This window comes from Frondihabitans sp. PhB188 (genome assembly GCF_003752365.1).
Lineage (GTDB): Bacteria > Actinomycetota > Actinomycetes > Actinomycetales > Microbacteriaceae > Frondihabitans.
In genome coordinates this window covers 1-100347 of record NZ_RJUO01000004.1, presented here as the reverse complement: position 1 = coordinate 100347, position 100347 = coordinate 1, and the positions used below count along the sequence as shown (strand labels likewise).

90 protein-coding genes and 1 pseudogene are annotated in these 100347 nt (G+C 66.7%); 39 read left to right on the top strand and 52 right to left on the bottom strand.

Annotation, left to right across the window (positions count from 1 at the left end):
- Positions 1-372: 372 nt before the first annotated feature.
- The 6 genes from EDF46_RS12475 to EDF46_RS12450 all read right to left on the bottom strand — a co-directional run bounded on the left by EDF46_RS12475 (position 373) and on the right by EDF46_RS12450 (position 8224).
- Entirely contained in the window at positions 373-1347 is a 975-nt protein-coding gene (locus EDF46_RS12475; protein ID WP_123506645.1) for a D-alanine--D-alanine ligase, read from the bottom strand.
- 66 nt (positions 1348-1413) lie between these two features.
- Entirely contained in the window at positions 1414-2718 is a 1305-nt protein-coding gene (locus EDF46_RS12470) for a PLP-dependent aminotransferase family protein (RefSeq protein WP_123506644.1), read from the bottom strand.
- Between the two features lie 135 nt (positions 2719-2853).
- Positions 2854-3180 (bottom strand): thioredoxin, encoded by a 327-nt coding sequence (gene trxA / locus EDF46_RS12465; RefSeq protein WP_123506643.1) that lies wholly within the window; start codon positions 3178-3180, stop codon positions 2854-2856.
- 45 nt (positions 3181-3225) lie between these two features.
- Positions 3226-4209: a thioredoxin-disulfide reductase gene (gene trxB / locus EDF46_RS12460; protein WP_123506642.1), complete on the bottom strand. Its 984-nt coding sequence runs from the start codon at positions 4207-4209 to the stop codon at positions 3226-3228.
- 134 nt (positions 4210-4343) lie between these two features.
- Positions 4344-6062, bottom strand: coding sequence for a murein biosynthesis integral membrane protein MurJ (gene murJ / locus EDF46_RS12455; RefSeq protein ID WP_233580023.1), 1719 nt, complete (start codon positions 6060-6062; stop codon positions 4344-4346).
- A complete protein-coding gene (locus EDF46_RS12450; protein WP_123506641.1) occupies positions 6059-8224 on the bottom strand; it encodes a DUF6049 family protein in 2166 nt (721 codons plus the stop codon). The genes murJ and EDF46_RS12450 overlap by 4 nt, the downstream gene beginning before the upstream one ends.
- 103 nt (positions 8225-8327) lie before the next feature.
- On the opposite strand from EDF46_RS12450, the gene EDF46_RS12445 reads away from it, so the two are divergent.
- The 6 genes from EDF46_RS12445 to dnaB all read left to right on the top strand — a co-directional run bounded on the left by EDF46_RS12445 (position 8328) and on the right by dnaB (position 13649).
- The gene (locus tag EDF46_RS12445; protein ID WP_123506640.1) at positions 8328-9752 is read left to right on the top strand and encodes a CCA tRNA nucleotidyltransferase; all 1425 of its coding nucleotides are present in this window, start codon (positions 8328-8330) and stop codon (positions 9750-9752) included.
- 126 nt (positions 9753-9878) lie between these two features.
- Complete coding sequence (gene rpsF, locus EDF46_RS12440; RefSeq protein WP_123506639.1) at positions 9879-10280, top strand: 30S ribosomal protein S6; 402 nt, start codon at positions 9879-9881, stop codon at positions 10278-10280.
- A 3-nt stretch (positions 10281-10283) separates the two neighbouring features.
- Positions 10284-10862 (top strand): single-stranded DNA-binding protein, encoded by a 579-nt coding sequence (locus tag EDF46_RS12435; RefSeq protein ID WP_123506638.1) that lies wholly within the window; start codon positions 10284-10286, stop codon positions 10860-10862.
- 64 nt (positions 10863-10926) lie between these two features.
- Positions 10927-11187 (top strand): 30S ribosomal protein S18, encoded by a 261-nt coding sequence (gene rpsR / locus EDF46_RS12430; protein ID WP_055964231.1) that lies wholly within the window; start codon positions 10927-10929, stop codon positions 11185-11187.
- Positions 11188-11205: 18 nt separating this feature from the next.
- Positions 11206-11658 carry a 50S ribosomal protein L9 gene (gene rplI, locus EDF46_RS12425; protein ID WP_123506637.1) on the top strand — a complete coding sequence of 151 codons (453 nt, stop codon included), beginning with the start codon at positions 11206-11208 and terminating at the stop codon, positions 11656-11658.
- A 548-nt stretch (positions 11659-12206) separates the two neighbouring features.
- Entirely contained in the window at positions 12207-13649 is a 1443-nt protein-coding gene (gene dnaB, locus EDF46_RS12420) for a replicative DNA helicase (protein WP_255410963.1), read from the top strand.
- Positions 13650-14845: 1196 nt separating this feature from the next.
- Here the strand turns inward: dnaB and EDF46_RS12415 are convergent.
- From EDF46_RS12415 to EDF46_RS12405, 3 genes are read right to left on the bottom strand one after another with little or no spacing between them, the layout of a single operon-like run.
- Positions 14846-16879, bottom strand: a complete 2034-nt coding sequence (locus EDF46_RS12415) for an AAA family ATPase (protein ID WP_123506636.1) — start codon at positions 16877-16879, stop codon at positions 14846-14848.
- Positions 16876-17361, bottom strand: coding sequence for a hypothetical protein (locus tag EDF46_RS12410; RefSeq protein WP_148061210.1), 486 nt, complete (start codon positions 17359-17361; stop codon positions 16876-16878). Before EDF46_RS12410 ends, EDF46_RS12415 begins: the two co-directional genes overlap by 4 nt.
- On the bottom strand, positions 17358-18224 hold the full coding sequence (locus EDF46_RS12405) for a hypothetical protein (RefSeq protein WP_148061209.1): 867 nt from the start codon (positions 18222-18224) through the stop codon (positions 17358-17360). The genes EDF46_RS12410 and EDF46_RS12405 overlap by 4 nt, the downstream gene beginning before the upstream one ends.
- Before the next feature lie 315 nt (positions 18225-18539).
- Between EDF46_RS12405 and EDF46_RS12400 the strand changes: the two genes are divergently transcribed.
- Positions 18540-20234 (top strand): P-loop NTPase fold protein, encoded by a 1695-nt coding sequence (locus tag EDF46_RS12400; RefSeq protein ID WP_123506633.1) that lies wholly within the window; start codon positions 18540-18542, stop codon positions 20232-20234.
- A gap of 221 nt (positions 20235-20455) precedes the next feature.
- Here the strand turns inward: EDF46_RS12400 and EDF46_RS12390 are convergent, their stop codons facing one another.
- The 5 genes from EDF46_RS12390 to EDF46_RS18025 all read right to left on the bottom strand — a co-directional run bounded on the left by EDF46_RS12390 (position 20456) and on the right by EDF46_RS18025 (position 27805).
- Positions 20456-21292 (bottom strand): metallophosphoesterase, encoded by an 837-nt coding sequence (locus tag EDF46_RS12390; RefSeq protein ID WP_158614240.1) that lies wholly within the window; start codon positions 21290-21292, stop codon positions 20456-20458.
- On the bottom strand, positions 21289-22056 hold the full coding sequence (locus EDF46_RS18365) for a hypothetical protein (protein WP_158614239.1): 768 nt from the start codon (positions 22054-22056) through the stop codon (positions 21289-21291). Before EDF46_RS18365 ends, EDF46_RS12390 begins: the two co-directional genes overlap by 4 nt.
- A 598-nt stretch (positions 22057-22654) precedes the next feature.
- Complete coding sequence (locus EDF46_RS12385; protein WP_123506631.1) at positions 22655-24571, bottom strand: UvrD-helicase domain-containing protein; 1917 nt, start codon at positions 24569-24571, stop codon at positions 22655-22657.
- Positions 24568-26526 (bottom strand): ATP-dependent endonuclease, encoded by a 1959-nt coding sequence (locus EDF46_RS12380; RefSeq protein WP_158614238.1) that lies wholly within the window; start codon positions 26524-26526, stop codon positions 24568-24570. The genes EDF46_RS12385 and EDF46_RS12380 overlap by 4 nt, the downstream gene beginning before the upstream one ends.
- Positions 26527-27586: 1060 nt before the next feature.
- Positions 27587-27805 (bottom strand): hypothetical protein, encoded by a 219-nt coding sequence (locus tag EDF46_RS18025; RefSeq protein WP_148061208.1) that lies wholly within the window; start codon positions 27803-27805, stop codon positions 27587-27589.
- Positions 27806-28439: 634 nt separating this feature from the next.
- On the opposite strand from EDF46_RS18025, the gene EDF46_RS12375 reads away from it, so the two are divergent.
- From EDF46_RS12375 to EDF46_RS18020, 8 genes are all read left to right on the top strand, one after another.
- Positions 28440-29453 (top strand): hypothetical protein, encoded by a 1014-nt coding sequence (locus EDF46_RS12375; protein ID WP_148061207.1) that lies wholly within the window; start codon positions 28440-28442, stop codon positions 29451-29453.
- A complete protein-coding gene (locus tag EDF46_RS12370) occupies positions 29450-31621 on the top strand; it encodes a Mu transposase C-terminal domain-containing protein (protein ID WP_123506628.1) in 2172 nt (723 codons plus the stop codon). The genes EDF46_RS12375 and EDF46_RS12370 overlap by 4 nt, the downstream gene beginning before the upstream one ends.
- A complete protein-coding gene (locus EDF46_RS12365) occupies positions 31618-32727 on the top strand; it encodes an ATP-binding protein (RefSeq protein ID WP_123506627.1) in 1110 nt (369 codons plus the stop codon). Before EDF46_RS12370 ends, EDF46_RS12365 begins: the two co-directional genes overlap by 4 nt.
- A gap of 1 nt (position 32728) precedes the next feature.
- Positions 32729-34765, top strand: coding sequence for a TniQ family protein (locus EDF46_RS12360; protein ID WP_123506626.1), 2037 nt, complete (start codon positions 32729-32731; stop codon positions 34763-34765).
- A gap of 102 nt (positions 34766-34867) precedes the next feature.
- A complete protein-coding gene (locus tag EDF46_RS12355) occupies positions 34868-35389 on the top strand; it encodes a DUF5677 domain-containing protein (protein ID WP_148061206.1) in 522 nt (173 codons plus the stop codon).
- 2313 nt (positions 35390-37702) lie between these two features.
- Entirely contained in the window at positions 37703-38902 is a 1200-nt protein-coding gene (locus EDF46_RS12350) for an ImmA/IrrE family metallo-endopeptidase (protein ID WP_123506624.1), read from the top strand.
- Between the two features lie 3 nt (positions 38903-38905).
- Complete coding sequence (locus EDF46_RS12345; protein WP_148061204.1) at positions 38906-39457, top strand: hypothetical protein; 552 nt, start codon at positions 38906-38908, stop codon at positions 39455-39457.
- A gap of 105 nt (positions 39458-39562) precedes the next feature.
- On the top strand, positions 39563-40600 hold the full coding sequence (locus tag EDF46_RS18020; RefSeq protein WP_148061203.1) for an HNH endonuclease: 1038 nt from the start codon (positions 39563-39565) through the stop codon (positions 40598-40600).
- 183 nt (positions 40601-40783) lie between these two features.
- Here EDF46_RS18020 and EDF46_RS18360 read toward each other — a convergent pair whose 3' ends face one another.
- From EDF46_RS18360 to EDF46_RS12325, 5 genes and pseudogenes are all read right to left on the bottom strand, one after another.
- Entirely contained in the window at positions 40784-40939 is a 156-nt protein-coding gene (locus EDF46_RS18360) for a hypothetical protein (protein ID WP_158614237.1), read from the bottom strand.
- Positions 40940-41002: 63 nt separating this feature from the next.
- Positions 41003-41149, bottom strand: coding sequence for an IS3 family transposase (locus tag EDF46_RS18940; protein ID WP_123507093.1), 147 nt, complete (start codon positions 41147-41149; stop codon positions 41003-41005).
- A complete protein-coding gene (locus tag EDF46_RS18555; RefSeq protein WP_199738296.1) occupies positions 41150-41365 on the bottom strand; it encodes a hypothetical protein in 216 nt (71 codons plus the stop codon).
- A complete protein-coding gene (locus EDF46_RS18935; RefSeq protein ID WP_123506621.1) occupies positions 41265-41528 on the bottom strand; it encodes a DDE-type integrase/transposase/recombinase in 264 nt (87 codons plus the stop codon). The genes EDF46_RS18555 and EDF46_RS18935 overlap by 101 nt, the downstream gene beginning before the upstream one ends.
- A gap of 80 nt (positions 41529-41608) precedes the next feature.
- A pseudogene (locus tag EDF46_RS12325) lies at positions 41609-42762 on the bottom strand (IS3 family transposase).
- Between the two features lie 520 nt (positions 42763-43282).
- Here EDF46_RS12325 and EDF46_RS12320 point away from each other — a divergent pair.
- Together EDF46_RS12320 and EDF46_RS12315 are read left to right on the top strand one after the other, a co-directional pair.
- Complete coding sequence (locus EDF46_RS12320) at positions 43283-43849, top strand: T6SS immunity protein Tdi1 domain-containing protein (RefSeq protein WP_123506620.1); 567 nt, start codon at positions 43283-43285, stop codon at positions 43847-43849.
- Positions 43846-44286, top strand: coding sequence for a hypothetical protein (locus tag EDF46_RS12315; RefSeq protein ID WP_123506619.1), 441 nt, complete (start codon positions 43846-43848; stop codon positions 44284-44286). Before EDF46_RS12320 ends, EDF46_RS12315 begins: the two co-directional genes overlap by 4 nt.
- Positions 44287-44400: 114 nt before the next feature.
- Here the strand turns inward: EDF46_RS12315 and EDF46_RS12310 are convergent, their stop codons facing one another.
- The 7 genes from EDF46_RS12310 to EDF46_RS12280 all read right to left on the bottom strand — a co-directional run bounded on the left by EDF46_RS12310 (position 44401) and on the right by EDF46_RS12280 (position 55213).
- Positions 44401-45642: a twin-arginine translocation signal domain-containing protein gene (locus EDF46_RS12310; protein WP_158614236.1), complete on the bottom strand. Its 1242-nt coding sequence runs from the start codon at positions 45640-45642 to the stop codon at positions 44401-44403.
- Positions 45639-46997, bottom strand: a complete 1359-nt coding sequence (locus EDF46_RS12305; protein ID WP_123506617.1) for a hypothetical protein — start codon at positions 46995-46997, stop codon at positions 45639-45641. Before EDF46_RS12305 ends, EDF46_RS12310 begins: the two co-directional genes overlap by 4 nt.
- Before the next feature lie 184 nt (positions 46998-47181).
- Complete coding sequence (locus EDF46_RS12300; protein ID WP_123506616.1) at positions 47182-49011, bottom strand: chaplin family protein; 1830 nt, start codon at positions 49009-49011, stop codon at positions 47182-47184.
- A gap of 132 nt (positions 49012-49143) precedes the next feature.
- Entirely contained in the window at positions 49144-50202 is a 1059-nt protein-coding gene (locus EDF46_RS12295; RefSeq protein ID WP_148061202.1) for a hypothetical protein, read from the bottom strand.
- Between the two features lie 253 nt (positions 50203-50455).
- Positions 50456-51106 (bottom strand): TetR/AcrR family transcriptional regulator, encoded by a 651-nt coding sequence (locus tag EDF46_RS12290; RefSeq protein WP_123506614.1) that lies wholly within the window; start codon positions 51104-51106, stop codon positions 50456-50458.
- A 69-nt stretch (positions 51107-51175) separates the two neighbouring features.
- Positions 51176-53956 (bottom strand): glycoside hydrolase family 3 protein, encoded by a 2781-nt coding sequence (locus EDF46_RS12285; RefSeq protein WP_148061201.1) that lies wholly within the window; start codon positions 53954-53956, stop codon positions 51176-51178.
- A 240-nt stretch (positions 53957-54196) separates the two neighbouring features.
- Positions 54197-55213, bottom strand: coding sequence for an LLM class flavin-dependent oxidoreductase (locus tag EDF46_RS12280; protein ID WP_123506612.1), 1017 nt, complete (start codon positions 55211-55213; stop codon positions 54197-54199).
- 109 nt (positions 55214-55322) lie between these two features.
- Here EDF46_RS12280 and EDF46_RS12275 point away from each other — a divergent pair, with 109 nt between their 5' ends.
- From EDF46_RS12275 to EDF46_RS12255, 5 genes are all read left to right on the top strand, one after another.
- Positions 55323-57224, top strand: coding sequence for an ABC transporter ATP-binding protein (locus EDF46_RS12275; protein WP_123506611.1), 1902 nt, complete (start codon positions 55323-55325; stop codon positions 57222-57224).
- 69 nt (positions 57225-57293) lie between these two features.
- Positions 57294-58508, top strand: a complete 1215-nt coding sequence (locus EDF46_RS12270; protein WP_123506610.1) for an FAD-binding domain-containing protein — start codon at positions 57294-57296, stop codon at positions 58506-58508.
- A 110-nt stretch (positions 58509-58618) separates the two neighbouring features.
- The gene (locus tag EDF46_RS12265; protein ID WP_158614235.1) at positions 58619-59173 is read left to right on the top strand and encodes a PadR family transcriptional regulator; all 555 of its coding nucleotides are present in this window, start codon (positions 58619-58621) and stop codon (positions 59171-59173) included.
- A gap of 3 nt (positions 59174-59176) precedes the next feature.
- Complete coding sequence (locus EDF46_RS12260; RefSeq protein WP_123506608.1) at positions 59177-60892, top strand: AarF/ABC1/UbiB kinase family protein; 1716 nt, start codon at positions 59177-59179, stop codon at positions 60890-60892.
- 84 nt (positions 60893-60976) lie between these two features.
- Positions 60977-62374, top strand: coding sequence for an MFS transporter (locus EDF46_RS12255; protein WP_199738277.1), 1398 nt, complete (start codon positions 60977-60979; stop codon positions 62372-62374).
- Between the two features lie 45 nt (positions 62375-62419).
- On the opposite strand, the gene EDF46_RS12250 is transcribed toward EDF46_RS12255, so the two are convergent.
- The 6 genes from EDF46_RS12250 to EDF46_RS12225 form a co-directional block, all read right to left on the bottom strand.
- On the bottom strand, positions 62420-63439 hold the full coding sequence (locus EDF46_RS12250) for a hypothetical protein (protein ID WP_123506606.1): 1020 nt from the start codon (positions 63437-63439) through the stop codon (positions 62420-62422).
- Positions 63436-64704 (bottom strand): ATP-binding protein, encoded by a 1269-nt coding sequence (locus EDF46_RS12245; protein ID WP_123506605.1) that lies wholly within the window; start codon positions 64702-64704, stop codon positions 63436-63438. The genes EDF46_RS12250 and EDF46_RS12245 overlap by 4 nt, the downstream gene beginning before the upstream one ends.
- Positions 64705-64844: 140 nt before the next feature.
- A complete protein-coding gene (locus tag EDF46_RS12240; protein ID WP_148061200.1) occupies positions 64845-66584 on the bottom strand; it encodes a hypothetical protein in 1740 nt (579 codons plus the stop codon).
- A gap of 172 nt (positions 66585-66756) precedes the next feature.
- A complete protein-coding gene (locus EDF46_RS12235; RefSeq protein ID WP_123507092.1) occupies positions 66757-67173 on the bottom strand; it encodes an arsenate reductase ArsC in 417 nt (138 codons plus the stop codon).
- An 86-nt stretch (positions 67174-67259) separates the two neighbouring features.
- Entirely contained in the window at positions 67260-68348 is a 1089-nt protein-coding gene (locus tag EDF46_RS12230) for an SDR family oxidoreductase (protein WP_123506603.1), read from the bottom strand.
- Between the two features lie 55 nt (positions 68349-68403).
- Positions 68404-69306, bottom strand: coding sequence for an SDR family oxidoreductase (locus EDF46_RS12225; protein WP_123506602.1), 903 nt, complete (start codon positions 69304-69306; stop codon positions 68404-68406).
- Between the two features lie 110 nt (positions 69307-69416).
- Between EDF46_RS12225 and EDF46_RS12220 the strand changes: the two genes are divergently transcribed.
- On the top strand, positions 69417-71960 hold the full coding sequence (locus EDF46_RS12220) for an excinuclease ABC subunit UvrA (RefSeq protein ID WP_158614234.1): 2544 nt from the start codon (positions 69417-69419) through the stop codon (positions 71958-71960).
- A gap of 67 nt (positions 71961-72027) precedes the next feature.
- Positions 72028-72666, top strand: a complete 639-nt coding sequence (locus EDF46_RS12215) for a hypothetical protein (protein ID WP_148061199.1) — start codon at positions 72028-72030, stop codon at positions 72664-72666.
- Positions 72667-72687: 21 nt separating this feature from the next.
- Here the strand turns inward: EDF46_RS12215 and EDF46_RS12210 are convergent, their stop codons facing one another.
- Positions 72688-73044 carry a VOC family protein gene (locus EDF46_RS12210; RefSeq protein WP_123507090.1) on the bottom strand — a complete coding sequence of 119 codons (357 nt, stop codon included), beginning with the start codon at positions 73042-73044 and terminating at the stop codon, positions 72688-72690.
- A 76-nt stretch (positions 73045-73120) separates the two neighbouring features.
- Positions 73121-73327, bottom strand: coding sequence for a CsbD family protein (locus EDF46_RS12205; protein WP_123506600.1), 207 nt, complete (start codon positions 73325-73327; stop codon positions 73121-73123).
- 266 nt (positions 73328-73593) lie between these two features.
- On the opposite strand from EDF46_RS12205, the gene EDF46_RS12200 reads away from it, so the two are divergent.
- Positions 73594-75252: an ATP-dependent DNA helicase RecQ gene (locus tag EDF46_RS12200; RefSeq protein WP_123506599.1), complete on the top strand. Its 1659-nt coding sequence runs from the start codon at positions 73594-73596 to the stop codon at positions 75250-75252.
- Positions 75253-75293: 41 nt separating this feature from the next.
- Here EDF46_RS12200 and EDF46_RS12195 read toward each other — a convergent pair whose 3' ends face one another.
- From EDF46_RS12195 to EDF46_RS12180, 4 genes are read right to left on the bottom strand one after another with little or no spacing between them, the layout of a single operon-like run.
- Positions 75294-75620: a hypothetical protein gene (locus EDF46_RS12195; protein WP_123506598.1), complete on the bottom strand. Its 327-nt coding sequence runs from the start codon at positions 75618-75620 to the stop codon at positions 75294-75296.
- A gap of 57 nt (positions 75621-75677) precedes the next feature.
- Positions 75678-76427, bottom strand: a complete 750-nt coding sequence (locus EDF46_RS12190) for a carboxymuconolactone decarboxylase family protein (protein WP_123506597.1) — start codon at positions 76425-76427, stop codon at positions 75678-75680.
- Positions 76424-76831, bottom strand: coding sequence for a cupin domain-containing protein (locus tag EDF46_RS12185; protein ID WP_123506596.1), 408 nt, complete (start codon positions 76829-76831; stop codon positions 76424-76426). The genes EDF46_RS12190 and EDF46_RS12185 overlap by 4 nt, the downstream gene beginning before the upstream one ends.
- Positions 76831-77748: a helix-turn-helix domain-containing protein gene (locus EDF46_RS12180; RefSeq protein WP_123506595.1), complete on the bottom strand. Its 918-nt coding sequence runs from the start codon at positions 77746-77748 to the stop codon at positions 76831-76833. The genes EDF46_RS12185 and EDF46_RS12180 overlap by 1 nt, the downstream gene beginning before the upstream one ends.
- Positions 77749-77848: 100 nt before the next feature.
- On the opposite strand from EDF46_RS12180, the gene EDF46_RS12175 reads away from it, so the two are divergent.
- Positions 77849-79204: an MFS transporter gene (locus EDF46_RS12175; protein ID WP_123506594.1), complete on the top strand. Its 1356-nt coding sequence runs from the start codon at positions 77849-77851 to the stop codon at positions 79202-79204.
- On the opposite strand, the gene EDF46_RS12170 is transcribed toward EDF46_RS12175, so the two are convergent.
- Complete coding sequence (locus tag EDF46_RS12170) at positions 79167-79988, bottom strand: glycosyltransferase family 2 protein (protein WP_233580022.1); 822 nt, start codon at positions 79986-79988, stop codon at positions 79167-79169. The genes EDF46_RS12175 and EDF46_RS12170 overlap by 38 nt on opposite strands.
- Before the next feature lie 298 nt (positions 79989-80286).
- Between EDF46_RS12170 and EDF46_RS12165 the strand changes: the two genes are divergently transcribed.
- Entirely contained in the window at positions 80287-80562 is a 276-nt protein-coding gene (locus EDF46_RS12165; protein ID WP_123506593.1) for a hypothetical protein, read from the top strand.
- Between the two features lie 6 nt (positions 80563-80568).
- On the opposite strand, the gene EDF46_RS12160 is transcribed toward EDF46_RS12165, so the two are convergent.
- The 3 genes from EDF46_RS12160 to EDF46_RS12150 all read right to left on the bottom strand — a co-directional run bounded on the left by EDF46_RS12160 (position 80569) and on the right by EDF46_RS12150 (position 81797).
- On the bottom strand, positions 80569-80757 hold the full coding sequence (locus EDF46_RS12160; protein WP_123506592.1) for a hypothetical protein: 189 nt from the start codon (positions 80755-80757) through the stop codon (positions 80569-80571).
- A gap of 69 nt (positions 80758-80826) precedes the next feature.
- The gene (locus EDF46_RS12155) at positions 80827-81396 is read right to left on the bottom strand and encodes a GrpB family protein (protein ID WP_123506591.1); all 570 of its coding nucleotides are present in this window, start codon (positions 81394-81396) and stop codon (positions 80827-80829) included.
- A 56-nt stretch (positions 81397-81452) separates the two neighbouring features.
- Positions 81453-81797 carry a YnfA family protein gene (locus EDF46_RS12150; protein WP_123506590.1) on the bottom strand — a complete coding sequence of 115 codons (345 nt, stop codon included), beginning with the start codon at positions 81795-81797 and terminating at the stop codon, positions 81453-81455.
- A gap of 110 nt (positions 81798-81907) precedes the next feature.
- Here EDF46_RS12150 and EDF46_RS18355 point away from each other — a divergent pair, with 110 nt between their 5' ends.
- A complete protein-coding gene (locus EDF46_RS18355; RefSeq protein ID WP_158614233.1) occupies positions 81908-82045 on the top strand; it encodes a hypothetical protein in 138 nt (45 codons plus the stop codon).
- Positions 82046-82073: 28 nt separating this feature from the next.
- Here the strand turns inward: EDF46_RS18355 and EDF46_RS12145 are convergent, their stop codons facing one another.
- The 6 genes from EDF46_RS12145 to EDF46_RS12120 are packed head-to-tail and all read right to left on the bottom strand — an operon-like array spanning position 82074 to position 86621.
- The gene (locus EDF46_RS12145) at positions 82074-82463 is read right to left on the bottom strand and encodes a VOC family protein (RefSeq protein WP_123506589.1); all 390 of its coding nucleotides are present in this window, start codon (positions 82461-82463) and stop codon (positions 82074-82076) included.
- Positions 82464-82493: 30 nt separating this feature from the next.
- Entirely contained in the window at positions 82494-83660 is a 1167-nt protein-coding gene (locus EDF46_RS12140; protein WP_123506588.1) for a N(5)-(carboxyethyl)ornithine synthase, read from the bottom strand.
- Positions 83661-83691: 31 nt separating this feature from the next.
- The gene (locus EDF46_RS12135; RefSeq protein ID WP_123506587.1) at positions 83692-84489 is read right to left on the bottom strand and encodes a hypothetical protein; all 798 of its coding nucleotides are present in this window, start codon (positions 84487-84489) and stop codon (positions 83692-83694) included.
- Positions 84486-85064: an RNA polymerase sigma factor gene (locus EDF46_RS12130; RefSeq protein WP_158614232.1), complete on the bottom strand. Its 579-nt coding sequence runs from the start codon at positions 85062-85064 to the stop codon at positions 84486-84488. Before EDF46_RS12130 ends, EDF46_RS12135 begins: the two co-directional genes overlap by 4 nt.
- Positions 85065-85122: 58 nt before the next feature.
- Complete coding sequence (locus tag EDF46_RS12125; RefSeq protein ID WP_123506585.1) at positions 85123-85980, bottom strand: 3-hydroxyacyl-CoA dehydrogenase; 858 nt, start codon at positions 85978-85980, stop codon at positions 85123-85125.
- A gap of 11 nt (positions 85981-85991) precedes the next feature.
- Positions 85992-86621, bottom strand: a complete 630-nt coding sequence (locus EDF46_RS12120; RefSeq protein ID WP_123506584.1) for a TetR/AcrR family transcriptional regulator — start codon at positions 86619-86621, stop codon at positions 85992-85994.
- A gap of 69 nt (positions 86622-86690) precedes the next feature.
- Here EDF46_RS12120 and EDF46_RS18730 point away from each other — a divergent pair, with 69 nt between their 5' ends.
- Complete coding sequence (locus EDF46_RS18730) at positions 86691-89033, top strand: alpha/beta fold hydrolase (protein ID WP_123506583.1); 2343 nt, start codon at positions 86691-86693, stop codon at positions 89031-89033.
- Here the strand turns inward: EDF46_RS18730 and EDF46_RS12110 are convergent.
- A complete protein-coding gene (locus EDF46_RS12110) occupies positions 89030-89548 on the bottom strand; it encodes a nucleoside deaminase (protein ID WP_233580021.1) in 519 nt (172 codons plus the stop codon). The two genes, EDF46_RS18730 and EDF46_RS12110, sit on opposite strands and share 4 nt — an antisense overlap.
- Positions 89549-89756: 208 nt before the next feature.
- Between EDF46_RS12110 and EDF46_RS12105 the strand changes: the two genes are divergently transcribed.
- Together EDF46_RS12105 and EDF46_RS12100 are read left to right on the top strand one after the other, a co-directional pair.
- On the top strand, positions 89757-90170 hold the full coding sequence (locus EDF46_RS12105) for an ester cyclase (RefSeq protein WP_123506581.1): 414 nt from the start codon (positions 89757-89759) through the stop codon (positions 90168-90170).
- Positions 90170-90403, top strand: coding sequence for a hypothetical protein (locus EDF46_RS12100; RefSeq protein WP_123506580.1), 234 nt, complete (start codon positions 90170-90172; stop codon positions 90401-90403). Before EDF46_RS12105 ends, EDF46_RS12100 begins: the two co-directional genes overlap by 1 nt.
- Before the next feature lie 154 nt (positions 90404-90557).
- Here the strand turns inward: EDF46_RS12100 and EDF46_RS12095 are convergent, their stop codons facing one another.
- Together EDF46_RS12095 and EDF46_RS12090 are read right to left on the bottom strand one after the other, a co-directional pair.
- Positions 90558-91028 carry a DUF805 domain-containing protein gene (locus EDF46_RS12095; protein WP_123506579.1) on the bottom strand — a complete coding sequence of 157 codons (471 nt, stop codon included), beginning with the start codon at positions 91026-91028 and terminating at the stop codon, positions 90558-90560.
- A gap of 114 nt (positions 91029-91142) precedes the next feature.
- Positions 91143-92039, bottom strand: a complete 897-nt coding sequence (locus tag EDF46_RS12090) for an NADP-dependent oxidoreductase (protein ID WP_123506578.1) — start codon at positions 92037-92039, stop codon at positions 91143-91145.
- A 71-nt stretch (positions 92040-92110) separates the two neighbouring features.
- On the opposite strand from EDF46_RS12090, the gene EDF46_RS12085 reads away from it, so the two are divergent.
- Entirely contained in the window at positions 92111-92650 is a 540-nt protein-coding gene (locus tag EDF46_RS12085) for a MarR family winged helix-turn-helix transcriptional regulator (protein ID WP_158614231.1), read from the top strand.
- Between the two features lie 12 nt (positions 92651-92662).
- Here the strand turns inward: EDF46_RS12085 and EDF46_RS12080 are convergent, their stop codons facing one another.
- Complete coding sequence (locus EDF46_RS12080) at positions 92663-93967, bottom strand: ABC transporter substrate-binding protein (protein WP_123506576.1); 1305 nt, start codon at positions 93965-93967, stop codon at positions 92663-92665.
- Between the two features lie 167 nt (positions 93968-94134).
- Between EDF46_RS12080 and EDF46_RS12075 the strand changes: the two genes are divergently transcribed.
- The 7 genes from EDF46_RS12075 (at position 94135) to lepB (ending at position 100029) form a co-directional block, all read left to right on the top strand.
- Positions 94135-95175: a LacI family DNA-binding transcriptional regulator gene (locus EDF46_RS12075; RefSeq protein WP_123506575.1), complete on the top strand. Its 1041-nt coding sequence runs from the start codon at positions 94135-94137 to the stop codon at positions 95173-95175.
- Positions 95176-95267: 92 nt separating this feature from the next.
- On the top strand, positions 95268-95924 hold the full coding sequence (locus tag EDF46_RS12070) for a GntR family transcriptional regulator (protein ID WP_123507088.1): 657 nt from the start codon (positions 95268-95270) through the stop codon (positions 95922-95924).
- Positions 95925-95998: 74 nt separating this feature from the next.
- Entirely contained in the window at positions 95999-96976 is a 978-nt protein-coding gene (locus EDF46_RS12065; RefSeq protein WP_123506574.1) for a heavy metal-binding domain-containing protein, read from the top strand.
- On the top strand, positions 96973-97791 hold the full coding sequence (locus EDF46_RS12060; RefSeq protein WP_123506573.1) for a heavy metal-binding domain-containing protein: 819 nt from the start codon (positions 96973-96975) through the stop codon (positions 97789-97791). The genes EDF46_RS12065 and EDF46_RS12060 overlap by 4 nt, the downstream gene beginning before the upstream one ends.
- The gene (locus tag EDF46_RS12055) at positions 97788-98576 is read left to right on the top strand and encodes a hypothetical protein (protein WP_123506572.1); all 789 of its coding nucleotides are present in this window, start codon (positions 97788-97790) and stop codon (positions 98574-98576) included. The genes EDF46_RS12060 and EDF46_RS12055 overlap by 4 nt, the downstream gene beginning before the upstream one ends.
- A gap of 343 nt (positions 98577-98919) precedes the next feature.
- Positions 98920-99270, top strand: a complete 351-nt coding sequence (locus EDF46_RS12050; RefSeq protein ID WP_123506571.1) for a hypothetical protein — start codon at positions 98920-98922, stop codon at positions 99268-99270.
- A 27-nt stretch (positions 99271-99297) separates the two neighbouring features.
- Positions 99298-100029, top strand: a complete 732-nt coding sequence (gene lepB, locus EDF46_RS12045) for a signal peptidase I (RefSeq protein ID WP_123506570.1) — start codon at positions 99298-99300, stop codon at positions 100027-100029.
- Positions 100030-100347 lie beyond the last annotated feature (318 nt).

Genomic DNA, 100347 nt, shown 5'->3' with positions numbered 1-100347 from the left:
GGAGTGCGCCGCCTACAAGGACGCCGACCTCGCGTGTCCTTGCGAGGCGCCAGTCGCAGCGCGGGCCAGCGCGATCCTTAGGTAAGGACGGAGTGCACGCTCACGAGGAGACGAGGCTCTAGGCGCACGGCCCCCAAGGAAGTGCGGTGGAGAGTGCGCCGCCTACAAGGACGCCGACCTCGCACATCCTTGCGAAGCCCAACGAGTGGCGCCAGCCAACGCGATCCCTCGAAAAGGACGCCGCGCACGCTCACGAGGAAGAGCGCCATCGAGTGCGCGTGCCACAAGGATCGCCGCCGCGAATGGCACACGCCACAAGGACGTCTACCCCGCACATCCTTGCCAATCTCAGAGCAATCGCGCGCCCGCGCCTCACGCCCTGTGGTCAGCGATCGCCTTCTGCGCCAGCTCCGCGTAGACCCAGCCCAGGTCGTACCCGGCGGCCTCGAGCGCCAGCGGCACGAGCGACGTCTCTGTCAGCCCGGGCAGCACGTTGACCTCGAGGAACCACGGGGTTCCGGCCGCGTCGACAATGAGGTCGACGCGTGACAGGTGACGCAGGCCGAGCGCCTCGTGCGCCGCCACAGCAGCGACGGCGGCCGCCGCGGCGACCTCCTCCGAGAGACGTGCGGGCGTAAAGAACCGGGTCTCCCCCGCGTTGTAGCGCGCTTCGAATCCGTACAATCCCGAACGCGGAACGATCTCGACGGCAGGCAGGGCCACTGGGCCGTCGCCGGTGTCCAGAACCCCGACGGCGATCTCGGTTCCGACGATCTTCTGCTCGATGATGACGTCTTCGCAGTAGGTGTAGGCGTCCACCATGGCGCGGGGCAGGCCGGCCACGTCGTCGACAACCGTGACACCCTGCGCGGAACCACCGCGGGCGGGCTTCACGACGACAGGGACGGGGTGCTCCTCGCCGATCGCTTCGAGCACGCTCGCCGCGCCGAGCTCACGGAACGAGTCGTGCGACAGGGTGATGCTCCGTGGCGTTCGGACCCCGGCCCGAGCGACGAGCGCCTTGGCCGTCGGCTTGTCCCATGCGAGTCGCGCGGCTGTCGCGCGTGACCCGACGAAGGGAATGTCGACCGCCTCGAGGAGTCCGCGCAGGGCGCCGTCTTCACCGCTCGCTCCGTGCAGCGCCGGCCACACGACGTCGGGCCGAGTCGTCTGAAGGTGTCCGAGAAGCGACGCGTCGGGGTCGCGCAGCTCGACCTTCACGCCGTGGGCGATGAGGCTGTCGGCGACGCGTCGACCCGATCGGAGCGAGACGTCGCGTTCGTGGCTGATTCCGCCCGCGAGGACGGTCACTGTGCGAATCGAGGCGGGAATGAGGGGCGTGGTCATGTAAAGAGTGCCTTCATTTCGGTTCTGAGCCTTCGTGCGGGGAAGAAGTGCAGATCAGAGGGTGGTTCAGAGAATGTTCGGAGGCGGGTTTCCCACGCCGGATCGAGTCGGGATCGACTGCATCATGCTCGCACCGCCGAAAGTGCGCAGAAGGTCGATCTCGCCGTTGATGACGGTCGCGAGTCGGCTCACTCCGAGCCGGATCGACTCCGGCGTGGGGTAGCAGAACGACAGCCGGATGTTCGACCGACCCTGGCCGTCCGAGAAGAACGCTGTGCCGGGCGTGTACGCGACGAGCTCCTTCACCGCGCGCGGCAGCATCGCTTTCGAGTCCAGCTCGTCGGGCAGCGTGACCCAGACGAAGAAGCCGCCATCGGGTCTCGTCCACGTCAGCGAGGGCAGGTACTCCCCCAGCGCCGACAGCATCGCATCGCGTCGCTCGGAGTAGATTCCGCGGAAGGTATCGATCTGCCCCTTCCAGTCGGTCTGGTCGAGGTACTCGGTGATGACGTACTGGCCGAACGAGTTCGGCGCGAGAGTCGCGCTCTCGTTGGCGAGGATGAGCTTCTCTCGGATGGCGTGGGGTGCCAAAGCCCATCCGACTCGGAAGCCCGGGGCGAGCGTCTTCGAGAACGAGCCCAGGTAGATGACGCCCTCGTCGTCGACCGAGCGCATCGCCTGCGGTGCCGGCTGATCGAAGTAGAGGAGGCCGTACGGGTTGTCCTCGAGCACGAGGATCCCGTGCGATCGGCAGATGTCGAGGATCTCGAGGCGACGCGCCCAGGTCAGCGTGACCCCGGCGGGGTTGTGGAAGTTCGGAATCGTATACAGGAACTTGATCGGGCGACCGGCGGCCTCGAGAGCGACGATGGTCTCTCGCAGCGACTCCGGCACGAGGCCCTCGTCGTCCATCGCGACGTGCACCACGTCGGCCTGATACGCACGGAACACCCCGAGCGCGCCGACGTAGCTGGGCGACTCGGCGAGCACGACGTCGCCGGGGTTGATGAACAGGCGCGTCACGAGGTCGAGCGCCTGCTGCGAGCCGGTCGTCACGACGACGTTGTCGGCGCTCCCCCGGATGCCCTCGAGCGCCATGATCTGCATGATGTGCTCTCGGATCGCCGGTGTGCCCTGCCCCGAGCCGTACTGCAGCGCCATCGGGCCGTTGGCGTGCATGACCTTCTCGATGGACCCGAGCACCATCTCCTTCGGCAGCGCCGACACGTACGGCATCCCGCCGGCCAGAGACACGACCTCGGGGCGCGAGGCGACGGCGAACAGGGCTCGCACCTCGGAGGCGCTGAGGCCTGCCGTGCGGTCTGCGTAGCTGTCGTACCACGGATCGAGGTTGGTGCCCTGGTTGGTCATGGAGTGCCCTGTCTGTGTGGGGGTTTCGGTTAAGAATACGGGTCGGGGTGAGAGCGCCGAGTCGTTCGGAAGTCGCCTGTTAACAGATGAAAGCCCGCCCAGCGTGGTTGCTGGGCGGGCTCTCGTCGCGGTTGGCTACGCGAGGAAGTCCGCCAGGTCGGCCTCGAGGGCCGGCTTGGGCTTGGCGCCGATGATGGTCTTGGCGACCTCACCCGACTTGAAGACCTTCATCGCCGGGATCGACGTGATCTGGTACTTCATGGCCATCTGGGGGTTGTCGTCGACGTTGAGCTTGACGATCTTGATCTTGCCGGCGTGCTCTTCGGCGATCTGGTCGAGGATGGGCGAGACGGCGCGGCACGGGCCACACCACTCGGCCCAGAAGTCGACGAGGATCGTCTCGTCGGAGTTGAGGACGTCCTGCTCGAAGCTGGCGTCGGTCACTGCGGTTGCGTTGCTCATGGGGTTCCCCTTTCGTGGAGAAGTCGAATTCTGGAGGTGCAGGAACTAGGCGGAGGCGGTGACGGGCTCGGCCGGCGCCGCGCCCTGGGCCTGGTCGAGAACGGCCTTGTCGAGGCCGGCGAGGTAGTGCTCGGCGTCGAGGGCTGCGACGGTGCCCGAACCGGCAGCCGTGATGGCCTGACGGTAGGTGATGTCGATGACGTCGCCAGCGGCGAACACGCCCTTGAGGTTGGTCTTCGACGAGCGGCCCTCGACGGCGATGGTGCCGTCGGAGGTCAGGTCGAGCTGGTTGTGGACGAGGTGCACGCGCGGGTCGTTGCCGATCGCGATGAACAGGCCCTCGAGGTCCAGGTGCGACTCGGTGCCGTCGACGGTGTCGGTCAGCGTGACGCCGGCCGCCTTCTCGTCGCCGGTGACGGCGGTGACCTTCTTGTTCCAGAGGAACTCGATCTTCTCGTTGTCGAAAGCGCGGTCCTGCATGATCTTCGACGCGCGGAGGGTGTCGCCGCGGTGGATGACATAGACCTTGGTGGCGAAGCGCGTGAGGAAGGTGGCCTCCTCCATGGCGGAGTCGCCGCCGCCCACGACCGCGATCTCCTTCTGCTTGAAGAAGAAGCCGTCGCACGTGGCGCACCACGAGACACCGCGGCCCGAGAGGCGCTCTTCGCCTTCGACGCCGAGCTTGCGGTAGGCGGAGCCCGTCGCGAAGATCACCGTGAGTGCCTCTTCGACCGCGCCCGAACCGAGCGTGACCTTCTTGATGTCGCCGCTGAGGTCCAGCTCGACGACGTCGTCGAGGAGAACCTCGGCGCCGAACTTCTCGGCCTGCTCCTGCATCTTGAACATGAGCTCGGGGCCCTGAAGACCCTCGGGGAAGCCTGGGAAGTTCTCGATCTCGGTGGTCTTCATGAGCTCGCCGCCGGCTTCGACGGAGCTGGCGACCACGAGGGGCGCCAGACCGGCACGACCGGCGTAGATCGCAGCGGTGTAACCGGCGGGGCCGGAACCGATGATGATGACCTGACGCATTGCGACCTTTCGATTGGGGTGGCGACCGTGTGTCCGGTTGCCTGTGCGGTGAAACACAGCCTAGCTTCCGCGTATTCCGTGTGCCCCGGGGCTCTCAGGTGCCGGTAAGGGACGCAGGAACTCGGGGTACGCGCCTACGAGCGCCGCAGGCGACGGAGCACGGGCTTCGTCATCGCCGAGAGCTCGGGTATCCGTGCCACCGTGAGCAGCCCGAGGTACACCGCCGCCATCACCAGTCCGGCGATGATCACCGTGAGAATGGCCGGAACGCGGCCGGAGAGACCGAAGCCGCCTGGGTGGTAACCCCCCAGTCCCGTCACGACGAGAACGCCCACGACCCCGGCGATCACCGAGAAGACGAGGTACTGGATGTGGCGCCGAGCGACCCAGCGTCCGTCGAGCCCGCCGATTCGACGGTGCACGAGAACGAGAGCGACGACCGCCTGGGCGCTGCCCGCCACGGAGGTCGTGATCGCCACAGCGACGGCGATGTGATCGGCCGGCACGACCGCCGAGCAGAGGAGGGCGCCCGCGACGAAGACACCCGACTGGACCAGCTGCATGAAGAAGACGGTGCGCTGCTCGTGGAAGGCGAAGAACACCCGCTGCAGCACGAACAGCATGCTGAAGAGGATCAGCCCCGGCAGGTAGGCCAGGATCACGTGGGCCATCGCCGCGACGTAGTCGTAGCGCGACTCGTAGAAGCGCGCGAACGGGTAGGCCACGACCGACAGGGCGACTGCGGCGAAGACGATGAACATGCCGATGGTGCGGAGCGACGACGACAGGTTGTTGCGAACAGCGCGGAGGTCGCCGCGATCGGCGTCGGCGGTCATGGAGGTGAAGTAGGCAGTCGCGATCGAGACGGTGATGATTCCGTGCGGGAGCATGAAGATCAGCCACGCGTTCGACAGCACGGCACTCGAGGCGCCCGTGCCGATGGTCGCCACGTTGCTCTGCACGATGCCGGCGAGCTGCGTGACGAGGATCAGCGCGAACATCCAGGCGGCCGCCTTGCCCGTCGCGCCGAGGCCGACGCCTCGCCACGTGAAGTCGGGCTTGAACGTGAGGCCGGCCCGGCGCCAGAACAGCAGGAGGAAGGCGGCCTGGGCCGCCACGCCCAGCGTCGCGGTTCCGGCGAGCACGACGATGCGGCCGGGCGTCCAGTCCGCGACCAGGCTGTTCTCGCCCGCTCCCCCGAACAGCACCATGAAGACGACGAGGCCGAGGATCGAGACGACGTTGTTGAGCACCGGGGCCCAGGTGAACGGCCCGAAGATCTGTCTCGCGTTGAGCACCTCGCTCAGCAGCGAGTAGATCGCGTAGAAGAAGATCTGCGGTAGGCACCAGTAAGCGAAAGCGGTCGCCAGGGCTATGGCCTCGGGCGAGAAACCCGCCTTGCCGGTGTCGGATTGGTGCGCGTAGAGGTTGACGAGGAACGGCGCCGCCAGGGTTCCGATCAGTGTCACCACCAGGAAGACGGTCGTGCCGAGCGTGACGATCTTGTTGATGTACCGCTGACCGCCGTCGGGGCCCTTGGCCGCCTTCACGATCTGCGGCACGAGCACGGCGCTCAGCAGGCCTCCCGCCACCAGGGCGTAGATGTTGTTCGGCAGCTGGTTCGACACCGTGAACGCGTCGGCCGCGCGGCTCCCGGTCTGGCCGATGGCCGCGGCGAGCACAGCCGTCTTGGCGAAGCCGAGCACGCGCGAGACGATCGTGCCGCCCGCGAGCAGCGCGCTGGCGCGTCCGAGGCTGCGAGCCTTCATGACCGGAGCCGACTGCGCCGCAGGAACTCCGGAGACCGCGCCGGGCTCGGGGTTCTCGGCGCCGACCGGGTCGAGCGCGCTCACGTGCCGGCCGCCGGGTCGGGCGTCGTCGCGTCGTCGCCCTCGTCGCCCGACTTGCCTCGGCGACGTCGGCGGATGCTCCGGTAGATGCCGCCGCCGAACAGCAGGACGACGGCAGCGGCGAAGATGGCCGTGATGACGGTCTCCCACCCGGCGCGCACGTTGATGGCGACTTCGGAGGGCGTCGAGACGGTGACGCCGTCTTTCGTGGCGAGCGACAGCGTCAGCATGACCTTGCCGTTCGCGACCGACTGCACCGGCACGGTGACGCGGGTCTGCGAGTCGGGCTGGATGGTCACGGCGATGGCCTTCTGCTGGACGCTGAGGTAGTAGTTCGACGGCTGCACCCGCAGGTAGACGGTCGCCGCCGAGGCGGTGTCGTTGCGGACGAAGATCGGCAGCGAGGAGCGGTCGCCGAGGATGTTCACGTCGCTGCTCTGGACGACGCCGATCTGGCTCCGGATGCGGTCGACCTGGGTGCGGACCTTCGCCACCTCGGAAGCGAGACCGCTCGGGTTGTCGCTCCACGCCGTACCCGAGAGCGCGAGCACCCGCAGGCGCTCCTTGGCGGTCACGGTCGACGGCGTCTTGAGGGCGGTGGAGAACCTCTGCAGGTCGTCCTGGGCCTCCACGAGCGGCTCGAGAGCCGAGACGCGCGATGCGGAGGCCTTCTTGGCGGCGAGGGTGGCGTCGCTCGACGATGCCGAGGCGGCCGCGGAGAAGCGCACCGTCGAGACCCAGTTCATCGTGGCCAGGGCGTCGAGCGTCTCGTCGAGGCGCGACCCCGTGGTCGCCCAGTTGCGTCCGAGCGTGGCGAAAAGCGTGCGGGCGTCGCTCGGGCGCTCGTGGGTGAGAGTGGCCAGCTCGGCCGACAGCTGGGCGACGTCGCTTCGCCACTCCGAGACGCTGCCGGCCGAGACGGCGTCGCGCATCATGGACGAGATCTCGGCGTCGGAGACGACGGTCTTATAGGAGGACACGTCGATGGCGGCGTTCTCGGTCGTGTCGGACGACGTGCTGACGTTGCTGCTCGACAGGACCGTGGTCTTCACGCCCGACGACTTGAAGATCGGAAGGTCGCCCGACGCCACCGTCCCCTCCAGCGGCCAGGCCACATCGCTCTCGGTGTAGGCGAAGGCGAGCAGCGACTCCGTCGTCGGCACGGTCGAGGTCGGGGGCACCGACGTCGGCGTCCCGGTCGGGGCCTCCGTCGCCGGTGCGGTCGCGTCGGCAGGCGGTGTCTGGCCGGCGCCGGTCGTGTCGTCCGTCGCGACGTACGAGTCGGGCTCGGCGGCCTCCTGGGCGGCGATCGCGTCGGTGAAGTCGATCGGCTTCTGGAGCGTCGTGGCACCGGCCTGGCGCATCGCCGAGATGTCGGAGTCGCCGTAGGAGAGGGAGAACGTCTCGTTCGTCGCCGTCTCGAGACGGCGGAGCCAGGTGATCGACGAAGGCGGGGCGACGTTGCCGAGGATCCGGATGGAGGCGAGGATCATCGGGTCGATGCCGATAGCGACGTCGCGGTTGCGGACGGCGTCGAGTTCCTGCGTCAGAACGCCGTTCTCGGACGTGTAGCTCGCCAGGGCCTCGCTCGAGATCAGGCCGCTGGTCGACTCGGGCACGGTGAGAGGCACGGCCACGGCCAGCCGGGTCGCCTGGAAGCTGTCGTTCGGGTACCAGACGACGCTCGAGTGGGCCTCGGTGAGAGCGGCGCCGCCCGAGCTGTAGCGGACGCCGAACGCCTTGGCCCCCCAGTCGTAGCCGTTCAGGGAGAGCGTCTCGGAGGAGAGGTCGATCGTGACCGCCGACGAGGTGGCGCCGGCGTCGATGGAGGGGACCGCGACGCTCGTCATGAACGAGCCGAGGGCGTCGCGCGTGTCGCTTGCCGAGCGGTCGAACCAGGCGTCGATCTGGTCGCGGCTCGAGAAGGTGGCCCGGTCGAGGAAGACCTGGGCGGTGCCGGCGTCGAGATCGGCGTCGGTGCCGTTGTGGACGGTCACCGTCGCCTTCAGACCGTCGCCGTCGCGGATGACCCCGCTCGCCCGAGGCGACACCGACACCGTCACGGTTCCGTCGGCCGCGGCGGCAGTCGCAGGCAGGACCGGCAGGCCGACCCCGAGGGCGGCGACGGCGAGGGCTGCGACAGCGAGCGCGGAAAGGATTCTCATGAGGGCGTTAGCGAGTCTAGGGAAAGAGTCCAGAGAAGACTGGGCGAAGCGCCCGGCCTGTGGACAACTCGGCGGGAGGCCCGCTGTGGCAAGCTTGACCGTCATGGAATCTGTCGCGGGAGCTCTCGAGAGGCTCGACACGCTCGCCTCGACCGGGCCGGTCGACAGGCTGGCGCGAGCCTTCAAGGCCGCCGGCCACGAGCTCGCCCTGGTCGGCGGTCCGGTCCGCGACGCCTTCCTCGGCCGAGCGGTGAACGACTTCGACTTCACGACCTCGGCCCTCCCCGATGAGATCCTCGCCATCGTCGAGCCGATCTCGGACGCCACCTGGGACGTCGGCCGCGCCTTCGGCACGATCGCCGCCCGCATCCAGGGCGAGACCGTCGAGATCACCACCTACCGCAGCGACGTCTACGACGGCGAGACCCGCAAGCCCGAGGTCGAGTTCGGCGACTCGCTCGAGGGCGACCTCGTGCGGCGCGACTTCACCGTGAACGCGATGGCGCTCCGCCTGCCCGAGCGCGTGCTCGTCGATCCGTCGGGGGGCGTGGAGCACCTGCTGGCGAAGTCGCTTGAGACGCCCGGGACGCCGGAGGAAAGCTTCCGCGACGACCCGCTCCGGATGATGCGGGCGGCGCGCTTCACGGCGCAGCTCGGCTTCACCGTTTCGGAGGCCGTGTTCGCCGCCATGGTCGATCGCGCCCGGACGCTCGAGATCGTGTCGGTGGAGCGCGTCAACGACGAGCTCTCGAAGCTGCTGAGGTCGGACGACCCCGTTCCTGGCGTCCGGCTCCTGGTAGACACGGGCATCGCGGCGCTGATCCTGCCGGAGCTGCCGGCCATGATGCTCGAGCGCGACGAGCACCACCACCACAAAGACGTCTTCGAGCACAGCCTCACCGTGCTCGAGCAGGCGATCGGCTATGAGGAGGAGCGCCACCCGGGCACTCCCCCGGACCTGACCCTGCGCATCGCCGCGCTGCTGCACGACATCGGCAAGCCGGCGACGCGCCGGCTCGAGGCCGGCGGAGTGGTCACCTTCCACCACCACGACGTGGTCGGCGCGAAGCTCGCGAAGAAGCGGCTGAAGGCCCTGCGCTTCGACAACGACACGATCGGCGCGGTCTACCGGCTGATCGAGCTGCACCTCCGCTTCTTCGGCTACACCGACGGCGAGTGGACCGACTCGGCCGTGCGCCGCTATGTCCGCGACGCCGGAGACCAGCTGGAGCGCCTGCACATGCTCACGCGCGCCGACGTCACCACGCGCAACCGCCGCAAGGCCGACCGGCTCGGGTTCGCCTACGACGACCTCGAGCAGCGCATCGCCGTCCTGCGCGAGCAGGAGGAGCTCGACTCGATGCGTCCCGACCTCGACGGCGACCAGATCCAGTCGATCCTCGGCATCAAGCCGTCGCGCGAGGTCGGCGAGGCGTACCGGTTCCTGCTCGAGCTGCGGACGGAAGAGGGGCCCCTCGGCGAGGAAGAGGCCACCCGGCGCCTGCTGGGCTGGTGGACGCAGCGCTGACCCGGTAGGCTGTCAAGGTTGCTTGGAGTGGCCGCAGTTCCTGCGCGCTCACTGCACTGCACGATGCCACTACCCTCCTGCCACAGAAATACTGTGGCCGTTAAGTCCGAAGGAGGTGGGTTAGACATGCATCAGTACGAATTGATGGTGATCCTTGACCCCGAGATCGATGAGCGCACTGTCGCTCCGAGCTTGGACAAGTTCCTCAACGTCATCCGCAACGACGGTGGATCGATCGACAACGTCGACATCTGGGGCCGTCGTCGCCTGGCCTACGAGATTGCGAAGAAGAACGAGGGCATCTACGCCGTCGTGAACCTGACCGCGAACCCCGACGCCACCAAGGAGCTCGACCGTCAGCTCGGTCTCTCGGAGGCCGTTCTGCGCACGAAGGTCCTTCGCGCCGAAGAGGGCATCGAGATGGTCGCCAAGGCCAAGAAGCTCGCCGACGAGAAGGCCGCCCGCAAGGCTGCCGCTCCGGCGAAGGCTCCCGCCGCCGCTGCCCCCGCCGCTTCGAGCGCGGAGTAGCCCGTGGCCGGCGAAACCGTCATCACCGTCGTGGGCAACCTGACCTCCGACCCCGAGCTGCGTTATACGCAGAACGGGCTCGCGGTCGCGAACTTCACGATCGCGTCGACCCCCCGCACGTTCGACCGCGCGTCGAACGAGTGGAAGGACGGCGAGGCGCTGTTCCTGCGCGCCAGCGTGTGGCGTGAGTTCGCCGAGCACGTTGCCGCCTCGCTGACGAAGGGCTCCCGCGTCATGGCGCAGGGGCGCCTGAAGCAGCGCTCGTACGAGACCAAAGAGGGCGAGAAGCGCACCTCGATGGAGCTCGAGATCGACGAGATCGGCCCCTCGCTCCGCTACGCCACCGCCCAGGTGACCCGCGCATCGTCGTCTCGCGACGGCGGCGGATCCTTTGGCGGCAACGGCGGCGGCCAGAGCCGTCAGCCTGTCGGCGGCGGCAACGGCGGCGGTCAGGCCGACGAGCCGTGGGGTCAGCCCGCGCAGACCGGTGGGGGCTCAGCGGGTTCGTCCGGCTCCGGCTCCTCCGGCGACGTGTGGAACACCCCCGGCGGCGGCACCTACAACGACGAGACGCCTTTCTGAGTTCGTCGTTCGGGGGCACCCGCTCCTGATCCCTCATTTTCTTCATTACTGAAAGCAGAATCCAATGGCTGGAAAGAGCAGCGGCGACCGCCGCAAGCCCCTCCGCGGAAAGGGCGGCAAGAACGCCGCTCCCGCGAAGGCGATCCGCGTCGGCGTCATCGACTACAAAGACGTCGCGACCCTTCGCAAGTTCATCTCGGAGCGCGGAAAGATCCGTGCTCGCCGCATCACCGGCGTCTCCGTCCAGGAGCAGCGCCTCATCGCCCGTGCCGTGAAGAACGCCCGTGAGATGGCGCTCCTCCCCTACGCCGGCTCCGGCCGCTGATCCGCTAGGGAGTAGCGAATGTCTAAGGTAATCCTCATCCACGAGGTCTCCGGCCTCGGTTCGGCCGGCGACGTCGTCGACGTCAAGAACGGCTACGCACGCAACTACCTGGTTCCCCAGGGATTCGGTGTCGTGTGGACCCGCGGTGGCGAGAAGCAGGTCGAGTCGATCAAGGCCGCCCGCGCTTCGCGTGAGCTCAAGACGATCGAGGAGGCGAAAGACATGAAGGCCCGCCTCGAGGCCGTCAAGATCACGCTTCCCGTCAAGACCGGCACGGGCGGGCGCCTCTTCGGCTCCGTCAAGCCGGCCGATGTCGCCGCTGCCGTCTCGGCTCAGGGCGTCGGCACGATCGACAAGCGCAAGGTCGAGATCCCCAACGCCATCAAGCTGACCGGTGAGCACGAAGCCACCATCCGTCTGCGCGAAGACGTCGTGGCCACGATCGCCCTTCAGGTGGTCGCTGCCAAGTAGCACCCGTTCGATAGCGGCGCATGCATTTGCATGTGCCGCTATCGGCGTTTAAGGGGTACCGCGTGTCCGCAGAAGTGCTGTCTCGTACCGGCTCGGGGGACACCGTGTCAAGCGTTTTGTGCACAGGGGCGTCACGAATCATCAACCTTCAACCCTCGATTCAAGTTACTTTTCACACAGTGGGTGTGGAAACAGAAACACCTGGTCAGAGGGCGTGTGCGGGCCAAAGAAAGTTTGTTCTCCACAGGACTGTCCACAGTTGTCCCCAGGTTGACCCGGCGTTTCTCCCAGATTCTCCACACCGTTATCCACAGGCCTGTTTGGAGCGACGGGGGTCAAGTCCCTAGTGTGTGACAGCGCCCTCAACCAGGCGCGGAATCGTCGGATCACGCACCACCCGAAGGGTGCTCACCGAGATGTTCCCGCGCGCTTTTCTCACCCGGTCTCGGCGTTGCTGCCAGCCCTCCGACGACGGTGTCGGAGGGTGGCGGTAGACCAAGAGCACGCAGCATCCAGAACCGCTCCCCCGAACCCGCCAGGAGGCCCCCGTGTCGATTGCCCATCTCGGACTCGCCCCCAACGACGCATCGGGCGACCGCGGCTCTTCGGCGCAGTACACCTCCAACTCGTCCTCGGGTGCAGGAACGAGCGCACCGGGCTACGGCTCAGCCGGTTACGACCGTCGCACGCCGCCCCACGACCTCCTCGCCGAGCAGAGCACCATCGGCGGCATGCTGCTCTCGAAAGACGCCACGGCCGACGTCATCGAGACCGTCCGCGCCGCCGACTTCTACCTGCCGAAGCACGAGGTCATCTTCAACGCCCTGCTCGGCCTGTACTCGCACGGCGAGCCCACCGACGTCATCGCCGTCACCGACGAGCTGACCAAGGCCGGCGAGCTCAGCCGCGCGGGCGGCGCCGAGTACCTCCACACGCTCACCAGCCTCGTGCCGACCGCCGCCAACGCCGGCTACTACGCGTCGATCGTCGCCGAGAAGGCCGTGCTGCGCCGCCTCGTCGAGGCGGGCACCCGCATCGTGCAGATGGGCTACGCCAGCGAGGGCGAGGTCATCGACCTCGTCAACAACGCGCAGGCGGAGGTCTACAACGTCGCTGGCGGCGTGCAGACCGAAGACTACGTCCCGTTGACCGACGCGGTCACCGCGGCCATCGACGAGATCGAGGCCGCCGCCGGCCGCGACGGCCAGATGACGGGCGTGCCGACCGGCTTCGCCCAGCTCGACGCCCTGACCAACGGCCTCCACCCGGGTCAGCTCATCATCATCGCCGCCCGACCAGCGCTCGGAAAGTCGACGCTCGCTCTCGACCTCTGCCGCGCGGCCTCGATCAAGCACAACGAGCCCAGCGTGTTCTTCTCCCTCGAGATGGGGCGGTCCGAGATCGCCATGCGCCTCATGTCGGCCGAGTCCAGCGTTCCGCTGCAGAACATGCGCAAAGGAACAGTCGATGCCCGCGACTGGACCACCATCGCCCAGACGCGCGGTCGCATCAACGACGCGCCCTTCTACATCGACGACTCCCCCAACATGACCCTCGTCGAGATCCGCGCCAAGTGCCGTCGTCTCAAGCAGCAGGTGGGCCTCAAGCTCGTCGTCATCGACTACCTCCAGCTGATGACCTCCGGCAAGAAGGTCGAGAGCCGCCAGCAGGAGGTCTCGGAGTTCTCGCGTGCCTTGAAGCTCATGGCCAAGGAGCTCCAGGTTCCGGTCATCGCGCTCTCGCAGCTCAACCGTGGTCCCGAGCAGCGCGCCGACAAGAAGCCCGCGATCAGCGACCTCCGCGAGTCGGGCTCGCTCGAGCAGGACGCCGACATGGTCATCCTGCTGCACCGTGAGTCGGCCTACGAGAAAGACAACCCCCGCCAGGGCGAGGCCGACTTCATCGTGGCCAAGCACCGCAACGGCCCCACCGACACGATCACGGTGGCGTTCCACGGGATGTTCTCGCGGTTCGTGGATATGCCTGCGTAGCGTCGCTGTTGACAAGTGGCGCTCTATTTGTCCGATTTTCAAACTAAGTGTCCTGATTGGAAACCGGACAAAATGCGTGATGGAATCTACGACTCTCTCGCTGTTCGAGTCCCCGCTACGACTTCGGGTGGGCCGTGTTAATGTCAGTTGACTCAATTGCCTCCTCGACTCGAGCTGCCTACGAACGTGCGTTGCGAAGCTTTTCCCATTGGCTCGAGGGTGGCGGTTGGGACGGTTCAGCTCCAAAGACGGCGTTGGAACCGACGAGCCCGCGACCTCCTCGAATAGTCCTGGCGTACCTGACGGAAATGTCGAATCAGGTGTTGCAAGACGGCTCATGGAGGTATTCGAGCGGCACCATCCGTCAAGCTCTTGCCGCCATCAACTGGGCGCATACGCGAACCGGGGCACCGTTGCCCGGCGACGATGTCGCTGTTCGTGAAGCAATGCGTCAAATCCAGCTTGAACGCCCAGCCCTGACTCACAGTCGCGCCATTGGCATTGCTGATGTAAGGAAGTTACTCGAAGGCATCCAAAGCGCCCCCGATGCCGCGTCCATTAGGGCGGCGCGAGATCGATGCCTGATCTTGTTCAATTTCGCCGGGGCTTTGTTAGTGCAGGAACTGCTTGCAGTGCAGACGTCAGACGTATCCGTCGATGAGTCGGGAGACTTGATCGTGGAAGTACCGGCGGTTGGAAGGATGTCGAGGCGTGAATCGAGATCGGTGCAGCTCGTGAAGGGCACAAGCCCTGCGACGTGCCCGGCCTGCGCGTTCGCGCAGTGGGCGATGCGTCGGAGGGGGCGATCGTTGACCGCTGACTTTAGTGGCGACGTTCACTTCTGCGAAAAAGGGGTGATGGGGACTTTCCGTTCAGGACTTCTCTTTCCAAGCATTGATCGCAATGGCCAAATTCTGGACCGAAGCCTCGAGCGGCACTTAATAGGTGCCATGCTTCGGCGACGCGCTCTCGAGGCGGGAATGGATCCCCATGCATTGTCACCTACGGCACTGCGATTGGGTTTCATGGCAGAAGCGATCCGAGCGAATATTTCGCTAAGTGATCTGGCCGATCACAGCGGCCAGCGTGACCTAAAAAGTCTTCAGAGTCTCGCGGCACGGATGGACCTGAGAGGACCGCGGCGAACAATTTCCTTAGGCCTTTAGGATCGCCTCGGCCCGTGCATTGACCTCATTTCAAAAGATTTGAGTAGTTTGGAGCAATTTTTCCCCAGGCTCCAAGTTCGCGACTAGATGCTTGTCTGTCTGGAGCATGTCCACGAGACTTGCGGCCGACTCGCTGGTCGCGAAGATAACTTGTGCCCCGGGCGCAAGACGTGTTGACGCGTGCTTCAGCAGGGCCTCGTAGCTTTCGCGTGCTGTCTCTTGCTGCTTAGGTTCGTCAAAAATGAGTAGTCCGATGTGCGATCCGGCTTTTACTCCTACGTCCATTACGCCGAAGAGGTAGGCCCAGATGACGCGGATCATGTCACTTGCAGATATGTCGAAACCGAGGTCAAAGCCTTCATGAACCGGTCGATAGGTCTCCTGGCTGACGTCGACTTCGGACGGCCTTAGCGAGTTGAACTGGTAGTCGGTGAGTTGCGACCTCATAAGATCTTGCAGCTCGGTAATCTTCTGCTCGTCAAGTTCGCTTAATCCGGTCCTTCCTAGACTCTTCAGAAGAAGTTTCTGCTGGGACCAGTCGCTAGCCGTTTCGGCAAGAACCAGACCGATTCGGTCAAGTTCTTCGCGTCCAGTTCGAAGCGAGGCGAGGCGGTCTTCAGTCGTAAGCCGACGCCTGATGGCCGAGACGCTAGGGGAAGAGTTAGCGCTCGTCAGGGTTTCTTTCAACGCTCGAATTTGGCCACGGAAGTCATGCGCTTGCCTTTCGAGGCTTTCAAGTCTTACGAGCATGGCCTGCTGGACTCGCGTGAGGTCTGCTTTTGTGGCGCGAAAGGTTTCGAGTTGGCGATCGATGAAGGTGATGTTCTCTTCTATTGTCATGGCGTGTGTCGTGATGTCGGCACCGTCTTCGATGTCCTGATGACAGGTCGGACACACGTGTTCGGCAAGGAGCGAGGTTGAGACGGCTGATCCGAGATTTGCCAGGGTTCTACTGTCCTTATGTCTTTGCAGGTCATCGGACAGTGCCTCAATTCGTAGGTCGAGTTGGAGGACGCGTCCAGCGACTTCGGACTCCTCTTCGCGGACGGCCGTGGAGATGGAAATGGCCTGCCGCAGGCCGGCTTCCGCGGCACCCAGTTCCCTTGCCCCTTCTTCCGAGGTAGCTTGAGCCGTCGGACTTGTCCCTTTCTCCCATTCAACTAATTGGGCCTCAAGATCGGCGATTGCCTCTGAGATCTCTGTCCAAGCTCCTGACGTGATGGACACGAGAGGACGGGGTAGGCCGTTTGACTCGAATCCTGCAAGACGCGGCAAGACTTGACTGAAAACTGCGCCATATCGAGCTGCCCCGTCGATTAGGTCCTTGCTTGTGCGCTGCCACGCCTTCTCGAGTTCGCTGACGTTGGATGCAACGCGTTGACGCTGCTGGATGCGTGCAAAGACGTCAAGCCCGAGCACGAACTCGGCCGATCGCTTTCCCACATCGCGAATGCCTAGATAGTTGGGTAGGCGCGCCTGAATGCTACTCCACCCGTGTTTTTGCTCGACGTAGGAGTACGGGAAAATAGTCTCCAGGTAGAGGGGTGCTTCGCCCCCGTCGGTACGGGTGACTCGGGGTAAGTCGAGCCCTATGAAGTCCGCAAGGTACTTGTGAAACCCAGAGTCGTTTTGGGCGGCGCCCGCGAGTCGTACGAAGTAGTCTCGCGCTGCGTAATCCCCTGAACTCGTGATAGCCGGCCCAGCTTCGACTGTCACAAGATCTTTCTTGACTCTTGCGTTGACTGCCCAACGCTTAGCGGTGGCCACTTCGCCAGCAGCGTTGCGGAACTGGAGAGCAACGTAAGATTCTGTGACTTTTGCGTCCTGCCCGTCAATCTCAATTCGGTCGGTCATAGCGTGAGCTAGGGGGATTCGCCGGCTAGCGTTCAGCATGCCCTCCAAGCCGAGGGCGTAGACAATCGCTTGGAGGGCGGTCGACTTGCCGGAGGAGTTGTCAGCGCGGATAAGGTTCAAGCCGTCCTGGAAGTAGATGACTCGACCGGCCGCTCCTCGCGTTGTAGTGACGGATAGTTCAAGAGCGTCGAGTCGAAGTGCCGTTGTCATTTCCAAGCCAGGATTCTTTCAAATTGAGTCTTCGTGATTTTGGAGGGGAGTTTCTTGAGGAAGAGCTTCTCCCCTTCGAAGGCTTCGGCCGTGTCCAAGATATTTAGCGCGAGAAGCAAGCCAGCCGGAGTGAGTTTCATCGTTCCGGTCGCGCCCCTTTCTATGAGCCCTGCTCCAAGGGCAAGGTCGAGGCTCACGGCAAGCGAAGGGTCGAATCGCACGAGCAAATCGTCGGGTCGGCTTTGCCCGTCGAAGGCTCGAACGACCTGGATTTGCGACACCGTCGATCGGATTGCCCACCAGAGCACGTGCAAGTGCTCGAGTGCTAAAGAATTGGCGCGACCCTTGGTGAGCAAGAGGCAGACGGCGCTTATCCTCCAGGCCACCCGAAGGTCCCCGGGTATTGATTCGTTTCGGCGGCGGAACTGCGGAGTGCCAGGTACCGAGTCAAAGAAGTCCCGGAGTAGCTCGGAGTCGCTCATGGGGCGCCAAAATCCATCGGACAACGCATGAGCCAGTCGCCAATCGAGGCCCAGGCAAGCCTGTCGGACAGCGTCTTGTTAAAGTTTGGGTTTTCGCGCGAGAAATTGGCGGACAGCTCATCCATGATGGCTGGAAGGGATGTAGGAGACGACAAGCTCGAAGGGGGGTGCTCGATGACGAGCAAGCTCTCCTTATTCGAGCGAGCAGAAAGAACATTCTGATAGTTGTCCGGCGCCACTTCTTTGAGTCGCTGGAGCGCGTTCTCGCCTTCTAGGTACTGCTTCAGCAGGGTCTCCACAATCGCGGTTGCGATCGTTGGTGAGTCCGTGACGGCTGAGATCTTGGACTTAGCCGTGTCGAAAAGGGTCATGTTCCCGCCCGACCACACCTGGGTTTCTTCCGGCCCCAAGGGTTCGACCGAAATCAAGGGAAGGGGCAGCTCGTTGATTTCGCGAGACTCGGTCTGGTAGTTGTCCAGGGTCTCAATGACGATTCGAAACTCTGAGTGAATGAACGGGAGGTTCCAGGACAAAACGTCATTGACCTTGTTGTTGGCATGGAGTACGAGCTTCTTACTATCGAATCGGGGAACAAGAAAGACATACTTCTTTAGCTTGCTCGACCCCAGAAGGTTTGCGACGTCGTCCTTCTTGACGAGTAATTTGTTTAAGTCGGTGCTCATCTTGTCGCGCTGCTTCTCGTACAACTTCGTGACGCTTAGCGGCTCTTCCGCGACGTAGCACTGATAGGCCGCGCCGTCATGAGAAAAAGCCTCCATGCCGAGGTCGCCTTGGTCCTTGTCCGGCACCGTCTGGAAAGCATGGGGATTAGCCCTGGCGTATCGCCGACTGAGTACCGCCATGCAGTATTGCTGGAACTCCGCGCCGCTCCAAGCATGTACTCCCATTTCCCCCCCGATCGGTCAGACAACCCTCATATTGACACGCATTCGGCGCCCTCGACGTTTCTCGGGGGGCTTAGCGAAGGTTTCGGTCCCGTGAGGCGATGGGCGCTGGCCCCACCGGCCTCCATCGTGACTTTCGTCCTTGGGTCGGTGCAGAGGAATGCAAGTAACTTCATGCAGGTGCATCAGGTGTTCTCAACCACGGAAAAGAGGTCTATTCGCTCGCCATGGACGCCCGAAGCGATTCCCCGGGCCGGAGCCAACTAAGTCGACATCAGTTCCCTTGGTCTCGGGTATGACAAATACGTCGACGCCCTCGTACCCGGAGTGACTAACGTACGTCCAGCGAGGTACACGGTTCGCATCTACGGAACTTGGGGGGGTGGTAAATCATCGATCCTACGTGCACTCAAGTCCGCACTGGAAAGCGACGACATGCCAGTTCGCAAGTTCGACGCCTGGCGCTACGCCCAAAACCTAAACGTACTCGTTTCCTTGATCTACGAGATCAATGAGGCATTGCCCAAGCAGGGCAGCCCATTCTGGAAGCCGATTGGCCGGGGGCTCAGAGCTGTTACCGCTGAGATGAGCGTGCCGACGCCGCTCGGCACGTCGTACTCTCAAATCGTGAGCATCATGTTGACGCCAGGCATGTCGCGGGCTGGTCAAATCATCGACCCCTCCTTCAATGACTTGCTACAAGCAGCGAACCTGACCATGGATAAACGCGGACGTGTCGAGGTGGAGATCCCATTCATCGACGGGATCCCGCAGTTTGAGCAGGCCTCTCGCTGGTTCCGGGAGAGGAAGCCGCCCGAGACGCTCGTGTTCGCCGAGCACGCCGGAATGGCGACCATGACCGGCATCCGCTGGGCCCGCCATACCGGATCCTCGTTCGTGACCGGCACCCTGCAACCGGACTGCACCATCTTGGGCCGGCCCCGGAGAGTCAAGACAAGCTACAAACTACGCGAGATGATGACCAACATGGACGGGCTGACGCCTTGGGCGAACTTCCGACCTGTAGAGACGTCGGACGAAGCGGCAGGAACCCTCACTGTCACCGTCGCTGCCCCCTCGCCTCTGTCGTTCCGTGTGGCGGGCTTCACCTACTCGATCGTGGAAAACGCCCCCTGGTCGGCACGATCAGGCAGCCGATTCCACGTCGAATCTGAAGCAGCTATCGTCACGCACGCGCACCGGGGTGCGACCCCGGAGGAACACCTCACCGCCCAGTGGCCGATCCGCGCACTCCTTACCCTCTTGTATGCGGCGCCGATTCGCTGGCGACGTCACCGCATCCGGGATAGCACCTTTCCGACTTGGATGCTCGCTGGTCCTCCCCGTCTGGCCATCTTCACGGACCTTATACACGCGAGGACCGCGGAGGACGCCACGCTGCCGGCCGCAAGGGACGCGTCGTTCGCTGTGGCCGCACTGGACCTTGCCGACCTCGGCACTCGAGGCCTACGTCGTTGGGTATCCCTCTACCAAGACGACGTCTTCCGCCGAGCTATTGAGCCAGCCGTCGAGGTCCTCAACGGAGCATCGAAATTTCTAGAGCCGCAAGTAATGATGCTCGCCATGGCACTGGACGCGCTCGGCTTCTACCGGGATCCCGACCGTAGATCCGGTACGGCCATGTGGGCCCAAATTGACCGCTGCATTACCGCGGCCAATGTGGACGTCTCGCGGATCGGCTCATCTCAGGATGTGGCGCGCCTGATCGCGAACACGAACAACGACCTCAAACACCCGGACCGACTCGAACGGCCCGACCATCTGCGCCTCACCCTCGTGGCTGACCTTGCCACGACGATCTTCCGCTGCCAGCTCTTCGACCTCCTGTCTCAGCCGGAGGAGCGGCTCCGGCGATTCGTGAAATGGGGTGATGCGGATCAGGCGTTGGCCGCCTTCTCGCGGAACCGGGTGAGAGTCGGTGCCGGCGGTCACCTCGTCCCCACCTGACGAAAGAGTCCTCGTTCTCGCCCCAGCTGTACTTCTCAGCGGTATCGAAGAACGTCAAGCCCTGCTCGTGGGCCTTTTGGATCGCTGCGGTTCCACCCTGCTCATCGCCGGCGCCGTAGGGGATCGAAATCCCCATCGAGCCGTAACCGAGGGTGGATGTGGTGAGGCCTTTCTGGCCCAAAGTGCGTTTCTGCATGAGATCTGTTTTCCGTTGCAGGCATTCACGCCCACCTCCATGCCAGTGTCTCCACGTCGAGGATGCCGACATTGCCGGCGGTCCGGTTGTCGGCGAGGGCGATGATGCGGCGCCCGTCGGGGAGGGTTTTCTCGCCTCTGGCGTGCATGTGGCCGTGGAGGAGCAGCCCGGGGCGCACGGCATCGAAGAGTGCGGTCGTGAGCGCTCGTGACCGCTCAGACGCTTCGAGTCGTTCGGGAAACCAGCGTCCATTGGCTTTGCCGTGGATGATGTCCTCGATCCGATCGGGACCACCATTGATGGCTTCGTGGGTGAGCATCACGTCTGCGAAGCCGGCGGCGCCCGCCGCCTCGTACTCGTCGTTGGGAGCGACTTCCGCCGGCCACCAGTTCTTGCCCTCGTCGACGACGCTCTGGACTGAGGCAGCTCCGCCGAATGACATAAAAGTCTTGTCACCGATCGTGAAGCGGTATCCGCGGGGAAGAACCCAGACGTACTCACTCAGTGGGGCGGGCAAACCGAGTCGCCAGGCTCTCTTCTGGGTGATGCGGTCCCAGTTGTCGTGGTTGCCAGGGGTGACGAGAACACGGTCGATGCCGTTGCCACGGCACCGTTCATCGATGAAGTTTAAGACCGCGGCCCTGTGGGTGTCGCCGTGACCCCCGATTTCGATGTCGCCGAGGTGCAGGAGCGTCCGAGAAGCGGGTGACGCCCGGCGGGCTCGGGGGAAGACGTTCATGAGCCACGTGATGTCGTTGTGCCAGTCGCCGGCGATTATCACTTCTTCCTCGTTTTGCATCGCAACTTTCATGGCGTCGATGTCGTGGAGGGTCTGGGACCAGGAGCGGGTGCGGCCGGTCACCAGGTGCCGTTCGGTTCTGTGCTGAGGGGTGTGGTGGAGGTCACTTCGAGGGCATTGTGGATTATCTGAATGAGTATTGAACCACCGGAGGCGCGATGGGAGACGATATCGAGTCGAAGAAGGTTCATGAAGAGGGCCTTGCTGTCGTTCGACTGATGCCCCCATGCTGCCGCCGCAGGTTCGATCAGCTCGAGGAAACGTAGAACTGGAAAGTCGTTCTTCGGGATCACCTCGATGAGAGCGCGGTGGATGCTGTCTTCGTCCTGATTGCAGAGGATCATGTCCGCGATTGCGAACGCCGGCGTCGTGATGGCGACGCCTCGGTACCACTCCCATTCGCCGGCTCGGATCGGGCGTTCAACGAAGGCGTAGTCGGGGTTGCAGTAGAAGGGAAGTTCCTGGCAGGCGAAGACGATCGGGCCGCCACTCGTTGCCTCCTGACGAATGGAAAGCGCTCGCTCGCCTGACAGCACTTCCATTGGGGTGCGCTCTGCGTCGAGGCGCTCTTCCATGAAGGAGCCTGGGTTCACGTAGAACCAAGCAGCCCGATCAAAATCGTCGTATCGCATGGCGTAGGCCGGGTGGCGGAAAACAATCCCGTCATCGAGTTCGAAGAGATCGCCGGCTTGGAGCATCGCCAGTATCCACTCGTCCGTGGCACCAAGACGCACCAGCTGACTTCTCGTCAGGGCACCCTCTTGCTCGGACGCGAGGCTGGAAAGGTCCCGTGACGACGGGAAGGCGTGAGGCGCGAGGTCGTTCACGACGAGCGGGCGATAACTTTGCGCGTGCTTCCGGCAACGAAGTCCGCGCGTATGGGGGGGATGTGAGCCGTGGCGTTTTTACGCAAGGGGACTCCAGAGTGCTTTTCCAACAACCCGCCGCTTGGCGGGAAGACTAGTTGGTCCTCTCAAGCCGAGTCCCTCTCGGCACGGGAAAGCTTACGAAGGTAACCGCCTTTGGTAAAGATGCGGCAAAAATTGAAGCGTGAGTCGGTAGTGACACGACCGCCACTGGCCCATCTCCCGGTCACCCCCCCTGGTCGGTGGGAAGAGCGTCGACGCAATCAATTTGAGCACGGCCGGTCGGGATTAGGAGCGTGACCGAGTTTGGAGCAAGGGTAGGGACTACGAACGCTTGTTGCCGTAAGTCGAAGTTGCACGGGCATCGGCTTTGGCCTGTCGAATCCAGGTAAACAGGGTGCCTTCGGGCTCTCCGAGAACTTCCGACAAGTCAGCCCGGTTCCGGATGCTATAGCGTCGAGCTGGGCTGACAATCGGTGACTTGTGGGCCACGAGGGACTTCGCCGTCGTCCCTACCCATCAGGAGCAGCACGACCTTCAGGACTAGCGCTGATTTCCTTCAAAAACCTCGACTCGCATGATCGTGCTCCACTACTCCCATCTTTTTCAGAAGTGCGAACAGCTCTCGGATCTTCATGACTCGCGCGTCTTTCGTGGTGCAGAAAACCATTCGATGTGCAGCTCGGGAGAGCCCCACGAAGAAGGTCGATATTCCCTCTTCTGGACCGTATTGATAAGACCACCACTGTTCATCGTCGAGGCCGACGGCGATGACGGTGTGGTATTCCAGCCCTTTACTTCGGTGGAATGTCATGAGGGAGACGGCATCGGCAGACTCAAAGGTTCGGACTACGGACTCCCAGTCGTCGCCAGCGTCGATCGCTTCCGTCACCCGGGTAATGAATGCGCGAACGAGTTCCATGAATTGATCACCGGCCTGCTGGCCGCGAACGAACGAAGATAGTTCTCCCTCGGTAGCCACCTGCAGCAACTGATCGACGAGAGTCTCTCCGTCGACCGTTGAGGGCGGGTTTGCATGGAGCCAGGCCCGGAGGTCTTGCGTGACGGAGCGAAGGTGCTCTGACGTCGCGCGTTCGGAGCTGACGTCCAGATCGGAGCCTCGAACCCTGCCGATCAGTTCTGCTATGTCGGTCCAGACGTCGGGCAGGCCGCGGCTGAAGACTGCGAGCTTCAAGACACCGAGGAGGAGCCGTGTCAGATCATGCTTCAGAAGGTCTTGAAGAGTGATCGATTCGTACTTGGCATCGTCGTTTCTCAGATCAACGCCGGCCTCTGAAAAGGCCTGTTCGAATTCTTCGTACCACTTGCCGATGAACTGCCGTGCGATGATCGCGTAGTCCGATGCGGCTCGACCCGACGCGGAGATGTCCTCGGCGATCCACCGGGCCAGATAGTCAGCTTGCGATGTATGGTCGTTGAAATTCCAGAGAGCGACGGCGGTGTGCCCTTCTTCGACGCGGGCCTTGGAGACGGCGATTGCGACATCCGGGTCAAGGACCGATGCGACATGGTGTTGCGCGCTGACGAGGTCGGGCGAAGACCTGAAGTTGCTGATGAGTTCGAACCGCGATGCATCGAACTCTGTCTCGAAGCGTTCCATCGCGGCGTCGAGAGCGCCAGCGAATTTCATGATGCGCTGTTTGCGATCCCCGACAGCGGTCACGTGCGTACTTGAGTCGCCGAAGACTGTTTTGAGAAGAGTCATTTGAGCGTCGGTCGTGTCCTGGAATTCGTCGACGAAGACGAAGGGGTAGGTCACGCGGATAGCTCGACGCACTTGCGGGCTCGATCGGACGATGAGTTCTGCCAGCCGATTGATCATTGTGAAGTCGAGAAGTTGTTGATCCTGACCGCGGTAGTTGGTGCTCCACCAGCTCCAAGCCGCTAGATCGGCATCCTCGACGGGCGCGACGGAGGGATCGATCGGCAAAGGCCACCTACCTAGGACTTCGGGTAGAAAAAAGCCCGGATCCAGGTTCTGCAAGACACTGCTGGACCTAGGAGAGGGTGGCTTGCGACTTATGCCAGCAAGAAGTGCTCGCACCTCCTTCTTTCCGAGCAGAGCCACTTCGTAATCGAGAGTCGAGAGCGCCCACGGTCTCGGAAGGAGTGCGTGGAAGTGGTCAACGATGCCCTTCGCAAAGGCGTCGAAGGTCATCGAGTGGAACCTGCGTACCTGATCAGGGACTCTCCGCGACACGCGCCTTCGCAGATTTGCTGCGGATTCTCTCTTGAAGGAGATGGCGAGGACCTTCTGAGGCGTCGGGCACGTTCCCGTTTGGAGAAGGAAAGCCGCGCGTTGCGCCAGAAACTCGGTCTTCCCGGATCCTGGGCCGGCCGAGATCGACGCGCAACCGACGTGCCGCATCGCCCTCCATGCGGCATCTTCCAGATCGGCTATCTCGACCGGTCGCCAATCCTCCGTGCTTACGGTAGTTGGGATTGGTCGTTTCATGATTCGCGGACGCCTTCCTCCGCTGCCTTGATCAACTTGGCGAGGGGCGCAGGCGGTGACTTGAGGTCGTCGGTGCTTAGTCTGGCGAGGGCTGCCAGGTGCGTGGTGGGCTTGGATCGATTGCTGAAGAGGTAGCGGTACCACTGCATAAGCAGGGCGCGGTGCGCTCGAACGCCTACGTCCATGGCCCCCGTCCAGTACGTCACTCCGCTCTCACTTCCTCCCGTGTGAAGGACCGACCATGCTGCGTCCGAGTCGAGATCGGGGCCTCGTTGAGTACCTTGGATTGTCGTGTACGCGGCCTCGTAGTGTTCGAGCATCATCATGTCCAAGTCGAGGAGCGTCGAGAAGAAAACGTTGTGCATCTCTAGCGCTAGCTTGACTGGAATGAGTTCCTGGAGCGTGCTCTGCGGCGAGATCGATTCGGGAGAGTCGAATGCATCGATGCCTTCAAGGACGTCGTAACCGAGTTCGAGCAGATTCACGCACGCGTCTTTCACTCGGCCGGGACCGCCGCCGGCTCTGCCGAAGTCCAGGTCGAGGAGCGTGGCATGCGGGATCGAGAGGTCATCGAGAAGCCGCCAGAAGTGGTTCGTGTGCCGCCCTCCAAGCGGAACCACGGACACGAACGAGGGGTCGAGATCGATTCCCATGGCGCTGGCTACGGCGGGAATGACCATCTGCTCCGAGTCGCCTTCCCCAAGAATGACGAAGCGAGCGAAGTACAGCTCTGGGTGAGCCTGCACGGCCTGGCGAACGTACTTCTCGACATCTCCGGGTGCCGCCGGGAGTGCGATGCTGCGCACTGATGAGCTGGCCGTTGACGCGTCCAGTCGGAAATGTCGGACAGCGAGAGGATCGATACGAGTCATCGCGCTGGCCGAGTGTGTCGAGAGCAGCACTTGTGCGTGGGGGTAGGAACCCAACTCGAGGAACTGGCCGACGATGCGAGATAGGTAGAAGGGCGCGAGATTGTTCTCGGGTTCCTCGACCGCGACGACGGTCAACGACGGTAACAGGCCGCGGTCCAGGTCGAAGCCCGGAGGAGGTGTATCGCCGAGCAGTGATCGCTCGATGTCGAGACTCGCCGTAGTCAGCGCAAGGTGTAGGAGAGAGCGTTGCCCGTCGCTGAGAAGGCGAGCGGGTCGAGGGCGTTGCCCCGGATCGGGTTCGAAGGCCAGCTCGGCGTCTCGGAGAACCTCGGACGCATCCTGCTCGACGGCTTGAAGACGCGGTTCGCCGTTGACACCTGCACCATGGAGCTTGTGCCAACGCTCCCGGAACGCGTTCTCCACTGCTGCGGTCGGCTCCTCGGAACGAAAAGCGGCGCCGACTTCCGCGGCATTTTTTGCGATCAGTTCTTTCAACTTCTCGGACCATTGGGCTGCCCGCCAGAGCCGACCGCGGAGAAAGTTGGTGACCTGACGCGCTCCATCTCGTGATGCAGGCACGTAGACGAACTGGATCCTGGAACGCTCGGCAGCGGGGACCGGATGGACCTGGTCTGTCGAGTAGTCGTCGTCGAGTGTGGTTACAACTTGCAAGCGCGTCTCGATGTCGCCGTCGATGGTTCCATCGGCGGTCCATACGGATTCGAGGACGACGCGAGTTTTCAGAGTTCCGTCTGGTGACGCGGACATGTGCCGGTAAAAATCGGGAACGGTCGAGACGTCGGCGTCGGCGACGTCTAGTTCGGGGAAAGCCAGGACGATGTCCACCCGCAGGTTACGCGTCGTCACCGTCAGATCGGTGGGGTCCGCGTTGTGGAAGTCGTCTTGACGGATTTGTCGTTCGTCGTTGCTGACGCCGAAGACGCGCTGGATCGATTGGCACATGGCGGTCTTGCCGGAGCCGTTGCTGCCGATGAATGCCGTCAGGTCCTGTCGAAGATCGACGCGAGTTGGCTCGCCCCCGAAGCATCGAAAATTCGTAACCGTCACTGATTCGATGTGCATGATGACATATCCCCCCGGTGGTCCTATGGCCATGTTAGGGGCGACCGCTGAACTTTTCACCATGCGCTATTCGGAATGTCTATCTCGTCGATACTTTTATTCTGCAAACAAGTATCGATTCAATAGTCGGATGATGGCCGTTATGCGCTTGGCGCGTTCGCGTTGTGCGACGGCTCCCAATCCCTGTCTGAGCGGGGGTTTTTAGCTCGGCGGAGGCTTTCAATCTCGTCAACCCACTCCAATCGGGCTTCAGAGTCGACCGCTGCTGGGTCCACGGCCTCGGCGATTCGATTCAGGGCCGCGCCGTGAATGCCGTCGGCGTTCTCAGTCTCAGTTAATGCGTGGGGGTTCGAGGTGGGAACTGTCTTGCTATTCGGTAGAGCGGGCGACACACGAGGGACCCACTTCTGGTCGGACTAGTGGAAAAGGGCGTCCACTGCTCTTTGCACCGAGCCCCTCAGCCGGTATCTGCATGGCCTAGCAGCCGTCCCGAAGCGTGTCCGAGAGCAGACAGATAATGCCGCCGCCCATCAGATAAACCTCCAATTCAGAGTTTCGAGGTTGAGGGCGACGAGGTTGCCAGGCCTGTCGTCTTGCCCGAGTGAGATGCCTTCGCGACCGTCGACGATTCAACCGGTCGCGCTCTTGTACATGTGGCTGTGGACATGCAGGGCCGGACGCAGCGTGACAGACAGTCGCTCCGTCCGATCTCTACTCAGGGCGGACGCCATCAATCGCTCGGTACGGAATCCCTTGGGATTCTCAACCATCTCAACATCCCGAGTGGCCGAGGTCGCGGCTGTCGGAGCCTCGTGCGTGAGGAGAATGTCAATATCGGCCTCGCGATAAGCTGCTTCGATATCGGTGTCAGATGCCGACTCTTCAGGCCACCAATTGAGGCTTTCGTCTAGATGATCTTGAAGCGACGCGGCACCGCCGGTGCAGAGCGCGGCCCGTTCAGCGCAAAGGTGTACCTCCGATCTCGATCGCGGGCTGTCGCACTGGTGAGGACGGAGGTGGCCCAATGTGCTTACGACGGCGCCTCACGCATTTTCCTTCGTCACTGTGAGCGGCGCGCCTCCCGAACCCAGCCTGAAGCGGTCCCGAGCGGAACGTTGAGAAGCTCAGACAGCTGCCTCATCGACAGGCCGCTTTCATTGGCTTCGAGAACGAGTCGGCGTCGTTCCTCGGTCAACTGCGCTCGCATTTCAGTGGCCTCGCTGATGCGTTTAAGAAGATCTGCTTGCAAGGTATTGGGGTTGGGCTGCCGGTAGGGCACGTTGTCTCCTTGGTCAAGATGATCGGAGTCGCGATTGCCGGCAGTTGCAGTGCATGGCAAAATCAGCGACAGGATCTCTCAACCTGGAATGCAACGACGCATTCTCGCGGGCACGAGGTCCCTCGCTGCCTAGGAATCAGCGTGGGGACTTGTGGGTGCGCCACCGGACGGGCATTTGCCCGGGCCGGTATTTTGCGTGCCCTGGATCAGTGATGAGCCTATCCCAGCTTCAACTGGAATTCCAAGCAGCCACCCATCCTCATATCTGAAATGTTACAACTTGCTTACGTTCTACAGTACATGCTTGACCTGCGTTTTGTCTCATTATTCGAGAAATATTTAGTTTCCGAAGTCACGTCGATCTTGGAATTTAAGTTGGTGCAAACACCGGGATCTGCTCTATGGTTTTCCACGTGACGAGTTCGTTGCGCGGCGCGACCCAAAACGAACGTCGACTCACCACACCGCGGGCGGGACACCCCCATGGCCTGCTGATTTGTTGACCGCGGTGTGGCGGGGGCGCTGGGCGAGTCAGTCCGGTGCCCCCGTTCCGCATTTCCGGACGGTTGGAGCTGACATGGCTGTACGACACGACGAGCCTCGACGTGATCTCGGTGGCGCGTTAGTGAGCGCAATGCCTCCAGCGCTCTTCGCCTCGAACGACTCGATGCGCGCAGGGCACAGTCTGAAATCGGTCGACGCTCTTGCCGGGGCTCAGGTCACGCTGGCCCGGGAACAATTGAATGCGTGGTCGTCTCCATTCTGGTCGCCTAGGCTCAGCGAGGACTCTCCGCGCGCCGAGGCCGGGTGGGTCGATTTCTCGACTCCGCCGGCCCTGGCATCATTCGCCGGGATCGGCAGGCGCGCGCGTCTGGCGTGGCCAGTCAACTCTCGACAGGTCAAGAAGCCGAAGTTGCCGGCGCCTCCGCCGCACGGCTGCGTTGTCGTCATCAACACGGGGCTCAGGCGAAGGAATGTCCCGCTGGACAGCCTCACGGAACGCGACCTGATCGACTGCTACCCGGTGCGGAGGTTCCAGCGCAATTACGCACAGGGTCACAAGCCGGGCACCGTGTGGCTGCACACGAACCGAGACCTCGTAGCGTTCGAGTCGCAACTGGAACGCAGCTTCGCCGTACTTGCGGACTTCCATCCCGAGATCGTGCACATCGCCTCCCAGCCCATGACGATGCGATTCAGGTGGCGGGAAGAAGACACCACCCACACTCCCGACTACCTCATCCTGAGCAGCTGCGGGTGTCTGCTGTTTGTAGACGTGAAAACACCCGAAGAGGCGGCGAAACCCGAATGGGTCGACAAGCATGCCGCTGTCGCGCATCAGCTCGCGGGAGCTGGCATGGGGCACCTCGTCTGGACCGGCATGCACCAGCGAATCGTCCAGAATTTGGGGATGATGGCTTCCGCACGCCCGTCGGACGACGACTACAACACCCGGGGCCGCCAGGTGTGGAGCCTCATTAAATCGAATCTCGGCGGGACCCTCGACGACATTGCTGCGACGGCGGCAACCAACGGCGTCGCCGCATCGGAAGCCCGCGTTCTCATTCGGCGGATGATCTGGACGGGGCGAGTCGGGACCGATCTTGGATCTCGGTTCGACGGCCGCTCGCTCTTGAAGGCATCGTGACCAAAGTCGTTGGGCTTGATCAGGGCTGCTTCCTCTGGGGCGAGGACCTCGTTCACACGGGAACGCTTTCCGGCGGATTCGTTGACCTGCTGGATGACCTGGGTCGCCTGGTTGAAACGGTGACGCTCGTGGATGCGCTGTTCGCCGGACAAGCCATCGTGCGGCCGAAAGAGGACCTTGTTGACCTGCACTTCATTCGGGAGAACCTTCTGGAGATTGGCCGCCGGAAGTTCGACGAGGACCTGGATGACGTTCGTTTGGTGTTGACGGGCTACTACTCCGGTGCCGAAGACGAGAGCCGGTGCCCGGGTGGTTTCGACAGGCACGAGAAGCGAAGGTCCCGCCGAATCGAAGCAGTCGCCCGAATCCGCATGGGGCGTCCTGAGCGGTACACGCGGGAAGGGAAAATGCGTAAGGCGCGGACGCTTGAAGGGCAGATCAAGGCCCTCAAGCGACTCCTAAATCGCTACGCCGACGACGGCCCTGTCGGGATCATCGACCGTCGTTACCGGAAGCAACGACGGCACCGACAGGATCCGCGGATCAGCGTCGCGATCGAGGAGCTGGTGCGCACGGCGCGATACGAGTCGACCAAGAACTGGCAGAGCCACATTCGGCAGTTGCGCCGGGAGCTGAAGCAGTTCGAGAAGCCTCCGAAGATGCCGTCCGACAATACGTTGCGCCGCATGTTTAAACTCGCCGAAAACGGCAATCCCCTCACCACTGGCTCCGCTGCATCGCGGCGCTCGATCGCGAACATCCCCGAGGCGTCGTCAGTGCTCCGACAGGCGCTCCGCGTCGGCGAGCTGGTCGTGGCCGATACCTACATTGTCGACCTGCCCGTCGTCGACCCGGTGACCCAGAAGCCCTTCCGGCCCCAGCTGACCCTCCTCTTGGACGTCGGATCGCGCGGCGTCGGCGGTTGGTCCATGACGTACGAGACCGACGCGTTCGGTGTCGGCGTCGCCCTTGCCCGCTGCATGCAACCCCGCCCCATGGAGAGAATCAGCGAGGACTATCCACAACGATCAACTCTTCCGCGGCTGTTCGTTGGCACCCCCGATGTCCTCCTCGTCGACAACGGCAAGCCATTCGTTGCGAACTACACCACGACGGTCGCCGCCCAGAACGGTATTTCCGTTGAGGCGGTTCGCGCTTTCACCCCGACGGACAAAGCGATCATTGAACGGATGTTCTTGACGATCATCGCCCTGTTCTTGCAACAGTTCGCCAACTACCTCGGCGGATCCGTGTGGGCTCGCGGTAAGGACCCGTTCGAGGGCGTGGTCATGACCCTGGACCTCTTCGAGGACCACTTCCAGAGATTCATCGACGAGATCTACCACCACAAGGTCCACGAAGGACTCGTTTACCCGGGAACAGCGATCAAGGGCCTGTCGCCCTACCAAGCGTGGACTCTGCTGGTCGAGGAGTACGGCGCCCCACGAGTGTCTGCCTGGCAGTTCGAGTGGATCCGCATGCTCCCCTTCGAGAAACGAAAGATCCACCGCGCGGGTGTGCAGATGCACTACCTCAAGTACGGCGGTCCCGACCTTGATGAGCTGTGGCACCTGCGCGGCACCGAACCTGACGGGTCGTTCGTCTTTCACTACCACCCTGCCGATCTCCGACAGATCTATACAGTCGACGCCAACGGCATACTCCACACCCTCACCTGGAGGTATGCCCGCAACTACTCACCTTCCTTTGGCCGGCACACTCTCAAGAAGATTCGGGAGATGTGCCCCGCGGCTAAGACGGAGCGTGAGATCGAGCAGGCGCTTGTCGACTTTGTCTTCGACGCCATGATGTCCCAAGAACCAGACCTGGTCATGATCGGCACGAAGGCACGCGAGCAGGTTGACCTGCACTCCGTGAAAATTCTGAAAACCCTCGGTGGAGCAGATGACACTCACACCATCGACCTGGCCGAGCCGTCTGATTCGATCCCTGTGGTTGGCGGCGTCCGGCGAGATAGCTCTCAGGAACTCGTCCTGGCCTCCGCGCCATCGGCCGTAACTCCATCCGTCGAACAGGGGCCCGCGTTGAAGCCGGATGCGATACAAAGCGCGGACTCAAAACCGACTCCGCCCCGCCGGCGGGGCCTATCGACCGTCGACTTCAGAACCTTCCGGTCACGGCCGGAACTGGGCACGAGACAGTCATGACAGGACCAGCTCTCTCGCGGGGCGGCAAGATGCGCAGGGAATGGATGCGCGACGTTGCTCAGATGAATGCGATGGATCCGGGCCACGTGTCCGCGGAAGATCTCGCCGCAATGACGCCCTTGGAGCGGAGGCGGTTTGATAGAGCGCGGCGTCGCTTCCTCAAAGCCGGGCCGCTGATCTTCACCTCGTTGGCCAACGATGTCTTCGAGCAACTCCAGGTGGCGATCAAAGCCGATGAGGCTGGGAGCAGCGAGTCCAACGACATGCTTCTCCTCAGCGGGCCGGCGGGCGTAGGCAAATCAAAGATCGCCAACACTCTTGCGGCCTGGTGGTACTACGAGTGCATCCACTTCGAGGCCGACGACCGAGGCGTCGACCCCCAAAGCCTCATGGAATTCCCCGATTTCGTGCCGGTTGTGCGGATCTCATTGCCGGGAGCCGTTACACCACGCGAACTATTCGAGCTGATTTGCGAGTTCCTCGACGCCCCAATCGGCGTGACGATCACCAACTTGCGACGCGCAGCGGAGCACGCGTTGCGGGAGGCAGGAACCAGACTCCTCGTAATCGACGAGGTCCAAGCCCTCCGCTTCGAAGGCAAATCGAGCCGGGACACGCACAACACGCTTCGTCACTTCGTCAACATGTCCGGACTCACGTTTGTGGCTGTCGGGCACATGATGGTCGAGATCCTCGACAAACCGTTGGACGATGACCAGGCCGACAAGACCAGAGTGATGCTGCTGGAGCGTACGACCTCATTCCAGGTCGGTCCACTCCTCCATGGAACCGAGGAGCGCTGGAACGAGTGGGTAGACGTCCTGGAGATCCTTGAAGAGCGTTTTCGCCTCGTTGCAGCAGAGCCCGGCTGGCTGTCGGACACCCACGCCGCATACGTCTACCAGACCACTCTCGGCTACTTCAAACCCTTGATCTCGCTCCTGAGCCGAGCCAATGCACTTGCAATCGACACCGGGAAAGAAGCCGTCGATCGGGACATCCTGGACCGGTCACCCATTGAACGCGGCAAGGCCGTAGGGAGAACCCGTCGGGTCGAGATGCTGGACCGTGGACTATGGCAGTTCATTGACCCGAGGAACATCTGAGATGGCCGCTGGTCCGACACCGCCGGTTCTGGCCCGACCCTTTCGTCAGCAAGTTCAGCCCGTCGTAGGCGAATCAGTCGAGAGCTTCCTGGTTCGACGTGCTCTACATACGAGCACCGCGTTGTCAGACTTGTACTCCCATTTGGAGATCGGCAAAGTGGCGAATCGCGACATTGACCGGCTGGGCACCGCCCAGCGGCCTGACCTCGGCGCTCTCGTCGCCACGCGACTCGGCATCGCTCCAGACCTCTTTCGCCATATGTCGATGCGGAGGTATGAGGGCCGCGGGATCGCCTTCACGAAGGACGGCAACATCGTCCTGCGGCGTCATTGGGCCTTCGGCACCGGCACACGCTTCTGCGTGGACTGCCTCGAAGAGAGCGGGGGAGCCTTCCAGTTGTCCTGGCGTCTCAGCTGGACGTTTCTATGCCTGCGCCACCGGACCCTCCTGCACGATGCATGCCCGGCATGCGGACAGCGCCTGGTGGTACCACGCGGCAAGGTTCGTCGATCAGTGGACCCGCTCCGCTGTCAGACGCGACTTCCATTCGAGGTCAACCCGACCGGACTTTGCTCGTATCGGCTCCTAGGGTCGTGGCGCGAAGAACCGCTTAGTCCCAGATCTCCGATCATCGCCACACAGTCATTCATCAATGACGTACTGAGCAGTGACGGACAGGTCAGCATCCTCGCTGACCTTCGGGCGATCATGATCGCTGCCTCCCACGCCAATCTCGCCGCGGAAGTTGCTGGCGCGGCGCGCGAAGAACCTGGAACGCTCGTGGGCCTTGGAGAGAGAGCCGTCCATGTCGGGGCTGACGCTCCCGACGATTCCCTGACCATGGGCTCGTTGGCGTCACTCGCAGTTCAAGTGCTTAGTCACCACGACCGGGAAACCGAGGAGCTGATTCGGCACATTTGCTTCAGCTATCGAGACGGCAGTCCGCCCGAGTTCAACTCAAGAAGTCAGGGTAGTGCTCTTGAGATCCTCTCTCGCTTCCCTGGCGCCAGCTTCTCTCTGAGGCGACGCATTCTCCGAAGCGTCGACCGTGACTTGTCGACTCTGCACCGGCTCGTCCACCAGACACCGCTTCGGCCGGGCCGGGAGCTGCACGGCAAACAGATCGCCGCCTATCCTGCTAGCGCGCACCTGCCCGAACAGATCTGGAGCAACTGGACTCAACCACTCGACTACGGCGGCGACTACACGTCGGCGGCTCTTCGGACAGCCCTTATTGCCGGAGTCGCGTTCGTGTCTCGTTACGCTTCCGTCGAGCACGCGCCGACCGCGGCAAAGGGGTGGCTGAGGCGACAACTTCGCAACAACCTTCTCGGCGGCGCAAAGGCGACGACGCATACGCTCAGCCAGATATGCGAACTAGCAAACATGCTTCAACGAACCACGGCCCTGGTGCGTTACGAACTGCGTCCGGGGCTGGACTGGGACAACTTCCTCGATTGGCGTGAGTGGACCGAGATTGCGGAAAGGGCCGGTTTTCACTCAGGCGGCGATACTCGCCACAAGCTCGTGCGCCGCTACATGTACTCTCGCTTGACCGGGGCCGATGACTCCGCAGCTCCCCGCGAATGGTTGAACCTTGGGAAACCCGACCGCACTTCCACGTTCACGACATTCTCGATGACCATCACCAGCGGCGTCCTCGCGATGCTCGACGACTACGCGCAAGCTTTCCTCCTTCTACACGGGCTATCGGAGCCAGTCGTCTGGTCGCCTCCCCGCGACGACCTCGCCCATCTGCCAATCGCAGGTCGAGAACTGGCGGACATCGACCTCCCCGCGCTCCACGAGATCCTCTCGCGCCCCGGGAGAAAGCCATCTCTCGAATACCTCGCCACCCAAGTCCACCGAAGTGCCACTCACGTGCGCCTAGCGATCGACGAATGGCCGCTTCCGGGAGGAGCCACGGAACAGATTGAGTGGTATCCACGACTCTTCCGCGACTTGGAGAGTCGTCGTGAAGAAGAGCGCGTCAAGTTCCTTCGGCAGCACGGGCAACCCCCGGCACCAGAGACCTAGTCGAGACTCAGGGCCCTGGCTGTCGCGAACGGGCAGAGTTCGGTTCAATAGCCATCACGGAGTCTGCGTGACACGAGCGGGATGGCGTTGGACGAGCACATAATGTTCGGCAAACCCAGGGATCATGTCGAGACGACTGAGGTAGCCGAGTTTCTTACCCGCTTCGATGACGCATGGCGGCAAGACGACGAAACTCAAGACGCGCCCTTGGCTGACTTCCGGCGACGGCTTCAAGACACGCACGGTGCGGCTTTCGCGGCGTCGTGGCGCGTTCACGAATCTGCGGTCGAAGCCGTCAGCTGGGCGGCGACCAATTTGGACCTTTTCCTCGACCGGCAGTACGCCGACGAAGAGGCCGCGGACACGAAAGTCCTTGAGGGCTTCCTCCATGTGATTCGCGGGCAGGCGACCCTTGCGCCGCGAACGTTCGCTGAGGTGACGTGGCTTCTGGAAGGAGGATTTCCGGGAGGCGCTATGGCTCGTGTCCGAACTCTTCAGGAGCTAGCTGTCAAGTCCGCCGTATTGGCCAAATACGGCGCCCCGGACTCAGAATTCCCTGAACTCGTCGAACGCTTTGCGCGCCATGGGGAGGCCTTCACCTTGCGCACGGTTCGTCAACTGTAAGCAACGGGCATTCTCGATTCAGGCGTGTTCGACGAGTCCGCAAAAGCAGAGCTTCGGGCAATGCAGTACAAATCGCTAGAACGCTTTGGCTCCGACTTCCGCAAGCCCTACGGGTGGGCGCAGCCTCTTTTTCCAGCAAATGCGAGGGCCAGCTTCACTGCGACTAAAGCCCTTCATCTTGAGCCGAAATTTGCCACTCTCGCAAAAAATCGGAAAGACTTTCGGTAGTTGCATTTTCGAGGGAGGTTTGACCGTCGATGAGCACGAGCCCTGGCGCTTTCAGGCGTAAGACGGACAGACGAAGTACAAAATAGAAGGGCTTGGCATCTGCCAGGACTATCCATGTCTCTCCTCTAAGACTTTCACCCGTTCTTGACTTGTAAGCCTTAAGTTCCCTCTCGCCTGCACTCAGGCCTTCACTTAGCCCAGGGAAACGCCCCTTTCGCCAAGCACCTGGGGAACTATTAGGCCGTTGGCCATTGCGCCATGTGTAAATTGCGAGAACGGGTGCGGGAAGACTTAAGTTCAGCCTTTCCTGCAGGTTCCGTACTTCAGTCCCCGTCATGCCTCGCGCAAGTGTGATGGCAGTCCCGTCGAGGTTCCGTCGATCACGGCGCCTCAGCAATCGTCTTACTGTGCGACGGTGGAGGGAACGCTGTTGAAGGGTGAGAATAAGATCGACCACAAGGGGTGCTAACAGGACCAAGGGCGGCACAGCGAGAAGAATTTGCGAGGCTTCTCCTACGACGCCCCAAAAAAGTATCGACGCGACGGCGGAAAACAAGAAGCCAACTAACGACAGTATTAGTCGAGACCTTCCAGGCGAAGAAAGTCCCAGGAAAGCCGCGACTATGGCTCCCGCTAGCGTGCTCCCCGAGGTCGCTAAAGCAGGAACAGACGACTTGTCGCTTCCGTTAAAGGCAAAAACGGCTGCCGCTAGGAGCCCGAAAGCGCCGATGCCCACGCCTACTTGATGCGCCCAAGCCTCTGCGAATCGCTCATTTACCGGATAGCGCAGCCGCCTCATAACGCAACCTGCGTATTTTGCAAAACACATCCAATATTCATACGGTCTGCCCCCCAATACTTTTCTGGTTACATGACGGGCAATCCTCCCAACCTTGCCCGAGCATAAATAGTAATGGCGTGGGGTTCAGGTTTCGGGCCGCTTGGGACTGCTGTCGGTTTGGATGGCTTCTGCGCTGTGCGGGTTTCGGTACTGACGGAAGGATGGCTCGCGTGCCCAATGCATTCCTATTGAAGTTCCGCCGTGACGTCGTTGCGGTCGCTCGCCGGGGCGAAGCCCCGATCGGCCGGATCGCGAGAGACCTCGGAGGCTTCTCGGCAACCTGATCAGAGCCGAGTTGCGTTCTTCACGCGCTTAGCCTCCGCCAGATTATTCGGCATTCCGGAAACGAGCTTGCGCCCATTCGCTCTAGACATCATGGCGGGACCCACGCTAAATCAGCAGTCCAGATCAATGGCGTGGCTCAGCCATCGAGATTGAGAATTTGCCATTTAGGCCGAGAAGTCACAGGCATGCGCCCCGCGGAAGAGGCGTTCGTCGACGAATCGGCAGTCGATGGATAATCCGCACGCCACGGTGATTCAGATCGACGGGCTGTCGACTGCTGTTGGAGCTTAGATTAGGTTGGCGAATGCAGCTGCGGAACGGGACAAAAAGGCATCAAAATCCGTCCGACAAAAAGCGTGAACACCCCCGGAAAATAAGGGCTGCCTCGGACAATTAGTCTGGCGATTGTCAGCTGTCGTGTGGGCGAGGGGCCTTGTTTTTGCGAACCGCTCTCAGATTTGGTGAGATTTGGGGTTTAGGCCCGATTTTTGGTTTCTGCCCAAATTACGTCGTGAAGAGGCGTGGAGCGAGCAACGAACGCGAGGGAAGGTTTGCCGCCCGTCTTGGAGGCTGATAGAAAGCTGTGACGTATCTCTATGAACGGACGATTCTCACCTAGCTTGGCCAAAACATTGCGGCGATTGAGGTCGATTGACAGTCGCAACGCGCTCTTCATGCAGCCGGGTTGAATGCGCGGGGCGGCCACCGGGTAAATCACCCCGACAGGATCCGTGCATCTCGCGGCGTCACTACGGCTCCAAGGTGACCACTCAACGCGAAGTCGGCGTGTCTCTCGGGAGTTGTGCGCGTCCTTGCCCATTGCCTCGTTCGGATTGAGGCCCTCGGCTGGCAGTTACTGAAATCCATATCTCAGGTCGGATTAGTGCGGCGCCGTGAGGTGGAGGACTGTACACGTCTGGGGGGTTTTTGAAAATCGAAATCACTGTTAAGCTCAGTTTGTGGAGAATGTTGGCGCCCTGATTCGGTCTGCTCGTGAGGCCGCCAGGATGGAATCCCAGGTCTTGGCGTCGACCATCGGCATCTCCCGCAGCGCAATGTCGCAGATCGAGTCGGGTAACAGGGCTGTGAAGGCTCAGGAGATCGTTGCGATAGCCAAAGCCCTTGGCTTGTCACCACTCGCTTTGCTCGAACCGCAATCGTTGGCTGCGGAGGTCTCAGTTGCAGCACGGACGGCGGAGGAGACTCGCGCGCAGACGAGTCCCCTCGTGGCACGGTTGCGCAGCCTGGCTCGACTCGTCACGGCTATTGATGACGCCCCCTCCTTGCAGAGTGTGCCGGACTGGAAGAGCAAGCCGCCGGTCGACTTCCGCAATTACGTTGCGTCGTCTGCGGCCTTGGCGGCCTGGGCGCGGAATCAACTGGGCGTGGACATTGACGGCGCATCCCGATTCAACGTTCTTGCGCGCGCGATTTCCGACAGGCTCGGCATCGATGTCCTCTTGGAACGGTTCGACGACGCAGTCCTAGGGGGTGCGATCACAGACCCCCGCCTGCGACTCATCGCCGTCAATGCCAATCAGATTCGTGCCCGCGCACTCTTCACGTTGGCGCACGAACTAGGACACGTCCTTATTCAGGGCGGAGTCGCCGTGACAAGCGACACCAACTTCCGCGCCTCCAGCGTTGAGGAAAGGTTTGTAAACGCCTTCGCGGCCGCATTCCTTTTACCTCCGGAGAAGGTCGACGAAGCTATCAACGCATCGAGCCGATCACTCATTCATGCAGTCGCTCGCTTGATGCTCGACTGTGACGTGTCGCGCGAAACAGCTACCTTCCGCCTGCACAATCTTGGCCGTACGAACGCGGAAGGCCGTGACTTTGTCCTCTCCGGGAGCGTCAGCGGCTTCGCGAATCGCCTCGGAGACGAGGAACTCCAGAAGCGCTTCTATGCGCGCACGGAGACTCTTGCTGAGCGCAGCGTTCTGCCTGGCCGCCTACTGGGTGCCCTCATCGGTGCATTCCAGAACGGCGCAGTCGGAGCCGCTCCCGTGGCAAGTCTCCTGGGTGTTCCCGAGGAAAGCGTCGAGGACCTCTACGGGGCAACCCTCGAAGTCGATTCGTCGGACATGCCGCCCATCCTGCCGGAACCTGTAACCGTAGATGCGAGAAACGAGACGTACGAGGCGACGCCGGCGTAGATCATGACTGTCCTTCCGTCCGACATGCCGGTCATTTACGACGCGGTCAGCCTCCAGCACGCAGCGGCTTCCGGCCGGCTTCATCTCCTGCCAGATCTCCACGGGCACCGGCCTGCTCCTCGATGGACCGAGCACGTGAGAGGTGAAGTAGAAGACGGCGCAGCGATGCTCAAGTCGCGGGCTTGGTGTCAACCCGTTCTCGATTTCGCTTGGCTTGGAGCTGCGGCACCGGATTACGACCTCGGGCTCACCTTCCGCCTGCAGACGCTGATGAATTCCCTTGACGACGATGACGACAAGAATCTGGGCGAGGCGCAGTGCATGAGCGCTGCCATCCACACAAGCGCATACCTCGTCACCGACGACCGCCGTGCTTACAACTTCGCCGCCAAGCGCCCAGAGCTGGGCACGTCGCGCGTGAAGGACTTCTGCCACTTGCTGTTTGATGCCGCAGGCGAGGGCTTCATCACGCGGTCAGAAGTCGATGAGGCACACGACCGTGTCGCCGACTGCGGGCGCACGATGTTGTGCGCTCGGCATGCCGACTTCGCATAGACGCCTCCGCGTCATCGGGGCGTGTTCACCGCCGCCTCGTTGGCACTAGAGCTACGTGCGTCTCCCCGACCCGCGACGCCTATTGCACCCCAATAGGCTTTGTGGATGCCTGCCTCACCTCAGCACCAGACAATCTCCTACACCTCGGACAAGAGCAAGCGGAACCTCCTGAGATTAGCCTTATGGGAGGTCTGGGAGAAGACGTGTTGGTGGTGCAACGAAGCCCTTCCCACATCGGGCGATGCCGAAATTGATCACATCGTTCCAAAGACGGCTTCACCAGAGGAGCTTCACGATCTCGAACTGCCCGACACGTTTCAGCTCGACGCCGTTGCCAATCTGGCGCCAATCCACGCGGCGGCTGCGCGGTGCAACCAGCGAAAGGGCAACACAGTCCTGACAGGCGCAACCAGTCGTGGGCTTAAAACGGCACAGAAACTAGCCCCCACCGTCACCCGGAAAATCAAACGGTGGTTTGCCGCGTCGGGCCTGGAAAGTCAGCTTCTGCAGTTCCTCGCGGCGGATGACACCCAGGTAACCCGAGAGGTCACGCAAGAATACGCGGGGCTGCTGGCCGAACGTCTCTTCCACGTTGCACGCGCGCAAAGCGACGACTTCACGACAGTCGAATATTTGCCGCTCGTATCCGACATGGGCGCAGTCCCTGATATTGCCCGTTTCGGATATCTAGATGAGGTAGCTGTTCGCCTAGACGCCAGCTCGCGCTTTGGTGTCCAAATCGCCAAAACCATGTTCGACGTCGACCTCATCCAGACTTTGGGCGAGGCCATGGATGCAGTGTTGGAAGACTTCGATGGCCGAGTGGAGGACGATGGTCGAGGGAAGCACGAGAACCAGGAACCCTTCGCCGTGTCGGGCCTTCGCCACGTGAAGCCCAACTCCTTGGCCATCGAGTACGACGATGGATCTATGACCGCGACACTGTCCGGGATCTACCGAAGTGAGTACGCGGCTTCGTGGGTCGAGATCGACGCTGACATGCATGAACTCGAAGGTCACGTCGATTCCGAAGTTGAAGGTCAGTTCACGATCACGATCGCTCTCGAACCGGCGACCGACCCGAACGTCGAACACGAGGTGACCATCGAGTCGCTTGAGTACGACGACTCTGCCACTAACTGAGGACATGCCGGGCTATCAGGGCCTGTATCTCTAATGCCGAAGCGCGCGAAGCCCCACCAGACTCAATGGGGTCCACGCCACAGATCCAGGATCGCGCATGCTGGCATTTGGAGGACCTCTGCGGCCGCTCGGACTCCGCATCCCCTGCCGATCAGGGAAGTATGGCCGGGTGGAGGCAGATGTTTACTCGTCGCCCTGTCTCAGTCGAGCGTTGAGATCATGGCTCTTCGCAGCCACGCTCATGGCGATCTCTGCGATCGTCTCCTTGCCGTCCGGATTAGCCGGAGTGTGGACGGTATCTCCTTGGTTACCCGCTGGATTGTCGTCTTGGGCCGTCATGCGTCCATTGTCACGCAAGCATTGTCCCGGGTAGCTCCACGTCATGATGAACCGTCCCGGTTTTTATGCCGCCGGTTTGTCGGCGGCGTCGTCGGCTGACGGGCCGGTTCGGCCAGCGCAGGAGCTGGCCTCGTATTCCTCGGGCGTGGCGTTCCCGAGGTACGAGTGCAGGCGTTCGTTGTTGTACCAGGTGACCCAGTTGAACGTGATCTACTCGACGTAGGCCAGGGTCTTAATCGGGCCGACGCGGAACAAGGAGCCGGTGCGGATGGCCTCGTTCTTAAACAGCCCCATCACGGTCTTGGCCGCGGCATTGTCATAGGCATCACCGACCGATCCGATCGACGCGACGAGGCCTTCGAGGGCGACGGTCTCGGTGAAGCGGATGGACGTGTATTGGCTGCCCGCGTCGCTGTGATGGATCATTCCGGGCTCGACGTTGCGGTTGGTCGCGCCGCCACAGCGCCATCTTCAAGCAAGCTTCGACGAACGCGGTGTCTTTCACCGTCGACGCCTCCCACCCGACGATCGCTCTCGAGTAGAGGTCAATCGCAAACGCGACGTAGACGAACCCTGACCAGACGGGCACATACGTGAAGTCGGGACTGCTGTCGGTTTGGTTGACCCTTGACGTGCCCTATGGCTTGGTTACCCGAGCCGGTCTGAAGATCAGGCGGTGATAAAGGTTTTGTCGAAGCGTAGCTCGTGCTCGATCGGCGTGATGTATCCGAGTTTCGAGTGGCGTCTCTGGCGGTTGTAGAAGATCTCGATGTACTCGAACATGGCGTTCGCAAGGTCCACCCGGGTGCGCCACTTCTTCCGGTTCAGCAGCTCGATCTGCATGCTCGACCAGAAGGACTCCATCATCGAGTTGTCGTAGCAGTCGCCGATCGTGCCGAACGAGGGCATCAGCCCCGCGGCCCTGATCTTGTTCGTGAACGCCCACGAGGTGAACTGCGTGCCATGGTCGGCGTGAACGATCCCGCCGGCACCGGGTTTGCGGGCCTTGATGGCCATGTCGAGGGCATTGACCACGAGGTGCGTGTCTTGGGCGGAGTCGATCGACCAGCCGACGATCTTCCGCGAGAACGTGTCCATCACGGCGCAGCAGTAGACCTTCCCTTCTCGCGTCGGATGCTCCGTGATGTCCGTGACCCAGAGTTCGTTCGGCGCCAGCCGATGGAACTTGCGGTGCACGAGATCATCAGCGGTGGCGACGCCGTGGAGCCGTTTGACCTTCGCTGGGCCCGGCAATCCAACGATGTTCGCCTGCGACATGAGCAACGCCACGAGCCGCTCGCTGACTCTGACGCCCATGCCAAGAGTGAGTTCGGCGTGGACGCGGCGGGACCCATAGGTCTGCCGTGAGGCCGTGTGGACTTCTCGGATCAGCCCGGTGAGCCATTGGCGGCGCATCTGTGTCGCCGAGATCGGACGGGCTCTGTACTTGTAATAACCGGGGCTGCTGACTTGGAGGAGCCGGCAGCAGAGCTTCGCCCGATGACCGTCAGCCACGAGGGCGTCGATCACCGGGTGAACTCTTTTGGGTGCGGCCGGTCCTCTCCGAACAGCTTCGAGGCTTTCTTGAGGATCGCGACTTCCTCCTCGAGCTGCCGGATCCGTTTCCTCGCTTTCGCCAACTCGATGCTCTCCGGCGTGGTAATCCCGGGACGCTCGCCCCGGTCGATCTGGTCTTGCCTGACCCAGTTATGGATGGCGGCCGCGCTCACGCCCAACTCGACAGCAGCGGTAGTGATCGGTTTGCCGGCCCGGACGAGCGCGACGGCTCTCCTCCGGAACTCGACAGGGAAGGGTCTCGGCATGCGTGAAGCCTCTCAGGACAAGCCCGATTCTCAGACCATTGCGGGTAACCAATCCGTGGGGCACGTCACCTGCGCTGTGAGGATTTCGCTTCTCACGGAAGGATGGTCAACGTGCCCAAAGCATTCCCATTGGAGTTCCGTCGCGACGTCGTCGCAGTCGCTCGGCGGGGCGAATCCCCGATCAGCCCAATCGCGAGAGACATCGGGATCTCGGAGTCGTGCCTGTAACGCTGGCTCAAGACCGCTGACGTCGTAGACGACGCTAACCCTCCCAGCTCTTACGCACAGAAGGCCTCTCGGTTGTGGGCACAGACAAGCGACGTCAGTCGGCGTCAACTTAGTTCTTTCGGGCGGGGCCGGACAACTTTGACATAGTCAGGAAACCGGACAAGCTGGTAAGCAGACTGCAGTGTGGCTCTTGGGGTGGGGGTCACGGTCTCAGCGGCGCTAGTGAGTCAGCGGCCTCGTTCCATCCCCGGGGGGACCAACACGTGCCCCTCTGATATGAGAAGGAGGACATGTGTTCGGTCGCAAGAAGCAGGTCGATTCCCCGTTCGAGGGATTCGTGAAGACGGGTAGTGTGCCCAAGGCGGTCATCGAGGGATTCTCCTCACGGGTGCCGCCGGAGGTTGTCGCTCTCTGGCAGGCAGGAACCGGAACCCTCGCTGACGGGCTGATCAGGGTCGTCGACCCCTATGACTGCTCGGTCGTGATCTCGTCCTCCTACACAGGGATCGCGACTGCGGTGCCGATCTTCCAGAGTGCATTCGGTGACGTCATCATCTGGGACACCGCCGAGCAGTCGTTCGGCCTCCTGAACTTTCGCCAGGGAACCCACGAGCTCGTCTCGAGCAAGTTCTCCCTTCTTCCGCGCTGGCTCGCTGATGAGACGTTTCTCGATACGAGGTTGGATCAGCCTCTGTACCGTGACGCCGTGGCGAAACTCGCCCCCGTCGACGCCGACACGATCTTCGGCCACGTTCCGCTGCTGGCCCTCGGGGGCCCGAAAGACGTGCAGCACCTGGACCGGGTGAAGACTCGCGAGCACCTGATGATCATCACGCACATGATGGGTCCCCTCTCGTGAGCTCGTCCCCGGAGCCGTCCGTCGATTCCCAACGGACACCGTTCCGGAGAAGCGCACTCTCCGCCCTGCCGCAGGCTCTCATCGCGGGCGCTCTGGGCATTCTCGGGCTCTGGCCCGTCGCCCTCGCGGCCTACCTGATCAGCCATTCGACTGTCGGCGGTGGACTCATCCTGGCGATCGTCGTGGGGTGGCTGATCGTCTTCCTGGGGTTCTGGGCTGTCGACGCGATCTTCTGTGCCCAGAGCCTCTCGTGGCTTCGGGGGTTGATCAGTGCGCTTGTGTACGTGCCCCTCGTGGCGCTGGAACCCTCCATTGCCGCGACCATGAGGGCCCCGTCGCCGAGCCCCTACGTCGTCACCTTCTGCTTCGCGGCGGGAGTCGTCGTGCTGACCAGGCTGCCCGGCATGATCGTCGCTTGGCGGAGAGCCGCTCGATGACCATCGATGGGCAGGCTACTCAGTCGTGAGGTGGTGCTGCCGACGCCAGTGAGGGGGGCGCCGAAGGGTGGTGCGTGCGGACGAGGCGCCGGGATCCTGCGCTCCATCGGGGTGTCAGAGGCGGAGCGGGTTAGCGCCCTGGGCGGCCAGGAGATACCAGGCGGTGGCCCCGAGGTGCAGGGTCGCGTTGTAGGTGTCACCGAACCCCGTGATGAGGCCGTTGCTCGAGGCGGCGACGATTCCGAGGCCGTCGCCCGTGGGAGCGGTGGCTTGGGCAGTCTGGATCGTAGTCATGAGCTTGCTGTAGAGAGCGGGGTCGCCGGTGGCTCCCCGGGCTCGCACGGCGAGAGCCAGGTGCGCCGTGCCTTCGAGCCATACCTTGGTCGTGTCGGCGTCGCTGTAGCTGCTTCCGGTGAGGCCGGCGTCGGTAGTGGTGAGGGTGTTGTTGACCCAGGTGACTGCGGGGGAGTAGTTCGAGCTCGCCGTGGCGAGGTAGGCCCAGTTCTGGATGTCTCCGGGTATCGGGGTGCGGTTGATGCTGGTGCCGTCGGTGTTGGTGCCCGTCCACAGGTGTCCGGTCGCAGTGTCTTTCATCGCGGCGACGAAGGCGAAGGCGGCGGTGGCGCGGGTGGTCCAGACGGCGGCGCCGGTGAGGGTCGCGAGCATGGTGAAGAACGCGCCGATGTCGATGTTGTGCTCGGTGGCCTTGTAGGTCAATGCGGTGTTGCTGGCGTCGCGGCCGCCGGTGTAGCCGTTGGGTGACTTGGCGGCGTCCCAGGTGTGGGTCTGAATCCAGTTGCCGAGTGTCAGGGCACCCTGCAGGAACCGCGTCTGCCCCGTGACCTTCGACAGCCGGGCCAAGGCGATCCCCACCCAGGCCTGGTTGCCGGTGTTCGCTGCGGCCGAGCCGATGTAGGGAGCGCCGGACGAGGTGATGAACGGGTTCGGCTGGTACGAGGCGCGAGTTCGCCCGTCGCCGAGAGGGTCGTGGTCTTGCGCGTAGAGGAGGCTGTCGCCGAGGACCGTCGCCAGCTGGATGTTCGCCGCGGTGCCGCTGGCGAGCCATGCCAGGATCACGATCGCGTCGTCGTACGCGAAGCTCGAGACGAACCCGTTCGCGCCTTCGATGCCGCCCGTGTAGCTCTGCGGCACGCGCAGAGTCGAGCCGGAACCGTACTGGTTGAACCTGCTCTGCAGGAAGGCGTATCCGTTGGCGATCGACGTCGCCGACGGCGCTGCGGCTGCGGCCGCATGAGCGGGAGACGCGTGCAGCAGGGAGGTCGTCAGCGCCGCCCCGGCAAGGGTCGCTGATCCCATGAGAAAGCCCCGGCGGGAGAGGCCGTCGGCGTAGCTCATCGGGCCAGTCCGTTCCATCGGCTGAACCGGAACGGGTTGGAGCCCGTGAGGGCGAGGAGATACCAAGCGGTTGCGCCGGTGTGCAGGCTCGAGTAGTACAGGTCGCCGAACCCGGTGTCGAGGCCGTCGCTGGAGGCGGCGACGATGCCTCTCCCGTCTCCGTTGGGCTGCTCCCGTTGAGCGGTGCGAAGCGTCTTCAGGAGCTGGTGCACTCGGGCCGCGTCACCGGGGGCGTTCCGTGTGCGAAGGGCCAGAGCGAGCTGGCCTGTGCCCTCGAACCACACCTTGCTCGTGTCGGTGTTGCTGAAAGACGGGCCGGTGTAGGGCCCGTCTGTCGCCGTGAGATTGTCGGTCACCCAGGTGAGGGAGGGCGCGTAGCGGCGGTCTCGGGTCGCCAGGTACGCCCAGCTCTGGACGTCTTCGGGAATGGGGTAGTAGTTCGTCGTGACCCCGTCGGGGTTGGTGCCCGTCCACAGGTGGGAGTCGGTGCCGTCTTGCATTGCCGCGATGAACGACAGGGCCACGCGGGCGTCCTTGCCCCAGGTGCGGTCACCGGTCAACTGCGCGAGCTGGGTGAAGAAGGCGGCGACGTCGATGTTGTGCTCGGTGGCTTTGAAGGTCAACGGGTTGTCGTCGGCGTCTCGACCCCCGGTGAAGCCGAAGGGCGCGCGGGTGACGTCGAGGGCGTTCTCTCGAATCCACTGGCCGAGACGAAGGGCACCGGCGAGGAATCGTCGAGACCGGGTGGCCTTGTAGAGGTGAGCGAACGCCATGCCGACCCACGCCTGATTTCCGGTGAACGCGGCCGGCGACCCGATGTCGAGCGGGCGCGGAGGTGACGCGACCGGGAAGTTGTCGGGCTGGTAGGACGCCCGGGTGCGACCGTCGGCCAGAGGGTCGTTCGCCTGCAGGTACAGGAGGGCATCGCCGAGGAGCGTTGCGCGCGTGACGTCGCGGCGAAGGCCCCGAGCGAGGTAGGCCAGGATGACCAGCGCATCGTCGTACGCGAACGACGACACGAAGTCGAAGGTGGGCGTGGTGAAGAACCCCCCGGCGTAGCTGCGGGGGAGGCGGAGCTGTGTTCCGCCGCCGTACTCGTCTAACCGCGCGTCGAGGAACAGGAAGGCATTCTGCTGCGAGGAGAGGGCGCTCGCCGGTCTCGCCCTTTCTGCTCTCGGATCCTTCGTGGCGGACAGGAGCGGCGCGGCCGACGCGGGCCGGGCCGAGGCGAGTACCGCGAGAGACGCGGCACCCGCCGCTGCCCCTCCGAGAAGCCCTCGGCGGCTCAGGGAGAAGGCCGGCACAGCGCGCGCCTCGGCGGCTGCTGTCGTGTCGTCGGATGTGGGAGAGCTCATAGCAACCCTGCTTCGTCTCGTCGCCTTGGCGCATCGAATTAGTAAAGGTAACAAACAAATTACCTGTATCGAGTCTAGGGAAAATGCCGAGAAGACGGAAGAGGGAGAACCAGAGACGGCCGCTCGCAGGCAGGGGCATGCGCCGTGGGCCCTGATCCGGCCCACGGCGCATGCCCCGGTGGTGTTACAGGCGGGCCGCCTTGCGACGGGTGACCAGCGCCAGCGCGAGACCGGCGAGCAGCAGCGCGAGTGCGCCACCCACGAGAGGGAGGGTGTTGCTCCCCGTGTAGGCGAGCGATCCGGCTGCCGCCGGGGTGACGCCCGAGGCGAGGACCGTGCTGCCACCGAGGGCGGCGGCCGTCACGGTACCGGTGCTGGCGACTGAACCGTCAGCGGTCGAGGCGACGACAATGGGAGTGGTCGTCGAGCCGGTGTCGCCCGGGGTGGTCGGGTTGCCCGGTGTGGCCGGGGCCGTCGGGGTGACCGGGGTGCCCGGGGTGGCGGGGTCCGTGGGCGTCACCGGGGTGACGGGCGTGGACGGGTCGGTTCCCGTGGTCGGCGTGGTGGTGGAGCCGCCGATGACGGTGACGGCGTTGCCGCCGAGGTCGATCGGGGCGGTGATGACCGGCACGATCTGGGTGCCGCCGAGGATGCCGCCGTCACCGGTGGTCGTGTTGCCGGCTCCGCCGGTCGAGCCCGTACCGGTGGCGCCGGTCGTGGTGCCGGTGCTGGTCGTGTCGCCGATGACGCTGACGGCGTTTCCGCCCGCGGTGACCGGTGCGGTCACGACCGGGATCACTTGGGTGCCGCCGAGGATCCCGTCGTCACCCGTGGTGCTGTTGCCGGTCGAGCTCGTTCCGGTGGCAGGAGCCGTGCCGGTGGTGGTTCCGGTCGTGGTGGCGTCGCCGAGGACCGAGATGGCGTTGCCGCCGAGGGTCGCCGGGGCCGTGATCACGGGGGCGATCTGCGTCCCGCCGGCGACACTGTCGTCACCGGTGGTGGTCGAGCCGGTACCGGCCGAGGAGCCGGTTCCCGTCGTCGTGCCGGTTCCGGTGCCGGTGGTGGTTCCGGCCGTGGTGGCGTCGCCGAGGACCGAGATGGCATTGCCGCCGACCGTCACCGGGGCGGTGACGTCGGGGGCGATCTGAGTGCCCGAGGCGATGCCGTCGTCACCGGTGGTGGTGCTGCCGGAGCCGGCGGTGGGAGTCGTACCGGTCGTGGTGCCGGTACCGGTGGTCGAGCCGGTGCTGCTCGAGTCGCCGAGGACGGAGACGCTGTTGCCGGCGACCGTGATCGGCACGTCCAGCCCGATGAGCGCCTGCGTGCCCCCGAGGACGCTGTCAGCGCCGGTCGTCGTGCTGCCGGTCCCCTCGGCCGGCGCAGTGCCGGTCGTGGGCGCCGAGGTCGAGCCCGCGCTGTGCGAGTCGCCGAGGACGGAGATGGCGTTGCCGCTGACGGTCACCGGAGCGGCGACGTCGGGGGCGACCTGCGTGCCGGAGGCGACCGAGTCGGCACCGGAGGTGGTGCTGCCGGAGTGCGCCGTGCCAGAGGCGGGGGTGGTCGAGGGCGAGGCGGCCGGGGCGGCGGGTGCCGGGGCGGTGGCCGTGGATCCTGCGCTGGTCGAATGCCCTGCGACGCTCACCGCGTTTCCGCTGACGTGAACGGGAACGGCGACCGACACGATGCCCTGGGTGCCGGAGAGGAGGCCGCCGACGCCGGTCGTGGTGGGCGCCGAAGCGGCGGGTGCGGCAGGTGCCGATGCGGCGGGTGCTACCGGTGCCGTGTGAGCGGCCGGAGCCGTCGCGGCCGGAGGCGTGCTGGTCGAGTGGCCGACGATGCTGAGGGCGTTGCCCGATGCGGTGACCGGGGCGGTGACTGTGCCGAGCACCTGGGTGCCGGAGGCCACGCCGTCGGAACCGGTGGTGGTGGCCGCGTTGGCGGCGACCGTGCCGCAGGCCCAGAGGCCTCCGACGAAGCAGACTCCGATGAGTCCGCGCGAGACGTACTTGTTCATGATGATGACTCCACAAATTTGACTGATGGTCCGCCATCCCGGAGTCGGGATGTGCGGTTGCTGTTCTGACGGGGTGCGTCCGGAGCAGCGGTGGTCGCGTATCTGCCTCCGAGAGGGGCAGGGAGCGGACCGTCAGTCGGGTGAGGTGTCGAAGTCGTACGTGGGGTCCGAGGGGATCTCGGAAGACGTGCTCGGCGCGGCCAGGCCGGCGGCGAGGAGGATCGAGAATCCCGAACCGTCGGTCGCGGCGGGGGAGCTGCCGTTGCCGTTGCTGCCCTGGGCGGCCGATGCGCTCGACGTGGCTGCGGGGGCCGCCGGTGCCGGGGCCTCGGGTGCCAGGGGCGAGCGGGCCGGAGTGACCGGTTCGGCAGCGGAAGCCGAGGTGGTGGCGCTGGTCTCGGCAGGGGCGACGAGGAAGCCGGAAGTGTGCGAGACGCCCTGTTCAGCGGCCTCGAGGCTGGCGGCGACCTTGTCGGAAGAAGCGAGGGAGATGGCAGCCGAGCCGTCGGTTGCCGGCACGACAGCGACGGAGCCGTGGGCGGCAGGGGTCGGGATGTCGGACCCGGGAATGGTCGGAACGGGCAGTGCCGGCGTTCCGGTCGAGCCGCCGTCCGTCCCTTCGGCGACACCGTCGCCGACCGTCGAGACGCTCTCGCCGACTGTCGACACGACGTCGTCGACGCCGGAGCTGACCGGGGTGGTCACGGTCTCGACGGGGGTGGTGCCCGCGACAGCGTGGACGACGGGTGCGACCACCGGGACGGCCGCGACGACCTTGTCGACGGTCTGCGCGACCGGAGTGACGACGGTGCCGACGGGCTTCGATGCGGTGACGGTCGACACGGCCTGGACAGGCTTCGTCACGACCGGGGTGGCCTTCACGACCACCTGGTGCACGGGCTGAACGGGGGCGGTCGCCTTCGCGACAGAGCCGGTGACCGCCTTGACAGCGGCTCCCGCGGTCGAGCCGACGGACGCGACGGGCTTGTCGACAGCACCGGTCACACCCGAGACCGTCTTGCCGACGGCCGACGTGGCACCGCCGAGCAGGCCACCCGACGGGGGTGCCGTCTCGGCGTGGGCCTGGCTGGACGAGAGGAAGCCGATGGCGATGAAGGCGAGAGCGACGAGGCCCGAGAGGAGAAGAAGGCGCGCCAGGTGGAGTCGGGTGCGAGCATCCGTCTGATCCACGGCAATCACCTTCATCGGTTGACTGAGGTCGTCTGCCATCGATGAACGACGGCGAGCGAGCGAGCGAGCTGGTAAGACTCGAAGGCCGGATGGTTGGTCCGGTGTGGATCAGAAGCTACGCCTGGTCGGGCGGCTTGTCGAGATCACATCAGAGAACTCTCAGATTGCAACCCGTAAGTACCCCGATCGGTGGCGGCCCGCCGACTCTTGCTCCCCTTCGGGCCCCGCAGCCGCGAACACCTGGCCGAAATCGCTAGGGGGCCGACGCCGTCTCCGGCTCGGCGGGCGGATCTGTGAGCAGCGTGTCGAGCAGCCTCTGGATGATGTCGTTGATGTCGACGCCCTCGGGGTCGAAGAGCCACTGGATCTGGGCGCCGTCCTGGGTGGCAATCAGGGTGCGTGCCGCTTTCGCTGGCTCGATTCCCGGTCGGAGGAGCCCGAGTGTCTCCAGCCGTTCGAACTCGATCGTCATCGTGCGGACGACCCGGTCGTACCGGGTCTGGAACTGCTCGTGCAGCGGGTGATTGGCATTCGTCGCATCCACCGAGGTGCGGGCGAAAAGGGCGATCAGGCCGGGCACGGACTCGTTGTGCTGAGTCAGGCGGCGGTAGAACGCCCGGAAGTCGGGACGAGGATCGACCGGACCGACGAGGCGGTACACCTGCTGTTCCCGTTCGTCCAGGACGGCCTCGAGGAGGAGCTCCTTGGATGCGAAGTGGTGGAGGAGGGTTGCATGGTTCACCCCTGCGCCGGCAGCGATCTCACGGACGCTCGTGCCGAAGAAGCCCTGGGAGCCGAAAAGCTCCCCGGCAGCAGCCAGGATGACCGCACGGGTCTGAGCACCCCGGCGATTGGTCGGCGGACCGCTTCGATGTCCGGTAGCGCCGGGACGCGAAACGGTCACCCCCTGAGTCTAGGAGGTGACCGTTCTCGCCCTGGGGCGCTATGCCTCAGCGGCTATTCGAGATCGCGTCTACCGGAGGACGGCGACTGCCTTCTGCCGGATGTCGGCGGACGACGATCCGACGCTCACGGTGACCTTGCCGGTGGGAGTGGCCCAGACGTCCTTCGACGAGTTCCAGTAGGCGAACGCTCGCGCGCTGAGCTTCACGGTGACGGTCTTGGACTGTCCCGCACGCAGAGTGACCTTGGTGAAGCCGGCCAGTTTCTGCGGTGATGTCGCGACCCTCTTCGAGGGCAGGGTGCCGACGTACATCTGCGCGGTCTCGGTGCCGGATCGGGCGCCGGTGTTCGTCACTCGGACCGTCGCTGTGACCGATGCGGGTGCTCCGCGGGTGACGGTCTTCGTGGAGGCCTTGACCGCGAACTTGCTGTAGCTGAACTTCGTGTAGCTGAGACCGGAGCCGAACGCGAACTGCGGGGAGATCTTGGCAGCGCGGTAGGCCTGGTAGCCGATGTTGACTCCATCGACCGTCGCCGTGCGGTCGATGCCGGGGAACGATGCCGGTGCCGAGGTGGGCGTCGACACGTCGTTCTTGGCGAACGTGACCGGCAGCTTGCCCGACGGGTTGACGTCGCCGAACAGGACGCGAGCTATTGCGGTGCCCTGCTCCTGTCCGCCGTACCACGCCTCGAGGACCGACGGAACGGAACCGAGCCACGGCATGTTCACCGATCCGCTCGTCGTCAGGACCACGACGGTGCGGGGGTTCGCCTTCGTCACGGCTGAGATGAGAGCGTCCTGCTCGTTCGCCAGAGTCAGGGTCTTCTTGTCGCGACCCTCGCCGACGTAGTCGCGAGCGAAGACGACCGCGACGGACGCCTTCTTGGCGGCGGCGACGGCCTCGGCGACTGCCGGAACCACGATCTGAGACGGGTGAGTCCAGGTCATGACGAGGTCGGCGGAGCTCTCCTGGTCGGGGTCGGAGGCGTTGTTGCTGTACTCGACGCGGAGGTCATGCGACTCGCCCTTGACCAGGCGCAGGGTGGCTCCCGTGTCGGTGCGGACCGCGTGCGGGTTCGACCCGTCGATGATCTGCTGTCCGTCGAGGTACAGGCTCGAACTGCCGAAACCGGTCAGCGACAGGGCGTAGGCGCCGTCGGCCGGTGCCGTGATGGTTCCCGACCAGCGCGCCGAGAGCGGACCGCCGAAGTTATAGCCCGGAACGGCGGGGACCGAGGATCCGTACAGCCCGGGAATGGCGAGGAACCCGGCGCTGAGCGCGACCTGCTTGTCGGTGCGGGTGACATCCGGGGTGCCCGACCGGTCCTGGTTGAACCAGTACTCGGCGGTGAGGCCGGTGGTCGTCGGATCGGACGACGTCGCCATCACGGACGACGGAACGGCGGCGCCGCTCAGGGAGTGAGCCGGGCCCACCGGGTCGGTTCCCGGCGTGAACGAGACGGCCGCGGAGGACCCGAGACGCTTCTTGATGCCGGCGAGAGGGGTCACCGACGCGGTCGGCTTCACGACCGAGCTGCCGCCGCCCGTGGCGAGGGCGTCGGCGTCGGCGCCGATCACGGCAACCGACTTCGTCTTCGCAGGATCGAGGGGCAGGACGGCTGCACGGGACGCAGCACCTGTCGCCGCGCTGTTCTTCAGGAGAACGGCGGACTTCTCGGCGATGTTCGCGGCCGCGGCGCGGTCGGCGCTCACGGTCAGCGGGCTGGTGCCGATGGGGCGGTCGAAAGCGCCCATGGCGAACATCGTGCGAAGGACTCGGTGCACCTTGTCATCGACGGTGGCACGCGACACCTGGCCGTTGTTCACGGCGTCGATGAGGGGCTGCCCGAAGTAGCCGGCGGCGGGGAACTCGACGTCGAGGCCGGAGTTCGCGGCGGCGACGGTGCTGTGAGCGGCGCCGTAGTCCGTCTGGATGAAGCCTTTGAAGCCGTAGCTCTTCTTGAGGATGTCGAAGACCTCGGAGTTCTCGCAGGCGTAGACCGTGTTGACCTTGTTGAAGGAGCACATGGCCGAGCCGACGCCGGCCTTGATCGAAGCCTCGATCGGTGCGAGGTACGTCTCGCGGAGCGCACGCTCGCTGACGGTGACGTTGCCGCCGTTGAGACGACTGGTCTCCTCGTTGTAGACGGCGGGGTGCTTGATGGTCGCGACCACGTCGTGAGACTGCACGGCCTTGATCTCCGGCCCGAGCAGCGCGGAGGCGAGGGCCGGGTCTTCGCCGAGGGCCTCGAACTGGCGTCCCCAGCGAGGATCCCGGACGAGGTCGCCGGTCGGTCCGAGGAGGCCGTTCTGGCCGGTTGCACGGACCTCCTTGCCGAGGACGTCGCCGTACTGGCTCGCCATGGCGGTGTCCCAGGTCGCGCCGAGTGCGATCGGCGCCGGAAGCGCCGTCGCCTTTCCGTCGTTCGTGGCCGAGTTCGTCACGCGGACGCCCGAGCCCGCATCGGTGAGGAGCAGGGCGGGGATGCCGAGGCGCGCGAGAGGAGCGATGTAGAAGGCAGTCTCACCGCTGAAGTCGCCGTGCAGCCTCGACACCTTCTCCTCGAGAGTCATCTGGCCCATGAGGAGGTCTGCCCGCTTGTCGGCGGAGAGCTTGCGGTTCATCCAGGTGCCGTCGACCGGAGCCACCTCGGTGATGCGGCCCGAGCCGTCGCGGATGGCCTCCTCGGCCTTCTCCGCATTGGCGGCTCGACCCGGGGCGACATGCCCGGGGGTGTGGGCAGGAGCGGCCTGTACGGCGCCAGCGCCTCCGAAGGTGCCGATGAGCACCAGCGCGCAGGTTGTCGCGGTGGCCGCCAGAAGCGACCTCCGCCTTTTTTCGTTAGCCAAGGAAGAGGCCTTTCGGGAAGTTCTTATGTCGCCCGGGAATGTGCGACACCGCGGCCGTAGCCGGTGGGGCCTCAGTGCCGGTGATCGATCAGCGGCAAGAGTCAGAGGCCCGATCGCGGGAGAACGCGATCACCCCCGTTCGGGGCACGGCAAAGTTATCAAGTCTCTATGAATTTATCAACCAGACGGTTGATGAAGCCACGCTTGAGACTGTGAGCCCGTGACGACGAGTGAACCGGCTCAGGCGGACGGCGCCCAGCCGAGCTCTGGGCCGAGGTGCTCTGCGAGATCGGTCAGGATCTGCGCGTAGTCGTCGGGCTCGAGCGCGAAGGGCAGTGCGAACGCGACCTCGTCGACGGCCTGGTAGGCGGGGTCGGCGTGCAGCGTGTCGGCGATCTCGGCAGAGGTGCCGACGAGGTCTGCCGCGAACAGCAGCTTGCCGGGGCCCTGGGGAACGCCGACGCGGCCGGCCCGCGATTCGGCGTAAGTCGCGTAGCGGGCGCGCTGCTCCGGCGTCGCCGAGTCGGTGGGCACGACGACGAGACCCTGCGAGACGCGGGCGGCCGCGCCTTTCGGGTGGGCGTCACGGTACGCGTCGATCTGGGTGCGCTGGTTGACGGCGAAGTCCGTGCCGTGCTCGGCGCGGGTCACGCTCGAGGCGAGCAGGTGGAAGCCGTTCTCGCCCGCCCACACGGCCGAGCGGGTGCTGCCGACGCCGCACCAGAGGCGGTCGACGAGGCCGGGGGAGTGGGGCTGCACGATGCCGCTGAACTCCTCGATGCCGCGTCGGCCGGCCTCGCTGACGGCGTCGCCCCGCACCAGGTTGCGCAGGCGGATCAGGCGGTCGTAGCCGAGGTCCTCCTGCTCAGCGGTGTCGGGGTAGATCGCGTCGCGGTAGAGGTCGAAGTTCATCGGGGTCCCCGCCGAGAAGCCGGGGTTGAGGCGCCCACCCAGCAGCACATCGACGGTGCCCAGGTCTTCGGCGAGGCGGAACGGGTTCTCCGCTCCGATCGGAGTGACTGCCGTGCCGAGCTCGATGCGGCTCGTCCGCTGAGACGCCGCCGCCATGATCGCGACCGGCGACGAGATGCCCGGCTGCAGGTGCCGGTGGCGCAGCCAGGCGCTGTCGAGGCCGAGCTGCTCGCCGCGCTCGATCACCCGCAGCGTGTCCTCGTGGCCGCCGGCCGGGGCCGCGGGGTCGAACGAGCCGATCGTGAGAAAGCCGAGACGCTGGAGCGGGGAACCGTGGACGGGCATGCGACAAGTCTCGCAGGGCGCGCAGTGGGTTAGTCTCGGCCTGCTCCCGGCTGCGCCACCGCCCCGTCCACCGACCAGGCTGCGCCGGGGGTCGACGGAAGGAACCGCAATGAGCATGGAGTCCGCGGCCTGGAGCTCGCTCTACAAGATCTCGTCCGCCCGAGACGGCAAGCACGGCATCTCGCGTGCGTCCGTGCGTCGGATCCTGACGTTCTCGGTGCCCTACCGGGCCAAGCTGATCGTCTTCGTCCTCCTCTCCGTCGTCGGAGCGTTCCTCGCGGTCGCGACGCCGGTGCTGGCCGGCAGGGTCGTCGACGTCATCGTGGCCGACGGCGCGATCGCCACGATCGCCTGGCTCGCGATCGGCATCGCCGCGGTGGCCGTGGCCGACGCCGGCGTGTCGCTTGTGACGCGCTGGTACTCGGCGCGCATCGGCGAGGGCGTCATCCTCGACCTCCGCACCGCGGTCTTCAACCACGTGCAGAAGATGCCGATCGCGTTCTTCACGCGCACACGGACGGGCGCCCTCGTGAGCCGCCTCAACAACGACGTGATCGGGGCGCAGCAGGCCTTCAGCGGCACGCTGTCCGGCGTGGTCACGAACTCCGTGGCGCTGATCCTCACCCTGATCGTCATGCTCAGCACGTCGTGGCTCGTGACGGTCCTCGCCATCGTCATGCTGCCCATCTTCCTCGTGCCCGCGCGCCGGATGGGCAGTCGTCTCGCGGCGCTGCGTCGCGAGGCCGCCGACCACAACGCCGCCATGAGCACGCAGATGACCGAGCGCTTCTCGGCGCCGGGCGCCACCCTCGTCAAGCTGTTCGGCCGGCCCGACGAGGAGGCCGAGGAGTTCCGCGTGCGCGCCGCCCGCGTGCGCGACATCGGGGTGCGCGCCGCGATGCTGCAGTTCGTCTTCGTGACCGCCCTGACGCTCGTCTCCGCTCTCGCTCTCGCGCTCGTGTACGGCCTCGGCGGCTTCCTCGCACTCGGCGGCCAGCTGAACACCGGCGACGTGGTCACTCTGGCGCTCCTCCTCACCCGCCTCTACGTTCCGCTGACCGGCCTCGCGAGCGCCCGAGTCGAGATCATGAGCGCGGTGGTCAGCTTCGAGCGGGTCTTCGAGGTGCTCGACCTCGAACCGCTCATCCAGGAGAAGCCCGACGCCGCCGTCTTGCCCGAAGGCCCGGTCTCCGTCGAGTTCGACGACGTCCGCTTCGCCTATCCGTCAGCGGACAAGGTGTCGCTCGCCTCCCTGGAGGAGGTCTCGACTCTCGACACCCGCGGCGGCGACGAGGTGCTGCACGGCGTGTCCTTCCGGATCGAGCCGGGGCAGACGGTCGCCCTCGTCGGGACGTCCGGCGCCGGCAAGTCGACGATCGCGCAACTTCTCTCGCGCCTCTACGACGTCGACAGCGGTGCGGTGCGCCTGTCGGGAACGGATGTCCGCGACGTCACGTTGGCGTCCATGCGGCACACTCTGGGCATGGTGACGCAGGACGGCCACCTGTTCCACGAGACCATCCTCTCGAACCTCCGCTTGGCGCGTCCGGACGCGACCGACGACGAGGTGTGGGACGCCGTGCGCCGCGCACGGCTCGAGCCGCTCATCCGCTCGCTGCCCGACCAGCTCGACACCGTGGTGGGGGAGCGCGGCTACCGGCTCTCCGGGGGCGAGCGTCAGCGGATGACGATCGCGAGACTCCTGCTCGCCCAGCCGCGGGTCGTCATCCTCGACGAGGCGACGGCGGCCCTGGACTCGACGTCGGAGGCCGCCGTGCAGGCGGCGCTCAGCGAGGCGCTCGAAGGGCGGACCGCCATGGTGATCGCTCACCGCCTCTCCACGATCCGGAGCGCGGACATGATCCTCGTGGTGGAGGACGGCTCGATCGTGGAGCGCGGCACGCACGAAGAGCTGCTGGCCGCGGGCGGCCGGTACGAGGAGCTCCACCGGACCCAGTTCGCGGTGCAGAAGAACGGCGCGGCGGACGAGGAGGCACTGAGCCCGAGCTAGCGCCACCCGCGCTCGCCGGATGCGCACCCCTGTCAGCCTTCGCGGCTCCGCGGGGCGCACGATGGGAGAGTGTTCATCCCCACCCGATCCGCCGGCCTCGACGCGCTCGACGAGTTCGTCCCCCGCGCGGGCTCCGACTACGCCCGCGACCGCAACCACGACCTCGGAGTGTCGAGGGACAACGTCTCGGAGCTGTCGCCCTACGTGCGCCATCGCCTGGTGACCGAGCACGAGGTCGTCGCCGCCGTCCTCGACCGGCACAGCCTCCGCGGCGCCGAGAAGTTCGTGCAGGAGGTGTTCTGGCGCACCTACTGGAAGGGCTGGCTGGAGCAGAACCCCGAGGTGTGGCGTCGCTACCGCCGCGACGTGGGCGAGTTCGCGATCGGCGATCTCCCGCAGGCCTATCTCGACGCCGTGGCCGGGCGGACCGGCATCGACGCGATGGACGCCTGGGTGCACGAGCTCATCGACACCGGCTACCTGCACAACCACACGCGGATGTGGTTCGCCAGCATCTGGATCTTCACCCTCGGCCTGCCTTGGCAGCTCGGCGCCGACTTCTTCTACCGGCACCTGCTCGACGGGGATGCGGCGTCGAACACGCTGTCGTGGCGCTGGGTCGCCGGCCTCCAGACCACGGGCAAGACCTACCTCGCTTCGGCCTCCAACATCGCTAAGTACACGGAGGGGCGGTTCTCGCCTGCCGGACTCGCCGGCGAGGCCCGGGCGCTCTCCGAAGACCCCCTCCCGCCCCGGGTGGCGATCGAGCCGGACGACGTCGTGGGACAGCTCGGCGATCGCGTCGGCCTGCTGCTGCACGAGGAGGACCTCGAGGCCGGCAGCCTGCTCGCCGAGCAGCCCGGGCTCGCCGACCGGCTGGTGGCGACCGCCGCCGTCGCCGACTCGGGAGAGCGATCTCCGTTCGAGGCGTCGGAGGCCGTGGCGGCGTTCACGGCGACGGCGCTCGACGACGCCGCAGCCCGCACACTCGATGCCGGCGGCCGCCCGGCGCAGCTCCTCGCCGACACGCGGCCCTCCACCGTCCTGCGCTGGGCGGAGTCCGAGCAGCTCGACACCGTGGTCGTCCCGACGGCACCGATGGGCCCCGTCCACGAGAGGCTCGAGAAGCTGCGTCCCGTCCTCGCCTCCGAAGGGGTCGCCCTCGTCAGCGTCCGCCGTCGGTGGGACAGCCTGGCGTGGCCGCATGCGTCGCGCGGGTTCTTCCCGTTCAGGGAGCAGATCCCGAGGCTGGTGCGCCAGCTCGGCGTCGCGCCCTCGGAGTGACCGGAGGGGCGCGGCGCAGAGGCCGAGCGGGGGAGGTCGAGCACTGCCTGTCACACAGGACAGCGATGTATCGTCAAGGTTCGGCTTACGTCCTGAAGGGACACCCTGCTATGAGCTCGTCGTCCTCACCCGGTTTCGATCTGCGGGGCGCCGTCGACGGTCTCCGTCAGGCATTCGGCTCTCCCTCGACGACGGTCGGGAGCCCGGAAGCCGCAGACGGCGGCGACATCCGCGCAGCGATCCTGCTCGAACTCAGCGACGAGCCGATGCACGGCTACCAGATCATCCGAGCCGTCGAGGCCCGCTCGGACGGAGCGTGGAAGCCGACCCCCGGAGCCGTCTACCCGGCCCTGCAGGTGCTGGTCGACGAGGGCCTGATCTCGGCCGCGCAGGTCGGAGAGCGCAAGATCTACGCTCTGACCGATGCGGGGCGCCGCGCCGCGGCCGAATCCGTCGCATCCGCCCGCTCTGAGCCGACGAGCGAGCCGCAGCAGCCGGCGGGGCAGGGTCTGCACGGAGCTCTCGCCCTGACGAAGTCGGGTGCGCGACTGGCCCAGGTGATGACCCAGGTCGCGCAGACCGGCGATCCCGGCCAGTCCGAGCGGGCGATCGCCGTCGTCGACGAGGCGCGCCGCAAGCTCTACGCGATCCTCGCCGAGGAGTAGGGCATGCCGCAAGCCAGCGGCACGCCCTCCGCGCCGCAGACCAGTCGCGCCTCGCGGGCGCGCTACCGCAGGATCGTGCGGTTCGCGTGGATCTTCCTGGCGCAGGCCTGGTGGTACGAGCTCTTCCTCCCGCGCATCGGCCTCCGCCGATTCTCCGCTCGCGGCCGAACCGCCCGGCTGCAGTTCCTCGCCCGAAGGTTCCGAGTGCTCGCGGTCGACCTCGGCGGTCTGATGATCAAGGTCGGGCAGTTCCTCTCGGCGCGACTCGACATCCTTCCGCCGGAGGTCACGAGCGAACTCGAGGGATTGCAAGACGAAGTGGCCGCAGAGCCCTTCGACAGGATCCGCGAGCAGACCGTCGCCGAGCTGGGCATGCCGCTCGAGTCGGCCTACGCCTTCTTCGACCCGACGCCCATCGCCGCGGCATCCCTCGGCCAGGCGCACCGGGCGCGCCTGTCGCCCGCGCTCGCCGCCGATCTGGGTTTCGCAGACGTCATCGTCAAGATCCAGCGACCCGGAATCGACGAGATCGTCGCCGTCGATCTGGCAGCGCTGCGCCGCATCGGCCGCTGGCTCTCGCACGTGAGCCTCGTGTCGAAGCGCGCCGACGCACCCGCGCTCGTCGAGGAGTTCGCGGCGACGAGCCTCGAAGAGATCAACTACCTGCACGAGGCCGGCAACGCCGAGCGCTTCACCCGGGATTTCGCCGCCGACCCCCTGGTCGAGGCGCCGGTGGTGGTGTGGGAGCGCAGCTCGCTCCGGGCTCTGACGCTCTCGGACGTCACCGCGATCAAGATCACGGACGTCGAGGGTCTCGAGAGGGCGGGCATCGATCCTGCGGTCGTGGCCAACGAGCTGGCTCGCGTCACGTTCCAGCAGATCTTCGTCTCCGGGTTCTTCCACGCCGACCCCCACCCGGGCAACATCTTCGTCACCCCGGTCGTCGACGGATCCGACACCGGCGACGGGGTGAGGTGGCACTTGAGCTACGTCGACTTCGGCATGATGGGCGAGATCTCCGACCCGCTCCGCGCCGGACTCCGCAACTTCATCCTCGCCGCCGTCGGACGCGACAGCCGGGCGCTGGTCGCCTCGCTGGGCGAGCTCGGCGTGCTGCTGTCGACGGCCGACACCGATGAGCTGGAACGCGCCATGTCGGCGCTGTTCGACCGTTTCGGCGGCCTGGGGATCGCCGAGCTCCAGACCATCGACCCGCGCGAGCTGGAGGCGTTCGGCCGGCAGTTCGGCGAGACCATCCGCGGCCTCCCCTTCCAGCTGCCCGAGAGCTTCCTCCTCCTGATCCGCACCATCTCGCTGGTGTCGGGAGTGACGAGCGCCCTCGATCGCGACTTCAACATGTGGGATGCCGTCGACCCCTTCGCGCGCACCATCCTGAGCTCCAACGGCCGGGACGCCCTGCGCGACCTTCCTCAGCAGGCGCTGGCCTACGGCGCCACGGTCGCCCGGCTTCCGCGGAGGATGGACGAGCTCGCCACCCGCCTCGAGCGCGGCCAGCTCGCCGTCCGGACTCCCGAGATCGACCGGCGCCTCGGGGCCGTCGAGCGCTCTGTCAGCCGGCTCGGGTCGGCGATCGTCTTCGCGGCGCTCCTCGTGGGCGGCGTCTTCCTGCGCTCGACGGACGAGGTGCTCGGCTCGATCCTCATGGCGGCGGCCGCGGTGCCCCTGCTGCATCTCGTCGTCACGCTGCGGAGACGATAGCTCACGGTCTCGAACACGGCACGCGATCCGTCCCCGCGCCAGGACCTCGATCCCCGGCGCTGGCGGGCCCTGTTCGTCATGCTCATGGGGCAGTTCGCGGCGCTCCTCGACGTGAGCGTCACGAACGTGGCGCTCCCGTCGATCGGACGCTCGACGGGCGCCGGCGCAGCGGAGCTCCAGTGGATCGTCAGCGGGTACATCCTCGCGTTCGGCCTCATGCCCGTCATCGGCGGGCGACTCGGAGACACTCGGGGGAGGCGCAGGATCTTCATCATCGGCGTCTCGGGCTTCGTGCTCGCGAGCGCCGCCGTCGGCCTCGCCCCCGTGCCGATCGTTCTCATCGCGGCCCGGGTGGTCCAGGGGCTCTTCGGCGGCATCATCGGGCCGCAGGTGTCCGGCTACATCCAGAACGCGTTCCCGAAGTCCGAGCGCGGCCGGGCGTTCGGCGGTCTCGGGCTCACGGTCGGCGTGGGCACGGCCCTCGGTCCCGTGCTCGGCGGGCTCCTGATCGCTCTCGGCGGCCCGGCCTTCGGCTGGCGTCTCGTGTTCTTCATCAACGTGCCGATCGGCATCGTCGCGGTGATCCTCGCGCGTCGGTGGGTGCCGAAGCTCGAGCCGAGCAAAGACGCGTCGGGCCGACTCGACATCGCCGGCGCGGTCCTCCTCGGCGCAGCGCTCTTCTGCGTGCTGTTTCCGATCGTCGAGGTCAACGAGCTGCACAGCGGATGGGTGCTCGTCTTCTTCGCGCCCGCGGCGGGCTTCCTCGCCCTCTTCGTCCGCCGCGAGTCGCGGCTCACGCACGAGACGGCGTCACCGCTGCTCAACCTGAAGCTCTTCAGCGTTCCGACCTTCGTGACCGGTGTCGCCTTCGCGGTGGTGTTCTTCTGCAGCAACACCGGCATCCCGCTCATCCTGTCGCTCTACTACCAGAACGGCCTCGGATTCACGGCCCTGCAATCCGGCCTCGGCGTCTCGGCCCTGGCGCTCGGCTCCGTCCTCGGGGCTCCCGTCGCCGGCCGGCTCGTCCCTCGCATCGGACGGCCCCTAGTCGTGGGCGCGGTGTCGGTGTTCTTCGCCGGCACGATCGTGATCGGCGTCGTCGTCCAGAGCCGGCCCGACCTGACCGACCCGGCCACGGTGATCCTGCGCCTCGCCCTGCCCCTGTTCGTGCTCGGGATCGCCGGCGGCGCCATCGTCACGCCGAACCAGACGCTCAGCCTCATGGACGTCGATCCGCGCATGGGCGGTGCTGCGGGCGGCGTGCTGCAGACCGCGCAGAGGATCGGGTCGGCCACCGGTCAGACCATCCTCGGGACGGTCTTCGTCGCCCTGCTCGGCTCGGCCGTCGTCTCGCGCACCGAGGGCGTGCCGGCACCCCACGTCGCAACCTTCGCCGACGCGCTCGGCCTCGCCCTGATCGTCTCGGGGGCGGCGCTCACGCTGGGTCTGGTCGACCTGCGGCGCACGAGGCAGCGCGCCTGAGCGGCGGGCCGGCCGTCGTGACCGGCCTGTCGTCGCCCTGGTCGGTCAGCGCGCGACCCGCGGCAGCTCGAGCCACAGGTCGATCTGGTCGTCGTCGTCGTCGAGACCGAGCGCCGCGGCCACCGGGTCGACCGACATGGCAGCGACGGTGATGGCGGTGGGGGAGTCGATCGGCGCCGTGCGGATGATGATGCGGTCGGAGGTCAAGCCGGTGATCGCGCCGGCCAGCTGGGCGAGCAGGCGATCGAGATCGCCGGGGTCGACTCCGTCGAGGCCGCCGTCGTCGTTGACCTGGACGACCGCACCGCGTCGTCGGTGGAGCATGACCTGCTCCCGGATCGTGCGAGTGAGGAGCTGCCGCCCGCGGATCTCGTCGCGGATGGTCTGCTCGAGCAGCCGGCATTCCGCACGGTCTGCCGCGGTCAGCCGGCCTCGCTGCTCGGTGATGGTCCGGAGCATGGGCGCGGCGACCAGCGCGGTGTTGCCGAGGCGGACCCGGTGCTCGGAGTGGAAGGCATCCTGTGCGGCACGCCAGGTCGCTGCCTGGCGCTCGGATTCGGCGTGCCGGGAGATCTCGGTGCCGGTCACGCCGATCGCCCAGGCCGAGGCGGTGACGACCGCGATCATCAGGATCGTGGCGAGGATGCCGAAGCGCAGGAGGCCCCAGGGTCCGGCCCAGATGATCGTCTCCACGACGAGGCCGGCGAGGACCAGCCAGGCGAGTCGCTGCCGGCGATGCAGCAGCAGCTGCACCACCAGGCAGACCACGGCGCTGACGTACCAGGCGCCGTTCGAGAACGAGTCCGTGTCGGGGTCGAGGGCGGCACTGCCGAGAACGGGAAGCGCCAGCCCGACGATCGCGATGAAGCCCGCCCGGCGGAGGGACGGAACGACGGCCGGCGGTATGCCGAGGCAGGCCACGACAGCGGCCGTGAAGAGAGCCAGCCCCGCCGCCGTCGAAGTCGTCTCCGGCCTCGAGACGAGGACGACGAGAGCGAAGACGACCGCGAAGAGCGCGAAGCTCAGCGTCAGGCCGAGCGTCAGCCAGCGGGGGACATTGATCACGGCCGTGCCCGGTCTTCCTGTTCGACGAGGAGCTCCGTGCCGACGATGGCGACGGACCCCCAGCTGAGGACGATGCGGGTACCGGTCTCCGCAGCGGTATCGATATCGACCCGTCCCTCCAGCGCGCGGAGCGCGCGGGACGACTCGCTGCCACCCCCGCTGCCCCGCTGTCCGAGTGCCTCGGGGTCGAAGCCGCACCCGTCGTCCTCGATCACGATGCGGATGCCGTCCGACCCGAGCTGGTGGGCTCGAACGGTTCGACGGGTGGCTCCCTCGGCGTGCTGGACGCTGTTCGCCAGCGAGTGCGCGAGCATGTCGACGAGGGCCCGGGCGACGTTCTCGGGGAGCATCACGACCTCCACCGCGGCGAGGTCGTGATCGAAGCGGCTCAGCCAGGCGCCGAGCTGGTCGCGGTGGTCGGCGACGATCTGCCCGAAGGGCACGGCGTCTTCGCTGCGGCCGACGGCATTGACATGCAGGAGCACGCGCAGGGAGTTCGCCGCCATCCGCGAGGCGAGTTCTTCTGCGTCGTCGTCGTCGGCCGAGGCAGCCGAGAGGAACGTCGTCAGCACGGCGTCGTGCAGCAGCGCGTCCGTCCGCTTGCGCTCCTGCTCGGTCGCTTCCTCGAGCTGCGCGGCGGCGAAGCTGTCGACCGAGCACTGCTGCGCCAGCGCGGCGGCCACGACGCGGTGCCGGACGGTTCCGAGGAGGAGGACCAGCACGAGCGCGAGCCCCGTCATGAAGAGGCTGTCGACGGCGACGTCGGGCGCAGCCACGTCGCCGCGGAACCGCAGGGCGACGCTGGCCACAGCGCTGACGGCGGTCGCGATCACGATCGGCACGAAGAGGGTCCGCGATCCCCGCGCGAGATAGGCGGCGCCGACCGGCCACACGGCGATCAGCCAGGGCATCGGATTCACCGGGACAGGCGGCGTCACCGTATGCGCCCACAGCAGGAGGGCGACTCCGTAGACCGCCGCCCCGACGAGGAAGACGCGCGCGGCGTGCGCGGGAGCGACGAGAGGACCGACACCGGCGGCGACGCCGATGCACACCAGCACGATGATGGCGACTCCGAGCGGGTTCGACAGGGAGGGGAGTCCGGCGACCAGCGAGTCGGCGGTCTGCAGCGCGTAGAGGATCCCGAAGCCGCCGACGATGAGGTCGAAGAGCCGGTCGAAGCGACGCATTCCGGCGCTCACGATCCGGCCCGAATCCGCGACGCCGGCCCGCGGCCATCGCGAGATGACGGAGGTGGAGAGCACGCCGATTCGTCTGCGGAGCGCAGGGCCCGTCACGTTCAAGGCGAGCCTCCCGGTCAAGTTGGTTAACCGTAAAGGTCGCGTCTCGTCGCCGCACGAACCCCTTTTGGGGCGTCGTGCCCCCAGTTCGCGGCGCGCGGGCGCTAGCGCTTCGCCGTGCGCGCCGCCGATGTGGCCGAGGCGTCCGTGTAGCCGGTCGCGGTCGCGTGAACGGCGACCTGGAGCTTGTGCCCGACGTCGCCTGACGTGACCTTGTACGTCTTCGTGCTCGCGCCCGCGAGCGGCTTGCCGTCGCGGTACCAGCGGTACGCCCTCGTGGCAGTCGTCGGGGTGAGGTGCGGCAGCGCCGTCAGGGTGGTCCCCGCCTTCATCGTCCCGGAGATGACCGGAGCCAGGGTGATGGTCCCGGTCGCGACGGTGTCGGACGCCGCGCTCTCCAGGGTCGTCGTCTCATACCCCTGCCCCGAGCCCTCGATCGAGACCGTGACGGTCGCGCCGCGGTCGGCCCCGGTCAGCACGTACGAGCTGCCGGTCGCGCCGTCGATCGGGGAGGTGCCCGTCGCTCCGTGGCGGAACCAGCGGTAGACGAGCGTCGCGGTCGGAGTCCAGGCGCCGGCCTCGGAGGTGAGGCGGTGCCCCACGGTGGCCGTGCCGGACAGGGTCGGGGTCGTTCCTGCGACCGCTCCCGTCGGGGCCGCGTCGCGGTCGAAGTACCAGGTGTACCGGTGCTTGCCGTCGCCCCCGCCGTAGAACAGCTTGCCGTCGAACTCGGTGAAGTCGTAGAACCACATGCCCGGGTGAGACATCGTGGTGATCTGGGTGACCGTCGATCCGTCGTACTGGTAGAGGTAGGTCTCTTCGTCGAGGTAGTCGGCCGTGAAGTAGAGGTCTCCGTCGTAGACGCCCACCGTCGGGATCCAGTACGTGTAGTCGAAGTTCGCGGCCAGCTCGACCGAGGTCGCCTTCACGATGCTCGTGCCGGTGAACTTGTAGATGCCGGTGCTGGTGCTGGTGGCGCCGCCGAAGTACACGGCGCCCTTCCAGACGGTGCCGGCGATGGCCCACGGCGACGACACGACGCGGGTGATCGCCTTCGCGTCGACCCGGTAGATGGCCGCGTTCCAGCCGCTGCCGCCGATCCAGAGGAAGCGCGTGCTGCCGAGCGCGATAAAGCCCAGGATGTGCTTCGTCGTCGACGCGGTCCCGCCCGCCAGCTTCGAGCCGTCGTAGGTGTAAGCAGTCGTCTTCGCCTTGGTGTCGACGAGCAGCGACAGGCGCGTACCCGCGACCGACAGGTTCGTGAAGCCCTTGAACGACTTCACCGCCATGTAGTCGTCGCCGCTCTTGTGCCACAGCGTCGACGTGCCGAGGCCGGAGGATGCGGCCTTCCACGTCATGAAGTAGAGGTCGCCGCCGAACCCGACGGGCTGATAGACCGAGCCGGTCAGGGTGACCGGGAGGCGCTCCCAGCCCTGATCGGTCCACTGCTCGAGCACGTTCCTGTCTTGCGAGGCGATGTACCCGTAGCCGTAGAGGGTGTCTCCCGCGACCGACCCGTCGCCCGCGACAGCCTGGTCGCGATTGCTCGGGGTGTTGATCGTGACGGGGTCGACCTGGTCGCCCGGGTGCGTGCCGACCACAGTCGACGGGGTGAGCAGGCGAGAGCTCGCTCCGGGTGCCGCCGATCGGGCCGAGCGAGAGTGCGGGGCCGCCTGGCCGACGGTGCCGAGCGGGCTGGGCATCGCCGCGGTCGACGTGACGGGCGCGGCAGGGGCCGCCGTGTCTGCCATCGCGGGAACGACGCCCGCCAGCACGAGGCCGGTGGCTGTCGCCGCAGCGAGAGTGAGAGTGAGCGCGCGACGGCGCGGGCGTGGTGCGGACATACGGTGTTCCCCCGGGAGCGAAAAGAGTGCAGACCCCGCAATCGGGCCGGCGTGTGCTCATCCTAGGGCCGCGCCAGGCCCCGGTCAGCCCCAGTTCAGGTGCGGTTCTCTCTGCTCCGGGGCCTGCGATACCGGGCGCAGGAACTGGCTCGCCGATCCGAGCACTCCGTCTCTACGCCCCCGCGGCCGCCGGCAGCAGCTCCGCCAGCAGAGCCTCGACGCGGCCCTTGATGTCGTCGCGGATGGGCCGGACGTCGTCGATGCCCTTTCCGGCGGGGTCGACGAGCTCCCAGTCGTCGTAGCGCTTGCCGGGGAAGATCGGGCATGCGTCGCCGCAGCCCATGGTGATGACGACATCGGACTCCCGGACCTGATCCGTCGTCAGCAGCCGGGGCACGGTGCCCGTGATGTCGATGCCCTCCTCGGCCATGGCCACCACCGCCACCGGATTGATCCGGTCGCCCGGTTCCGAGCCGCCCGACAGGACTGCGACCCGTCCGCCGGAGAGGCTCGTCATGAACCCGGCGGCCATCTGCGACCGGCCGGCGTTGTGCACGCAGACGAACAGGACAGTCGGCTTGTCAGCCATGAGCACTCCAGACGGGGACGGACGTCGATGCACCGAGTCTGACGGGCCGCCGCCCTCGAGGCAATGCGAGCCCGTCGGCGCGATCGCTACAGAACCGGCGGGATGATCCGGTCGGCTCGATAGCGGTCGAACAGCTCGGCGAACGACCGCTCGGTCCTCGTGAAGACGAGGAACCCCGCCTCGCGGCTCTTGCCCATGTCGGTGACGACCTCCATCTCGCGGCCGAGGTCGGCGTCGGTGTGCCACCAGGAGGCGAGTCGGCTGACGTCGGGCTCGACGAGGCCGTGCTTCTGGGCGATGCGCGGCCAGACGGACTCGTGATCCTGCATCTGCTGCTCCAGGGGACGAGGCGCGTCGGCGAAACCGACGACGCGCTCGGCCGGCACGCCGAGGTGGGCGGCGAGGCGCGGCCACATCCAGCGCCACCGGAAGACGTCGCCGTTGACGATGTTGAACGCCTCGTCGGCGCCGGCGGGATCGGTGGCGGCCCACACCATCTGGTCGGCGAGGACACCCGCGTCGGTCATGTCGGTGAGGCTGTTCCACTGCGCCTCGCTGCCGGGGAAGACGAAGTCGAGACCGAGCTCGTTGACGATCGCGGCCTGGACGGCGATGGTGAGGCCCATGTTCATGGCGTTGCCGACGGCGTGGCCGATGACCGTGTGGGAGCGGTGCACCGACCAGGTGAAGCCCTGCTTCTCGGCGGCGGCGAACAGCTCGTCTTCTTGCGCGTAGTAGAAGTTCGGAGTGTCGAGACGGGGTTCGTCCTCGTGGAAGGGGGTGTCGGGCATCTCGCCCGCGGCGTACGCCTCGAACGGCCCGAGGTAGTGCTTGAGCCCGGTCACGAGGGCGACGTGCTCGAGCGGCGCGTGGTCCAGCGCGGTGAGGAGGTCGCGGACCATCGCGCTGTTGACGGCGATGTTCTCGGCCTCGGTCTCGCGCCGCTGCCACGCGGTGAAGAAGACGTGGGTCGGCATCTCGTCGGCGAGGGCGGCCGCGAGGCTCACCGGGTCGAGGAGGTCGGCGGCTATGCCCCGGATGCCCGGCGCCGACTTCGCGCTGCGCGAGAGGGAGAGGACCTGCCAGCCGTCAGCGACGAGCTGGGAGACGAGCGCGGAGCCCGTGATCCCCGAGGCGCCGACGACGAGGGCGGTTCGTGTGGTGATTTCCGACATGTGAAGCCCAACGAGCGGCACGCGGAGGTATTCCGACGTGCCGCTCGCGCACCCGCTACGGGGTGGGCATGCCCCCGTCGACGTGGAGCGTCTCGCCGACCACGTACGACGACTCGCCGCTGGCGAGGAAGACGTACGCGGGCGCGAGCTCGGCGGGCTGACCCCAGCGGCCGAGGTAGGTCTGCTCACCGGCCTCGGGCAGGGCGTCGGAGGGCTGGCCGCCGGCGGGCTGCAGCGGGGTCCAGATCGGGCCCGGTGCGACCGCGTTCACTCGGATGCCCTTGGGTGCGAGCTGCGCCGCGAGGCCCTTGGCGAGGTTGTTGACGGTCGCCTTGGTGGCCGCGTAGTGCACCAGGTGGGGCGACGGGGCGTAGGCCTGGATCGACGTCGTGTTGATGATCGCGGACCCCGGGGCGAGGTGCGGGACCGCCGCCTTGGTGATCCAGAACGTCGCGTAGGCGTTGGTCTTGAAGGTCTCGTCGAACTCCTCGTCGGTGAGGTCGACGATGTCCTCGACGTGCTGCTGCTTGCCGGCGTTGTTGACGACGATGTCGAGGCCGCCGAGCTCGCGCACCGTGGTCGCCACCGTCTCGCGGGCGAACTCTGCGTCCTTGAGGTCGCCGGCGATGCCGACGCCCTTCTGCCCGGCGTCGCGGATCAGCTGCAGGATCCGGTCGGCGTCCTCCTGCTCTTCGGGCAGGTACACGATCGCGACATCAGCGCCCTCGCGTGCGTAGGCGATGGCCACGGCGGCGCCGATGCCGGAGTCGCCTCCGGTGATCAACGCCTTCCGGCCCTGCAGGCGACCCGAGCCGCGGTAGGAGTCCTCGCCGTGGTCGGCCGGGACGTTCTGGGCGAGCTCTTCGTCGGTGCCGGCGCCCGGGAGGTACTGCTCGTCGGGGGTCCGGTCGGCGTACATCTTCGTCGGGTCCTGCATCGTGTATTGGTCAGTCATCATTCCCTCTCGATTTGTCTCGGACGCTACGCTCCGCGGCTCCGGGCGAGGAGCAGGTTTGTCACCCGGTCGGCACACGGGCGCCGACGGGTGCGCGACCCTAGGGTGGGTCTGTGACGACTGATGACCGCAATCGACTCGACGTGGTCGCAGTGCGCGGCGCACGCGAGCACAACCTCCGCGACGTCGACGTCGACATCCCCCGCGATGCGCTGGTGGCCTTCACCGGCGTCTCGGGATCGGGAAAGAGCTCCCTGGCCTTCGGCACCCTGTACGCCGAGGCGCAGCGGCGCTTCTTCGAGTCCGTCGCCCCGTACGCGCGCCGTCTGATCGACCAGGTCGGCGCCCCCGATGTCGACCGCATCGACGGGTTGCCGCCTGCGGTCGCCCTCCCGCAGCAGCGGACCGGCGGCACGGCTCGGTCGACGGTCGGGAGCGCGACGACCCTGGCGAATGTGCTTCGCATGTTCTTCTCGCGGGTCGGAACCTACCCGCCCGGTGCCCCGCTGCTGCTGGCCGAGGACTTCTCGATGAACACCGTGCAGGGCGCCTGCCCGACCTGCCACGGTCTGGGCCGCGTCTACGACGTGCCCGAGGAGCTCATGGTTCCCGACGACACGCTGACGATCCGCGATCGCGCGCTCGCCGCGTGGCCCTCGGCGTGGCACGGCAAGCAGCTGCGCGACAGCCTCGTCTCCCTCGGCTACGACATCGACGTGCCGTGGCGAGACCTGCCACGCGAGCAGCGGGACTGGGCTCTGTACACGGAGGACTCCCCGCAGGTGCCGATCTACCGCGACCTCTCGCCCGCGCAGGTGCGCAAGGCGGTCGCGGCGAAGGCCCCGCACTCCTATTACGGCACGTTCCTGGGTGTGAGGAAGTACGTCCTCGACACGTTCGCGAACTCGAAGAGCGCGCGCATGCGGGAGCGGGCCGCCGAGTTCATGGTGAGCGTCGTCTGCCCGACCTGCCACGGCAGGCGGCTGAAGCCCGACGCCCTGGCCGTCACGGTCGAGGGTCACGACATCACCCAGGTGGCGGCGATGCCGTTGAACGCCATCGCCGAGCTGATGAGGCAGGTTCTGCTTCCCGACTGGTCGTCCGCGCCTCCGATCGCTCCCGAGAAGCGGCTCGCGGCCCAGCGGCTGGCCGGCGACCTGCTCGCCCGGCTCTCGCCGATCATCGACCTCGGTCTCGGCTACCTCTCGCTCGACCGCACGACGCCGACGCTGTCGTCGGGCGAGCTGCAGAGGATGCGGCTGGCGACCCAGGTGCTGTCGCGTCTGTTCGGAGTCGTGTTCGTGCTCGACGAGCCGTCAGCCGGGCTGCATCCGGCTGACACCGAGTCGCTCTCCCGGATCCTGCATGCCCTGAAGGACTCCGGCAACACCGTGTTCTTCGTCGAGCACTCCCTCGACGTGATCCGCCAGGCGGACTGGATCGTCGACATCGGCCCCGGTGCCGGGACCGCGGGCGGAGAGGTGCTCTACTCCGGCCCGCTGGAGGGGCTGCGCGAGGTGGAGGAGTCCGTCACCCGCGCGTACCTCTTCGGCGAGCCGGGGTCGGCCTCCGTCCGTGAGCGCCGATCGGGCGACGACCGGCTCGAGCTCTTCGACGTGACCCGGAACAACCTGCGAGACGTGTCGGTGAGCTTCCCGCTGGGTGCCCTCACCGCCGTCACCGGGGTGTCGGGCTCGGGCAAGTCGACGCTGGTGACCCATGCCGTCCCCGACCTGCTGAGAGGCAGCCTGGGCGCCGACGTCGACGAGGAGTCCCTCGACGCCGACGAGCCGGCAGGGGCCGCGCAGGATCCCCTCCTCGCCTCGGTCCCGGACGTCACCTCAGGGCGCGCGGTCGGCCCCGAGGGACGCCTGCGCCGCGTCGTCCAGGTGAGCCAGAAGCCCATCGGCCGGACGCCGCGGTCGAACGTCGCGACGTACACGGGGCTCTTCGACCGCATCCGGGCCCGCTTCGCGGCCACGCCCGAGGCCCGTCGCCGCCGGTACGCCGCCAGCCGCTTCTCGTTCAACCTGCCGGCCGGGCGATGCCCCGTCTGCAAGGGCGAAGGCACGATGGAGGTCGAGCTGCTCTTCCTGCCGACCGTCCACGCGCTGTGCAGCGCCTGCGGCGGCACGCGCTACAACCCGGAGACGCTCGAGATCGAGCTCGACGGCAGCACCATCGCCGACGTGCTCGCCATGAGCGTCAGCCGCGCCAAGGAGTTCTTCGGCGCCGACGCCGAGGTGGCACGCCACGTCGACGCCCTCCTCGACGTCGGCCTCGGCTACGTGTCGCTGGGACAGTCGGCGACGGAGCTCTCGGGCGGGGAGGCCCAGCGGGTCAAGCTCGCGACTGAGCTGCGCCGAGGACAGCGCGGCGACACCCTCTACCTTCTCGACGAGCCCACGTCGGGCCTGCACCCCGCCGACTCCGACCGGCTGATCGGGCACCTGCACGACCTCGTCGACGGCGGCAACACGGTCATCATCGTCGAGCACGACATGCGAATCGTCGCCCAGGCCGACTGGGTGATCGACCTCGGCCCGGACGCCGGTGACGCGGGCGGTCGGGTGATGGCTCAGGGCACGCCCGAGCAGGTGGCCGACCACCCGTCCAGCCGGACCGCGCCGTTCCTGCGCGCCGCTCTCGGCTTGTGACGGCTGAACCGCTGGGCTGCTGGACCGCCCGGCCGCCCGACCGCTCGCGGAGCGTAGCCTGACGCACATGAGCGCTGGGCGTGGAGTCGCGGCCGGGCCGGTGGGCGGGCGACGGTGGGCGGGCGTGCTGCTCGCCGTGGAGGCGGTCGCCCTGCTGGTCGTGGTGGCGGGGGGCCGGGATCCTGCGCTCCGCCCGGTGACCGCGGCGTTCGGGGGAGCCTCCCGGCACCTGATCGCGCACGTCGATATCGGGGTGGCGCTCGGGGTCGTGGTCGCCCTGCTCGCGGTCGGGCGCTTCGTGCCACGGCGCCTGGGCGCGTGGATCGATCCTCTTCTGACGTGGCCGATCGTCGTCTTCGTGGTCGCACTGCTCAACGGCGTCGAAGACGTCGGCGCACTCGTCGGCATCTACGCGCTGGCATCGGGCGGGGTGCTCTTCGGGATGTTCCAGGGCCGCGGCCCGCGTCACGCCCTCGGCTTCGGCTCAGCCGTCGGGATCGTTCCGTGGGGGATCGTCGCGTTCCAGCAGGTGGGGTCGATGATCGTCGGCAGCCCTGTCGGAGGCGGCGTCGTGCTCGTCACGCTCGTGGCGCTCGCTGTCGCTGTCGCGGAGTTCGCGGCGGTGTGGCGCGGAGCCGGCGCGGCCGCCCTCTGGTTGCGCGTCGTGGGTCTGTCGGTGGTCGCGTGGGTGGTCGTCCTCAGCTGAGGACGACCACCTGCGAGGCCGTCAGCCCTGCGGCGGCGTGTAGAACTGCAGGTCGTTGCCCTCGGAGTCCTTGAACGGGACGATGCGACCCCACTCGTGGTCGCTGATCTCGCCCTGGATGTCCGCGCCCCGAGACGCGATCTCGGCCAACTCGTCTTCGATGGTCCCGTCGGGCTGGAAGGTGATGACTGCTCCGCCCGAGGACGAGACGCTGGCGTCCTCGCGTCCGTTCAGGCCGATCATGAGCCCTCCGGCGTCGAGCTCCGACCAGTCGTCGCTCTCGCTCTTGACGTCGAGTCCGAGAGTGTCGCGATAGAAGGCGACCGCCCTCTTCATGTCGGTGACCGGAACCCAGACTGTTGCTACTCCGTGTGCCATTTGCATCTCTCTGTCGTGGCCGAGAAGCACCTCGGCGATGTGCTGGGCCTGCGCCCGGGTGTGAGGTGAGGCGGGGTCAGACCCGGCCCGCACCCTCCGTGTCGTCTGTCGTGTCGCGGGCTTCGTCTTTCGAGTCCTCGACGTTCTTGCGGGCCTCGCCCATGTGCTGGTCTTTCTTGCCCTGGGCGGTCAGCTCGGCGTCGTCGGTCTTCTTGCCGACGAACTCCTCGGCGTGACCGGCTGCCTTCTGGGTCAGATCCTTTGCCTTGTCTCCAAGCGACATCATGATTCCTCTGCTCGACACCTAGGTCGAGGGAGATCCCTCGACCTCGGCTGACGCTAGGCCGTTCTCGCTGGGGGTACATCCAGGTCGCTCGGGCTCCAGCATCGACGTCTCGAAGCGGCTCGAGGAGGTAACCGGCACGGCGCCGGGGGAGTAGTGGCGCGTCGTCGTATTCCGGGGGTACACGCCCGCGCATCGACTGACAGTGTCGGGCGTGTCCCACGCCGGACTCGTGAACTGAGAGTCCACCATTCGAAGGACACGCAGTGAGCACGACGACATCGACCGACCGGACGACCATCGATAAGACAGCCGCATCCGTCTTCGGCTGGGACGAGCTGCACCCGGCGCAGCTCGAGGCCATCGAAGCCGTCCTGGCCGAACGCGATGTGCTGGCACTGATGCCGACCGGCTTCGGGAAGTCGGCCATCTACCAGGTCGCCGGCGCCGTCCTCGGGAAGCCGGTCGTCGTCGTCTCGCCCCTGATCGCGCTGCAGGCCGACCAGGTCGCGGGGCTCGTCGGGCACCCGGAGGCGCCGGCGGCGATCGCCATCAACTCCAGTCACACCGACAGCGAGAACGCCGAGGGCTGGGAGCGCCTGGAGGCCGGCGAGATCACCTACGTCTTCCTCGCGCCCGAGCAGCTCGCGAGCCCGGAGACGGTGGCGAGGCTGGCCGCGAGCGGCGTCGGGCTGCTCGTCGTCGACGAGGCTCACTGCGTCTCGTCCTGGGGCCACGACTTCCGGCCCGACTACCTCCACCTGGGGCAGATCGTGGCGGACCTCGGCCGGCCTCCCGTCCTGGCGCTGACGGCGACCGGCTCCGGCCCGATCCGCGACGAGATCGTCGAGAGGCTTCGACTTCGGGATCCCCTCGTTCTCAGCCACGGCTTCGATCGGCCCAATCTCAGCCTCGCGGTGACCCGGCACGAAGACGACCAGCAGAAGCGCGACGCCGTCGTCGAGGATGCGACGAATGCAGCCACTCCGGCGATCGTCTACGTGGCGACCCGGAAGGAGACCGGGTACTACGCCGACGCCCTCTCGAAGCGGCGACCTGACCTGACCGTAGTCGCGTACCACGGCGGTCAGAGCTCGGCGGAACGCGGTCAGGTGCACGAGCGCTTCCACGCGGGCGACGTCGGCCTCGTCGTCGCCACGAGCGCGTTCGGGATGGGCATCGACAAGCCGGACATCCGAGCCGTGATCCACGCCGACGTCCCCGACTCCCTGGAGAGCTACTACCAGGAGATCGGGCGGGCCGGCCGAGACGGCGAGCCCGCATCGGCCACCCTCCACTACCGCCCGGAAGACCTCGCCCTGCGAAGCTTCTTCGCCTCCGGTCTGCCTCGTCGGTCGCATCTCCGAGCCGTCTTCACGACCATCCAGGCGGCAGGCCGGCCGGTCACGCGCACCGCGGTCGCCGAGCAGCTGAGCCACACGCGGCAGACGGTGACGCGCCTCATCGACCTCCTCCTCGAGGCGGAGACGATCATCGAGAAGAAGCGCGGGTTCGTGGTTCGCAAGGGTCTCGAAGCGGCCGAGGCCGCTGATTCGGCCAGGCACGTGGCGAAGACCCGCGAACGGGTCGAGAAGACCCGCCAGGACATGATGCGGAACTACGCGGAGCAGCCCGGATGCCGTCGCCACACCCTGCTCGGGTACTTCGGCGAGGACTCGCCCGAGCGGTGCGGCAACTGCGACGGGTGCGCGCGCGAGGCCGACGGACCCCGGGTCGATGACGCTGCGACCAGTTCCGGCGAACGAGCCTTTCCCGTCGACTCGCACGTGCGGCACGAGGCCTGGGGCGAGGGCACGGTCATGAGCCACGACGGGGATCGGATGACCGTCTTCTTCGACGAGGAGGGCTACAAGGTCCTGGCCACGGACGAGGTCCTCGACCGGGCGCTGCTGGTCAGCGCCTGATCGACCGCGGCTATGCGGCGGACGAGCTCTGCGGGTGGGCGTCAGTCGTCTTCGGCCTGCGCCTGCCGCGCGAGGAGGACGCGGGCCGTGGCGCCGAGGACCTCCTCGACGGGGCGGTCCTGCTGCGCCGCCAGGGCACCGGAGAGACCCGCCGTGATCGAGCCGCTCGCGGACGCGAGCGACTCCACGACGTCCTGCTGCCTGTCGGTGAGGGGCTCGTCGACGAGGCTGTCGACCGTGTCGCGCAGGTTCTCTTCGGCAGCGTCGACCAGGGCGGGATCCTGCGAGAGGGCGGCCGATGCCTCGGCGTTGACCGCCAGGCCCAGTTCTGAGGCAGCGCTGTCGGGGGCTGGAGTGCTGTCGTCCATGCGCGTGACGGTACACGCGCCCTTCTGAGCATCCTCCGCGACGCCTCCCGGCCCGTGTCAGGACGCAGGCGCCGCCTCGTTCACCTGCGCCAGGCCGTTGAGGGTCCGGGGGTAGCCGACGTAGGCGACCAGCACGGTCAGCACGTCGAGCAGGTCGGCGCGCGTGTTGCCGACGCGGAGGTTCGCGGAGACGTGACCGCGCACCTGGTTGTCGGCGCCGCCGAGGGCGACGAGCAGGGCGAAGGTGATGAGCTCGCGCTGCCTCACGTCGAAGCCGGTCCGCGTGTAGTAGTCGCCGAAGCAGTTGGACGACAGGAACTGCTGGAAGTGCACCGCGTCGTCCGGAGCACTCGCGTACATGCCGGCGACCGGCTCGGCCCCGACGATCTCCTCCTGCTTCGCGCGGCCGACGGCGGCCCGCGTCTCGGGCGTGGTGGTCGACTGCCCCTCGAGCGGCACGGCGATACCTCGTGCGGCGAACTCGTCGTTGGTCGCGAACAGGAAGTCGACGACCCGGGCGATGCCGACGTAGGCGACGGCCTGGTACGTGAGCTCCTTGACCTGGACCGGCGTCACGCCGATGGTCAGGGCCGCACCCAGCAGCACGCGGTACTCCGACACGGCGCCGACGGCGATGGTCGCGGCGAGCTGATACACCAGCCGGTCGCGACGGTCGAGCGAGCTGTGCGCGAGCGTCTGGTCGAAGGCGAAGTCGGCGTAGAACGCCCAGAACTCCGGATCGGTCGTGCTGAGCGGCGACGGGCCGCCGCCGGGGAAGAGCGCGGCCTGCTCCTCGGCCGCGCTCACCGGGCGCTCCCCGGGTACTCCGCGTCGGTCACGGGCTCGAGCCACGTCGTGGCCGTCGCCGGGTCGTCGGGGATGTCCATGAGCGCGATGTGCTCCATGAAGTCGTCGGGGGTCGCGCCGTGCCAGTGCTCCTCGCCCGGGGGCGTGTAGATCGTGTCGCCGGGACGGATCTCGAGGATCTCGCCGCCGCGGTTCTGCACGAGGCCGAGCCCCTCGGTCACGTAGAGGGTCTGGCCGAGCGCGTGCGAGTGCCAGTTGGTGTGCGCGCCCGGAGAGAAGCGGACCTTGGCGGCGCTGGCCCGCTGCCCGTCGGCCTGCGGGGTCAGGATCGAGTCGACCCAGACGTCGCCGGTGAAGTTGGCGGGGGGGTTCTTGGCGGTGGGCTTCTTGGGAAGTCGTTGCATCAGTCGTTCTCCTTCGTGAGGTCGGCTGCCGAGTGGGCGGCCGTGGCGCCGGCCGGAGTCGCGGCCCACGACGCCAGGAGGGCAAGCCGCTCGGCGGTCGGGCTTGAGGGCTCGGCGGTGTAGATGAGCAGACTCAGGCCGGGGTCGGCGATCAGGTCGGTGCCCTCGAAGATCATGTCGAGCGCGCCCACCTCGGGGTGGTGGAAGTTCTTGGCTCCCGTGGCGTGCCGGCGCACCTCGTGAGCACCCCACCGGGTCCTGAACTGCTCGCTCCTGGTCGAGAGCTCGCCGATGAGGTCCTGCAGGTCTCTGTCGTAGGGGTCGCGCCCGGCCTCGGTCCGCAGGATCGCGACCGTCTGGTCGGCCGCCTTCGCCCAGTCGGGGTAGAACCGCTCGGCGCGATCGAGGTCGAGGAAGCAGAACCGCGCGAGGTTCAGGGGCTTGCCCGGCAGGGTCGCCTCGGGGCTGGCATAGAGGTCGGAGTAGACGGCCTTGCCGAGCGCGTTCGAGGCGAGGATGTCGAGGCGGCCGTTGCGCACGAATGCCGGCCCGCCGGTGATGGCATCGAGGATCAGCTGCAGCCCGGGCCGCACCGACTCGGTGCGCGCGGCTCGCCGCCGACTCGGGATCGGCGACGCGTTCGCGGCGCGAGCGAGGTCGAACAGGTGCTCCCGCTCGGCGTCGTCCAGCAGCAGCGCCTGAGCGAGGGCGTGCAGCACGCCGTCGGAGGCGCCGGCCAGGGTCCCGCGCTCGAGGCGCGAGTAGTACTCGACGCTCACGCCGGCGAGCTGCGCGACCTCGACGCGGCGGAGCCCCGGAACGCGCCGGTTGCCGCCGGCGGGCAGGTCGACCTGGTCGGGCTTGATCCTGCCCCGCCTGCTGCTCAGGAACTCGCGCACCTCGTCCGAATTGCTCATGAGGCGAACCTACGGCCGCGGGGCCCGCCGTGGAATGCCCTGCTGGTACACCTCTCGCCAGTACCTTCCTGCGCCCGGGCCAGAACGGCAGGCTCGAGCCATGACGACCACTCGCGCGCGCCGAACCCTCCTCCTGGCGTCTCTCGGCTTCTTCCTGATCACGCTCGACATCCTGATCGTGAACGTCGCGCTGACCCGGATCGGCCGCGAGTTCGGCGGCAGCACGTCGGGGCTGCAGTGGGTCATCGACGCGTACACGCTCCTCTTCGCGTCGCTCCTGCTGTTCGCCGGCAACCTGTCCGACCGGATCGGCGCCAAGCGCGCCTTCGGCGTCGGCATCGCGGGCTTCCTGGTGGCGTCCGTGGCGTGCGCGGTCGCTCCCAGCCTGGGCGTCCTGATCGCCGCGCGGGCTGTCCAGGGCGCAGCCGCCGCCGTGATGCTGCCCGCGTCGATGGCGCTCATCCGCGAGGCCTACCCCGGGGCGCAGGAACGCGCCCGTGCCCTCGGGATCTGGGCCGTCGGCGGCGCGGTCGCCGGCGCGGTCGGCCCCGTCCTCGGCGGCGCCCTCACCACGCTCGACTGGCGCCTCGTCTTCGCGATCAACCTGCCGGTGTGCGCCGTCATGCTGCTCCTGCTGCGGGCGGTCGCCCCCTCGGAGGCCCGACCGGCGCCGTTAGAGTGGGCGGGGCAGGTGGCGGCGCTTCTGGCTCTGGGCGGCCTCGTGTTCGGACTCATCGAGGGCGGCGCCATCGGGTTCGGGGCGCCGGTGGTCGTGGTCGCGTTCGCGGTGGGTGCGGCGGGGGTGGCGGCGTTCCTGCGCGTTCAATCCCGGGTGAGGCACCCGATGATGCCGCTGCCGCTCCTCAGGCCGAGGGGCATGCGGATCGCGCTGGTGGTCGGGTTCGCCTTCATGGTCGGCAACTTCGGCACGGTGTTCGTGAACAGCCTCTACCTGCAGCAGCACCTCGGGCTGTCGCCGCTGCTCGCGGGTCTGGTCTTCCTGCCCTCGGCCGCGTTCGCGGTCGCCGGGAACATCGTCAGCGGCACTCTGGCGAACCGCTTCGGCGCGCGGGTGCCGGTGGTCTCCGGGCTCCTCACGATGGTCGTCGGCCTCGTCGTGCTCATCGCGACGGCGCCCCTCGGCGCCCCCTGGGGCGTGCTGGTCGGCTCGATCTTCACGGGAGCGGGCGGGTCGGTCGCCATGCCGCCCGTCACCTCGGTGGTCCTGGCCAGCGTCCCGGCCGAGCGGTCGGGTACCGCCAGTGCCGTGTTCAACACCTTCCGGCAGGTCGGAGGGGCGGTCGCCATAGCGGTCTTCGGCGTGCTCATCGCCGACCGCACTCACTTCGTGAGCGGCATGCAGACCAGTTTCGTCGTGGCCGGCGCGGTCATCCTGGCAGCCGCGATCGGAGCGGGGTTCATCCGGCCGGCCGCTGACGCGACGCCTCGCGCCTGAGACGCCAGCCGCGGGCGAGTCGTCGCCACGGCAGGTCGTGCGGCCAGTGGATCGCGACGGAGCGGAAGCCTCGTTGCACCCGCCGCCATCCTGCGCCATCGATCAACGGCCTCATCGAGATGCCGACACGCACGCGCGGTGCGAAGCGGATCCGATGGCGCTCGCCGAGATGGAACGAGAGGTCGAAGTCGTCGTGCAGGTCGGGCGACAGGTGGATCTGGTTGCGCACCGACTCCCAGGCGGAGCGGCGCATAGCGAAGTTCGACCCGAAGACGGGAACGTGCGTCAGGGCCAGGGCGCCCAGGACGAAGTAGGCGCCGAGATAGGCGACGGCGGCGGGGCGTCGGAGAAGCCGCGGGCCGTCCAGGAAGCCCGCCGGGCCGGTCACGGCGTCGACGCGGGGAGCACCTTGGAAGGCGTCGAGGAGGTTTCGAACCCAGTCGACCGGAAGGACCGTGTCGGCGTCGATGCGCGCGATGATGTCGCCGCGCGCGTGGTCGTAGCCGGTCTCGCTCGCCGCCGCGATGCTCGGCCTCGCTTCGAACAGGACCGTGGCGCCCGCTCGCTTCGCAACGGCCGCGCTGCTGTCCGTCGAGCCGTTGTCCACGACGATCAGCTGGAAGCCGAGTGCCCGCTCCTGCCGCGCGAGGGAGGCCAAGCAGCTCTCGAGCAGCCGCGCGTCGTTCTTCACCGGGATCACCACCGAGAGAGACAGCACCTGGGCCGCGGTAGAGGCGTCGGAGAGTTCGCCGGGAACGGTGACGGCGTCGAGCGGAAGGGGCACGGGATTCTTTCTATGCGCCTCTCCCTGGGCGCGCGTACCCCTTTACAAATCGTCGCACTTCTGCCGGGCGGGGTACAGGATGGGGTACATATGACGCCGCGTGAGCGATAGTCGTCCGCGCGACCGCCGTCAATGCCCCGACCCCCTGGTTGGACACATCCGCATCACCTCGGTTGACTGGGGTCATCGGGATGAATGATCCCTCCTGCACGACGCACGATTCGCCCGGATCTCGGGTTCCGCGTCGAGTGGAGACCCCGATCGACACCGGGCCTACGCCGCCCGAGACCGAGGTCGCATGACCGACACCATTTCCCTGACTGCCGTGCCGGCTTCGGCGCTCGGCACTGCACCCGCACCCGCACCCGCACAGCCGACGAGCCTCTACGAGTCGCACCGCGACATCCCCGCGTTCCACCAGGCGACGTACCCGAAGAGGCGCCCTGACCGCTTCGGCGATCTCCGTCACGTCCAGCCGGCCGTGACCAGCACGACCGCCTGCACTCTCGACCTGTCGTACCAGCAGTTCATCGACGGCGACTTCGCTGTCATCGAGGTGGGCGTCAGCGCCTGATCAGCGTCAGGTGATGAGTTCGAGCGGCGCTCGCGGCTGGATCTGCGAGCCGTAGCTCAGGACGATCCCGACCACCATCGACCCCAGGGGGGCGCACTCCTCCAGGAGCCGGATGAGGTGCGCGTGCGTCTCAGCGTGCCGAGTGATCTGCTCGAAGTTGTCGCGGCGATCCTTGCAGATGGCGTAGCCGTCCATGGCAGACGCTTTCCTCGGTGGTTTGACCCGAACCTCCAGACTGGCACGGAACCGATCGGTTCGGTCGGTCTAGCCGCGACCCCGACCGGCATCTCGACGCCGCGCCCGCTCCTTGATCGCCTCGATGACCTCGGTCTTCGCGTCGGCGTAGTCGTTCATGTCGCTCCACGCCCGGTCGAGAAGCGCTCGCTTGGTGCGCTCGTAGAGGGCGCGGTCGTCGGCGTCGCGGCGCAGGTGGTCGCGCAGCAGCAGGTACGCCGCGATGGGCGGGGCGCCTCGCTCGTAGACGTGCACGTGGACGTCGCGGGCCGCGGTGCGCACCAGGCGGTGGCCCGGCTCGCGCACGCGCAGCACGTAGCCGGTGGCGAGGAGCGGCTCGAGGTAGTCCTCCTCGGCGGTGATGTCGTCGACCGCGATGACGACGTCGACGATCGGCTTCGCCGCGAGACCCGGCACCGAGGTGGAGCCGATGTGCTCGACGACGGCGTCTGTCGCGGCGAGAGCCTCGCGGATCCGGCGCTCGTGCTCGGCGTACAGGGCGGGCCAGCGCTCGTCGTACTCGTGGAGCGCGACGGTGACCGCCTCGGGCCCGCCGACCAGCTCGAGCGTGGTCACGTCCGGACGTCGGGGGCTGCTCACTCGTCCATCCTCGCATCGCGGCGTCGTCCCATCGCGGCGTCGCGGCTCGCCGGCCGTCACGCCGCCGACCGCGCATGCGGGGCGAACATGATCACGGCCACTCCGGCGAGGCAGATCATCGCGCCCACGATGTCCCAGCGATCCGGCTGGAACTTGTCGGCGATCACCGCCCACGCCAGCGATCCGGCGACGAACACGCCGCCGTACGCGGCCATGATGCGGCCGAACTCCGCGCTCGGCTGCAGCGTCGCGATGAGACCGTAGGTGCCGAGCGCGATGACGCCGAGGCCGGCCCACCACCACGACTTCCCTTCGCGCACGGCCTGCCAGACGAGCCAGGCGCCGCCGATCTCGGCGATGGCGGCGAACACGAACAGGACGGCGATGCGCACGACGGTCATGGGCCGATCTTCGCAGGATCCGCGGCAGTTCCTGCGCCCCGGGCGCGCTAACCGTTTCACGCAAGACTTACCGAACAGACGGTTAGCGGTGCGTGAAACGGTTAGCCGGAGTGCACGGCAGGTCGCGCTCGACCGCGACGGAGGCGACGGCCGCCATGGAGCAGCTGCTCGAGCACGCGTGGTTGCGCGGACGCTACGAGGACATCGTGCTGATGGGCCTGCTGCGCTCCGACTGGCGCCCCCGGTAGCCCTCGCGGCGCCCCGGGCGCGCCGCGGTCAGGCGCCGACGAAGAACTCGAGGGCGACGCCGTCGGGATCCTTGACGCTGAGCGCTGTTCCGTAGGGGGCCTCGACGAGACCGGAGTGCGCGATGCCCTGGGAGTCGAGGTGCTCGGCCCAGGCGGTCAGCTCGGCGAGGCCGTCGACGCCGAATCCCAGGTGGTCGAGTCCCGGCGTGAAGGGGCTGAAGTCGCCCGTCGTTCCGCGCTCGTGCTGGGTGAGGCCTACGTTCGTGCCCGACGGGAGCCGGAACAGGCGGCGGTTCAGCCCCTCGCCCTCGAGCTCTCCGATCGGCTCGAACCCGAAGAGGCGCCGGTAGAAGGCGGCGCTTGCGTCGAGGTCGCGGACGGTGAGGGCGATGTGGTCGATTCCGGAGAGCGAGGGCATGACGACAGCCAACACCCTCCGGCAGAGCGATCAGGCCAGCGGCTCGTACGGGAACTCGGCCGACCGGCCCTGGAACTCCAGGATCGCCTCGTTGCGGACGTGACCCGCATCGATCTCGATCGCCCGCCGGATGGTCTCCGATCCCGACCACGACGCCGGACCCTCCATGACAGTGCGGAGGAACGGCATCAGGGCCTCGCTGATCTCCCAGGTCGAGGAGTTCCAGAGGAGCGAGGGGCTGTGGTCGACGGCGTAGTAGTTGGTGGTGCCGCCGACGGTGATCATCGGGTCGGCGAAGGTGGTCGTGCGCGCCCAGTCGAAGCCCATGCCCTCGTCGATCGAGACGTCGACGATGAGGCTGCCGGGCCGGAAGGCGCCGAGGTCGGCGACGCGGAGGTAGGTCAGCGGGGCGTTCGGATCCTGCAGCGTGCAGTTCACGACGATGTCGTTGGCGGCGAGATAGGGGGCGAGCTTGACCGGCCCGTGCTCGGAGTGGACCGTGCTCTCGTAGGGGGCCTCGGGGTTGTGCTCGAACTGGATGATGTCGACGGACGGGATGGGCGAGCCGACCGCCGCCGTGTCGCGGTGGGTGAGCACGCGGACATCGTGGATGCCGTGGGCGTTCAGCGCCGTGACGGCGCCGCGGGCAGTTGCTCCGAAGCCGATGACGACGGCGCTGAGGCGGCGCCCGTAGTCGCCGGTCGAGCCGCAGAGCTGGAGCGCGTGCAGCACGGAGCAGTAGCCGGCGAGCTCGTTGTTCTTGTGGAAGACGTGGAGCCCGAAGCCGCCGTCGGCCTGCCAGTGGTTCATGGCCTCCCAGGCGATGAGGGTGAGGCCCTTGTCGATGGCGAGCTGGGTGAGGGCGCGGTCCTGGACGCAGTGGGGCCAGCCCCAGAGCACCTGGCCGTCGCGGAGGTCGGCGAGATCCTGCGCCTGGGGCTTCGGGAGCAGGACGACGACAGTGCCCGCGATGACCTCAGCGCGATCCGCCATGCGGCCGACGAGGGGCTCGATCTCGGCATCGTCGATGCCGAACCGGCTGCCGTAGCCGCGCTCGAGCGTCATGTTCGCGCGAAGGTCGGCGTCGATCCGCTCGAGGTGGGCCGGGTGGATCGGCAGGCGACGTTCGTCGGGTTTGCGCGACGTGGCCAGGATGCCGAGGCGGAGCAGCTCGGGTGCGGAATCGGTGCGGGTCATACCTGACCCTAGGGCGCGGGTGGGCCGGTGCCTACTTGCCGGTGGGTTCGGTGGCCACGCCGTACGGGATGAGACTCGGGTCGACCGGGATCTCGGTGGCGTGCTCGACCCTGCTCGTGCCGATCACCGTCGTGCCGTCTTTCTCGTAGACCGTGATCGACGTCAGCTTCTCGGATGCCGGGGTCAGCTGCCAGGCCTCTGTGGCGAGGGCGTAGCCGAGCTTCCCGTTGTCGGCGCGCAGAGGAACGAGGTCGGGGTAGCCGTGGCCGTTCGGCGTGCCGTACGTCTGGCCGTTCGCGTTGACGCCCCACGGGCTGGTCGTCGAGGTGGCGTAGCGGGCGGTGGCTGTCCAGGTGGTCTCGGGCTCGGCCTTCACGGTGATGGAGGTCGAGCCGTCGGCGGGCAGCAGGCCGTCGCTGACGTGCATCGGGTGGTCGGCGTTCCTGCAGTCGATCCCCTGCGCGGTGGGGTTTCCGTCGTCACCGGGTGTCGTCTCGACGAAGGCCTGGCCGACGCCGTTGTCGCAGGTGAGGTCGATGACGACGACGCCGGCCCTGTCGGGGACAGCGCCGAGATCGATGGTGCCGGTGCCCGTGTGCGTGACGGTCACGGATGTGCCGATGGCGGTCACTGTCGTCGAGCCCGGCTGGTTCGCGATGGCCACGGCCGCGCCAGTCGTGGCACCGGCGAGGGCGAGGGCGCCGAGGCTCCAGGCCACGGTGCGCGCCGTGCGCTGGCGACGCTGGAGGCGGCTGCCCTTCGTGCCGATGGCGGTGAGCTCGGTGCGGATGGCCCGGGCGAAGTCGGTGTCGAGCTGAGGCGCGGTCATGAGCGGTGTCCTTCGGCGGTGAGGTGGATGGCGGGGTTCAGATCGTGGAGATCGGCGCGCACGCGGGTGCGGGCGCGCTGCAGTCGCATCCGAGCGGTCGACGGCTTGAGCCCGACGGCTGCGGCGGCCTCGGCCAGCGGCAGCTCGTCGAGGCTCGCGAGCACGAAGAGCGCGGCGTCGGTCGGCGACAGCCGACGAAGCGACTCGGCCAGGCGCCGCGAGGCCTCGACGGCGCCCGCGTCGAGCTCGACGGTCGGCTCGACGCGCGGCATGCTGCGGAGCAGGCGCTGGTGCCGGAAGTGCGACCGCTGCGAGTTGCGGGCCAGATTCACCGTGGTGACCAGGAGCCAGGGCAGGATCGAGCCGTCGACGATCCGCACTGCGCGGCGCTTCCGCCACAGCTCGAAGAACGCGGCGCCGACGATGTCTTCGGCGTCGTGGGCGTTCTCGACGAGGCCGAGGGCGCGGCGGTAGACGCGGTCCTGGTGACGGTCGAAGAGCGACCCGAAGGCGTCGCCGTCGTCACGCAGGGCGCGATCCCACAGGGCTGTCTCGGTCTCGTCGGAGTCACTCACACTAAGGAGTGTCCGGGGCCGCCGAGGTCGTCCCACATCCGTGGCTCTCGCCGCGGCATCAATACCTGTAGAAGCCCTCGCCCGTGGCCACGCCGAGCTTGCCCTTGTCGATGTAGTTCTCTTTCAGGTACGCGGCGAACGCCTGCGATCCCGGGTCGGGGTTGGCCGCGGCGATGTTGTAGGGGGTCGTCAGGCCGATGACGTCGTAGATCTGGAACGGCCCGGACGGCGAGCCGGTCGCGATGCGCCACGTCTTGTCGATCATCTCGGGCTCGGCATAGCCGCCCACCAGCAGGCCGGCCGCCGCGTTGAGGAACGGCACCAGCAGGGAGTTGAGCAGGTAGCCCGCCTTCTCCTTCTTGATCTCGATCGGCACCATCCCGCTCCGCGACGCGAAGTCGACGACGGCCTCGAACACGGCGGGGTCGGTCTCGGCCGTCCCCATCACCTCGGCCGTGTTGTACCGCCAGACCTCGTTCGCGTAGTGGAGCGCGAGGAAGCGGTCCGGCCGACCCGTGTACTCCTTGAGGTCGCTGGGCAGGAGGGTCGACGAGTTGGTGGCGAAGATCGTCCTCTCCGGAGCCGAGGCGGCGAGCTCGGAGTACACCGACCGCTTCACGTCCAGGCTCTCGGGCACCGCCTCGATCACGAGGTCGGCGTCGGCCGCCGCCGCAGCGAGGTCGGTGGTGAGCGTCAGGCGCTCGAGCGCCGCCGCCGTCTGCTCGGCGCTCGCCCCGACGACGGGATCGGCCTGGTACCGGGCGGCGAGCCCGTCGAACCGGGTCCGGGCCGCCGCGAGGGCGTCGTCGCTGACGTCGTACGCGGTGACGGGGAAGCCGTGGAAGGCAGCCTGGAACGCGATCTGCGAACCGAGCACGCCGGTTCCGAGAACGGTGACGGTGGAGATGGAGGGCACGGGTGGTCCTTTCAGTGGAGGGGGAGGTCGGACCCGTAGATGCTGCGGATCCAGATGGTCGAGAGGGTCGAGACGGCATCGGCCTCCGTGATCGACGGGGTGTCGCCGCCGAAGGTCGCGGACAGCACGCGCTCGTTCATGAGGTTGAGGGCGATGGAGAGGTCGCTCGCCGACGGGCCGGGGATCGCCGCGCCTCGGGCGAGTTCCTGCGTGATGACGTCTGTCGAGTAGTCGGCCCAGGACTGGAGCGAGCGCGACCAGAGGGTCTGGACCTCGGCGTTGCGCAGGCGGGCGGTCGTGGTCGCCGCGGCGACGGCGCGGTGCTCCGAGAACACCTCGACGAACGCCCCGATCGACCGCTGCCAGGAGCCGGCGGGGTCGGCTTCGAAGTCGCGGCTCAGCGACTGGACGCGGTGCTCGACCTCGGTGATCACCCGGTCGAGAAGGGCGAGGAGTACCTCGTCTTTCGACGCGAAGTAGAAGTAGAACGTGGGCCGCGAGATGCCTGCGCCTGCGGCGATGTCTTCGATCGAGATGTCGTCGAACGACCCCTCGGCCAGGATGTGCTCGGTCGTCGACAGGATCGCCGACTGGCGCTCGTCGCCCGAGGGGCGGGTGGTGCGGCGTCCACGTGCAGGCATGCCGCCACTCTAGCCACCTTTCTCGACAGTGTGTTGATTAAGTCGACACGGTGTTGATACCGTCAGGACATGACAGAGCACGTGGATGTGGTGATCGTGGGCGCAGGCCTCAGCGGAATCGGCGCGGCCAGCCGACTGAAGCGCAGCCTGCCGGGAAAGTCGTTCCTGGTGCTCGAGTCGCGCGGGGCCGTCGGGGGCACGTGGGACCTCTTCCGGTACCCCGGTGTCCGCTCCGACTCCGACATGTACACGCTCGGCTACTCGTTCCGGCCGTGGACCGACGCGAAGGCGATCGCCGACGGCGACTCGATCCGCGACTACATCCGCGACACCGTCAGCGACGAGGGGCTCGCCGACCGAATCCGCCTCCACCACCGCGTCGTCAGCGCCGACTGGTCGAGTGCCGAGGCTCAGTGGACCATCACGGCCCGCGTCACCGGCGACGGCGAGGCCGCTCTCGGCGACGAGACGGTCACCGTGACGTGCTCCTTCCTCTCCGTCTGCTCGGGCTACTACCGGTACGACGAGGGCTACTCGCCGGCGATCCCCGGCGCGGAGACCTTCGCCGGGCCGATCGTGCATCCGCAGCACTGGCCCGCCGACCTCGACTACGAGGGCAAGCGCGTGGTCATCGTCGGCAGCGGCGCCACCGCCGTCACGCTCGTGCCGAGCATGGCGAAGGCGGCCGAGCACGTCACGATGCTGCAGCGCTCGCCGACCTACATCTCGCCGGTGCCGTCGCGCGACCATCTGGCCGACCGTCTCCGCGGACGACTCCCGGCGAAGCTCGCCTACGACGCCGTGCGCCTCAAGAACATCGGCTTCTCGATGCTCACGTACCAGCTGAGCCGGCGCCGGCCCGACAAGATGAAGGCGATCCTGCGCTCGTCGGCCGTCGCGAAGCTCCCGGCTGGCTTCGCCGTCGACACCCACCTCGCGCCGACTTACGAGCCCTGGGACCAGCGGCTCTGCGCGATCCCCGACGGCGACCTCTACCGCGCCATCAGCGCCGGCACCGCCGACATCGTCACCGACCGCATCCGCACGATCACGCCCTCGGGGATCGCGCTCGCATCAGGCGCCGAGCTCGACGCCGACGTGATCGTCACGGCCACCGGGCTCAACCTGCTCATCATGGGCGGCATGGCCATGACGGTCGACGGCGAGGCGGTCGACTACTCGAAGCGCCTCACCTACAAGGGCATGATGCTCGACGGCGTGCCGAACTTCTCCCTGACCATCGGCTACACCAACGCGTCCTGGACGCTCAAGGCCGACCTGGTCGCCGAGTACGTCGTCCGGCTCCTCCGCCGGCTCGACCGCGGCGGTCACGACTGGGTCGCGCCCGACGCTCCTGACTCGGTGGCGAGCGGCGAGGTCGGGTCGCTGATCGACCTGCAGGCCGGCTACGTGCTGCGCGGCATCGACCAGATGCCCAAGCAGGGTGCGAGCTCCCCGTGGCGCCTCCACCAGAACTACGTGCGCGACTACGGGCTCCTCCGCGTCGGGCGCACCGGCGACCACGTGCGCTTCGGCCGGCGGGGCGAAGCCGTCTCTCCTCGCGAGGACGACCCACTGGCGCTGCCGGGCACCGCGTTCATCACGGTCGCAGGAACTCGGCTCCGGTACCGCGTCACCGGAGCCGGGTCGCCGGTGCTCCTGCTGCACGGCATCGGCCAGAGCCTCGACGACTGGACCGAGCAGCACGAGCTGCTCGCCGAGCGGCACACGGTCTACAGCCTCGACCTGCCCGGGTTCGGGTACTCGGCGCGGCGGCCCGGGCGGTCGACCCTCTCGACGCTGGCCGCGATCCTGCCCGCCTTCCTGGACGCCGTGGGCGTCGCCGGCGCAGTGCCGGTGCTCGGCAACTCGCTCGGCGGTGCCGTGGCGATGACCTTCGCCGTGGCCCATCCGACGCGCGTGTCAGAGCTGGTGCTGGCCGACAGCGCCGGCTTCGGGTCGGAGGTGGCGCTCGCGCTGCGGCTGGTCTCGGTGCCGCCGATCGGCGCGCTCCTGACGAGGCCGAGCCGCGCCACCTCGCAGCAGACGGTCGAGTCGGTGTTCTACCGCAAGTCGCTCGCGACACCCGAGCGCGTCGACCATGCGTTCGCCCTCGCGCAGCTGCCCTCGCACACACGCACCCTCCGAGACCTGGCGCAGGATCTCGGCACCTTCGGCGGGGTCAGAGACGAGTGGCGCGAGGCTCTGCTGAGCGAGCTCCGCCCGCTCGCGATCCCGACCCTCGTCGTGTGGGGCGACCACGACCACGTGCTGCCGTTCTCGCACCTGGCGGCGGCCCGGGCCGCCCTCCCGCACGCGACGACCCACGTGTTCGCGAAGACCGGCCACATGCCGCAGATCGAGAGGCCCGACGAGTTCGCCGACGTGGTCGAGGAGTTCTTGGGCGCCTAGTTCCAGAAGCCGGCGTGAGGCGCGGCGGCCTCGTCTTCGAGGGCCGGGCCGACGACCTCGATGGCGCGCTGGCCGCCGTTCAGGACCACGCGCGAGTCGACCGACATCGTCGGGTTCTCGGGGTCGTCGCCGGTGAGGCCGAGCAGCGAGCGCTCGGCGAGGGCGTAGACGACGCGGCCGATCCCCGACCAGTAGATCGCGCCCGAGCACATGGCGCACGGCTCGGCGCTCGTGTAGAGCGAGTAGCCCGCGAGCCGCTCGGCGCCAAAGAGCCGCCACGCTTGGCGCGCCAGGGTGACCTCGGCGTGCGAGAGCATGTCGTGCTCGGTGGTGACGCCGTTCTCGGCCTCGAGCACGACGCGGCCCTGGTCGTCGACGAGCACGGCGCCGAACGGGTGGTTGCCGTGCTCGCGCGAGCGCGTCGCGACGGCGATTGTCGCGCGCAGGAACTCGCGATCGGTCTCGGTGGCCTGAGGGTCGTCCATGGTCTCTTCCGGGTCGGGGCGCGTGTGCACTCCCACCTTATTCAGGCGGCGTCCTCCGGCACGGACGGCGCGTGCGCCCGCGAGGATATCGGGCGCGATATGTGGGGCCGACGAGGAGTTCTGCGCGTTCCTGCGCCCGCCACGAGGACGCCTGCCCCGGCGATCCTCGTGTACCTGCATCTCTCGGCTGTCCCCCGTCTGCTGAGTGGAAGGGACGCGGCCGGAGTAGACCGGGCCCATGGCTAAGGAAACCAACATCGCAACCCAGCAGAAGCTCGGCGACATCATCACCGCTCGCGAGGTATCGCGACTCGGCGAGGCGTTCCACGCGGACGTCGTCGACCACGACCCGGCTCCCGACGCGTCGGCCGGCCTGGCGGGCATTCAGGAGTTCTGGTCGTCGTTCCTGGAGGCGTTCCCCGACCTCGACCTCTCGGTCGAGACGCTCGTGGCCGACGACGAGCAGGTCACGGCGGTCTTCACGATCCACGGCACGCACACCGGTCCGTTCCAGGGAGCCGAGCCGACGGGCAAGTCGTTCACCGTGCGCGGCATTCAGGTCGCCAAGTTCAACGACGAGGGCCTGATCGTCGAGCGCTGGGGCGCCACCGACGAGGCCGGCCTGCAGAAGCAGCTCGGGCTGGACTCCTGATGAGCGACGCGCCGTCCGCCGACGAGCCCTTCACCGACGCAAGCGACCCGGAGGCCGAGTTCGAGGCCGCCAACGCCATCACGACCAACGACGCCGTGGCCGGCGAGACGGTCGAGCCGGGCGTCGGCGAGGGCAACGACGGCCCGACGGGCGGTGCGCCGACCGAGGGTGAGCCCGAGTACGCCGAGAACGACCTCGAGGGCGACGAGATCGACCTCGACAGCGCCCCGTAGAGCGGCCTTCGGCGTCCTCAGATAAGGACGCCGCGGCTCCTCACGAGGATCCCGACTCGAATCTGCACGCCCCACGAGGAAAGGCGGCGCGGAGTGCATCCCCCACAGGGAGCACCCGCGCCGCCTTCCTTCGTCAGGGACGGGCGATCAGCCGTCAGCGCTTGTCGAAGCGAGCACCCTCGGGCTTCGGGCCGGACGCCACGAACACGATATAGATGATCCACCCCACGATCGGGATCAGGTTGATCAGGATCCACAGGCCGCTGCGGTTGGTGTCGTGCAGTCGTCGCCACGAGATCGCGAGGTTCGGCACGAGGGTGATGAGACCCCAGACGCCCGACAGCGGGTCGGAGCTCTGCTGTGCGAACGTGGTGAAGTTGAAAGTGGTCGTCGTCATGTCCATCGGGTGGCTCGCACCCCAGATGCTGCTGAGGATCAGGGTCACGACGAAGTTCGCGAGGATCCACCACCAGAACTCGGAACGACTCGCCCGACCCGAGAAGGTGGCGTACTTCTGGAAGAAGCGCTTGACCGCCGCAACCGGCGAAGCGCCGTAGTACGGCTGGTCGCGGGGCGGCTCGTTCTGCTGCTTTGCGGGCGTGGGGTAGGCGGGAGGAGTCGACATCGATGTTCCTTCGTGATCGTGGCGTGAGGGAGGGGCGACGGCGCCGCCGCCCCTCAGCATTCACCCAGGTTAGCGCGGTCGATCGACGAGAGCCAAGCGGTCGGCGCGGGTCCGCTAGGGGACGAGGAGCACCTTGCCGCCGCTGTGCTTGCCGGCGACGAGTTCCTGCGCCTCGCCCGCCCGGGCCAGCGGGAACGTGGCCGCCACGGGGATCCCGAACCCGTCGATGGCGATCGCCTCGGCGAACGAGGCGGCCGGGTCGGCCTCGGTCTGCGACGTCGAGACGCGGGCGCCGTGCTCCGGGGCGCTGAAGTCGGCGATCGAGATGACGTGCGACGCGTCGCCGACGATCTCGATCAGCTCAGGGACGATCCCCGACCCGGCCAGGTCGAACGCGGCTGAGACGCCTTCGGGCGCAGTCGCGCGAACGCGGTCGGCGAGGCCGTCGCCGTAGACGACGGCCGTGGCGCCGAGCGCCGTGACGCGCTCCTGGTTCGCCTCGCTCGCCGTCCCGATCACGCGCAGACCGCGGGCGACCGCGAGCTGCACGAGCGCGGTGCCGACGCCGCCCGAGGCGCCGCTCACCAAGACGGTCGATCCCTCGGCCGGGGCGAGCAGGGTCAGGACCCGCCCGGCCGTCTCGATCGCGACGGCCCAGCCGCCGGCCTCGATCGGATCCACGGTCGCAGGAACTGCCGCCCACGTCACCAGCACGGCCTTCTCGGCGGCGGTCGCCGCCCCGAACCCGAACACGACGTCGCCCACGGCCGTGCCGGTGACGCCCTCGCCGACCGCCAGCACCTCGCCCGATGCCTCGAGACCGACCCCGGCCGGGAACTCGACGGGCATCTGCTCGGCCATGAACCCCTGGCGGAGGATGGCATCGAGGCCGTTCACGCCGGACGCGATCACTCGGATCAGGACGCCCCCGGCGGGCGCGACCGGCTCGGAGGTGTCGACCACGTCGAGGACATCGGGGCTGCCATAGGCTCGGAACTGCACTGCTTGCATGAGAATCTCCTTAGGACGAGCGGTGTTCCTGTGAACATCTGCTTCTAATTCGAAACAACCTGAGGCACTGCGTGACCATTCCCGATTCGTTCGACGAGCTCTCCGAGCACACGGCACCCCTCTCTCACCGCGAGATCGGCGTCTGGCTCGGGCTCGTCGAGACCGTCGACTCGGTCCGGGCGCTCCTCGACGAGCAGGTGCGCGACATCGCCGGGATCACGATCGTGCAGTTCGGGATCCTGCAGCGGCTGCTCGCCGCGCCGGCCGGGGTTCTGAGCATGACCGAGATCGCCGACGGGCTCGTGACGTCGCGCAGCGGCATCACGTACCAGGTCGACAAGCTCGAGGCGGCGGGCATGGTCGAGCGCCGGGCATCAACGCGGGATGAGCGCTCGGTCGAAGTCCGCGTCACCGAGGTCGGCCGCGATCGGATCGCGGAGTTCCTGCCTCAGCACACGGCACTCGTGCGGCACCTGCTGCTCGACCGCATCGACGACGCCCAGCTGTCCGTGCTCGAGAGCGTCGTCGGCGACGTGGGCGCCCAGCTCGCCCTGGCGCCGCCGCGATCCGTGCGGCGCCGGGCGAACCAGGCGAGGCGCCAGGTCGACTGAGTCGGCTTCGAGCTACTTGATCTGCGATGCCAGCTTCGTCTGGAGGGCGCTCAGCGAGGCCTTGGGCGACTTGCCCGACAGGACGTCCTGGCCGAACTCCGACATCGGCGTCGTGCTGTCGACGTAGCTGACGTTCGCGAAGAGGGCGGAGCCGCCCGGCGCCGCCCAGGTCTTCGAGACCGGCTGCCAGTCGTTCACGATCTTCACCTGGTTCGGGTCGGACTTGAACTCGGGCGTCTCGGCGATCGACTTGAGCACGGGAAGGCCGATGCCGGTCTTCTTGGTCCAGAGCTGCGCCATGTTCTTGTAGTAGTAGGTCAGGAACTCCTCCGAGCCCTTCTGGCTCGGGGTGTTCGTGTACATCATGATGTTGTTCGGGAAGTACAGAGCGCCCTTCGTGCCGCCGTCGCTCTCGATCGGGTCCATGACGAGGAGGTCGGCCGCCTGGCTTCCGCCGACGTTCGCCGCCAGTCCGGGCACGTCGATGCCCATGCCGAACTTCTCGGCCTTCCACTGGGAGTTCGAGTTCGTCGCCGTGTAGCTGATGGCACCCGGGTCGACGTAGCCCTTGCGGATGTTCTCCTCGATGAACTCGAGCGCGCCGACGTTGGCGGGAGTGACCAGGTTCGGCTTGCCGTCCTCGTCGAAGATGCCGCCGCCGTTGTTGATCATGAAGCCCGTGATCATCTGGAAGGCGTTGCCGCCGCTGGTGTTGCCGTTCGCGGCGAAGCCGTAGACGCCGATCTTCTTCAGGGCCGCCGCCGTGTCGAGGTAGGACTGCCAGTCGGTGGGAACCTCGGCGTCGGCCTTGTCGAGCAGCTTCTTGTTGTACCAGAGCACCCGCATGTCGAGGTTGTAGGGGATGGCGACGTAGCCGTTCGGCGTCTTCATGGTGTCGAGGAGCCCGGGCAGGAAGTCGTCGAAGAGGCCGTTCGACTTCCAGCTGTCGAGGAGGTCGTCCGCGTGGGCGATGAAGCCCTGCTTGTCGAACTGGAAGGCCTGCGTGCCGCCGCCCGAGCTCACGGCCGGACCGGTCTTCGAGGCCATCGCCGACGCGAAGGTCTGGGTGAAGTTGGCCCACTGGATGGCCTGATAGGTCGGAGTCGGCAGACCCGACTTCGGCTTGTAGTCGAGCGTGATGGTCTTGTCGAGCGGGTTGAACGCCGGGCCGCCCCAGGGCATGTTCCAGAACTTCATGGCTCCGGACGCCCCGCCGCCGCCGCCGCCGGAGCAGGCCGCCAGTGTGGTCACGGCTGCCGCGCTTCCGATCAGCCCCAGGAATCCGCGGCGCGAGACCGCTGTCTTCGTTGTCGTCATCGACTTTCCTCCTGTCGCGGTGGTGCCCGCGACTTGTTCTTCTTTGAACGGTGAGTTTGCGCAATATCGTCACCGAACTCGCGCTTGCCGAGAGTATGCACCAGGCTTTGTTGGGGTGCAAGACAAATTAGTTTGCGCAAATTACATGACATCACTACCGTGATCCCATGCCCGCGATCCGACCGACCCTCCAGGAGGTCGCCGTCTTGGCGGGCACCAGCATTCCGACGGTCTCGAAGGTGCTTCGCGGCGGCACAGACGTCTCGGCCACGACCCGGGAGCGCGTCCTGAAGGCCGTGGCTGCGACCGGCTACCGGGCACGGGCGAGCGCTCGGCCGACGGCCGCCACCGCGGTGCCCGCCCTGGTCGACCTCGTCCTGACGGCCGTCGACAACTCGTGGGCAGCCCGAGCGCTCGGAGGGGTGGAGGCCGCCGCCGCCGAGGCCGGCATCGGGATCGTCATCACGGTGGCCCGCGATCGCGACGAGTGGGTGACCCGCTTGCTGCGTCGCCGCTCGGAGGGTGCCGTCATCGTCGGGGTCGGGCCGACGGCGATGCAGCTGGCCGGGCTCACGGCGGCATCCGTGCCGGTCGTGCTCGTCGACCCGGTCGTCCGGCCGCCCGACGACATCGCGAGCGTCGGCGCGACCAACTGGGAGGGCGGCCGATCGGCCGGTGAGCACCTCGTCTCGCTCGGCCATATGCGCCTCGGCATCATCGACGGAGCTCACGGGACCCTGTTCAACGACGCCCGCGTCGACGGCTTCCGCACCGCGCTCCGGCATGCGGGGCGCGGAGTCCCCGACCGATGGGTCGCCCACAGCGAGTGGTCGCGGATCGACGGCCGTCGCGCGGCGCTCCCGATGCTGGCCGACGCCGATCGGCCGACAGCCCTGTTCGCGTGCTCGGAGAGCATGGCGTTCGGGATCTACGACGCGGCCGCCGAGCTCGGTCTGCGCATTCCGGACGACCTCAGCGTCGTCGGCTTCGACGACCTCCCGGAGGCGCAGTGGGCGAGCCCGCCGATGACGACCGTGCAGCAGCTCACCGCCGGGATGGGTGCGACTGCCCTGAGGATCCTGCTCGACGAGATCCGGCAGCGCTCGAACGGGGCGTCGGCCTCGCGCAGCGCGACGCGAGTCGAGCTGGCGACGCGGCTGATCGTGCGCGAGTCGACTGCCCCGCCTCCCGATTTGCGACTGGAGTGAACGGACAGCCCGCGACGACACAGCCCGGCTTGCGAACCGATCGGCATCCCACCTGTTAGCGTCTCGCATATCGTGTGAGAAAGGTGAAGAACATGCCAGTCCCCCCAGGTGGGCCGTCGCAGGAGCGCGAGCTTCTCCGCGACCGGGTCCGGCAGCAGATCCGCGCCGCGATCCTCGACGGAACCCTCGAAGCCGGCGAGCGTCTCAGCGACGACGACCTCCTCAAGTGGCTCGGCGTCTCCCGCACGCCCATCCGCGAAGCCCTCGCCGATCTCGCGCACGCTGGCCTCATCGAGATGGAGCCCAACCGCTATACGCGCGTCGCGATCCCCGACCCCGACGCGGCGGTCGACTCGCTGCAGACCCTGGGCGTCCTGTTCGGCGGAGTGGTCCGGCTCGCGGTCGGCCGCATGCCCGCCGACGCGGTGGCCCAGGCGAAGGCCTCGATCGACGACTGCCTGCGCGACGTGAAGGCCGGCGACGGCGCCGCGCTCAACGGCCACGCGGTCGAGCTGTTCGACGTGTTCGTCGTGAACTGCGGCAACCCGCCGCTCATCCGCGTCACCCGCAGCGTCGAGGACGGCCTCGCCTATCAGCTGCGGCTGCCCAACATCGTCGAGATCCTCGGGGTCGAAGCCAGCACGCGCGAGTTCACGAAGCTGAAAGAGGCGCTCGGCGCCGGGGACGCCATCGCGGCCGAGCTCGCGACGGAGGCGCTGCACCACCTGCCGGCGCGAGCGGCCTCGTAGGGCGACCGACCCTGGTTCCTGCGCACTCTGCATGAATCCCAGCCCCGGGGCCCACCGGGTGCTTGGATGAGCGAGTGACCCCATGGACGGGCGGACTCCCCCCGGCAGCGCACGAGCGCATCGAGCGCCAGCGCGCCAGCGGTACGTCCGGCTCGCTCCTCTCGGCCCCGGCGGCCGCCGCGCTCCGCAGCGCCGGACTCGCCCCCGTCGGCGAGGTCTTCGGCTGCCTGGTGATGAACCTGGGCTGGACCGGCGGCCAGTGCGGCGTCTACGGCCTGGGCTACGCGACCACGCAGCCGAACGGCGTCTTCCTGAACGCCGGTATCGCCGGCTTCACCCAGTACCGCGAGACCCCCGTCTTCACGTCGGGCCGCAACACGAACCGCTACAGCGGCTTCGGGCCGTACGTGAAGGCGTTCGAGGCCGCCTGGCAGGGCGCGCTGAACCGCATGCTCACCGAGGCGGCCGCACTCGGAGCCGAAGGGGTCGTGGGGGTCACCATCAAGCGGGCTCGCCTCGAAGGCCAGATCTGGGAGTTCACGGCGGCAGGAACCGCGGTCCGCTCCGCTGACGGCTCGCTGGTCAGCGCATCGGCGCACGGCACCCGTGTCTGGTCGAGCGTGCTGTCGCCCGAAGACACCGCGGCGGCGATCCTCTCGTCGCTCGTCCCCCGCGGCATCGTCCTGGGGCTGTCGGTCGCGACGAAGCACGAGGACTCCCTGCTGCGCTCGCAGCGTCTCAGCTGGGGCAACACCGAGATCGAGGGATTGTCGGCCGTGCAGCAGGCCGCCCGCGGCGAGGCCCGCTCGCTGATGTCGAAGCGCGCCGAGTCGATGGGCGGCTCCGACCTCGTCGTCGACCGCTCCGAGATGCACGAGTTCGAGACCGAGTGCGGCGGCGAGAAGGACTTCCACGCGGAGGCGTTCTTCGTCGGCACTGTTCTCGCGCCTGGTCCGATGCACGCCTTCCGCGGCAAGGACAAGCCCGGCACCGGCCGGATCCTCAACGTGCTCCCCCTGACCGACCCACCCACCCGAAGGAGTCGACGATGAGCGACCTCTCGAACGTCTCGCTTCCCCCCGACGCGCGAGCCCGCCTGGCCGACGGCAAGAAGCACCTGTTCACCTCCGACCTGAGCGTCAACGAGTTCCTGCTCGTGAAGCAGGCCGGGTTCCGTCCCGTCGGCCTGGTGCTGGGGTCGAGCGTCTACCACGTGGGTCTGCAGATCGCGAAGTGGTCGAAGAACATGGAGCTCGACAAGCTCTCCGAGGCGATGTACCACGCCCGCGACCTCGCCATGACCCGGATGGAGGCCGAGGCCGACGCCCTCGGGGCCGACGGGATCGTCGGCGTGCGGCTCGAGATCGAGTTCAAGGAGTACGGCAACGACCTCGCCGAGTTCGTCGCCATCGGCACCGCCGTCATCGCCGACGAGGCACCCCCGACGGGTGCCTGGCGGAACAACCGCGGCCTGCCCTTCACCTCCGATCTCTCGGGCCAGGACTTCTGGACGCTGATCCAGGCCGGGTACGCCCCGCAGGGCCTCGTCATGGGCACCTGCGTCTATCACATCGCCCACCGCGGCATGATGGCGTCGCTCTCGACCGTGGGCTCGAACGTCGAGATCCCGCAGTACACCGAGGCGCTCTACGACGCGCGCGAGCTGGCCATGGGGCGCATGCAGACCGAGGCCGAGGTGCTCGACGCCGAGGGCATCGTCGGCGTCCAGCTGCTCTCGCTGCCGCACCGCTGGGGCGGTCACACCACCGAGTTCTTCGCGATCGGCACCGCCGTGCGATCGCTGCGCGACGACCACGTCATCGCGACGCCCAGCCTGGTGCTCCCGCTGACGGACGCCCCGCGGTGACCGAGGCCCACGACCTGCTGGAACGGCTGGCGACAGAGCTCCCGAGGGCCGTCGGCGACTCCGCCGTCGAGGTCGAGCGCTCGCGGAGCATGGCCGACCGCCTCGCCGGCCGTCCGGGCTCGGTGTCGTCGCTCGCCTTCCTCGGCGACGGGGTCCGCCTCACCGCGCGGGTCGAGCGGGGCGACCGCGTCGCGTGCGAGGCCGCCCGCGTCAGCGGCGGCGTCGTCATCTCGCGCCGTCAGCCGCCGCTCGGCGAGTGGCTCGCGGCGCTAGCCGAGCAGGTATCGGTGAGCGTGGCCGCGTCGGCCGGAGATTCCGCGACCGCGGCGCAGGCCCTCAGGGCTCTCGGGCTGGCCGGTGCGGGCGACGACATCGTCGTCGACGAGGCCGCACTCGACGCCGGGCTGGCGGCGCTGCCGGCGCGGGTGGCGCGCCGGGTGCCGGCCGAGGCCGGTGAGCGGGTGGCCCGCATCAGTGCGATGCTCCGCGACACGCTGCCTCGCGTGGCTGGACGGGCGGAGCCCGAGTTCCTGCTCACCCGCGCAGCGACGACCTACCTGCCGGACACCCTGCGCGCGTACCTCGCGCTCCCCGGCGACTGGGCCGCCACGCACGTGCTCCGGAGCGGTGCCACCCCGGCGCAGGAGCTGCTCGATCAGCTCGGCGTGCTCGAGGAGGCCGTGAGCGGGCTGCGCGACGCAGCTCTCGCCGACGACGCCGGGGCCCTCGAGACGAACGGGCGCTTCTTGAGCGACAGGTTCGCGCCGCCGGCCATCGGCCTCTAGCCGCTCGGAGTCCGCTTCGGAGCAGAGGAAACCCGGGGTCGCCGCCCCTGCTAAGAGAGCGGCGCCCCGGGTTCGGCAGGTGTCCGGCCCGGGAAGAACCCGGTCGGGAGGCGACGCGCTGGTAGGGCAGCCCGTCGCCGCTGCCGTCTTGGGGAAAGGCCGATGAAGGCCGGGGGAGAAGTCTGATCCGTGGTGGCGGTGTGGTCTAGAGGGTGTGAGAGTCTCTCATCTCAAAGTGGTCGTGATGAGTAAACCGCAGAACAGGCAGGTTCGCAACGAACCACGAGTGATCGACACGCTCCGTCGATTGGAATTGTCGACTCGGTCGGAGCAAGATAAGCCAGTGACCCACGAGATGATGACCCCAGAGAACAACCTCGAACGCATCATGTGGACGGGGACTGCCTGGTTCGGCGTCTCGACAGGCACGGTCGCCCTCAGCCTCGGCCTTCTGCTCTCCTCCGGCTGGCGCCCCGCCCTCCTGCACTCCGGCCTCGCGGCGCTCTGGTGGATCGGCTCCGTGCTCGTCGCCCTCAGCATCGGCATGATCGGCTGGTCGGGCTGCCCGATCCTCGAGGTCTCGGTGCCGATCGCCGACCGCAACAAGACCCGCACGATGCAGCTCGGAACCCTCTTCTTCATCGTGGGCGGCGCGGCGACGCTGCTCGCCGTCATGCTCGGTCCGGCGCATTAGGCGCTCGGCGAGCGGGGGGAGCACGGCATGAGCACACAGACCGCACCCGTCCGACCGCGCCACGGCGCCCTCAGGTTCGTCCGCGACATCGTCATCATCCTGGCGTGCGCCCTGCTCATCTCCTTCGTGGTGAAGACCTTCGTCGTCCGCTCGTTCTACATCCCGTCGGGATCGATGGAGTCGACGCTGCAGATCGGCGACCGCATTCTGGTCAACGAGTTCGTGCCCAAGGTCGCGGCGCTGAACCGCGGCGACGTTGTGGTCTTCACCGACCCGGGCGGGTGGCTCGACAGCGACGCGATTCCGGCGACGGCGCCGCAGCCGGCGGCCGTCGAGGCGATCCAGTCGGCGCTCACCGCGGTCGGACTCGGCACGCACGACAGCGACGACCACCTCATCAAGCGCGTCATCGGCCTGCCCGGCGACACGGTGTCCTGCTGCAACGCGTCGGGCGAGCTCCAGGTGAACGGCGTCCCGATCAAGGAGCCCTACATCACCATCGCCGCCAACCAGACGAAGGCGTCGCCGAACGACTTCTCGGTGACGGTTCCGCCCGGCATGCTCTGGGTGATGGGCGACAACCGGTACGACTCGGCCGACTCGGAGTACCACAACGCCCGCAAGGACGTCTCCCCGTACGTCCCGATCAGCGACGTCGTCGGCCGCGCGTTCGTGATCACGTGGCCGCAGAAGCACTGGTCGGCGCTGAGCGACTATCCCGACGTCTTCGATCGCGTGCGCGACGCGAAGCTCCACTAGCCCGCTGCCGCGCCTTGTTCCTTCGGGAAGGACGGGGTGTGCGCTCGCGAGGAGAAGGGGCGCGGAGTGCACGGCTGGCAAGGAGATCGGCCAGCTGGTGCGCGCCCCACAAGGACGTCTACCCTGCCGATCCTTGCGAACGCGCGGCGAGGCCGGCGCGTCGGGCACGCAGAACGGCCCGCCGCACGAAGTGCGACGGGCCGTTCGGGGTGATGCGTGAGATTACTCGGCGATCTGGGCGGCGATGGTGGCGGTGCCGACGAGGAGTCCGGGCTTGACGGCGTCGGTCTTGAACGTGGAGTTCAGGAGCTTGGCGGC

What these genes read in the sequence shown, in the direction of transcription:
- EDF46_RS12475 (WP_123506645.1), bottom strand. Translation starts at nt 1,347, where the DNA reads ATGACCACGCCCCTCATTCCCGCCTCGATTCGCACAGTGACCGTCCTC.
- EDF46_RS12470 (WP_123506644.1), bottom strand. Translation starts at nt 2,718, where the DNA reads ATGACCAACCAGGGCACCAACCTCGATCCGTGGTACGACAGCTACGCA.
- trxA (WP_123506643.1), bottom strand. Translation starts at nt 3,180, where the DNA reads ATGAGCAACGCAACCGCAGTGACCGACGCCAGCTTCGAGCAGGACGTC.
- trxB (WP_123506642.1), bottom strand. Translation starts at nt 4,209, where the DNA reads ATGCGTCAGGTCATCATCATCGGTTCCGGCCCCGCCGGTTACACCGCT.
- EDF46_RS12450 (WP_123506641.1), bottom strand. Translation starts at nt 8,224, where the DNA reads ATGAGAATCCTTTCCGCGCTCGCTGTCGCAGCCCTCGCCGTCGCCGCC.
- EDF46_RS12445 (WP_123506640.1), top strand. Translation starts at nt 8,328, where the DNA reads ATGGAATCTGTCGCGGGAGCTCTCGAGAGGCTCGACACGCTCGCCTCG.
- rpsF (WP_123506639.1), top strand. Translation starts at nt 9,879, where the DNA reads ATGCATCAGTACGAATTGATGGTGATCCTTGACCCCGAGATCGATGAG.
- rpsR (WP_055964231.1), top strand. Translation starts at nt 10,927, where the DNA reads ATGGCTGGAAAGAGCAGCGGCGACCGCCGCAAGCCCCTCCGCGGAAAG.
- rplI (WP_123506637.1), top strand. Translation starts at nt 11,206, where the DNA reads ATGTCTAAGGTAATCCTCATCCACGAGGTCTCCGGCCTCGGTTCGGCC.
- EDF46_RS12415 (WP_123506636.1), bottom strand. Translation starts at nt 16,879, where the DNA reads ATGACAACGGCACTTCGACTCGACGCTCTTGAACTATCCGTCACTACA.
- EDF46_RS12410 (WP_148061210.1), bottom strand. Translation starts at nt 17,361, where the DNA reads ATGAGCGACTCCGAGCTACTCCGGGACTTCTTTGACTCGGTACCTGGC.
- EDF46_RS12405 (WP_148061209.1), bottom strand. Translation starts at nt 18,224, where the DNA reads ATGGCGGTACTCAGTCGGCGATACGCCAGGGCTAATCCCCATGCTTTC.
- EDF46_RS12385 (WP_123506631.1), bottom strand. Translation starts at nt 24,571, where the DNA reads ATGAAACGACCAATCCCAACTACCGTAAGCACGGAGGATTGGCGACCG.
- EDF46_RS12380 (WP_158614238.1), bottom strand. Translation starts at nt 26,526, where the DNA reads ATGCACATCGAATCAGTGACGGTTACGAATTTTCGATGCTTCGGGGGC.
- EDF46_RS12375 (WP_148061207.1), top strand. Translation starts at nt 28,440, where the DNA reads ATGCCTCCAGCGCTCTTCGCCTCGAACGACTCGATGCGCGCAGGGCAC.
- EDF46_RS12365 (WP_123506627.1), top strand. Translation starts at nt 31,618, where the DNA reads ATGACAGGACCAGCTCTCTCGCGGGGCGGCAAGATGCGCAGGGAATGG.
- EDF46_RS12360 (WP_123506626.1), top strand. Translation starts at nt 32,729, where the DNA reads ATGGCCGCTGGTCCGACACCGCCGGTTCTGGCCCGACCCTTTCGTCAG.
- EDF46_RS12355 (WP_148061206.1), top strand. Translation starts at nt 34,868, where the DNA reads ATGTTCGGCAAACCCAGGGATCATGTCGAGACGACTGAGGTAGCCGAG.
- EDF46_RS12345 (WP_148061204.1), top strand. Translation starts at nt 38,906, where the DNA reads ATGACTGTCCTTCCGTCCGACATGCCGGTCATTTACGACGCGGTCAGC.
- EDF46_RS18020 (WP_148061203.1), top strand. Translation starts at nt 39,563, where the DNA reads ATGCCTGCCTCACCTCAGCACCAGACAATCTCCTACACCTCGGACAAG.
- EDF46_RS18360 (WP_158614237.1), bottom strand. Translation starts at nt 40,939, where the DNA reads ATGACGGCCCAAGACGACAATCCAGCGGGTAACCAAGGAGATACCGTC.
- EDF46_RS18555 (WP_199738296.1), bottom strand. Translation starts at nt 41,365, where the DNA reads ATGATCCATCACAGCGACGCGGGCAGCCAATACACGTCCATCCGCTTC.
- EDF46_RS12310 (WP_158614236.1), bottom strand. Translation starts at nt 45,642, where the DNA reads ATGAGCTACGCCGACGGCCTCTCCCGCCGGGGCTTTCTCATGGGATCA.
- EDF46_RS12305 (WP_123506617.1), bottom strand. Translation starts at nt 46,997, where the DNA reads ATGAGCTCTCCCACATCCGACGACACGACAGCAGCCGCCGAGGCGCGC.
- EDF46_RS12300 (WP_123506616.1), bottom strand. Translation starts at nt 49,011, where the DNA reads ATGAACAAGTACGTCTCGCGCGGACTCATCGGAGTCTGCTTCGTCGGA.
- EDF46_RS12280 (WP_123506612.1), bottom strand. Translation starts at nt 55,213, where the DNA reads ATGCCCGTCCACGGTTCCCCGCTCCAGCGTCTCGGCTTTCTCACGATC.
- EDF46_RS12275 (WP_123506611.1), top strand. Translation starts at nt 55,323, where the DNA reads ATGAGCATGGAGTCCGCGGCCTGGAGCTCGCTCTACAAGATCTCGTCC.
- EDF46_RS12265 (WP_158614235.1), top strand. Translation starts at nt 58,619, where the DNA reads ATGAGCTCGTCGTCCTCACCCGGTTTCGATCTGCGGGGCGCCGTCGAC.
- EDF46_RS12260 (WP_123506608.1), top strand. Translation starts at nt 59,177, where the DNA reads ATGCCGCAAGCCAGCGGCACGCCCTCCGCGCCGCAGACCAGTCGCGCC.
- EDF46_RS12255 (WP_199738277.1), top strand. Translation starts at nt 60,977, where the DNA reads ATGGGGCAGTTCGCGGCGCTCCTCGACGTGAGCGTCACGAACGTGGCG.
- EDF46_RS12240 (WP_148061200.1), bottom strand. Translation starts at nt 66,584, where the DNA reads ATGTCCGCACCACGCCCGCGCCGTCGCGCGCTCACTCTCACTCTCGCT.
- EDF46_RS12235 (WP_123507092.1), bottom strand. Translation starts at nt 67,173, where the DNA reads ATGGCTGACAAGCCGACTGTCCTGTTCGTCTGCGTGCACAACGCCGGC.
- EDF46_RS12230 (WP_123506603.1), bottom strand. Translation starts at nt 68,348, where the DNA reads ATGTCGGAAATCACCACACGAACCGCCCTCGTCGTCGGCGCCTCGGGG.
- EDF46_RS12225 (WP_123506602.1), bottom strand. Translation starts at nt 69,306, where the DNA reads ATGATGACTGACCAATACACGATGCAGGACCCGACGAAGATGTACGCC.
- EDF46_RS12215 (WP_148061199.1), top strand. Translation starts at nt 72,028, where the DNA reads ATGAGCGCTGGGCGTGGAGTCGCGGCCGGGCCGGTGGGCGGGCGACGG.
- EDF46_RS12210 (WP_123507090.1), bottom strand. Translation starts at nt 73,044, where the DNA reads ATGGCACACGGAGTAGCAACAGTCTGGGTTCCGGTCACCGACATGAAG.
- EDF46_RS12205 (WP_123506600.1), bottom strand. Translation starts at nt 73,327, where the DNA reads ATGTCGCTTGGAGACAAGGCAAAGGATCTGACCCAGAAGGCAGCCGGT.
- EDF46_RS12195 (WP_123506598.1), bottom strand. Translation starts at nt 75,620, where the DNA reads ATGGACGACAGCACTCCAGCCCCCGACAGCGCTGCCTCAGAACTGGGC.
- EDF46_RS12185 (WP_123506596.1), bottom strand. Translation starts at nt 76,831, where the DNA reads ATGCAACGACTTCCCAAGAAGCCCACCGCCAAGAACCCCCCCGCCAAC.
- EDF46_RS12180 (WP_123506595.1), bottom strand. Translation starts at nt 77,748, where the DNA reads ATGAGCAATTCGGACGAGGTGCGCGAGTTCCTGAGCAGCAGGCGGGGC.
- EDF46_RS12175 (WP_123506594.1), top strand. Translation starts at nt 77,849, where the DNA reads ATGACGACCACTCGCGCGCGCCGAACCCTCCTCCTGGCGTCTCTCGGC.
- EDF46_RS12165 (WP_123506593.1), top strand. Translation starts at nt 80,287, where the DNA reads ATGACCGACACCATTTCCCTGACTGCCGTGCCGGCTTCGGCGCTCGGC.
- EDF46_RS12160 (WP_123506592.1), bottom strand. Translation starts at nt 80,757, where the DNA reads ATGGACGGCTACGCCATCTGCAAGGATCGCCGCGACAACTTCGAGCAG.
- EDF46_RS12150 (WP_123506590.1), bottom strand. Translation starts at nt 81,797, where the DNA reads ATGACCGTCGTGCGCATCGCCGTCCTGTTCGTGTTCGCCGCCATCGCC.
- EDF46_RS12145 (WP_123506589.1), bottom strand. Translation starts at nt 82,463, where the DNA reads ATGCCCTCGCTCTCCGGAATCGACCACATCGCCCTCACCGTCCGCGAC.
- EDF46_RS12140 (WP_123506588.1), bottom strand. Translation starts at nt 83,660, where the DNA reads ATGACCCGCACCGATTCCGCACCCGAGCTGCTCCGCCTCGGCATCCTG.
- EDF46_RS12135 (WP_123506587.1), bottom strand. Translation starts at nt 84,489, where the DNA reads ATGACCGCGCCTCAGCTCGACACCGACTTCGCCCGGGCCATCCGCACC.
- EDF46_RS12120 (WP_123506584.1), bottom strand. Translation starts at nt 86,621, where the DNA reads ATGCCTGCACGTGGACGCCGCACCACCCGCCCCTCGGGCGACGAGCGC.
- EDF46_RS18730 (WP_123506583.1), top strand. Translation starts at nt 86,691, where the DNA reads ATGACAGAGCACGTGGATGTGGTGATCGTGGGCGCAGGCCTCAGCGGA.
- EDF46_RS12105 (WP_123506581.1), top strand. Translation starts at nt 89,757, where the DNA reads ATGGCTAAGGAAACCAACATCGCAACCCAGCAGAAGCTCGGCGACATC.
- EDF46_RS12100 (WP_123506580.1), top strand. Translation starts at nt 90,170, where the DNA reads ATGAGCGACGCGCCGTCCGCCGACGAGCCCTTCACCGACGCAAGCGAC.
- EDF46_RS12095 (WP_123506579.1), bottom strand. Translation starts at nt 91,028, where the DNA reads ATGTCGACTCCTCCCGCCTACCCCACGCCCGCAAAGCAGCAGAACGAG.
- EDF46_RS12090 (WP_123506578.1), bottom strand. Translation starts at nt 92,039, where the DNA reads ATGCAAGCAGTGCAGTTCCGAGCCTATGGCAGCCCCGATGTCCTCGAC.
- EDF46_RS12080 (WP_123506576.1), bottom strand. Translation starts at nt 93,967, where the DNA reads ATGACGACAACGAAGACAGCGGTCTCGCGCCGCGGATTCCTGGGGCTG.
- EDF46_RS12075 (WP_123506575.1), top strand. Translation starts at nt 94,135, where the DNA reads ATGCCCGCGATCCGACCGACCCTCCAGGAGGTCGCCGTCTTGGCGGGC.
- EDF46_RS12070 (WP_123507088.1), top strand. Translation starts at nt 95,268, where the DNA reads ATGCCAGTCCCCCCAGGTGGGCCGTCGCAGGAGCGCGAGCTTCTCCGC.
- EDF46_RS12060 (WP_123506573.1), top strand. Translation starts at nt 96,973, where the DNA reads ATGAGCGACCTCTCGAACGTCTCGCTTCCCCCCGACGCGCGAGCCCGC.
- lepB (WP_123506570.1), top strand. Translation starts at nt 99,298, where the DNA reads ATGAGCACACAGACCGCACCCGTCCGACCGCGCCACGGCGCCCTCAGG.